Here is a 115,343-nt window from a genome sequence, read left to right as displayed (position 1 = left end):
GTGAACGTTTAAGTATTTCCATGATGGCATTGGGTTCAATTTTAGGCGCTATTGAAATCACAAGTGATTATGTTCAGCAACGTAAAGCCTTTGGTCAGCCTTTAAGTCATATGCAAAACACGCGGTTTGTGTTGGCCAACACACAAATTAAAGCCAAAGCAGCTCAGGCCTTTGTCGATCAATGTGCGGAACAATATAGCCGAGATGCTTTAAGCGTCAGTCATGTCGCCGCCTTGAAATGCTTTATTACCGATACCCAATGCGATGTGATTGATCAATTACTGCAACTGTTTGGTGGTTATGGCTACATGCAGGAATATCCAATTTCACGTTTCTTTGTCGATGCGCGTGTGCAAAAAATTTACGGCGGCACCAATGAAATTATGAAAGAAATTGTCGCGCGGGACATGCTCGGAAAATAATTCGTTTAAACAACAAATGAAGAACAGACCTCAGTCTGAGGTCTGAATGTAAAACAACAATGATATTTCAGGAAGAAATGCAATGCAGTCTAAATTATGGATGTACTCTACCCTTATGCTCTCCAGTTCAGTATTTGCTGGTAGCTTTATTGATAACAGCACAGTCGATTTAACCACGCGAAATTTTTATTTCGATCGTGATTATCAAGAGCAGTCTAAATACCCAGCCGCTAAAGATTGGACACAAGGATTTATTCTAAAAGCCAATTCAGGCTATACCGAAGGAACAATTGGTTTTGGGATAGATATTTTAGCGACGGCTGGGTTGAAATTGGATGCTAGTGCTGACTATGCAGGAACAGGAAATTTACCACGAGATACTGTGACCAATGAACCTGCTTCCAGTTATGGGGAAATTGGGGTCACAGGTAAAGCTAAAATCAGTAAAACTGAATTAAAGGTTGGAACACTTCGGCCAATGAATCCTGTGCTGGTTGCCTCACCTGCCCGTTTATTACCACAAACTTATCGAGGCATTTCCTTAGAATCGAAAGATATCCCAAATCTGGATTTCCAATCGGCTTATATTGATCAGGTCAATCATCGAGATTCAACCAACTGGGAAAACTTACGGATTTCTGGGGTGAATGGTCGCTTCAAAAGTGCCGATACCGACCAACTGTATTATCTAGGTGGTCATTATCAGCTTATTCCAAGTACCAAACTGACCAGCTTTTATATGGATGTGCAAGACCTATATAACCAGTCCATGTTTGGCATTACCTATAACCACAAATTCAATGACGGTAATAATTTTAGCTCACAATTACGCTATTACCGCAGCCGAGAAGATGGGCAAGCTAAAGCAGGCTTAGTGGATAACGACCTGATTCATGGTTATTTTGAACTGAAACATCAAAATCACAAATTTATTTTGGCGACTTTCCATCATAGTGGTGATACCGCATTTCCATATTTAACAGGTGGTGAAACAGGCTTGCTGATCGACACTTGGCCAGCGGAATTTTTAAATCCCAAAGAGCGTGTTTACAGCTTTCGTTATGAATATGACTTCAAAAACTATGTACCAGGTTTACGCTTTATGACCCGTTACACCACGGGTGACAATATTTATGCGCCAAATTTGGGTGGAACCGATTTAAAAGAACATGAAACTGATTTCGACCTGGGTTATACCGTGCAAACAGGTATGTTCAAAAACCTGGGCTTACGCGCACGTTATGCCATGTATGACAACAATATGCTCTCTACCGCCAACATCAAACCCTCCAATGAAACACGCATCAATATCGATTACACATGGAAGTTTAAATAAGCAAATGGAGGTTCTGCATTGATCAGAACCTCCATTTTTTGAGGGGAAATTCATGAAAAAACGACTTAGCCTATTCTTTGGATTGTGCTTACTTAACCAGACACATGCTGAAACTCAATACCATCCACCAGTACCCCATTTAGAACCGCTGGCTCAATTTAGTGTCGATTTAAATGCTCCTGTGTGGGAACTTGGAACCACTAGCGACAGTGGCAAACGCCGCATTATTCCAATTACAGGTGGCACCTTCCAAGGGAAACAACTCAAAGGGCGTATTTTAAATAACGGAGCAGATTGGCAAATTGTCGATAACAAAGGCCTCGCCATTATTGATACTCGCTACCTACTTGAAACTGAAGATGGCGCGCTGATTTATCTTCAAACCAAAGGTTATCGACATGGATCAGCCGAAGTTTTGCAACAACTTGCAGAGGGTCAAAATGTCGATCCGAACAAATACTATTTCAAAATCATCATGCAATTTGAAACCAGTTCACCCAAATATGCGTGGTTGAATCAAACCGTTGCCGTCGGGAGTGCCATGCGTTTAGGCAAAGCCGTAATTTATGATGCTTACACGCTTCAGTGATCAGGCAAACCCATTCATTTTTCTCTTCTTCATTTGAAACAAGGATCTTTCGAAATGACGCTGAAAACTTTAGAACACCTGCCTCCCATCCACCATCATCTGGGAGGTCATAATATTCAATGGAATGCTGACCATACTGAACTAGAAATTAGTTACGTGGCGTTAGACAGCTTTACCAACCCCAGAGGCAGCGTAGAAGGTGGCATGGTCTGCGCCATGTTGGATGATGTGATGGGGTTATTTGCCTATTTGGCCAATCAGCAGACACCAGCCACCACCATTAACTTAACTATGGATTTTTTACGTCCCTGCCAAGTGGGAACTGTACTCACCAAATGTCGCTTTACCAAGCAAGGCAAAGTCATTCTCAACATTGAAAGCGAAGCATGGCAAAACCAGAAAATGATTGCCAGAAGTACTGCAAATTTTATGGTGCTTAACCCCTAACCTACGACATTGTTTGATATGGAACTTCAATCATGCAAAAGCAGTTAAAACAAAAAAATTGGTTCATACCGTTAAGTGTATTGACCTTATGTGTTGGTCTTTCAGCCTGTGGCGATAATGACAGCCCAAATACGACACAAGCCACAATTCCGAAACTTTCTCCAGCTGTCGGAACCAACTTAAAAGGTGCATGCGCGGATTTACAAGGGTTTCAATATGCAAACACCAGTATCACTTCTGCAAGTTTAGAAACTGCAGGCAGCTTAAAAGTTGCAGGTCAAGACATTGCGGCACACTGTCGCATTATTGGTTATATGTACTCGCGGGTCAGCCCTGTTGATGGGCAAAGCTATCAAATTGGTTTTGAAATGCGCTTACCACTGGACTGGAATGGTCGCTTTCTTTATCAAGGTAATGGTGGAACCGATGGCAATATTGCCACAGCAACGGGGCAAGTGGGCAGCGGTGGGCCATTGACCAATGCCCTGCATGATGGCTTTGCTGTCATTTCATCCGATGCTGGACACAATGCTTCACAAAATCCATTGTTCGGATTAGACCCACAAGCTCGAATTGACTATGGCTACGGTGCGATTACCAAACTCACCCCCATGGCGAAAAATCTGATTCAAGCTGCTTATGGAAAATTGCCAGATCGTTCTTATGCAGGTGGAACCTCAAACGGTGGCCGTCATGCCATGATGGCAGCAACCCGTTTGGCAGATCAGTATGATGGCATACTCGCAAGTACACCGGGTTTCCATTTGCCACGTGCTGCGGCAGCACAGCTTTATACGGCACAACAATTACGCCGTGTGGCTACGGATGAAAATGATTTGAGTACAGCCCTCACACTATCGGAACGAAAACTGCTGGCACAATCCATTCTAAATCAATGTGATGGACTCGATGGTATTGCGGATGGCTTAGTTCAAGATGTGGAAGGCTGTCGCAGAGCTTTTGATATTCACCGCGATGTGCCTGTGTGTGCAGTTGAGCGTGATGGAAGTTGCTTAAGCACAGAACAACTAGATGTGCTCGCAAATATTTATCGCGGCCCCGTCAATGCAACAGGTGAAGCACTGTATGCCACACAACCTTTTGACCCGGGACTACTGGGCAGTAATTGGGCTAGTTGGAAGTTTGACTCCTCTGTCGGTACAGCGCGTGACCCTGTGGCTGTTGGGATTATTTTTCAGGTTCCACCAAATCCAGACGTTATGCTGAATTCTCGCCAATTTGCTTTCAACTTTAATTTTGATGTGGATTATGCAAAATTATCAGCAACGAATGAAACCTATCAAGAGAGTGCCATGTCTTTCATGATTCCACCCAATGAATTGAATCTGGATCAGTTACATCAACATGGCGGCAAAATGATTGTAGTTCAAGGCACAGCCGACGGCGTATTTTCTGTTGATGACACCCAGAACTGGTATGATAAATTACTGCAAAAATATCAAAATAATGCCTCTGGCAACGCGCCAAGTTTTGTACGTTTTTTCCGTGTTCCGGGTATGAATCACTCTCGTGGTGGCATCGCAACCGATCAGTTTGACGCCCTCAAGGCTTTGGTTAACTGGGTTGAATATGGTCAGGCGCCAGACCAAATCATTGCTGGAGCACGCGGTGAAGGCAATGCCAGTGGGCAAGTGAATACTGAATTGCCTGCCGATTGGTCGGCAACTCGTACGCGCCCACTTTGTCCATATCCTTTAATTGCACGTTATAACGGTCAGGGAGACAGTGAGCAAGCCCAGAACTTTAGCTGTAAATTGTAATCAAAAATAAGCACTTAGAAACAAAGAAAGAGCGAAAAATCAGCTCTTTCTTTGTTTGAGTCAGGCTAAAATTATTTATCTTTAAAAGCAAAGAACTCTTCCTCAAGCATGACTTCTACCCAAATGCTCAATTCCGTCGGTGTAAAGTCAAAATATTTAGAATAATTAGGCTGTTGGCTGTATCTAGCAAACCATCTAAATAAAAAAACGAGGTGTTTTAAGAATTTAACCTCGTTGCATTTTAAGGATCCGAGTTTTTTAAGATAGTGATTTCAATAACATCGTCATATCGTTACGCTTTATTGATGATTAGAACTTAATTCCTAAAATTAACCGTATTGCGATCGCTACCAATAACACGCCCATAACTTTTTCTAAAATAAAGTTATATTTTAGAAAGCTTGACCTGATTTTAGGTTGTGTAAAGATCAAACTGACGGCAATAAACCACAAAGTGTTCACCAAACACATCCATCCACCATAAAATATTTGGATGGTTAACGGTGTGGTTGTGCTGACTATACTGGTGAAAATGGCCAAGAAAAAAATAGTTGCCTTAGGATTCAGTGCATTGGTCCAAAAACCTGTCATGAATGCTTGACGATAAAACATCGTTCTGTGTTCAGAAGTCGCCTCCATATTGATTTCAAGCGGTGTCGATCCTCCTTTTAAACAACTCCAAGCCAAATAGAGTAAATATAAGGCACCAATGATTTGAAAAAGACTCATGAAAATATGATTTTGAGACAGAACAAAACCAACACCCATAAGGGTATAAAACACATGAACAGAAATGCCACAACCAATTCCTACTGCGGTCATACAGCCGATTCGATAACCGTGTTGGGTACTTTGCCGCACAGTAACAATAAAATCGGGACCTGGAATAATGACTGCAAGAAAATGTATGAGTGCTAGCGTAAGAAACTCATGGTAATAGACATTCATCCTGAAATACCTGTAGCTAAAGCATAATGTACAGAAAGTTTGCCTTTCTTCATTTCCATTTTAATAATTTCAACGGGACCAATTTCAGATAAAGACTCAACATGTGTTCCACCACAAGGATAAGCATTCAATTCACCAAACTGAATCTCACGAAATCCAGCTTCACTAAGTGTAAGTTTTGCGGATAAATCAGCATCGATAAAGGTCTGAATGAGGATTTGTAAATAAATAGAATCAAGAAGCTCACTTTTTTCAGTGGCTAAAAACTGCACTTTTGCATTATTGGGCCAGTGTTGCGCTTTGATTGGTTGCCAGCCATAGGTTTCAACAAGATGCCCAATTAAGTGTCCTGCACTGTGCAAGCGACTGTGAAGTTGGCGCTGTTGAATATCAACTTTTGCATATACCTGACCTAATGCTACTGCACGGTTACATAAATGGATAATCGTACCGTTTTCAAATGCCACATGTATAACCTCACTGTCTGCAATATATCCTGTATCACTCGGCTGCCCCCCGCCTTGAGGATGAAATGGTGTATTATCTAATTTAATTTCAAATTGACCATTTTCCAGTAAAGTACACGCCACAACTTCAACACAACTCTCTGTAATACCCGATAAATAAAGATTTTTTAGCATGAAATAACAACAGTATCTAAATATGAAAAAATTGTATAACTTTGTTCATGTGGTGATAATCTAGAAAATTATCAAATAACTTTTGCCTCATGAGCACAAATCAAAATTTAAATTTACTGAATGAAATGGTGACATTTGTAAAAGTGGTTGAAACAGGCAGTTTTTCTGAAACAGCACGTCAGTTTGGCACAACACCTTCTGCAATTAGTCGAGCCATTTCACGCTTAGAAAAAGCGTTAGGGACTCGGCTACTACAAAGAACAACACGTAAGTTACGCATAAGTGAAAGTGGACAAGCTGTATATGAGCGCTGCCTAGATATGGTGAATGCGGCTCAAGCGGTGATGGAAAGTTCGGAAAAATTTCACTCCGAACCGCAAGGTCAAATTCGAATGAGTGTGCCTAAAGCAGTCGGACATTATCTTATTCATCCCTATTTACCTGAATTTTTAAGCCTTTATCCTAAAATAGATATTCAACTGCTTTTAGAAGATCGATACGTTGATTTAATTGAAGATCAAGTCGACCTTGCTATTCGTATTACGGAAAAGCCACATGATGGTTTGATGGGGCGGAAACTTTTAGAAATAGATCATGTGATCTGTGCAACGCCTGAGTATTTATCAAGGTTTGGCACGCCTCAGCATCCACATGATTTGAAAGAGCATCAATGTATTTATTTGGGTGAACAAGCCATTGATTCAAAATGGAAATTTCAACAAGGAAACAAAAATCTTTCAGTACATGTCAAAGGTCGCTATGCGGCGAATCATACAGGAGTACGACTTGATGCAGCCTTACAGCATCTTGGAATTGCCAGTTTACCGTTCTTTGTAGCAAATAAAGCAATGAAAAATAAACAATTAACTCAGGTTTTACCAGACTGGTATTTTAAAACCTATTATAGTGGTGGAGCATGGCTGTTATATCCTGCGACCAAACATTTGCCACCAAAACTCAAAGTATTGATTGAGTTTCTTGCTCAAAAATTAGAACAAGAACCCACATTGTTAAGACCAGATTGATAAAAACATTCAAAAAATTGTGTGGTAAAGCAACCAATGGGAAAGTTTAAAATGTGGAAGGTTTAAAGAAAATGAAGATTTATGAGCATTATGCATGCTCATAAATTTAAAACTGGCATTGTACAAATCAAAATTTAAACGATGAAAATATTATTTATATGCTGCCTAAGTGTTATTAATTAATTAAAGTATTCCATATATAGTCCATGCGTTGAGAATATATAACTTTACTACGAATAAGATAAACATCTTGGAAGAAGTGATAATTATCTAAGACACGCAATTTATTTTCAGAAATTTCTTCTTCTACTAAAAGTTTAGGAAGCCAAGCAACGCCTAGTCCTTGTAAAACCAGAGCTTTTAGATCTCCTGCATTATCTGTTTCATATAAAATTCGATAATCTAATTTACCTTCAATTTCACGGTCTACGCATTTTCTTAAATAGGCTTGCTTACTATAAGACAGTAAAGGAAAATTTTGATCTAAACTGTATTTTTCGTATTTATCACGCGCAGAAGCAACAGGTAAAATTTCCATTTTCACAATTTTATGAAATGCAAAAATTGCATGGTCTAACTGTTTTAGGGTTTCTTCATCACAATAGCAAATTAAGAAATCACATGAACCTTCTTTCAATAGTCGCATGCCCTGTTTCATATTGGCTGCAATAATTTCAAGTTGTAGATCTTTAATATCTGTATATAAATTGTGAATGAAATTGGGGAAAAATTGCGTAATTAATGAATGAGATACGGCGAACTTGATAGAAAGCTCATTGTTTTTAATGTTTTTTTCTAGATACTTAATTGTTGTATCCAATTGATATTGTATGTTTTTTGCTGATGATAATAGGATTTGACCAGCATCTGTGAAGTCTACATTTTTACTATAGCGTTTTAAAATTTGAAAGCCTAAAGCATCTTCAATAGCTTGAATTCTGCGTGTAAAGGCAGATTGTGTCACATGTCTGAGTTCGGCCGCTTTTGAGATAGATTTTTCTTGTTCTAAAGCAAGTAAATCTTCAATCCAACGAATTTCCAATGACATTTGCGCTGTCCATAATCTAAGCGATGTTAATAATTATACAGTGTTATGCAAAAAATGCATGGATAAATATTTTTTTACATTAGTCAGGCTGGGTGTTCTGGTTCTAAGATAAAATTATTCCCGCTATAGAGCATTTCTCAATGAATATTGAAATTAAATCACGGACAGAAAAAGACTTACTTGGTTTTAAAGAAGTCCCATTCCATTGTTACTATGGTGTACAAACACTACGTGCATTGGAAAATTTCAATTTAAGCCCTAATAAATTAAGCCATTTCCCAATTTTTATTAAAGCATTGGCAATGGTTAAATCTGCATGTGCAGTTTCAAATTTTAAACTAAATAAATTAGAAGAAAATAAATACAATGCAATCCAACATGCTTGCGAGCAGTTGATGAATGATTTATATCATGATCAATTCCCAATTGATATGATTCAAGGTGGTGCTGGTACTTCAACCAATATGAATGCAAACGAAGTAATTGCAAATATTGGTTTGGAATACATGGGCCATGCCAAAGGTGAATATAAATATTTACACCCAAATAATGATGTAAATATGTCACAGTCAACTAATGACGTATACCCTACAGCGATTAAAGTTGGTTTGTTATTTTCTTTAGATCAACTTAACACACCATTCCAAAGCTTAATCGATAGCTTCCGTGTAAAATCTGAAGAATTTGCGCATATCTTGAAAATGGGTCGTACTCAGTTGCAAGATGCTGTACCTATGACTTTAGGTCAAGAATTTGGTGCATTTGCTAACACCTTACAAAATGACTTGAATATGCTTTACAGCATCATGCCGAATGCATTAAGTGTTGTGAACTTAGCGGGTACAGCAATTGGTACAGGTATTAACACTGAAGTTGAATACCGTTTACACGCAATTGAAGCGTTGTCACAAATTACGCAAAAGAATATTTCAAGTTCTCCTGACTTAATTGAAGCAACTTCAGACATGGGCGATTTCGTTCTATTGTCAGGTTTCTTAAAACGTACGGCGACTAAACTTGCTAAAATTGCCAATGACTTACGTTTATTGTCGAGTGGTCCACGTGCAGGTCTAAATGAAATTCACTTAGAACCACGCCAACCAGGTAGTTCAATTATGCCGGGTAAAGTGAATCCAGTAATTCCTGAAGCAATGAACTTGGCGTGTTACCAAATTATTGCAAATGACTTGGCAATTACCCTTTCTGCTGAAGCGGGTCAATTACAGTTAAATGCAATGGAACCTTTAATTGCCTTTAAACTTTTCGAATCAATTGATTTGTTGGGTAAAGCAATGCGTATGTTCCAATTAAAATGTATCGAAAATGTTGTTGCGAATGCTGAACATTGCCAACACTTGGTAGATAACTCAATTGGTATTATTACTGTATTGAACCCATACCTTGGATATGAAACGACAACTCGTATTGCTAAAGAAGCAAACGAATCTGGTCAAAGTATTTTGGCGCTTATTAAAGCTGAAAACTTGCTTTCTGATGAAGTTTTAGCAGACGTACTTTCAGTACAAAACATGGTACATCCTAAGCAATCTGCATAATATTTTTAAGCAATAGCTCAAAAAAAGGAACTTAGTCATAAGTTCCTTTTTTTTCTTTGTCTGTATTTACTGAATTAGTCCAATAAGAAAAAATTGCATCACGATGGTGTTTTCATTCCAAGAACTAAAAATTCTACAGAATGTAGGAATATCAAACTCTTCTCTTAAGACAAGCGATTTCGAAATAACCAAGCAGCCAAAGGTAAAGTTATACAAGTCAAAATAATCATTGGAACAAAATCATATTTTACTTGTGAAAATTCTGCACCTTCCAAATAAACACGTAACACCAAATCAATACCAAACCGTAATGGATTAAGATAGGTCGCAATTTCCAATGCCTGAGGCATATTTTGCACGGGGGTTAATAAGCCTGAAAGTAGCATCAATGGCATAATGAGTAGAAAAGTAAAGAACATAGCTTGTTGCATATTCAGTGCAATGGCTGAAATAGACAGCCCCACTCCTACAACGGCAATATTAAAACTAATCAGTCCCAAATACAGCAAACCAATAGAGCCTTGCATCGGAATTTGAAACCAAAACAAGATAATGAGAAAAATAATCGTGGACTGAATTAAACCTACAAATATAGGTGGTAATGCTTTACCTATCATGATCTGTACAGGCGTGTATGGGGTGACCAGTAATTGATCGAAGGTTCCTTGCTCTCGTTCCCGTGCTACAGATAACGAGGACAATAGCAAAGTCTGCATCATACTTAATGCGGCAATTAAGGATGGCATAATCCCCCATCTAGATTGCTGATTTGGGTTGTACCAAGTTCGAGTTTCAATAATGAGAGCCGTATTATTCTTTAAGTACTGTTGGTTAAACTGCTGCACAATGTTCGTAATATATGAACCTGCTGCGCCTGCTGTAGATGAATTACGCCCATCTAGAATGACCTGAATAGGTGAAGCCTGCTGTTGGGTCAGCTTTTGTTCAAAATCTTCGGGAATTGTAATCACGGCAAGTGCTTCACGGTTATTAATTACTGACGTAATTTGCTGACTATTTTCAAGTGTAGCCGTACGCTGGAAAATACCTGAACCATCTAACTTCGCCATTAAATCAGCCGCTGTACGGCTATGGCTTAAATCAAGAATGGCATAATCAACCCGATTTACATCGTAAGTCGCGGCATAACCAAACAATAAAGACTGAATCAAGACAGGTGCAAATAAGACAGTTCGGTTTGCTGGGTCACTAAAAATAACCAGAAACTCTTTTCTGACCAATACAGCCAGATATTGAAACCATGATAATACGCGCTGAATCATGTCATTATCTCAACTGTTTTTTGAGTGATTTACATGCAGCAAACATCAGTACAATCACATAAAGCATTAGAATACCGCACCCTTTTAACCATAATCCCCAGTCATCTCCCCCCAGAAATAAGGTTTTAATTAAAGACATAAAATGAGTGGCTGGTAATATTTGACTAATAATTTGGATAACAAAAGGTAGATTTCGAATATCGAATACAAAACCAGAAAGCATCATTGCGGGCATAAAACTGGCTAATAGTGCAATTTGACTGGCTTGAAACTGGTTTTGTGCAAAGCCGGAAATCGTTAAACCGAGTAATAAGGAGACCAATAAATACAGAAAACAGGCACTGAGAATGGAGAACATGGAGCTACGCATTGGAACTTCAAATAAGAGTGAAGATGCGATTAAACAAATCACAATATCAATGAGTCCAATGACTAAATACGGTGTCAATTTCGCAATGACCAATTCTAAGGGGCGAACTGGTGTTACAAATAGTGCTTCTAAAGTTCCTTGTTCACGTTCACGAGCAATTAATAATCCTGTTAAGAAAGCCCCAATTAAGGTGAGAACCAAAACAATTAAACCGGGTACTAAAAACCATGTGCTATTTGCTGATTCATTAAACCACATGCGTTGTTCTATGCTCACGGTCGCTTGTGTTGCCATCGAATTTTGTCGTTCAGCTTGTAGACTTAAGGTGTTAGAAATTGCCCCCGAAACATAACTTTGCAGACTCGAGGCAATACTGGTCGAGCGTCCATTGCTTAATAACTGGAGTTTGCCACGACCTTGTAATTGCTCTGCTTCAAAATTGGCGGGAATGACTAAAATAGCATCTACCTCATCATTTTTTATGGCAGTAATGGCTTCGGGCATTGCATAAAATTGCTGAACAGTTAAATACGGGCTCCCCTGCATTCCCGCAACGATTTGTTGCGTTTGCGGAGATGGTTGCTCTACAACAACTGCAACTCGCCCATGACTTAAATCAAAAGATAAACCATAGCCAAATAATAGAATTAAAATAATGGGCAATAATAAACCAATCGCCAAGCTACTTTTGGCACGTAACAATTGAATGGACTCTTTATGAATCAAAGCTTTTAAACGAATAAGAAAAGAAGACTGCATCTAAACATTCTCCTTGGCCACGCTTTCAACATGGCGCGCCTGTTCGACAATTGCAATAAAAGCGCTATTCATATCTTTACCCGCTTGCATTCCTGCTTGAAGTCTGACTTCTTGCGGTGAACCAAGCGCTAGCAATTTACCTGCGTCCTGAATGGCGATACGGTCACAATATTCAGCTTCTTCCATAAAATGTGTGGTCACAATAATCGTGATGCCACGATTTGCCAGTTCACCAATGGTTTGCCAAAAGACGCGACGTGCTAGCGGATCAATTCCACTGGTTGGCTCATCTAGAAATAGAATTTCAGGTTCATGTAATAATGCAGCAGCCATAGAAAGCCGTTGTTTGAAACCGCCCGGTAAATCTCCGCTCGTGGCTTCGGGCTTCAAGTGGAACTGATCTAACATTTTCTCAATTTGATGTTTTAATTTTTTTCCCGAAAGACCATAAGCACCGCCAAAGAACTTGAGATTTTCGTGCACGCTTAAATTTCCATACAAGGCAAATTTCTGCGACACATAACCAATCTTGGCGCGGGCTTGCGCACGAGCCGTACGTAAATTTACTCCTGCAACTTCAAGTGTACCGCTGCTTGCAGGCAATAGACCGCATAACATTCGGAAGGTTGTGGTTTTGCCTGCACCATTTGGCCCCAACAACCCAAAAATTTCTCCTCGATATACCTCAAAAGAGGTGCTGGCAACCGCAGTAAAATCCCCAAATTTGCGCACTAAATTTTGTACAGTAATGACTTTTTCATGGCTATTATTGGATAGATTCGGTTCTAAAATAGCGATGTTATCTGTCTTTTCCAATTCGTTTGCAATCGATGTCTTTCGAGTAGATTGTTGCTGGGTTCGATGCAGAATCAACATAAAGGCATCTTCAAGTTCAGCAGTTCTAGCTTCAGGTGCCAACTCTTCGGGCAAAAGCTGTTTTGGAAATTCGGTATAGGCTTCTTGAGTAATAAAACGAACCATTTCACCTTTGGGCACCGCATCACAATAAAGCTTTGTATTTTTTAATAATACAGCTTGAAGCGCTCTGGCTTTCATCTGTTTGGGAGGTAAAACCTGCCAAGTTCTATCCTTTGCATAGGCGCGTAATTGCTGAGGTGTTCCTTGCTGTATCACCTGTCCGTCATACATGACATAGATTTGGTCACACCGTTCAGCTTCATCCATATAAGCCGTACTTATGATGACATTGAGTTTGTCTTCCTGTACCAATCTTTCAATAATTGTCCATAAGTCACGACGTGAAAGTGGGTCTACGCCAACACTGGGCTCATCCAATAAAAGCAATTCTGGAGAACGTACTAAAGTACAGGCTAAACCCAGCTTCTGCTTCATACCACCAGAAAGTTGTCCCGCCAATCGTTTTGTAAATGCAGTTAAATCGGTAATTTTAAGTAAGCGTTCAAAGCGTTGTTGACGGTCGTGTTTAGATACACCATGCAAATCTGCATACAAATTCAAGTTTTCAATAATACTTAAATCTTCATACAGTCCAAAGCGCTGCGGCATATAACTGATTCGGTTTTGAATGGCTTGAGTTTGTTCAGTAACATTTAACCCCAGTACTTCAAGTACACCAGCTGTGGGTTGATACAACCCTGCGATTAAACGAAGAAACGTTGTTTTCCCTGCTCCATCAGGCCCGACCAAAGCCGTCAGTTCGCCTGCTTTAATTTGCATATTTATCTTTTGTAATGCACAGGTATCTTCAATGTGTTTTTGTTGAGACTTAAACACATGCTTCAAATCTTTGGCCTGAAGAATGTAGCTCTCACTCATGTTATTTTTTCTCTTGCGCTGAATTTGCTGATGGCTCGATTTTTACCGTAACAGGTTGTCCCATTTTGAGTTGATCATTTGGATCTTGTACATATACACGTACCTCATAAACCAAACTGGTTCTGATATCTTCTGTTTGTACCGTTTTCGGGGTAAATTCAGCAACAGACGCGATATATCCTATTTTCCCCTGAATGGGTTGGTCAGGTAAGCTATCTCGATAAATGTGGGCAATATTCCCCACATGAATCTGATTAAGTTGAGCTTCATTGGCATAAACACGCACCCATTTTGGATTGGTTAGGGCTAGTGTGTAGACCGCCTTTTGCGCATTGGTCATATCGCCCACTTCTTGTAGGCGTGTCCGAATTACAGCATCCGTTGGGGAGCGTAAAATGGCTTGCGTAAGTTGATACTGAATTGATTCTAAATTGGCTTTGGTCGCTTGGTATTGGGCTTTGGTTGCTTCACGATCTTCTTTACGCGCACCTTGAAGCAATAGATCTAAGTTGGCTTGGCGTTCTTTAACCGATGCCTGCGCCACATTTTTATTGCTTTGCGCAGCGTCAATTTCTTGTTGGCTGATGGCTTTTCCTGCACTACTTGAGTTTAAAGCGAGTAAACGTTGTAGCGCCTTACTGGTTTTGTCGAGTTCTGCTTGTGCCGAAGCAATTTGAGCTTTTGCTTGCACAATCTCCTCTGGTCTAGCGCCTTTATCTTGAGTCAAAATGGCTTGTTGTTGGATGGTTAACTGAGCTTCAGCTTGTTTTTGCTGAATAATCAAAGCAGAGGTATCGAGTTCTGCCAGTACTTGTCCTTGTTTAACCTGATCGCCTTCTTGCACCTGTAGGTTCTTAATTCTTCCTGAATTTTCAAAGGCCAAAGACACCTGACGGATATCGACATTCCCATATAAAGTCAGGTCATTTTCAGGCTGATGCTTCTTAAAATAAAACCAAGCAATCCCACAACCTAGAATTACGATCATTGTCAAAATCACGATTGCTGCTGTTTTTTTCATCTATATCAGCCTTTCTTTATTATTGTGCTCAGACCACAAAGTTTAAATTCAATTTAAATTTAAACTATCATGAAATGAAGATAAAAGATATACTTTATACCAATATACAATCGAGCAAGCAGATGTCCAGAGCCAGACGTAGTGATGGTGATTTAACCAAGTCAAAGATCCTTGAGGCGGCTGGTCAGTTAATTGCCCAATTGGGTTGGGCACAAACCAGCAACAAGGACATTGTAAAACTGGCTGAAGTTGATCTGGCCGCAATTAACTATCACTTTGGTGGACGAGATGGCTTGTATCAGGCTGTTCTTAGCGAAGCACATGCACATTATTTAAATGAACAAGAATTACAAGATATTGCTGATTTGCAATGTAATCCTGAAGAAAAACTTGGACTTTTCTTTGAAACACTGGTTGTAAAATTGGTTGAACATGACGTGTGGCATGGCAAAGTATTCATACGTGAGATTTTCTCCCCTTCAGCACATTTATTAAATTTTTTAGAAACAGAAGGCACACGTAAGTTCCAGATTATCCGTCGTATTATTAGCCAAATTACGGATTTAGATGAAAATGATCCAACGCTATTGCCCTGTATATTTAGTGTGGTTGCACCCTGTCTCATGCTCATAATGACTAGCCTAGCCGTACCAGGTCCATTACAGAATATGCGCCACATACCCGCCAAACAACTGGCTCAACATTTTAAAACCTTTTCTTTGGCAGGTCTAAAAGCAGTTGCACACATCCATAAGCAAAATTTAGCCAATTAAATTTGTATTACTTTGATTTAAAAATAATTTTAAAATTAAACCGCATTTTTGAATGGAGCTAACGGATATCATTTGAATACAGTTTTTCACTTTATCTTCATCTAAGTCATTCCATAATAAAAGCAGATCATTAAACAGAATAAATCAGGTATATAACGATGAATAAAACAAATGGAACAGTGAGTCGTGAAGTCCAAGACCATCTTTTACTCATTGGTTTAGATCGCGTCAGTAAAAGAAATGCTTTTGATAGTCATATGATCTTGGCTTTATCTCAGGCACTCACCGAATATGAAGCAGATTCAGCCTTAAGATGTGCCGTTATTTTTGCACATGGTGCGCACTTTACAGCAGGACTGGATTTGCTTGAACTGCAAGATAAATTGGCTCAGGGCATTTTTAATTTTACGGCTGATCAAATTGATCCTTGGGGAGTAAGTGGAAAGCCCCGAACCAAGCCAGTCGTCGTTGCTGTACAAGGCACCTGTTTTACCGCAGGGATTGAACTGATGTTAAATGCCGATGTTGTGATTGCCAGTGAAGATTGTAAATTTGCACAAATGGAAGTATTGCGTGGCATTATGCCATTTGGTGGCGCAACGGTACGCTTTGTCCAAGCCGCAGGTTGGCAAAAAGCCATGCCTTATTTATTGACTGGGAAAAGTTTTACAGCAACTACGGCTTTGGATTTGAATCTTATTTCCGAGAAAGTTGCTTGCGGTCAGCAGCTTGCTCGAGCAACTCAAATTGCTCAGGAAATTTCTACAGCAGCGCCCTTAGCCATTCAAGCTTTACTCAGCTCCGCCCAAGAAGCACAACAAAAAGGCACAGCATATGCTTTACAAAATTTAGCATCTTACTTGCCTGCTTTGTTCCAATCTGAAGATGCCCATGAAGGCGTTATGGCAATGCTAGAAAAAAGAAACCCTGTGTTTAAAGGAAAATAGAATGCTTTATTTAAGCCCTAAAATTTTTATGAAATAAAATAGGGATCGTTCTTTCTATACAATGCTCAGTTATAAAAAGGATTTAAAATATAGATGGCTTGTAGAAAGAAAAAACATAACAGAATCTTGAAATCACTTTTCTCTGTTATAGTTTTTTATATAAAAAGTGTATCTACTTCAGTCTAAAAAACTTCGCCATAATAATTACAAGCCATAATAGAGTGAGTTTTGTGATGAATGATGATCAAGGTTCAAGAAAGCCAGAAAAATATGCGGACAGTTCTATTTCGGATAAAGCCTTTAAACGAATGATTCTTTGGTTTTTCTTATACTGCGCATTTTTTTGTATCTGTGTAATTTTCGTGGTGAATGCCGACTCTGCATTTATGCCTTAATTACGAAGTACAAAACTAATCTAACGTTATCTCATATAAGCCGTTGGCATCAGAAATAAATTTTTAAGATTTGTTCCTGATGCGCGATGAACTTTCTAACGTAAATTCAGCTCATTAAAATTAGCCACAAAACTAATGAGCTGCTATTTTCTTTGATATCCAGCTTATTTACGCTCAAATTATGATGTCCTATGACAGCATAATCAGTTAATATTTTTCAAAATAATTCAATAAATATGAGAAATATATGAGTGCAGAAGCGGATTCTCTTAGTCTCATCTCCCCTGTAATCTTACTTACAGCAGCCGTCATCGCTGTGCCAGTGATCAAGCGATTGGGGCTGAGTTCTGTATTAGGCTATTTAATTGCGGGATTAATTATTGGGCCATTTGGTCTGGCTTTTTTCTATGATTCAGCTTCAATTTTACACATCGCCGAACTTGGAATTGTGATGTATCTATTTGTGATTGGGCTAGAAATGCGTCCTTCACATTTATGGAGTCTAAGAAAGGAGATTTTTGGACTCGGAACTTTGCAAATTATCGCGTGTTCACTTGGACTGACAGGTGTTGGTTTAGTTTATGGCTATTCTTGGCAAGTGAGTTTTGTGTGTGCGGCAGGTTTTGTCCTCACATCTACTGCCATTGTGATGCAACTTTTGGGTGATCGTGGTGATATTGCACAACCTCGTGGACAAAAAATAGTCTCTATTCTTTTATTTGAAGATTTACTGATTGTACCTTTACTCGCGATTGTAGCGTTTATTGCACCGAATCATGTTGTTGAAAGTACCGCAGTACGGTTACAAAATATTGGCATAGGTTTAATTTCAATTGCAGGCTTAATTGCTGCTGGCTATTGGTTACTGAATCCCCTATTCCGTTTATTGGCTGCTGCTAAAGCACGTGAAGTGATGACCGCTGCGGCCTTATTGGTTGTATTAGGCGCAGCATTGCTCATGCAAATCAGTGGACTTTCTATGGCAATGGGGGCATTTCTAGCGGGTGTACTCCTCTCCGAATCGACCTTCCGCCATCAAATTGAAGCTGATATTGAGCCGTTTCGTGGGATTCTACTAGGTTTGTTTTTCCTTGGCGTTGGCATGTCTTTAGACCTAAACGTGGTGAAAAGTAATTGGCCACTCATTTTAAGTGCCGTTATTGCATTGATGTTTGTTAAAGCAGTGATGATCTATCTTACTGCGCGTTTAACTAAAAGCCCGCATACCGAAGCACTTGATCGCGCATTACTGATGGCGCAAGGTGGTGAATTTGCATTCGTACTGTTCACAGCAGCAATGAGCGCACAAGTGATTAGTGCTGTAGAACGCTCGAACCTCACCGCAATTGTAGTTTTGTCTATGATTCTTACACCCATTCTAGGTATTTTATTTAAACGATTTACCCAAAAAACAGCACACGTTTCATTAGATAATATACGTATTGCAGATGGCCTTTCAGGTAAAGTCTTGATGATTGGTTTTGGTCGTTTTGGGCAAGTGACCAGTCAATTGCTCCTCGCGCGCGGTGTTGATGTCACAATTATTGATAATGACATCGACATGATTCAAAACGCGGAACGTTTCGGTTTTACTATTTACTATGGCGATGGTTCCCGTTTAGATATTTTACACGCTTCAGGAGCAGATACGGCTGAAGCCATTGTGGTCTGCGTAGACCATAAAGAAACCACCAATAAAATTGTAGAATTGGTACAACATGAATTTCCTTTAGCAAAACTCATAGTTCGCTCCTATGACCGTGAACATGCCTTACATTTAGCGAAACAAAATGTAGATTACATGATTCGGGAGACTTTTGAGTCGGCCATGGTATTTGGTGGAGCGATTTTAGAAGAACTTGGCGTTGACCTAAACGAGGTTGAAGAAATTAGCCGTGAAATTCGTGAACGTGACAAAGAACGTTTTGAAACAGAAGTCGCGGCAGATGATGTCTATGCTGGAATTGGTCTACAGTACACGGGTCCACGCCCGACAGCACCATTAATCACGCCTAAGCATACAGGTCAAATTATTAATGAATGCGACACACAACAGTAATCAAAACTATAAAATTCATAAATAAAAAGAGGTCTAATGAGACCTCTTTTTTATATTTTGAGAGATTTTTATCGCGCTAAAATTTCATGGCACATTTGTCTTAGCCATTGATGACTGGTCTTATGATGACATGACATATGCCAGAACTGTTTAACGCTATATGTTGGGAAAGAAATAGGTGCATCAAAAATTTGTAAATTACCGCGCGATAAGAGTACTTCACTCAGGTAATAAGGCACAGTGGCAATTGCATCGGACTCTTGCACCACCAAACCCACACCTAAGTAACTAGGTAAACGCATGATAATATTGCGTTTTAATTCCAATCTTAACAGCTCATTTTCAATATGATAATTACCAATACCCGCATCAATATCAATATGTGACTCAGCCAAATACTGTTCAATGGTTAAATGATTTGGCGTTAAACGTGGATGGTTTTTCGCGGCAATCACCACATAGTATTGTTCAAATAACAACTGTTGATAAAAACCATTTTCCATGTGCGGCAAGAAACCAATCGCCAGATCAATTTCGCCATTCGCCATTTGGTAACTGGTTTCAGTGGTAATCGGGCGTACATTCAATCTTACATGGGGCGCATGCTGTTTCAGGTAGTGTGAAATCTTTGGCAGCAACACTAAATGTGAGACATCCGTCATCGCAATGTTAAATTGCTGATGCGAGTTCATTTCATCAAAATCGATGGTGAAATTATTAATTAATTCAATACGGTTTAACGCTTCACTCACCAAAGGAAAAAGCTGTTTGGAAAGTTCGGTTGGCATCATTTCATTGCCAATACGTAAAAATAACGGATCGTTATAATGTTGACGGATTTTATTTAAGCTATTACTGACCGCAGGTTGACTCATGCAGAGTTGTTCTGCAGCAACCGAAACACTTTTAAATTTATACACATAGAAAAAAATGCTGAGAAGTTTACAGTCAAGTTCGAACACTAAAATAGAAATCCTAATCTTATTTCAATAGCCGTATATCATCGCTTTTTTTCAGATTTACGCCAATATCAAATTCTATCTTTTTCTGTGATTATCTGTATTTTCTTGAGGCTTTAAACCAATAGTCTTCCCTCACGCATGGTGAGAATCTCAGCATCTAAACTTTTTAACTCATCCATATGATGTGTGACATAAATCATAGGTAAATTAAGCTCGTTTTTTATGCGTTTCAAAAAAGGTAATATTTGTTGTTTGAGTTGACGATCTAGACCTGTAAGTGGTTCATCCAAAAGTAATAAGTTAGGTGATGACAATAATGCACGCCCAATACAGACGCGTTGGGCTTCGCCGCCTGAAAGTTGATGGGCTTTGCGTTGAATCAGATGTTCTAATTCTAATAATTCTACAATTTGCGCAGAGTGAAATTTGATATCTTGAGGATCTTGAAGTTTTTCTGCATATTTTAAATTTTGTTGAACATTTAAATGTGGGAATAACAAAGCTTGTTGAAAGACTAAAGCAACTTGTCGTCGATGAGGAGCTAAGTTGATCTTCTGAGATGACGCAAATAAAGTTTGAGAACCTAATTGAATATCACCCGATTGAGGATTCAATAATCCTGCTATGTTCTTGAGCAAGGTAGTTTTACCACTCCCCGATGAACCGACAATGCCTAAAATTGGGTGCTGCATTTCAAGTTGGATATCTAAATTAAAATCAGCTCGTTGATAACGGAATTTACAGTTCAACATGACTTTAAACTCCTAATCTTTTTTGATATTTCTGCAAAATCATATAGTTGGCAATCAATGCACTAAAAGCCAACAGCATAGAAAGTGCAACTAAGCGCATTGCCATTTCCTCACCATTGGGTTGTTGTAGAAATGAATAAATTGCAATCGGGATAGTTCGTGTTTCATCTGGAATATTGCCAACAAAAGTAATGGTTGCGCCAAACTCACCCAGACTACGGCTAAAACACAAAATGCTACCAATAATGATGCCTGGAATCGCCAAAGGTAAACTAATACTACAAAACACCCGTATTGGGCTTGCGCCTAGAGTTGCTGCCACTTGTTCTAATTGTTGATTAATCAATTGAAAAGACAGACGAATGGGTTGTACCATCAAAGGGAAAGCCACAATCATCGAGGCGAGCACAGCGCCTTTCCAATTAAAAATCACCTGAATACCGAGTTCATTTAAGTAGCGCCCAATCCAGCCTTGTTGCCCAAATAAAACCAAGAGTAAATAGCCCAAAACTACAGGAGGTAAGACCATGGGCATTTGTAAGATGGCTTCTAACAAAAACTTAAGCCGAAACTCATAACGTGCTAAAACCCAAGCCAATGCAATTGCAAAGGGTAAACTCAGCAATGTCGCGAACAATGCAACTTTGGCTGATAAATATAATGCACTGAGTTCCTCTGGGCTTAACATGGATTCAGTCCTATTACTTTAAAACAAAACCATAGCGTTGAAAAATTTGCTTGGCTTGGCTATTAGTACGTACATATTTTTCAAATTGTATGGCGTCCTGATTTGCTACGCCTTGCTGAGTCAGTGTAATGGGATAAATAATCGGATGGTGTGAATTGGCTGGGAAAGTCCCAATAATTTTCACTTTTTGGCTAATGAGTGCATCGGTTTTATAGACAATTCCAACAGTGCATTCCCCGCGTTCAACAAATGCCAAAGCAGCGCGTACATCATCCGTTCCCACAATTCTACCTTTCAACGCATTCAACCAATTTAGTTTAATTAAACTTTGCTTGGCGTATTTCCCCGCTGGAACAGATTCCATTTGCCCTGTACACAGGTATCCCTGAAATGCCCCTGCAAAGTTAAACTGTGGTTTGGCTTGAAACGGAATATTTAATTGACGAGGACTAATTGCCACCAATTGATTCAATAAAAAAGGATGGACTTGCTTATTGCTAATTTTCTGTTTTTGTACCAGATAATTCATCCAATCTAGATCCGCAGAGAAATAGATATCGCCATTTGCCCCCGCTTCTATTTGTTTTGCTAAGGCGGAAGATGCGCCAAATACAGGCACAATTTCGCTCTGTGGGTATTTTGCCCGATATTGTTTGGAAATATCAGTTAAAGCATTGGTTAGACTTGCCGCAGCATAGATTTTTACGGTATCGGCATGCGCCGAAATACTCAAAACGGAGGCTGCGACAATGGTGAATACATATTTGATTTTCATTCAATGACAACTCCCAAACCTAGAAATGATTTTGTCGTTGGCTTACAGAAAAAGCCCTTGTACCGTTGATCCTGCACTTAAAACTTGATTTTCTGGTATTCGAATCAAACAATTGGCGTGCATCAGATTACTTAGCATATGAGATTGCTGTTTCGATAAATTTTCGACCCATAATTGCCCTTGCTCAAAATGAGCAAACATTCTCAGAAAACGTTCTCTCGAATCACTTTTAATTGATTGCTTTAAGGTTGCACTAAACCAGTTGGGTAATTGAGTCTGACCTTGTAATGCGTGTAATAAGGTCGCAGTATAGATTTGCATGCCAACAAATACCGCAGCGGGATTGCCCGGCAGTCCTAATAAATAACAGGCATCGCCAGATGCACGTTGATATTCTGCAAAGAGCATAGGTTTACCAGGTTTCTGTTTCACTTTCCAAAAAATTTGCTGAAAGCCCTGCTCTAATGCAACGGGTCGCACAAAGTCATAATCTCCGACTGAAACTCCACCTGTGGTCAAAATCACGTCACACTCTTGTTTGAGTCGTTGAATCAATTGTTGTAGCGCCAGTTCAGTATCTTCGACATGATAAATGTTGACGTTTTGCTGCTGCTGTTCAAACCATGCTTGGATTAATGGTGCGTTGGCATCAAAAATTTTACCCGCACTAAAATCATCTAGCGTTTTAGCGACTTCATCTCCAGTAATCACCACAGCAATTTTGGGAAATTGATATACTTCGACCTGTTGAACTCCTGCCATCGCCAATGTAGCAATTGCCCCAACACTTAAATGCTGTCCTTGGTTTGCCAGTAGTTGTCCACGACCCAATTCTTCTCCTGCATCACGAATATCAGCATGTATTTCTAAGGGGATATTGATCTGAATTTGAATCGAGTTCAGTTGTGTGACAATTTCTTGTCGTGCAACTGTTGTTGTACCTTCAGGGATTTTTGCGCCTGTAAATATACGCAGTGCCTGACCGTGGTTTAAGGTCAAATTTGTGTCTTGCCCTGCGCGGATTTCACCAACCAATTCAAACTTGGAATTCTCTAGGATTGGCTCATTGCTGCATATGGCATAACCATCAACCGCACTTTGACTAAACAAGGGCAAATCAATTTCAGAATGAATATCTGTTGCTAAATAACGATACAACGCCTGTTGCAATGGAATACTTTCACTGGCTAATGCATGAACTCGATCTACAATAGTCGCAAGGGCCTGATCTACACTGATCAGTCCTGTTTCAGCACCACAACCTGACATTATTGATACCCTCCGGCATGGGGAATATTTTTCTGTACATCAAACAGATGAATTAATGCCGGTTGAATTGCAATGAGGGATTCTTTTGCACCCTGACGGCTTCCGGGTAAAGTGATCACTAGACTCTGATCGATATAACCTGCAACACCACGGCTAAGTGCTGCATAAGGTGTACGTTTCTGACCAAAACTCCGTGATGCTTCCATTAGCCCCGGAATTTCACGTTTCATTAAAGGTTGTAGAGTTTCTACAGTAAGGTCTTTCGGACCAAGCCCTGTTCCACCCACGGTCAGAATAAGAGGATAATGATTTTTTTGCTGTTCGATTAATGCCAACAGTTGTTCAGGACTGTCTGGAATCACCTGATAGGCAATCTCTTTAAAATTGGCTTCTTGAAGGATCTCCAACACATTTAAGCCTGCGGTATCTGGTTTTTTACCTGCGGCAACAGTATCGGAGAGGACAATGATTGAAGCAGGAATGGCATCTTTTAGTGCGCGAGTATAATGAGACTTGCCCCCTTTTTTCTTCGCCAGTTTACATTGGTCTAAGCATAAATCTTCTGGTTCGCAATGTGGTTTGAGCATGTCATAGAGGGTTAATCCTGCCAGACTCACCGCAGTTAATGCCTCCATTTCCACGCCTGTTGGACCAATGGTTTCAACCGTTGCTGTAATTAAGACATGTTGCTCGAATAGTTCATATTCCACATCCGCACGGTAAATAGGTAAGGGATGACACAAGGGAATCAGTTCATCTGTACGCTTTGCTGCAAGGATTCCTGCGATACGGGCAGTTTTTAGTGCATCGCCCTTTTCGGTGTTGCCATTACGGAGTAGCTCAATACAATGTGCAGGCGCATACAAAATACCCGTTGCTACTGCGGTTCTATAGCTTTCGGCTTTCATGCCTACATTTTTCATGACGTACTCCTATTACTGTATATTAAACGGTTGCCATTGCAGTGTGATGGTGGTGTTGGCATGATCCATGATGGGTCTGTGATGCAACAGGCGTTGTCACGGCAACATAATCCTGATCTTTGCGGATACAGCAACCTTCTACATATTGACTGCTACCATCTGCATAAAACTCTTCCTTCCAGACAGGGACTTCATGCTTGACCCGTTCCACGGCTTCTTCACAAGCTTGGAAGGCTTCTCGACGATGTGCCGCATAAGCCATGGCAATAATTGCAGTATCGCCAATATCTAAAGCACCAATGCGGTGAACCACCCGAACATAGGACACTTGATATTTGGCTTGAATCTCTTGCTCAATGGCACGAATCATTTTTTCTGCAACAGGAGCATAAGCGGTATATTTCAATGCTTTGACTGCCTTGCCTTCATGGTGATTACGTACTGTACCGATAAAGATGCCAATACCACCACATTCAGGAAAATGTTGAATACCATCAAAATCACTTTGCATTAACGCGGTGGTTTGAATACGTGGGAAATTCATCAGGTTCATTTGACTTAACCTCCCGCCACTGGCGATAGCAATACTAAGGTCATTGCATTTTCAATAATGAAATGACGCGGGATAATGTCTTCACCGACTGCACAGGCACAGCGTTCAATCAGGGTTTTAGCTTCGGGATAAAGTGACATGACTTGGCTTAAGGCTGCCCCAATATCACTATGGGGCGGGCTATAAATCACAAGGTTTGCAGGCAATAATTTTTCAACTGCACCATAAGCTTCAATTTTAATTTGGATGGTTGAATTTGATTGCAACATATTAACCTCCGATCATGTGCATACTAATTTTTCTATGGGTTTGCTGCGCCTGAATGGCATGAAAACCTGATTTCTTGTTCCAGATATAAGATTCAAGTTTCTGCTGCAAAAGGTTAGTTTTCAGCGCTGACCCTGTCTGGAGTTGTTCAATTTCGGTTTTAAGTGGTAATCCTTCTGCTGCAAATAAACAGTTATAAAATTCACCTTGAGCAGTCAGTCGGACACGATCGCATTCACCACAAAAAGCATGGGTAATGGTGGAGATAATGCCGATTTGATGCCCATCTATCCAATACTGTCTGGCTGGGCTACGCGTAGGCTCTGTTAAGGGTTTTATACTGAATTTGGTTGCAAGCGTATCTAAGATTTGCTGTTCACTGACCACATGTTCAGCGTTCCAGTGTCGATCTCCATCTAAAGGCATAAATTCTATAAACCGCAGTGGAATAGCGAGGTCTTTCGCCCATTGCACCAACGGAATAATTTGGTTCTCATTTTTGCCTTGTATCAGTACGCTATTGATTTTAAGTGGCAAACCGACGTCTAGAGCAGCCTGAATGCCTTCCAATACAGGCTGGAGTTGTTTTTGTGTGAGCTGAAAGAACTGTGCGGCATCTAAACTGTCTAAACTGACATTAATACTGTCTAGCTCTGCATGTTTTAAATCTTGCGCATATTTTTTTAAGTAGTGACCATTGCTGGTCATCGAAATTTGTTTCAGTCCGATTTTTTTCAGCTTTTGCAGTTCCGCAACAAAATGCACAACCCCTTGACGCATTAAAGGTTCCCCACCCGTAATGCGAATATATTCAATCCCGTTTTGCACCATAAACTGGCAAAACTGAAACAACGCCTCAAAGCTTAAAATCTGATGTTTCTTCATCCACTCAGGATGTTCAGGCATGCAATAGACACACTTAAAATTACAGCGATCGGTCACTGAAATTCTGAGTTTACGCTTGCTGCGACCAAATTGATCTATAAATGCAGCACGGGTTTCTACCATAGATACTGTCATGCATGTTATTCCATGTGGGAATGACCAAATGCCCAAGAATTGTGCTTATTAACTGATTGCACTTTGATTGTGCTCATAGCTATAAATGACTCAGCAATAAGTGTTCCAACTTTGTGCTATCTCTGGATTTAATTAAGAAATTTTAATTGTTGGTACTGTTGTAGTTCATCGAGTGAGTTAATACTGTGAAAAAATAGATTTTTATGACTAAACCGTGCAACTTGAGGGTGCATTTCAGCAAAACACTTTTTTAAACTGAACTGTTTTAGTTCAATGTCTCGATTTAATTTTTCCAACGCGCTACGTTTTAACAAACAGAAGGGATACAGTGCACGTCCATTTAATTCGACATAAGCCACTTCAGCCTGTGTGTTTTTTGCCAGTACAGCATGAAGTTTCTCAAGCACACGAGATGGAATGTAGGTGACATCACAAGGAATAAATAGAACATAGTCCGATGGGACATTTGTCCACGCGCTTTTCATGCCCATCAGTGGACCTAAAAACCCAGATTCCTCATCTTGATAATAGGCAATACTTGGCACTAAGGCGCGGTAAAGTGAATAGTCTCGATGGCTATTCACCCAAATAGAATTCACCTTCTGTTTTAGGGTTTGATGAATTTTTAAAAGCTGGATTTGATCATCAAAGGTTTGTAAAAGTTTATTCATTCCGTTCATACGTCGTGCTTGTCCTCCTGCAAGAATGACAAGATCAGTGGCAGGATAAGCTTTAATCATTTCACATCCTCCGTTTGACAGGCTTTAATTAAGCCGCGAATTTCAGGTAAGCAAGAACCACAATTGCCTCCAGCCTTTAAGCAAGCTGTAACTTGCTTTTCATTGCTGATGTTTTTCTCTTTAATAGTTTCAATAATTCGATTTTTACCCACTTTAAAGCAACTACACACCAATGGGCCTTCATTGTTGTTCATCGAAATAGGTTGACCCGCCAATAACGCTTTACGGTGCATGGCACTTAATCGCTCACGCTTAAATAATCCTGCAACCCAGTCTCGGTCTGGTAGTAAAGCACGTGGAGCAATATATAAACTGGCGATCAGAATACCATCTTTTAAGACAATGCTATGGCTGATTTGTGCTGAATGATCATCGACATTTAACCATTCAAAACTTTCATCTTGAAACGGTAAAAGTTCTTTTAAATGTTTGGTAATGTCATCGTATTTACGGCGATCAGCCAGTTCATAACAAACAGCTTTGGCAGTGGTCACTTTGGTCCACCAAACACATGCCTCTATAGAGGTCTTGACCATAGTTGCGTACTCATTACGGGCATAAAATACGCCCTGCCATTGAGTATAAAATGGTTGCAGCATAACAGGTGTATGCTTAAATTCTGGCTCGCCCGAAATCGCATCTACCACAGGATTGACTACTCGACCAATGCGGGCATCTGAAGCAACTTGATCGTTCCAATGAATTGGGGCAAAAACTTGCCCACGACGGATGCCTTGAGAAATAGTCGTTTTTAAAACACAGCGTCCCCAAGTCGATGCAACTTCGACCAAGTCACCTTCTTTCAAGCCATATTTCAAAGCATCCTGTGCATGAATCTCACAAAATGGTTCTGCACGATGCGTACTTAAATTGGCAGATAATCCAGTTCGACTCATGGTATGCCACTGATCGCGGATACGACCTGTGTTCAAAGCCAGAGGATATTCATTTGTACAGGCATTTACAGGAGCAATATTTTCTACAGCAATAAATTTGGCTTTACCATCGGTATGGCTAAATTGCCCATTGGCATAGATATGTCGCACCGTTTCAATGGACTGCTGTTTATCCCATACTGGCCACTGAATGGGGTTGAGATCATCGTATTCTTGTACGGTTAAGCCTGTTAAACCTTGTAAATTAAAATAACGAAAGCTCTTTGATTCATCACGTTGTGCTAAGGGTACATTTTCACTGGCTGAAAGTTGTGCATGCTCGTTAAATATTTCGCTGACATTTTCAAAATTAAAACCAGAAAATCCCATTCTTTTTGCCACTTGCGAAACTGTCCACCAGTCTGCTTTGGCCGTTCCCGGTGCATCTAAAAATGCCCGTTGTCTGGAAATACGTCGCTCAGAATTGGTCACTGTGCCATCTTTTTCTCCCCAACCTAAAGCGGGCAGTAAAACATCAGCAAATGCTGTCGTATCGGTGTTTTGGCAAATATCCGACACCACAACGAAAGGACATTTTTCTAAGGCACGTTTAACCTGATCTGCATTGGGTAAACTCACCACGGGATTGGTTGCCATAATCCAAAGTGCTTTAATTTTGCCACTTTCAACAGCTTCAAATAAATCAACAGCCTTTAATCCAGCAGATTTAGCAATGACGGGGCTTTGCCAAAAGTTTTGTACCAATTGCTGATGTTGAGGGTTATCAATATCTAAATGAGCTGCCAACATATTGGCTAAACCACCTACTTCACGACCACCCATCGCATTCGGCTGACCTGTCATTGAAAATGGTGCCGCCCCAGTTTTACCAATTTTCCCACTATATAAATGGCAATTAGTAATGGCATTGGCTTTATTCACGCCTTGTGAAGACTGATTTACCCCCATTGAAAATAGGGTCATTACTCGTTCAGTCTGGGCAAATTTTGCATAAAACTGTTGTAATTTATCCAGTGTAATTCCTGTTTGTTGAGCGACCTCTTCAATATCTTGTTCCGTTTGGCTACTGAGCAACGCAGCTTCAATACCTTGCGTATGTGCATCAATAAAGGATTGATCTGCACATCCATTTTGATGCAAATATTGTAGGAGTCCATTAAACAAAGCGATATCTTGCCCAGGAAGAATGGGCAAATGTAAATCGGCTTGCTCACAAGTACTGGTAAAACGCGGATCAACCACAACCACAAAAATATCGCGTTCGGCTTTGGCTTGCATAATCCGTTGATACAATACGGGATGGCACCATGCCGTATTTGATCCGACCAGAACCACCATATCCGTTTGTTCAAAATCTTGATAACTGGCAGGAACAATGTCTTCACCAAAAGCCCGTTTATGTGCTGCTACAGCAGAAGACATACATAGACGGGAATTGGTATCAATATTGGCTGTCCCTAAGTAGCCTTTCACGAATTTATTCACCACATAGTAATCTTCGGTCAGTAATTGCCCCGATACATAAAATGCGATGCTTTCTGAACCATATTGCTCTATACAAGTTTGGAATTGCTGCGCAATTTGATTGAGTGCAGTATCCCAAGTTGTCTTTTTTTGCTGTGCATTTCTTCCGAGCATTGGCTGCAATAAACGTGTTTCTAAGCCAATGGTATCCGCCAAATTACTGCCTTTAATACACAATTTTCCATAATTGGAGGGATGTGAAGCATCCCCCTCTACGCTAACAACTTGACCTTGCGCCGTATGTTTGACATGCGCAACTACCCCACAACCCACACCACAGTACGGACAGGTGGTTTTTGTGCTCGCTGTAACTGGAGCTGTTGAGCTTTGGAGTTCCACAAATGGAATACTGGTCATACGGTGCTCCCTATTCTTACTTTTAAAACCATGGCAGCAAAAAAATGATGCGTGATTTGAATTAACCTACTTTTTTTAATGCAAAATCTCGACCAAAAAGCAATTTACTGCGGATATTTGAAATTGGGGTTTGGTCTGCAATCAGTTCCGCATACCAAGCACCATCTTCCGTATCTCCAAACAAGACGGCTCCAATGACTTTGTCCTGTTGAATAATGATGCGCTTATAAATTTGACGTTTCTCGTCATTTAAAATGATGTCTTCAAAATCATCTTTTGGCTCAAAGTTACCTGCCGAAAACACATCGACACCACTCACTTTTAATTGGGTCGGAACCGTTGGGGCTTTGAAGGTTAGACTGCCATGCTCTGCCAAGTGACTCGCGCAAATAAAAGCCTGTCCCCATAAAGGCTCGACTAAACCAAAGGTCTGACTGCGATGTTCAATACATTCACCCACTGCATAAATACTTGGGTCAAAAGTTTGCATGGTGTCATTCACCATGACCCCGCGGTTGGTTCGGAGTCCTGCGCTTTGCGCTAGGCTAATATTCGGGCGAATACCGACAGCAAACACCACCAAATCTGCATCTAATACAGTGCCGTCTTTTAAACGAACTTGACTAACCTGACCATCTGTACCCACTAGCGCTTCAGTATTGGCTTCGGTAATAATCCGAATCCCTTTTTGTTCAATACTATGGCGAAGCATTTGACTGGCACGATCATCCAGTTGACGTTCCATAATTCGATTCATTAAATGTAAAACAGTGACATTCATACCACGGCGTTTTAAGCCATATGCCGCTTCCAAGCCGAGTAAACCAGCACCAATCACCACGGCATTACGTTTGTTTTCACAATATTCCAGCATGGTATTGACATCATAAATATCACGGAAACTTACGACGCCTTTTAGGTCTGCGCCTTTTACTGGCGGTACAAAAGGTTTAGACCCTGTGGCTAAAATGAGTCGGTCATAATCCACCACAATGCCCGTTTGGGTATGGACTTGTTTGCGTGGACGATCAATTTTGACGGCAGGATCATCTGCAATAAAACGGATACTCTTGTCGCTATACCATGCGTGTGGATGCAACATAATGTCTTCTACGGTTTTTTCACCCGATAACACGGGCGACAGCATAATGCGGTTATAGTTACCCCACGGTTCTTCACCAATTACAGTAATTTCATAACGCTCTGGTGCCATATCCAATAAATCTTCAAGACAGCGCATGCCTGCTAAACCATTTCCCACCAAAACCAACTTCATTTTTTCTGAAGAAGGCCCATTATTGGTGATATAGGTTTTTTGCGCTGTTGGACTCACCCAAACACGTCCATCCTGAATTTTGGTTGGGAACACCAGTAGTTTTTGATCTTTATCTTCTAAGCAACGTCCCGTGGCTAAACTAAAATGCTGCTTATAAATGGGCGATGCGATGACGCGTTCACCTTGCAAGTCGCCAATAATGCCACGGCTCATGACATTGGCTTGGCTGAAAGGATCTTTATTGCTCAGTGCATAAACGCGTTTTTCTGTCCCAACACGGAACAAAGCAATCGCTTGCCCTTCAACCAAAGCCCCTACGCCCGTATTCGGGGTGATGTCATTTAAATCACAGACCTCAACCCAGTGTTGATCTGGAAGCATATTTTTATCATTTAAAATAGTCATTTGCGTTCTCCTTATTATGCTTCAACCATTGGAATACGGTCTTCAGCGCGCTCTGCGCTGTTTAATGGGCGAATTTGTCCGCGTTCTTGGGTAAATTGAATGTGTGGATCAGCTTGCTGTTCAGCATTGGCATTGATATAGGTTTGGAAACGTTTACGAATTTCAGGATTTTCAACCGCAGTACGCCATTCATCTTGATAAGTCCCAACGATGTGCTGCATACGACGCTCAAGTTCTACTGCCAGACCCAGCGAATCTTCAATAATCACGGCTTTAAGATAATCTAAGCCGCCTTCCATGTTGTCACGCCATACGCTAGTGCGTTGTAAACGATCTGCTGTTTGAATGTAGAACATAAAGAAACGGTCGATATAGCGAATCAGCATTTCAGTATCTAAGTCAGATGCGATCAATTCTGCATGGCGTGGTTTCATGCCACCATTACCACAGACATAGAGGTTCCAACCTTTTTCAGTGGCAATCACGCCAACATCTTTACCTTGAGCTTCTGCACACTCACGGGTACAACCCGAAACCGCCATTTTTAATTTATGTGGTGAGCGTAAACCTTTGTAGCGGTTTTCGAGGAAAATGGCTAAACCGACTGAATCATCCACACCATAACGACACCATGTACTACCAACACAAGATTTAACCGTACGTAATGATTTACCGTAAGCATGACCAGATTCAAAACCTGCGGCATTCAACTCTTCCCAAATCAACGGCAGTTGATGCACTTGCGCGCCAAACATATCAACACGTTGTCCGCCCGTAATTTTGGTGTACAGGTTGTATTTTTTGGCAATTTGACCTACAGCAATTAAGCCATCTGGTGTGACTTCACCCCCTGCCATGCGTGGTACAACAGAGTAAGAACCATCTTTCTGGATGTTTCCTAAGTAGTAGTCGTTACTGTCTTGCAAACCTGCATGACTAGGTTCGAGTACGAAATCATTCCAGCAAGAAGCCAAAATGTTTGCAGCCGTTGGTTTACAAATATCACAACCCAAACCATGCCCATGCTGGTGAATCAGGTCATCGAAGGTTTTAATTTCATTCACACGAACCAAGTGATACAGCTCTTGGCGGGAGTATGGGAAGTGTTCGCAAATATGATTGTTGACCGTGACGCCTTGACGTTGTAATTCAGACTTCAATACCTGCGTTACTAAAGGAGCACAGCCCCCACAAGCCGTCGCAGCTTTGGTACATTTCTTTAACGCACCCAAAGAGGTCGAGCCGTCACTAATGGCTTGGCAAATATCGGCTTTCGATACGTTATTACATGAACATATCGTGGCACTGTCTGGCAGTAAATCGACGCCACTGCCGCCTGCTTTGGCGCCTGAGTCGGCAAACCCTGGCATAATGAGACTTTCTGGAACTTCGGGTAATGCCAGACCATTCAGCATCATTTGTAGCAAGTCACTATATTCTTTGGCATCACCCACCAATACTGCACCCAAAAGTTTGGTTTTTTCTGCATTGACCACGATTTTCTTATATACCAATGCATCTTCATCGGCATAGAAATAGCTCAATGAATTTGGAGTCATGGCATGTGCATCACCGACTGATGCCACATCTACCCCCATCAACTTCAATTTGGTGCTCATGTCTGCACCAGCGAAAATGTTGCATTCTTGCTGCATCACATGCTTGGCCGCAATACGTGCCATGTCATAGCCTGGTGCGACTAAGCCAAAGATTTTATTGTTCCAAAGTGCACACTCACCAATGGCATAAATATCTTCATCACTGGTTTGGCAATAATCATTAATGACGATACCGCCACGTTCACCAATCGCTAAACCACTTGAACGTGCAAGTTCATCGCGTGGGCGAATGCCTGCCGAGAATAAAACAATATCGGTTTCGAGTTCTGAGCCATCACCAAATTTCATCACATGAACAGCAGACTGACCATCTTCAATACATTGAGTGGCTTTTTGGGTATGAACTTTAACACCTAGGTTTTCAATTTTAGTGCGTAGCACTTTGCCGCCTAAGTCATCAATTTGCACTGCCATTAAACGTGGCGCAAACTCTACTACATGTGTTTCTAAGTTCAGGTCACGGAGTGCCTTTGCGGCTTCTAGTCCCAATAAGCCACCGCCAATCACCACACCTGTTTTTGCATTTAAACTGGCAGCTTTAATGGCATCTAAGTCTTCAATGGTACGGTAAACGAAACAGTTTTTGCGTTCATTACCCGGAATTGGCGGTACAAAAGCATAAGAGCCCGTCGCTAAAACCAATTTGTCATAGCTGAGTGTTTCACCCTGATTGGTGCTCACTGTTTTATTGAGGCTATCAATTGCAATTGCTTTGGTATTTAAACGCAGGTCAATTCCGTAAGCATCAGCAAAATCTGCACGCGCTAAAGATAAGTCTTTGGCAGTTTTACCAGAAAAGTATTCGGTTAAATGCACACGGTCATACGCCAAACGTGGTTCTTCTGCCAAAATGGTAATTTCTACTTCGTCACCTGCCTGCTCAAGTACACTCTCAATGAACTTGTGCCCGACCATACCGTGACCAATCATAAGTAGTTTCATATTCTTTCTCCTTAAATTTTTTACTTATGCCATGTTGTTACGATCAAGCACGGCTTGTTCGAATAAGCGTTGTTCTTTCTCTTTGTGTTCAACTGAAAAGCGAATCATGAGCACAAAACTTGCTGCAATGACCACCAGTCCACCTAGAACCATCAGGCATGTTTGAATATCTAAGACACCTTTGAGTAGGAAACCTGCTGCAACTGCACCCACGTTGCCACCCGCGCCGATAATGCCTGCAACCCCACCTAAGGCATCACGATCAATAAAGGGCACCAATGCATAGGTTGCGCCGCAAGCCATGTGAGTAAACAAGGCAAACACAGTCATGGTTAAAATAGCCAACATCGCAGTGTTCATTTGTGAAAATACAATCAGGAACAGACCTTCCATGAGGATCATGCCAAACAAGACTTTAGTGCGACCATCCAAACCCTTTTTGGTTGCCACTTTGTCTGAAATAATGCCACCCAAAGCACGGGCAAACAGTGCCAAAAGTCCGAAAATACCCGCAGCCAAACCTGCTTCTTTTAGTCCAAAGCCAAAGTTTTCCACGTAGTACATGGCGACAATGTTATGAATGAAAATTTCGATACCAAAGCATGCCGCATAAGAGCCAAATAAAATCCAAACACGATAGTTGCGGGCTGCATGCATTAAGATGTTTAAGCCACCTTTTTTCTCACTGCCAACTTGAATGCCTTGAGCGCGTAATTCCTTAAAGTTGCCTTGCGGACAATCTTGCGTGTATTTCCAGTACAGCCCGCCCACAATCAACATCATGACACCAGGAACAAGTAAGGCAATTCTCCACCCCATAGCCTGTTCAACACCGAACATCACTAAAGCTGAAAGTAAAAGTGGCATTAAGGCTTGAGTGGCACCACCTCCCGCATTTCCCCAACCCGCAGTAGTGGCATTTGCAGTCCCGACAACATTCGGGGCAAACATGATGCTGGTATGGTATTGAGTGATGACGAAACTTGCGCCAATTGCACCGATGAGCAGTCTAAAGAACAAAAAAGATTCATAACTGTTGGCTGATGCCACACCAAATACAGGAATGCTGCCAAGAATAAGTAACGCAGTATAAGTTTTGCGTGGACCGTATTTGTCACAGAGTGGACCAACAATCAAGCGAACCAAAATCGTAATCGCAACGGCTGCAATATTAATATTAGCAACTTGATCTTTAGTCAGATGAAACTCGCCTGCGATGACAGGCATGAGTGGCGCACAGGCAAACCATGCAAAGAAGCAGACAAAAAAGGCGAGCCAACTCATGTGGAAGGCCCGCATCGCTGAAGTCTTAAAATTAAAAAGACTTATTGTTGTGGCTTTTTTCTCATATAAATTTGAAGACATAACCCTCTCCTTCCTGAACTGAACGTATATAAATTCCCACTCGGCAGGTTTCTCTGCTTTACAGGTCGATCAGAACGGACATCGTTGGCCGTCTTACAAATTTTTTAAGAGTCGTCTTTGACTCATAAGGAATAATGCAATTGCTATGCCAGTATTGAAATATACAACCTATATTATTGTTTTATATTAATAAAAATATTCTTTAAATATTCGCTAAATTAGTGTGTTGAAATTATGCTCAACATCTTCAAGTACGATTCTTGATAGAGTGGTCGTATGATTATGGCTTCTGCCACTAAATTGCACATTTTGCTTTGTAATGGTGCACCGATAAATTTTAGGATTTGCTTATTTGTATTGTTTTGTATGTTTAATCACCAAAATGGCACATCGGCATGTTTATTGCTTATTAATGTTACAAAATAAACATCTGTTCTGCCCTGATTAGCAGCCCAATAGCGATAGCTCAAATATGCCAAAGCTTAAAATTGCCCTGATTGATGATGATCAAGATCGTGCCAACTATATAAAAGATTCACTGCTTCAGCACGATTTTGACGTGGTGGCCTGCTTAACCATCGATCATTTAAATATGTTCAAATTAGAGCATTTGCAGGCCGATGTCATTTTGCTGGATATGGATCATCCACATCGAGACATTATTGAAAGTTGTGTGAGTCAGTTTGATTTACCCACTGTGCTGTTTACCCAAAACAGCCAAAAAGACATGATTAAAAGTGCCATTGATGCTGGAATTACGGCTTATATTGTCGATGGTATTGATCCTGCGAAATTGGACAGTATTTTAGAGATCTCTATTGAGCAGTTCAAAAAACATAAGAAATTATTGGCAGATTTGAAAGAGACCAAAAGTAAACTCGCCGATCGGAAAGATGTCGAAAAAGCCAAAGTTCTTTTGATGCAACTGCATCAACTCACTGAAGATCAAGCCTTTCAGTTACTCCGTAAAAATGCCATGAGCCATCGGATTACCATGGGAGAAATGGCGCGTCGCCTACTCGATGCGCAAGAATTACTACAAACCAAGTTGAAGGATTAAGCTATGGCTACATTAGAAAAAACACATATTCAACTTGGCTATATTCCATTGCTCGATTGTATTTCCATACTTTGGGCAAAACATCGTGGTTATTTTGATGAACTTGGATTAGATGTCACACTGGTTAAAGAAGCCTCTTGGGCTAGTCTGCGAGACCGTTTGGCTTTTGGATTATTAGATGCAGCACACTGTTTATCAGGTATTTTACCCGCAGCCTCAATCGGTACAGATCATATTGGCATTCCATTTCAAACCCCTTTGGTTTTAAGTGTAAATCGCGCTTATATCAGTTTAAGTCAAAAATTATGTTTTGATCTGGGCATTACTCATAACGACACCGCAAAGGAAGTTGCGGCTAAAGTTGTGACCGCGATTCAACACGGACAAAATATTCAGTTGGCACATGTATTTGCCAATTCCATTCATCATTTTTGTATTCGTGAATGGCTGGCTCTGGCAGATGCAGAATTAGCCCAAAGCATTAAACTGAGAATCTTACCTCCGCCTTATATGGTAGAAGCCTTAAATAATCAGGTGATTGATGGCTTCTGTGTTGGCGAACCTTGGAATACTCAAGGCGAAGTTTTAGGATTGAGTCAAATCGTGGCTTCTAGTCAAGATGTCATTCCTGAAATTGCCGATAAAGTGTTAGCTGTGACCAAAGAATGGGCTACAACGCATCCGAATACCTTAAAAGCAATTACTCAAGCCATTCAAAAAGCCCAGCGTGAAATCAAAACCATACATGATTTTAGCCAAATTTGGGCATTGTTAACTGAATATGAGGTTTTACAATTCGAATGTTCAGATCGCATCCATGTTCAAGAATTTTATAAAATACAAAATATTATTCGAAATTTCATAGATGATACAGCCATCCCTAAAGTTGAAGATTTTGAATGGCTGATTCAGCAAATGGCGAAATGGAGCAATGTTCAGGTGAATCATGCTGAGCTTAAAAACTTAAGTCAGCAATGTATCATTCAACTTTAGCTTTTATGATTTAGATTAGAGTTTTCGCAAGGTTAAGATTTGTTCGCTGCGACCAAAAGGACCATGTACATCATGCAGGACTGCACTGGTCAAACCAATGCCATCTGTACCATATTGCTGTTCGACGTCTAAACCTAGCCATTGTCCCTGAGGAATGCGATACAGATGAATTTGCAAATCTAAATTTGGAAATGCCCAGCCCGATTGAGGGTCTTGGCGTGGCACAACACCATTTGCAGTATCCACCATGCCCATCAGTTTGACAAAATCTGAGGTGGTTTTACCTTCGACCATATTGCAATGATTGGTCAACCACACGACACCCTTACCTGCACGTCGAGTTGGTTCTGCACGGGTTTCAATGCTTTGAATATATCCACCCGGCCAACACTTCATGCCCTCCCAAACAGGCAATTGCTCTGGATGCTGAACTTTTTGGTCTTCAAGTCCTGCAATGCTATGCGTGTCCTGTGTGAGCATTTTCCATGCACGTGCCACAATACAAGTTTTGCCATTGGCTTGCATTTCGCTTTCAATCAATTCAATGGTTTTTCCGCCCCGAATCATACGTGTGGTAATGCTAAAATCACCAAATGCAATGAGACCAAAAATGTCTAGACTAATACGCCCTATTCGCATGTCATCTCGAGGTGAAAACTGCTCCAATTCTGCACAGATCACACCTGTAGCAGATGCCATATGTTGCTCATGCGGATTCCAAGCGCCTTGCGCATGAAGGTTTGATTGATAATGTGCAGTTACACTTCCATCTGCATGTTGTTCGCGTTGTATTAAACGATAATAAGCAGGCATATTCATATCCTTTGTCTTTTGAGTATTCCTTAATCAAGCTCGTTGTTTCAATCGGTATTATTTCACTGCACAAAATCCGTAATAATTTAGAATTTGGCTATATGTTTTAACTTTTTTAAAGCCAACATTGGAGAGTAGCTGCTGCCCCATTCGTGGCGAGACCAAGAAAAAATCTTGCTGTAATCGTTCAACCATTTTTTCACTTTGAACCGTGGTTAAGCCATTATTTTCACACAGTTGCTTCAGTACAAAAATCTCATGTGCTTCGGTTTCTTTCATTAAGTCATAAGTCAGCAGCATTCCATTGGGTTTTAGTTGAGTAAAAATGTCTTTAAAGAAGTTTTGCTTTGATTCCAATGGAATAAAATGAGCCACTAGAATAGATAATACGGCGTCAAAAGTATGAGTTGTGCCGATGGATTTTGTATCGCCATGAATAAAGCGAATACGGCTTAAAACACCTTGTTTGTCTAGATGTTGCTTTGCCTTACATAACATGACATGCGATGGATCTAGCGCAGTAAAGTTCCAAGTTGGATGCTTTTGCGCCAAATATTGAATTTCATATCCTGTTCCACAGCCCACCACCAGAATATCTACATGTTCTTGTTCGGCATAATGATGAGTTAAAATGGCATCGACCTGCTGATGCGTTAACTCATAGCCTGGAATAAGCTTGCGGATATGGTCATCGTATCCATCCACCACTTGTTGGTTATTAAAGTCTTTTGCCATATTGCACTCTATTTAATTGTTATGTAGATGATATGAATGTGCTAAATGCTTTTTCATCATTACGTACGGCTTTAAGATTTTGCTTAAGCCACTGACATTGCATCCAAAGTCAGTTCCGCAATAGATGGTTTTGGCTTTTCAACCGTTAAACCTAATTTGTGAAATAGTTGTTGATCTTTACCCTGTGCGACATTAGGCATCGTCAGAAGTTTTTCACCCGAGAAAATTGAGTTTGCCCCCGCCATAAATGCTAATGCTTGGTCTGAATCAGACAAAGATTCACGGCCTGCAGAAAGTCGAATATAACTTTTTGGCATGACAATACGTGCAACGGCAATGGTACGAATCCATTCAGTCACATCAAGTTTTTCAACATCTGCCAATGGCGTGCCTTCAATTGGAACCAGCATGTTAATTGGCACTGATTCTGGCTGAATAGGTAATGTTGCAAGTTCAAGTAATAGACCAATCCGATCGGCAGTGTCTTCACCCAAACCCACAATACCGCCGCTACAGACTTTCATACCTGCACCACGGACATATTCAAGTGTATTTAAGCGGTCATCGAAAGTACGAGTACTGATGATATTTGAATAATACTCACGCGAAGTGTCTAGGTTGTGATTGTAGTAATCGAGTCCTGCATCTTTTAAGCGTTCAGCCTGAGACTGGTTTAACATGCCTAAGGTCATGCAAGTTTCCAAACCTAAAGCTTTTACCTCGCGAACCATTTCAAGTACATAAGGCATATCACGTTCATGTGGGTTACGCCATGCAGCACCCATACAGAAACGAGAAGAACCAGACGCTAAGGCTTCTTTGGCTTCGCTAATGACTTTGTCTACTGCAATGCGCTTTTCCGCTTCTAGTTTTGAATCATAACGAGCAGATTGAGAGCAGTATTTGCAATCTTCAGGGCATTTGCCTGTTTTTATTGATAATAAAGTGCTGACTTGAATCTGGTTCGCATTAAAATTTTGTCGATGGATTTGTTGTGCTTGAAAAACCAAATCTAAAAAGGGTTGCTGATATAGATTTTGTATTTCTGCGCGAGTCCAATCGTGACGAAGTTCCATCATGATTTCCTTATTCCGTTTGAATTATTCAGACCTTTTCATTTTCTCCCCTTACCCTGAAGCAGAGTAAAGGGAAATTCCAAGTCAGAAGATCACGTTATGCAATATCTTCCATTAAATTCAGCTCTTTACGCATAAATTCTTGAAGTCGGAATTTTTGTGCTTTACCTGATGCGGTCATTGGAAACTCGGTAAAGAAACGTACATAACGTGGTACTTTATTATGTGAAATATGTTCAGCACAGTAACGTCGAATACTTTCTTCTGTCGTTTCATGGTGCTCGTGCAGAATGATACAAGCGCATAATTCTTCACCATAGCGTGCATCTGGTAGACCAATCACCTGTACATCACTGACATCTGGATGGGTATATAAGAAATCTTCAATTTCTTTCGGGAACAGATTTTCACCACCGCGAATCACTACATCTTTGATGCGACCTTTAATTTTTACAAAGCCATCATCGTCCATTTCAGCGATGTCACCTGTATGCATCCAACGTGCGTTATCAATCACTTCTTGGGTTTTTTCACTATCTTCCCAATAACCCAACATCACTGAATAACCACGAACACAGAGTTCTCCAAGTTTGCCTCGCGGTACGACTTTGCCTGCTTCATCCACAATCTTGATTTCTAAATGTGGATGTACGCGGCCAACAGTACCGACACGTTGTTCAACCGTATCACTGGTCGAACTTTGTGCGCTCACAGGTGCTGTTTCAGTCATGCCATAACAAATAGTAATTTCCGTCATGTGCATACGCTCCATGACGCGCTGCATAATTTCACGTGGACAAGGGCTACCCGCCATAATGCCTGTACGTAAACTACTCAAATCAAAGTCGTTGAATTGTTCATGCTCTAAAGTGGCAATAAACATGGTGGGGACACCATAAGCTGCCGTACATTTCTCTTGCTGAATGGCTTTTAAGCTATCTAATGGATTAAATACAGCCGACGGATAGACCATGGTTGAACCATGCGTAATACAGGCCAAATTCCCCATCACCATGCCAAAACAGTGAAATAAAGGGACTGAAATACACACGCGATCTTGTGGAGTCAAATGAATGGCTTCACCCACAAAATAACCATTATTTAAAATGTTATTGTGCGTGAGCATGGTGCCTTTCGGATTGCCTGTGGTTCCTGAAGTAAACTGAATATTAATGGTTTCATCAAACTGCAATTCACTTGCAACCGCTTCTAAATGATCAAGTTGTTTTACAGTAGGTTGTTCCAAAAGATCTTGAAAACGATGAATACCTGTATGCACTGCTTCATCAATTTTAATCACGTGTTTTAAATGAGGTAAACGTAGCGCATTTAAAATTTTATCTTCAGCTTCTTGCAGCTCTGGTGCAATTTTGATGAAAAGCTCTTGATAATTGGTGGTTTTAAATTGTGATGCAATGACTAAACCTTTACACGACACCTTATTCAGCACGTATTCAAGTTCATTGCTTTTATACGCAGTGTTTAGGTTAACGAGAATAATGCCTGCTTTAAATGCAGCGAATTGAGTAATGGTCCATTCCACACAATTGGGTGACCAAATTGCAAGACGATCGCCCTTCTTGAACCCCAGTTTGAGTAAGCTACAAGCAAAAGCATTCACCTGTGCTTGTAGCTCTTTATAGCTTAACCGTACATTCTGATGCACACTGACCACAGCATCCTGATCTGCATATTGCGCACATGCCTGATCAAATTTTTCACCAATGGTCATGCCCAATAAAGGTTGACTGCTGGTTCCATACGCATAGCTTAACCGTACCTGTGTCATTTGAATCACTCTCCTTGATTCTTTGTAATTCTGATTCTTACTGTTTTATTTTGATCACAGAGATTACTTTGTACGGATTTGCCTCCTTTGCATATAAGACTATTTAATTACGATCCTGTAATTGCACAGCTTGTACACAAAAGTCTGCAACCTGTTTCACAAAGTAATCTTTGTAGCTTTGATCAAACATCACATTACGAGATGGATTTAAAGGTTCAATCACCACAAACGTCATGCTTCCGACAATGCATAATGCCACCGTGTTTAAATCTTCAAAGCCAAACTCACCATTAACTTTCCCTTCGGCAAGAATCTCGTTAATGCTTTGCTTGAGCAATTGTTTACTGCGAAAACGCTCATGTTCAATAATTGGATCTACAGGTTCAAACATCAGTGAATACGACAGTCGAGGACTATTTAATGCCCGCTTAACAAAGGTCGTGACTACCTTATGTAGTTTTTGCTGTGCTGTTAGTCCTTCACTACTCGCAATATGATTCAAAATACGAATTTCATGCTGAATCGCTTCAGACAACACTTCAATTAAGACTTCACTTTTATTGTCAAAATAACGGTAAACCAAGCCACTGGAAACGCCTGCACGTTCCGCAATCGCCTGAATTTGGGCATCTTTAAATCCCCCTTGAGCAATAAGTTCTCGCGCAGATTGCAAAATCGATTGACGATTTTGTTCCATTCGCTCTTGCATCAATGTCGATCTTTTATAACTCATAATCTTATTCTCATCCAGATAAAATGAATTGTAAATCATTTTGTGAATTTTAGTTCACTTTTTTAAAAAATAGATGTATTGTAAAACTACAAGCACAACAACAATGCTTATTGGACAACAAATATAACCTCAGGATGAACAGCATGAACGCACACGTTCCATTACAACTTAGCCTACAAACCTTAAGTTTCGGTTTAGATGAAACTTTGATCGCACTGCGTGATTCAGTTGCTGCATTTTGTGCAAAAGAAATTGCACCAATTGCTCAACAAGTGGATCGTGACAATGTATTCCCTGCACACCTTTGGAAGAAAATGGGTGATATGGGCTTACATGGTTTAACAGTAAGCGAAGAGTATGGTGGTTCTAACCTCGGTTATTTAGCGCATATTATTGTTATGCAAGAAATCTCACGTGCATCTGCCGCTATAGGATTGTCTTACGGAGCACATTCTAACCTATGTGTGAACCAAATTAAGCGAAATGGTAACGAAGAACAAAAACAACGTTATTTGCCTAAACTTATTTCTGGTGAATTTGTCGGTGCCTTGGCAATGTCTGAACCGAATGCAGGTTCTGATGTGGTCAGCATGAAATTAAAAGCAGAAGAACAAGGCGATCATTACCTATTAAATGGCTCGAAAATGTGGATTACCAATGGTGGTGATGCTGATGTCTTGGTGGTCTATGCCAAAACTGATTCACAGGCTGGTGCTAAAGGCATGACGGCATTCTTGGTTGAAAAAGACATGCCAGGCTTTAGCCATGGGAACCATCTCGATAAATTGGGGATGCGCGGTTCAAATACGTATCCACTGTTTTTCGACAACGTTAAAGTGCCAAAAGAAAACGTACTCGGCGGTGTGGGTAATGGCGTAAAAGTGCTGATGAGCGGTCTGGACTATGAACGTGCGGTACTCAGTGCTGGCCCTCTGGGCATTATGGATGCCTGCATGGATACCGTAATTCCTTATATTCATGATCGTAAACAATTTGGTCAAGCACTCGGTGAATTCCAGCTCATGCAAGGCAAAATTGCCGATATGTATTCAACTTGGTTGGCATGTAAAGCACTGGTGTATGCCGTAGGTGCTGAGTGCGACAAAGCGGAACATAGCCGTAGCTTACGTAAAGATGCTGCCAGTGCCATTCTTTATGCTGCTGAAAAAGCCACTTGGATGGCAGGCGAAACCATTCAAGCATTGGGTGGTAATGGTTATATCAACGAGTTCGCAGCAGGTCGTTTGTGGCGTGATGCAAAACTTTATGAAATTGGTGCTGGAACTTCTGAAATCCGCCGTATGTTAATTGGTCGTGAATTATTTAACGAAACTGCTTAACGCTTCTGGCTCACTTTATACAAGGAAGTTTATATGAATCAATTACAAACCCAAATGCAAAGCGGTCATGAAGAGTTGAATCTGGTGAAAATGCCAAAACAGACCAATCAAAACATTACTTTCGCAAGCCAAGGCTCAGATTTAAATCAACTGCAAAGCAAAATTAACAGCCGCAGTGAAGAATTTAAAAACAATCAGGCAACGATGTTGAATTTGGTACAAGATTTAAAACAAATCAGCCAAAAAATTGCCTTAGGTGGTAGTGAAAGTGCGCGTCAAAAACATGTTGCCCGAGGCAAATTGTTGGCACGCGACCGTATTGATCAACTGATTGATGCAGGCACAGCTTTCCTTGAAATTGGACAATTGGCTGCACATAAAGTCTATGCCGATGATGTTCCTGCTGCGGGCGTAGTTGCTGGGGTTGGTCAAGTGAATGGTGTCACCTGCATGATCGTGGCTAATGATGCAACGGTGAAAGGTGGTACTTATTACCCTCTTACTGTGAAAAAACACTTACGCGCACAAGAAATTGCAGAACAAAACCACTTACCTTGCATTTACTTGGTGGATTCAGGTGGTGCGTATTTACCTATGCAAGATGAAGTGTTTCCAGATCGTGATCACTTTGGGCGTATTTTCTATAACCAAGCCCGTATGTCGAGCTTAGGTATCGCTCAAATTGCCGTCGTGATGGGTAGTTGTACCGCAGGTGGTGCTTACGTCCCTGCCATGTCAGATGAAACCATTATTGTGCGTAACCAAGGTACGATTTTCTTGGGTGGTCCACCATTAGTAAAAGCTGCTACAGGTGAAGTGGTCAGCAGTGAAGACTTGGGTGGTGGTGATGTACACACTCGCCTTTCTGGGGTCGCTGACCATTTGGCAGAGAATGATGAACATGCCCTTCAGATTGCGCGAAATATTGTAGCGAATTTAAATATTCAACCAAATAAAACAGCAGAAGGAATTGAAGAACCACTTTTCCCTGCCGAAGAACTGTATGGCATTGTGCCAAGTGATACCCGAAAACCCTTTGATGTACGTGAAATTATTGCCCGTATTGTTGATGGTTCACGTTTAGACGAATTTAAAGCCCGTTTTGGTACTACTTTAATTACAGGCTTTGCCAAAATTTATGGTATGCCTGTCGGAATTATTGCCAATAACGGCATTCTATTCTCTGAGTCAGCACAAAAAGGCGCGCACTTTATCGAGCTTTGTGTACAACGCAATATTCCCTTATTGTTCTTACAAAACATCACAGGTTTTATGGTTGGACGTCAGTACGAAAATGAAGGGATTGCTAAACATGGTGCCAAATTGGTCATGGCGGTTGCCACAGCCAATGTGCCTAAACTGACCTTAATTATAGGTGGATCATTTGGGGCTGGAAACTACGGTATGTGTGGTCGTGCTTATTCGCCACGCTTCTTGTGGACTTGGCCAAACTCTCGGATTTCAGTCATGGGTGGCGAACAGGCAGCGAGCGTACTCTCGACCATCAAACGTGACCAAATTGAACAAAAAGGTGAATCTTGGTCTGCCGAAGCAGAAGATGAATTTAAACAACCGATTCGTGATCAATATGAACGCCAAGGTCATCCATATTACTCTTCTGCGCGTTTGTGGGATGACGGCGTAATTGACCCTGCTCAGTCTCGTCAAGTGTTAGGCTTAAGTTTGGCAGCAGCATTAAATGCTCCAATTCAGCCAACCAAGTTCGGCGTATTCCGCATGTAAGAGGTGAAAAATGGACTATCAATTTTTACAACTCGAACAGCAACAGCAAGTGGCAACAGTTTGGATCAATCGCGCTGAACTTCACAATGCCTTCAACACGACAGTGATTGAAGAATTGCATCACTGCTTTCAACAGTTGAATGAACGTAATGATATTCGCGTGGTGGTTTTGGCGGGTCGTGGTAAAAGCTTTTCTGCTGGTGCTGACTTAAACTGGATGAAACAAGCAGGACAAGCCTCTCAGGCAGATAATGAAGCAGATGCTTTAAAACTTGCGAAAATGCTGCAAAGCTTAGCAACTTTAAAGCAACCAACCATTGCCCGTGTACAAGGCATTGCCTTTGGTGGAGGTATGGGGCTCGCTTCTGCTTGCGATATCTGTGTTGCCAGTACGGAAGCAAAGTTTGCAACTTCTGAAGTACGTCTGGGGTTAGCTCCTTCAACCATTAGCCCTTATGTGATTCGTGCAATTGGTGCACGTCAGGCTTCACGTTACTTCCTCACAGCAGAACGTATTACGGCTGAGCAAGCATTACAGATCGGTTTAGCGCATGAAGTGACCACACCTGAATTACTTGATGCCAAAATTGATGAAATTGTACATGCACTGTTGTTAGGTGGACCTGAAGCACAAGCTGCGTCGAAGCAACTGATTCAAATGGTGAATCAGCAAAGTGTTGATGAAAGCCTACTGCTTAAAACTGCGCAACATATTGCCCATGTACGTCAAGGCGAAGAAGCAAAAAATGGACTAAACGCATTCTTAAATAAACATAGCCCAGCTTGGATTAAGGCAACGGCATAACGATAATAAGGACAGAACAATGTTTGAAAAAATTCTAATTGCAAACCGTGGTGAAATTGCCTGTCGTGTTATTCGCACTGCTAAAAAACTCGGCATTGCGACAGTTGCTGTCTATTCAGATGCTGACGCTCAATCACAACATGTTAAACAAGCAAACGAAGCCATTTATATTGGTGAATCCCCTGCTTCTCAAAGCTATTTACAGATTGATCGTATTATTCAAGCGGCGCTAACTACAGGGGCACAAGCGATTCATCCGGGTTATGGTTTTTTATCAGAAAATGACCAGTTTGCAGAAGCCTGTGAAAAAAACAATATTACCTTTATTGGTCCACCTGTTGCCGCAATTTTAGCCATGGGCTTAAAAGCGACCTCTAAAGCTTTAATGGAAAAAGCAGGTGTGCCCTTAACTCCGGGTTATCATGGCACCAATCAAGATGCTGCATTTCTAAAACAACAGGCAGACCAAATTGGTTATCCAGTGTTAATTAAAGCCAGCGCAGGCGGTGGCGGTAAAGGGATGCGTTTGGTTGAACGCGAATCAGACTTTTTAAGCTCCCTTGCTTCTTGTAAGAGTGAAGCCAAATCAAGTTTCGCCAATGATGACGTATTGATTGAACGCTATGTGATACAACCACGCCATATTGAAGTGCAAGTTTTTGGCGATACCCACGGTAATTATGTACACCTATTCGAACGTGATTGTTCAGTACAACGTCGCCACCAAAAAGTGCTGGAAGAAGCACCTGCCCCATTGATGCCACAGCATAAACTGGAGGCTATGCGCCAAGCTGCAATTGATGCTGCACGTGCAGTGGATTATGTCGGTGCGGGTACGGTTGAGTTTATTGTAGAACAAGACGGTACAGCGTATTTCATGGAAATGAATACTCGCCTACAAGTTGAACATCCTGTAACTGAAATGATTACAGGACAAGACTTGGTCGAGTGGCAGTTACGCGTGGCTTATGGTGAGCCATTACCGAAGCAACAACATGAATTACAGATTCATGGTCATGCGATTGAAGCGCGTGTATATGCGGAAGAACCTGAAAAAGGCTTCCTCCCTGCGATTGGTCAAATTAGTTATTTACATTATCCAAATCAAAATCAGCATGTCCGTGTGGATAGCGGAATTGTTGAAGGCGATGAAATTACCACGTTCTACGACCCAATGATTGCCAAGTTAATTGTTTGGGGCGAAAACCGTGAAGCAGCATTGGTTCAAATGCACCATGCTTTAAGTCAGTTTCATGTCGAAGGTTTAGGCAATAACATTGCTTTCTTAGACCGTATTATCCGTTGTAATTCATTTAAAAATGCCAAATTGGATACCAACCTGATTCAACGTGAAGATGCGTTCTTAATGAATGCGGAAGTTGCTTCATCCGAAACCATTGTATCAGCGGCATTTATTGAACTATTGAAGCGTTTTCATCAGCAGCAAAATGCAAATCCCGTTTGGTCATCATCACCGCTTTGGCGTGTCAATGTGAAGACTCAATACGGCGTAAAATTGCAACTGAATCAACAAAATATTGAAGTCCATTTTAGCGCTATTGATAACGGTTTTATCGCGACCTATCAAGGTCAAGAATATCCAATTCAAGGTCAACTTTTAGATGCACATGTAGCCCAACTCAATCTGAATGGCAAACAATCGAAATTGGCTTTTAGTATTGATGCAGACCATTTAACTGTTTTCGAAAATGGTCAAACGCACAAATTTGCCTATATCCGTCCAAACTATGGTCATGACGATACCCAACAAAATGAGGGCAATCTGAAAGCGCCAATGCCGGGCGTGATTACCCAAGTCTTGGTGGAAGCCAATTCACAAGTGAAAAAAGATGACATTTTACTGACTTTAGAAGCCATGAAGATTGAATATGCCATTCGTGCTCCACGCGATGGTGTGATTACTTCGGCCTACTTCCAACCCGGTGATCAAGTTAAAGCGGGTGATGAACTGGTGGAATTTCAGGCTTTGGCAGAGGAAGTGGCATGACTGAATTTGTAAAAATTGTAGAGGTCGGTCCGCGGGACGGACTGCAAAATGAGAAAACACAGCTCACGCTTCAAGACCGTAAACAACTGATTTTGGATTTAATGCAAACAGGACTTACAGCCATTGAAGTCGGTTCTTGTGTGTCTCCGAAGTGGGTGCCACAAATGGCATTGAGTGATGAACTGTATGCACAATTGCCGAAAGACCCGAATGTCCAATTCAGTTTGCTCACGCCAAATATGAAAGGTTTTGAATCTGCTTTAGCTGTCGGATGTAAAGAAGTTGCGGTTTTTACCGCAGCTTCTGAAAGCTTCACCCAAAAGAACATTAACTGTTCAATTGATGAAAGCTTTGAAAAATTTGCCGATATTCTAAAAGCCGCCAAAGAAAATGACATAAAAGTTCGTGGTTATGTATCTTGTGTGGTAGATTGTCCTTATGAAGGTGCAATTGATCCGAAACAAGTCAGCAAAGTCGTGACGCGTTTATTTGATATGGGCTGTTATGAAGTGTCTTTGGGCGAAACCATCGGTACGGCCACCCCTAACCGTGTCAAAAACATGTGGGGAGCCTGTTTAAGCGAATTAGATGCTCAATTCATGGCGGGACATTTCCACAACACCTACGGCATGGCCATTGCCAATATTTACCAATCCTTAGAACAAGGCATTCGTATTTTTGATTCTTCTATTGCGGGTTTAGGTGGCTGTCCTTATGCCAAGGGCGCTTCGGGTAACGTCAGTACCGAAGATTTGTTGTATTTACTCAATGGCATGGGTTTTGAAACAGGCATTGATGTTGAGGCATTGATGCAAGCCAGTCAAAACATTAGTCAACGTTTAGATCGTCAAAATCCATCAAACTATGCCAATGCTTATTTGCAAACGCGTTGTGCTTGAACAGCTATAGACTAATCAGCCGCTCAATGAGCGGCTGATGTACTTCGCATTCAGATCAATCACGCTTAATCAGCAGAAATATCTTCAAAAAGAACTGAAGATAAATAGCGTTCACCGCTGTCAGGTAAAATCACCACAATGTTCTTGCCTGCATTTTCAGGGCGAGCTGCCAATTCTGCTGCTGCTGCCATCGCTGCACCACTTGAAATACCCACTAAAATGCCTTCTTGCGTTGCTGTTTTACGCGCCCAATCAATTGCATCTTGACTGGTAATCGCAATAACTTCATCAACCAAATCAAGGTCTAAGTTCTTCGGAATGAAGTTTGCCCCAATGCCTTGAATCTTATGCGGTGCAGGAGTAATCGCTTCACCACGCTTGGTTTGTCCAATAATTGCAGATTCAGCAGGTTCAACTGCAACCGAATAAATTGGCTGATTTTTTACTTTTTCAAAGAAACGTGAAATCCCTGAAATTGTACCACCTGTACCCACGCCTGCTACTAAAATATCGACCTGACCATTGGTCGCCGCCCAAATTTCAGGACCTGTCGTGTCTTCATGAATTTGTGGATTGGCTGGATTTTCAAATTGTTGTGGTAGGAAATAAAGCTCTGGTTGTTCCGTTGCCAAACGCACAGCTTCATCTACTGCGCCTTTCATCCCTTTAGCTGGCTCGGTCAATACTAAGTTTGCACCCAATGCCTTTAACACTTTACGACGTTCAATACTCATGCTTGCTGGCATGGTTAAAGTAATATCATAGCCTTTTGCCGCAGCAACAAAGGCTAAAGCAATCCCTGTATTACCGCTGGTTGGTTCTACAATATGCATGCCTGCTTTCAACACGCCACGTTTTTCTGCATCGGCAATCAATGCCGCACCAATACGACATTTCACTGAAAAAGCAGGGTTTCTGCTTTCAACTTTGGCAAATACATTTGCACCACCCGAAATGACACGATTAATGCGTACTAATGGTGTATTACCAATCGCTTCGGCATTGTTACTATAAACTGCGATACCTAAATTATTGGGTGTTGGAAAGGCTGAATCAGTCGTCATGTTATATCCCTAAGTTTATTCACTATTTATAACTAAATCATCATACAACCAATTTTTAGCAAATCCAGAATACAGTTGAAAAATTCTGTTGATTTCTCTTTAAAAGCATCTATCTTGAGATCAAGATTTCGGCATTTCCTTATGCTGTTTTAAGTTTAAGCCTCTAAAACTGTCTGGTTCCATTGTTCGAGTACAGACACTACCGCGGTAAAATCCATCTGCTCGGCTTGCGCTTTCGGAATTTCCTTAAACAGCGATTGAATACTTTCAAAAATTGGTACGTTTGAATCCTGCTGCTGCGCTAAATCTAAGCCAATCCCAATATCTTTTTGCAATAAATTTAGGGCAAACGTTTTAGGAAAACTTCGGTTCAATACCTTTTGCGCCATGATCGAATCAGATACGGTACTTTTACCACTTGAATGATTAATACAGTTTAAGGCAGCCTTAACATCAACTTGCTGCTGCTTAAGAATAGTGAGTCCCTCCGCCAAAGCCCACAAATGGGTTGCCATCAACACATTATTCACTGCTTTCACCGCAAACCCTGAACCACTAGATCCAACATATTCAACCAAACCTGAAAAGGCTGAAATGATTGGTAAAGCCCGCTGATAGGCTTGCTCATTTCCACCTAACATCACGGTTAAGGTTCCCCGTTCTGCGCCAATCGTTTGACCAGAAACGGGCGCATCTAAATAAGCAACCTGCTTTTGCTCAAGCAACTGAGATAACTTGCGTGCTGAATCTGGTACACCACTGGTACAGTCAATCCAGATACTGCCTGCTTTTGGCAGAAATTCGGCAATCAGTTGTTCAACATCTGCACTGGTCGGCAAGCAGGAAAATATAAAATCGGCTTGTACGGCGTGTTCTAAACTCACAGCCTGTGTAGCAAACTGCTGTGCATGTAGCTCGGCTTTTTCAGTTGTACGGTTCCAGACATACACGGGTAAACCCAGTTTCGGCAGATGGGAAGCCATATGCCAACCCATCGCGCCTAATCCAATAAAAGCAATACTTTGACTCAATTGATCTCTCCAATCAGGCTTATTAAGAACCTTGTACAACACTACTGTTCGCTTGGCTTTCCACACTTTGAACTTTTGCTACAGTCTCTTCACCACGGTTTAAGAAGAGGTTGAGTAGAATTGCTGCCAGTGTTGCGGTACCAATACCGCCCAAGTCAAAAGATCCGATGTGTAAACTGAAGTTGCCTGCACCCATAATTAAACTCACAGCTGCAATAATTAAGGTACTGTTTTGGGTAAAATCAACTTTGTTATCCACCCAGATTTTTGCTCCAGCGACGGTAATCAAACCAAATACCACAATCGATGCTCCACCTAAAAGTGCGACTGGAATGGTGCTGATCACGGCGCCAAACTTTGGTGATAAGCCAAGTAAAATGGCGAAGATTCCAGCGACTACAAAAATGGTGGTTGAATAAACTTTAGTGACGGCCATTACGCCAATGTTTTCTGCATAGGTAGTCATGCCTGTACCGCCAACCGAAGCAGATAAAGTGGTACATACACCATCTGCAAGAAATGCGCGGCCCATATACGGCGACAGGTTTTTCCCGGTCATGGCTGAAACTGCTTTGAAATGCCCCAAGTTTTCCGCCACTAAAATAATCGCGACAGGTGCAATCAATAACATGGCATTTGCATTAAAAACGGGTGTATGGAAGGTTGGCAGCCCAAACCATGCGGCATTGCCAATAATTGAGAAATCAATCGCCTTGCCAAATCCCATGACATTCGCAAGCAAGAAATAAACAAGATAAGCAGAACACAGCCCAATCAGTAATAACAGACGACGCACCATGCCGCGTGTAAACACAGCAACAGCACTAATACAGACAATGGTAATCACTGCCATCCACGTATCGAATGTATTGGTCGATACACTTTTAATGGTGATGGGTGCAAGGTTTAAACCAATAATCATCACAATCGCACCTGTGACAATCGGTGGCATCAACTTTTCGATCCAACCTGTTCCTGTCTTCATCACCACAAGACCAATGCCTGCATACACCAGACCACAAACAATCGTTCCCCCAAGGGCTAAAGCAATGTTTGGATTCGAACCTACACCTGCGTAACCTGTTGCGGCCGCGACTGCCCCAATAAAAGCAAAACTCGATCCTAGATAACTTGGCATACGACCACCCGTCATCAGGAAGAATAAAATCGTGCCAATTCCTGTAATGAAGATGGTTAAGTTCGGATCGAAGCCCATCAGCAATGGTGCCAGTACCGTTGCTCCAAACATGGCAAAAGCATGTTGCAAGCCTAGAACGATACTGCGTCCTACTGGAAGATATTCATCAATTTGAACAGGTGTTGTATCTAAGTCGCCTTGGTAAGGCTTAAATTTTGGAAACCACGATTGTTTTTCTTGCATGGGTTTCCCCTCCTTCTTATAGGGTTTGTTCTTTAGCACATACGGTGTGGTTCACAATAAGCACGGTTAAAATACATCAACGCATTTAAGCCCTGATTGTGTTGAATGGCTTTGACCTGACAGAACAAAACATCATGACTGCCGACACTCATACTTTGCACAATCTCACAGTCAAAACTAATCAAAGCATCCTGTAAAACAGGCGCTTGAGTAGCCAACGTTTCCCACTGACCCGCAGCAAAGCGTTCAGGCATTGGCGTTTTGCCACCAAAAACATTGGAAAGTGCCATTTGATGTGATGCCAAAGTATTCACACAGAGCACCTGATTGGTTTTAAAGGTTTCAAATACAGATGCAGAACGATTGAGGCACACCAATAAGGTCGGTGGTGTATCAGTCACACTACATACGGCAGATGCGGTAAAACCTGCGACACCTGCGGGTCCTGAAGTGGTAATCACATTGACTGCTGCGCCAAGGTTCGACATGCCTTCGCGGAATGCTTTCTGATCGACTTCGATATGCGTGGTTTTTTGCGTGTTATAGATTTTTTCTAAACATTCTTCTTTGATTAAGCTTTTAAGCAATTCAGCATTCATGTTTATTCTCCTGTAGGGGCTGATCTCGCTACTACCTAAGCAGTAGCGACATGGGCAACACTGGCTATTTCAACGAGGGCATCTGGCTTCACCAAACCAGCCTGAATGCAGTAACGTGCAGGTTTATCTTCAGGGAAATACTCGGCATAGACTTGATTAATCGCAGCATAATCTGCCCAATCTTTGACAAAAATATGGTTGAACGTCACATCCTCCATATTGCCACCTGCTTCTTTCAATACTGATTGGATGGTTTCTAAAATATGTCGTGCTTGAGCGGCAGCATCTCCCACATGAACCACATTGTTATTTTCATCAAAAGCCAATGTGCCTGAGACATACACAATATTGTCTGCTTTAGTGGCTGGAACATAGGGTGCTAAAGGTTTTGATGTTCCTGCTGGAATAATGACTTGTTTCGGCATGGTGATCGCTCCGTATTAGGCAGATTTGGCAAGTGGGTTGGTATTGGGAACAAAAGTGTCGACAAAACTTTGCGTATCTGACACCCAGCCAAAGAAGGTTTTGATGTTGTAAAGACTCGCAGCTTGAATTTCCTCTGGGCCCGCCTGATAACAGGCATCTTTTAACGCCACCCCGAAGTACTCAAGAAAAAAACCATCTCTTAATGTAGATTCGACACAAACATTGGTTGCAATGCCAACAAAAACTAAATTACGAATTCCTCGTGCACGTAACATGCTGTCTAGCGCGGTGTTAAAGAAACCGCTATAGCGAGGTTTTTCAATCACAATATCTTGGGCTAAGGGTTGTAATTCATTGATCAGCTCAAAATCCCAACCACCTTTTGCCAGTAATTTGCCTTGTAGTTCGGGTTGTTTACGCATGGTTTTTAGTGCATTGGATTTATGAAAATTTGGTGAACCGCGTCCTCCTGCTTCCACATATTGATTATCCCAGCCGTTTTTAAAGTAAATCACCTGAATATTGGCTGCATGTGCTGCTTCAACTGCCTTTTTAATGTTCTGTACCACAGGTTGGGTCGCAGAAACATCAAAACCGGCCAAATCCAGATAGCCACCCATTGAGGTATAGGCATTCTGCATATCAATGACAATTAAGGCCGTTTGTTCAGGTGCAAACTGAATATTTTCAGGTTCTGCTTTTAAGGTTTTGCCTTGACCAGTAGCTTCGGTAAAATCGCTGATAACTGTATGTGTATTGACTTGGCTCATGCTGATTTCTCCAAAACTGTGACAGGTGCTTGTTCCGCCAGATCCATCACGACGTGTTGACGGCATTGCATAAGCGGTTGAATTTTTTGACCAAAATCTTCGACGCCCTGAACGAAATCATCAAAAGTTAATAAAATGCCTTCTGTACCTTTAATTTCACCAATTTCATCCAACATCGCTGCGACTTTTTCATAAGAACCGACCAAGGTGCCCATGTTGATATTGACGGGAGATACGCTCGATGCCATTTGGCGAATATTGGTATCGGTTCCTGAAGTGATGTCTTTGCCGCCTTGATTCATCAGCCAATTAATTGCTTCCATATCTGCGCCATCGTTATAGCTTTGCCATTTCGCCAATGCTTCTTCATTAGTTTCAGCAGCAATCACCATAAACAACACATAAGTTTGAACATCACGTCCTGTCTTATCAGTATGTGCTTTTAGGCGATCATTGATTTCTACATAAGCGGTTGGTGTGTTTAAACCTTTCCCAAAGACAAAGTTGTAATCTGCATATTGCGCAGAGAATGCTAGTCCAGTATCCGATTGACCTGCACAGATGATCTTCATATCCGCTTGCGGGGTTGGGCTGACACGGCAATCCTGCATTTCAAAATGCTCGCCCTTAAAATCCGATTTACCTGTTGCCCACAGTTCACGAAGAACTTGTACATATTCAGATAAATACTCATAGCGTTTACCAAAGTACTCATCGCCTGGCCACATGCCCATTTGCGTATATTCAGGCGCTTGCCAGCCAGTCACTACATTTAAGCCAAAACGACCATTTGAAATAGAGTCAATAGTCGAAGCCATACGTGCAACAATTGCAGGTGGCATCACCAAAGTTGCTGCGGTCGCATAAATTTTAATTTTGCTGGTAACCGCAGCTAAGCCCGCCATCAATGTGAAGGTTTCTAGGTTATGATCCCAAAATTCAGTTTTGCCACCAAAGCCACGCAGTTTGATCATGGACAAGGCAAAATCGAAACCATAATGCTCAGCACGCTGTACAATTTTTTTGTTGAGTTCAAAGCTCGGCATGTACTGTGGAGCATTTTCAGAAAGTAACCAGCCATTGTTCCCGATTGGGCAAAAAACACCTATTTTCATGTGTTGCATCCTCATTAAATTATGAAATTTCTCAAAACCTATACCCTGTTATTTTTTGGGATATAAATTTTTATATTCTTGATTTCATGACTGCATGGAGTGTGCCAACTTTTTAAATTTATTTAATATCAATAATTTAAAATCATTAATAATTTTATGTATTTTACCAATGGGTAAAATTACTATTTTTCACATGCACTTTTTTTGTGATTCATGATCTAAATTTGTGCACTTTTTTGACCAAATGGAAAAATAACCGCAATAAAAAAGGCACTGAGCTAAGCAGTGCCTTTTTGAATTTTTATATCAACCTATAGCGTGCTAGAGATGAACCTCAGTTGTTAACTTGCAGCTAAATTTTCAGCAGGTTTCTTCACTAATTTTTCTAATAACAATTGATTGAATATTTCAGGTTGCGTAACCGTTACCGCATGCGCGCCATGCGTCAGCACATCTAATTCAGCATGTGGAAATTTTTGTTTTAATTGATAACTTTGCTTATACGGCACCAGAAAATCATCTTCAGTCACGATTAAATACATTGGAATTTTATTTAAACTCGAAATTGTTTCGGTCGTAATTTTATAGCTCATTAAAGCATTCAAACGCGTAAAGACGTTCAGCAAAGGCGGAAATTGCTCAACTTGCTTATTTTCCTGAATTTCTAAATCTAAAATATGTGCAGAAATCCATGCAGGAGGATATAAAAATAATGCCTGTGCTCGGACATAAGCCTCTATCCCTGCATATTGCAATAAGGCTATGCGAGTATTGAAACACTTCTGCGTATGCGGATCTAATTGCGCCCAGCCATTGATAACCGTAAGCGACAACATGGTTTTTTCAGATTTTTCCAATAAAACCGCCAGCTCTGCCCCTATAAAACCACCCAAAGCATGTCCAACAAAATGAAATTCTTGAATGTTTAATATGGATAATAAATCCATGACCTGTTTGGCTAAGTGGGTCATGCTGTAGTTTTCTGCAAGAATGGCTGCATTTTTATGGCAACCTTCTTGGTCATAAATCACCACATGAAAATTTTGTTGTAATGCTTTTATTTGCGGTGTCCAAAACTGTCCATGTCCACCCAAACCCGCCGATAAAATGATATATTCAGCGGATATTTTTTGTGATGGAAAAACCTGATAATGCATAATCATTGACCTCTAAGAAAAATGTATTTTCTAGAGATCAGCAAAAAATATGCCGATTCACTTTTCTTTAATGATGCAGGATTCGCGTTTATATTCATTTACGCTTTATAGTAGTATCTCCTCAAGATACGATCTGTTACATGCTTTATGTTCTATTTAACAACAAAAGCATTTGTATTCTTAGAGAAGATTGAACAAAATAATCCTCGAAACATGGTTCATAGGAATAACAATGTCCAATAAAGGTTATCGCCAATTTTATCGTCAACTCACACAGAAAATTTTAAATAAAGTGGTGAGTCCACAAGTATTAGGCACGACCTCCGAACTGGAACAACAATATTCAGCTTCGTCCGACACCCCTATTTGCTATGTATTACAAGATGCCTCTCTCAGTAATACTGTACTGATTGATAATGAAGCGCAAAAGAGACAGCTACCTTCCGTCTATCAGCCCTTAAAGATTGGAACGGTACAAGAAGAAGATTCTATTTTAGTTTTGAATGAAAAGAACCATCTTAAACAAGGATTACATTATCCTGCAAAACTTATTCATTTAATTGAAGTTCTGGATAAAAACCCAGAATTGGATGTTGATTTAGTGCCTGTGACCATGTTGTGGGGACGTGCGCCAGAATACGAAGATTCTTGGTATAAAGCCTTATTTGCAGATGCATGGTCAACGCCATCTCCACTCAAACAAGCCATGAATATTTCCTTGTATGGCCGTGAAAACTATCTAGAGTTTCACAAGCCGCTTTCTTTAAGAAAGTTAATAACCGAAGCGAAGGAATTAAGTCCTCATTTCTCGCCTGCACATCATGTAATGAAAGAACTGAATGCCAATTTTAATAAATATAAAGAGGCAATTTTAGGACCAGACTTATCTGACCGTCGTAATGTGATCAATAATCTTTTGATTAGTGATGGTGTTAAACACGCTATTCGCAAAGAAAGCATCGATGAAAATATCAGTATGTTTGAAGCTGAGCATCGTGCACGACACTACTTAACTGAAATTGCCTCTGACTTTTCCTATTCCACGTTACGCTTTGGTTATCTGGCTTTAACCAAATTATGGACTCAACTTTACGATGGCATTGAAGTTCATAACTTTGATACTGTGCGTGAATTGGCACAAGACTATGAAATTGTTTATACCCCCTGCCACCGTAGCCATATCGATTACCTATTGCTGTCTTATGTGATTTTTAACCGTGGTTTGATGGTGCCGCACATTGCCGCAGGCATTAACCTGAATTTACCAATTGTCGGTCAATTGTTCCGTGGTGCGGGTGCTTATTTTATTCGCCGTAGTTTCAATGGTAATGAACTGTATACGTCGGTATTTAAAGAATATTTACATAGTCTACTGATGCGTAATACGCCTTTAGAATACTTTATTGAAGGTGGACGCTCACGTACGGGTTTATTACTGCCTGCTAAAAAAGGCATGTTGTCGATGACCATTCAAAGTCACTTAAGAGGAAATTCCAAACCTATTGTTTTTATTCCAACTTACTTTGGCTATGAAAAACTATTGGAAGGCACGTCGTACTTAAATGAACTCAGTGGTAAGCCCAAAGAAGCTGAATCACTTTGGGGTATTTTAAGTTCAGCGCGTAAAATTGAGAAAGTGTTTGGGCAAGTGTACGTTAACTTTGGTGAGCCTGTTTTTTTAGATACGGTGTTAAAACAGCAAGATGCTGAAAAAATTAAACTAAAACTCAATGATAAACTGCCTGCTTCAGTGGTCAATACTGTTGATCAAACGGCACAATCAATCTTAGAAAATATCAATAAAGCTGTGGTGATTAACCCGATTTCAATCATTTCTTTAATTTTACTGAATGCGCCAGAGCATCAATTGACTGAATCCAGTTTAGTTACAACTCTTGATCAGTATCGGAAATTACTGCAACACAACCTTTATGATGGTCGAATGATTATTTCTGAACTTTCTAGTCAAGAAATTATTCAATATGCCTTAAAGTTAAAGCAAGTTGAAATCCATCATCAAAACTCAGAAACATGGGTTCGCGTTGCTGAAAGCCAAAAAATTCTATTGAGCTATTTCAGTAATAACATTCTGCATTGCTTTATTTTACCTGCTCTAGTTGCTCGTATTATTCAACATTATGAAAAAATTGAGGTTTCTCAGTTAATTCAATTGGTACAGTCTTTATATCCATTTATTCAAGAAGAATTCTTCTTAAAATGGCAACCAGAAGATGTAGAAATGCAGATCCACGCTCTCTTAGATTATTTCGAGGATGCACAGTGGATTGAACGTGATGCTGGCCACCTTATGCAATCATCAACTGAAAGCACAGGATTACACACACTTGCTGCCTTATCAGAGCGTAGTTTAAATAACTTTATTGTCATGCAAAGCTTATTTACTCAATATGCAAATACGCAAACCTTCTCAGAAAAAGTGTTTGAGAAAATGGCGAAAGCAACATTGCAGCAATTAAGTCAAAATAAAGTCATTACTCAAGGTTACTATTTCGACAGTGCTACTTTAAAAGGCTATTTGACGACTTTGAAAAAGTTGGGACTTGCTGAAATTACCCGCGAACATCTGTTACTGGCGCCAGATTTTGTGACCCAGATGCAACATCGTTTGGCATGGTATGCGCAAGATCACCAAGAGGCTTTTGATCATGCAAGCCTATTTAATGAAAAAGAACTTAAACATTTTTATGACAGTGTAAAAGTTAAGAAGAGTTAAATGCCATACACTACGGCGTGTAATTTTAGACAAATTGCATGCCGTACTCAGTATTTCTTATAAATAAATCTGATAATTGTTGTCATTAAAAACCATCTAGATTGAAATTTTAGCTACATGTAATCTGCACATTGTACGCTTATAATAGTGAGCTGATTTTAATGAGACGTACTAATGGAAAATGATTTTGAAATTACATCGATGCGACATTCCGCAGAACATGTGGTGAGTATTTTAAAATCACTGGCTAATACAGATCGTCTACTCATTTTATGTCATTTGGCAAAACAAGAACTGAATGTTTCGCAAATTGAACAAATTACGCAAATTACCCAACCTACGCTGTCTCAACAACTCATGATGTTAAGAAAAAGTGATGTTGTTAGTACGCGCCGTGACGGTAAACAAATTTTTTATTCCATTAAAGATGAAAAGTTAGTACAAGTCCTGCAAACCTTATATGAACTGTATTGCACCAAGTCTGTATTAAGTTAAATAAACTCATTCTTCTAATTCTCATTCTTCTTGTTATTTCTGTGCATAATATATTTAAAGTTGCGCTTTAGATCAGCCTATGTCTAATTCAAAGAAATCATACTCAAAGTATTTTCCAGCTTCTACTTGGCTTACAGATTACAATTTTTCTAACTTTAAATCCGACCTGCTTTCCTCAGTTATTGTAATTGCAATGCTGGTGCCTCAAGGTATGGCCTATGCCATGCTTGCAGGATTGCCCCCAATTACTGGTCTGTACGCCAGTATGTTGCCTATGATTGTTTATGCATTCTTTGGCAGTAGCCCCACACTTTCGATTGGCCCCGTGGCCATTATTTCAATGATGACCTTTGCCACACTAACGCCATTCTTTGAGGTCGGTTCGGAAGCATATATTCAGGCAGCCTGTTTACTGGCGATGATGGTTGGTATTATTTCTTTCTTATTGGGCATCTTTAAATTCGGATTTCTCATCCAACTGATCAGCCACCCTGTCATTCATAGCTTTATCATTGCATCCGCATTACTCATTGCTTTAGGGCAAATCAAGTTCTTACTGGATATACCTCTGCAATCCAATAACATTCTTGAATTGATCGTTAGCTTTTATCAACATGCGAACCAAACACATTGGGGCACTTTGCTATTTGGCGTGGTAGCCATGCTGTTGTTAATTTATATGCCCAAGCTGTTTAATTTAGCTCATATCCAACAACGGTTTAAATTTTCAGGATTTTTGATTAAAGCAATACCCCTGCTTCTCGTGGTTTTATCTATTGCTTTGGTTTCTGTTTTTCAACTTGAAAATTCAGAAATTAAAACAGTCGGCGAAATTCCATCTGGCTTTCCACCTTTAAGTGTTCCGAACTGGAATTGGGATTTGGCACTGCAACTTCTTCCTGGCGCAAGCATGATTGCCATGATTAGTTTTGTCGAATCGCTTTCAATTGCTCAAGCGACAGCTTTACAACAACGCAGTGCTTTAAATAGTAATCAGGAACTTATTGCTCTCGGACTTTCGAACTTGAGTGCAGGCATAAGCTCTGCCTTTCCAGTTACTGGAAGTTTGTCACGGACTGTCGTGAATGCCGATGCAGGGGCAAAAACACCTATGGCAGGTATTTTATCTTCCTGTTTTATTGTGGTTGTGAGCTTATTTTTTACGGGATTTTTTAAAAACCTGCCTTTAGCTATTCTGGCTGTAACGATTATGGTTTCAATTTGGAAACTGGTCGATTTAAAACCTTTTTTTGAAACATGGCATTATTCTAAAGCAGATGGTATTGCCATGTGGATTACATTTTTTGGTGTGATTTGCATCGATATTTCGACAGGTTTAATTTTAGGGGTTATTTCAACCTTTATGTTAATGCTCTGGCGTATTAGTCGCCCTCATATGGCTGTGATTGGACTGGTTGAAGGCACACAACATTTTCGGAACCAACAGCGCTATCCTGTCAAAACAGTCGACTCGATTCTTTCTCTACGGATTGATGAAGGCTTAAACTTTCTAAATGCCAGTAGCTTTAAAAGCTTCTTTATTAATGCGGTCAGTGAAAAGAAACATGTGCAATTTGTGGTCGTTAACTGCTCTGGGGTCAGTAGTATTGATTATAGTGCCTTGGAAGTATTGGAAGAATTAGATGCTGAGCTTAATAAACTCAACATTCAATTGCATCTTTCCGAGGTCAAAGGGCCTGTAATGGATAAGCTGATCCATTCCCGACTTTATGAAAAGTTAGATGGACGGATTCATTTAACCCATTACCAAGCTATTCAGACTTTAAATCCTGAATTTTTAAGTTCAACTTGAAAAGCTAAGTAAATAATTTCAAAGCTGTTATTTCCAATGCATGAGCTTCTGAAAGGAGTTTTTTGCAATAAAATTCGGTTTTTCCTCGTTTTAAATCAGAAAATATCAATTTAAAAAAGAATAAGTTAGTTTTTATATCAAAATATCTTTTATCCATTTTCAATTTTAGGTATAGAATTGCACACTTAATTTTTATCATCTGCCCTCGTAGTACTGACAAGGTCAACCTATGTTTTCAGCTTTTGCGCGTTTAAGTTTAGTTACGCGAATCATTATCGCCATTATTTTAGGGATGGCAGTTGCCTTTGTCTTCCCTAATGCTGCTCCTTACTTGAGCCTTTTAGGTGACCTATTTATTAAGGCCCTAAAATCTGTTGCGCCTATTTTAGTTTTCGTCTTGGTTATGGCTTCTATCTCCAATTTTAAAGTTGGACATAGCGCAAACCTTCGCCCAATTATGATCTTATATGCAGTGGGTATGTTGCTTGCTGCGTTCAGTGCAGTGGCTGCGAGCTTGGCTTTCCCGAGTACTTTATTTTTGGACGTTCCTGCCCAAGGTGAATTACAACCACCAGGAAACTTGGCAGAGATTTTAAAGAATTTACTTTTAAGTTTTATTGCAAACCCTGTTACTGCAATTAGCGAAGGAAACTTTATTGGCATTTTAGCTTGGGCTATTGCTCTCGGCTTAGCCTTCCGTCACGCGCATGACAGCACCAAAGTATTTATTGCAGATGCTGCAAATGCCGTAAATCACGTTATCCGTATTGTGATTAACTTTGCACCAGTCGGTATTTTTGGTTTAGTTGCCGTAACTTTTGCAGATTCTGGTTTAAAAACTTTATCGGCGTATGCACAACTTTTAGCCGTATTGATTGGAACAATGTTTTTTGTTGCGTTGGTCATCAATCCAATTTTAGTTGCTTTAACAACTCGTCAAAATCCTTACCCTCTTGTATTCCAATGCTTACGTGAAAGTGGGATTACTGCATTCTTTACCCGTAGTTCTGCTGCCAATATTCCAGTTAACCTTGATTTGGCAAAACGCTTAGAGGTAAACGAAGCAACAGCAAGCGTTGCAATTCCTTTAGGAGCTACTGTGAATATGGCGGGTGCTTCGGTGACCATTACCGTATTAACTTTAGCCGCAGTCCATACTTTAGGTATTTCAGTTGATTTCACAACAATGATCATTTTATCTGTTGTGGCTTCAATTTCGGCTTGTGGTGCATCGGGTGTTGCGGGTGGTTCATTATTGTTAATTCCAGTTGCATGTGGTTTATTTGGTATTTCTTCGGATATCGCAATGCAAGTGGTTGCAATTGGTATGGTCATTAGTGTGCTACAAGACTCAACTGAAACTGCATTAAACTCGTCTACAGACGTTTTATTTACGGTAGCAGTTGATCGAGCGTCACGTTAATATTATTTTATAAATAATAATTTAGACATTTATTGGATGGTTGTATCACGATATGCCATTTCAAACTTTACCGTTTTGGATGCAACTTGGAGCATTCCTTCTCGCAATTAATGCGGGCATGATTAACGTACTCGGACTGGTGACTGTATTACACCAGTCCGTTTCCCACATGACGGGAAATGTGAGTATGCTATCAATGGCAATTATCCATTGGGACCCTGCTTCAATTCTCTATCTTCTTCTTGTCATTCTCTGCTATGTCGCAGGGTCTTGCTATAGTGGACTTATCCTTGGTAACAGCACATTCCAATTGGGTCGACGCTATGGTATTCCACTGAGTCTGGTTGCTCTCTTTATCCTATTGTGTTGGCTAATTTTGCCCTATTTACCGCGTTATGCCTTGTTGTGGGCTTGCGCTGCGATGGGAGTCCAGAATGCGATGGTCAGTCATTATAAGGGTACAATTATTCGTACCACCCACTTGTCGGGAGTTCTCACCGATTTAGGACTCGCATTAGGCTATCGACTGATCGGTTTAAAAGTTGGGCGACGACGAATTATTTTGCATTTACTGATTTTATTTGGCTTTCTGCTGGGTGGATTAGTTGCAAGTCTGATTTATCCTTATTTAAAATTGGATGCTTATCTTATTCCAGTTTGTTTAAGTTTCTGCTTAAGTCTGGTGTACTGGATTATTTACTTTCAAAATCGTCATCATTAAACCTTTCGGAATTTATTATGGTTAAAAATGCTTTACAGGCACAGTTATTAAAAGCTGGTCTGGTAGACAATAAAAAGGCAAAAAAACTGTCTAAACAGGCGGTGCATGAGCAACGTACTGGACAAAATGATGATGCTGAAATCAAAGCAAAAATTGCCCAAGACAAACAAGATAAAATGGCAAAAGACCAAGCACTTGAGCAAGAAAAGAAAAGTATCTTACAAGAGAAAGAATTAAAAGCCGCAATTGTGCAAATGATCCAGCAGCATAAAATTAAAGATGTTGCGGGCGATGTGGTCTATCAATTTATTGATGAAACCAAAATCAAAAAAGTGTATTTACAGCAACAAGTGTATAACGCATTGGTATCTGGTAGTTTAGTGATTGCCAAAGATCAAGACAGTTATGCATATTTGCCTAAAGCACTGGCAGATCGTATTAATGAGAAAATGACGGGCTTTATTATTGTGAACAATTCTGAAAAGAATGAGCAAGTGACCGATGAAGAAGATCCGTATGCAGCGTATGTGATTCCAGATGATTTAATGTGGTAATCAAAAGGGCGTCATTTAGACGCCCTTTTCTTTTAAGCACAACAGCATGTCTTTAGAATTTCATCGTGGCTTTTAACACTGCTTGGCGTGCATCACCTTGTGAAACTGTTAAATTGCTAACACTGGCTGTGTAATAGGTCGTATCAAAGATATTATTGAGATTGAATTTGAAGTTGACATCTTGCTTGGCAATTTTGGTGTCATAACTCACAAAAGCATTGGCTACTGTGTAGTCTGGTAAGGTAAAAGTATTTTCAGTGTTACCTGCTCGCTTACCGACATAATTACCACTCACTCCCATGCGTAAATTGCCATTGCCGAATTGACCATAGTCATAAGCAAAAGTTAAAGAAGCTGTATTCTTGGCCACATTATTTAAGCGATTTCCGATTAAATCTGTATCTTCATCCTGTAATACCTTGGCGTCGGTATAAGCATATGTAACTGTGGCATCAAGCTGATCAGTAATTTGACCAGTCAGATCAAGCTCCAAACCTTTAGAACCGACTTGACCAGAAGTGTGTAACTCATTCTCACCCGTTGTCGTGTTGGTTACACTCGCTAACACATTGCGTTTTTTAATGTCATATAAGGCAAAATTGGCTTTAAAGCGGTCATCTAATTCGTACTTCAAACCAACTTCATAGGACTTGGCTTTTTCTGGCTGTACATCTGAATCAATTTGCCCACCACTTAACGGCGCAATTGAAGAGTTTGGTTTCAGCGACTCAGTATAACTGGTGTATACAGATAACTGATCATTCCATTTATACACCAAACCTGCACGCGGCAGCCATGCATCATCATTGGTATCGGTATTGATACTGAAAGGTCTTCCGCGGCCTGCCATTTGCTGATAATGCGTATATCGGCCACCTAAAACGGCAATCCACTGATCTGTTAAATGAATCGCATCTTGCAAATAGAAGCCATAAGTGTGCAATTTATCAGTTTGTTCACTGGCATTTGCATCAATACTGCTAGATGCAGTCACTTTGCCAAAAACAGGATTTAAATAATCCAGTGTGCTGTTCTCACCTCGAACCATATTCGGACGATAATATTTGCGGTATTCAATATCCGAGCCAATTTGAAGGTCATGTTTAAATCCGAGTGCATTAAAGTGCCCTTCCAAATATGCTTGACCTGCACTGTCGACACTTTCCGCACCCAATGTGCCATCCGTACGTCGTGTAACTGTATGATTACTGGTATTCAGTTTGGTAATACGTAATTGATTCGCATCATAGGTTTCATAATTATAGCTATAGCCCAAATGTGCAGACCATTGATCATTGATTTGATGATCAATACTCAACTGAGCCAGATGATCTTCACCATTGGTTTGGTTAAAGGCTTCATCTAAACGGGTGTATTTTGAAATTGGCAATGCTTTATTGGTAGATAAATCAAAAACCGTCGTACGGTCAAATGGCACATCAAAATCACGATATTGATAGCTCAGATTCACTTGAGTTTGACCATTGTCCCACGCCAGTGAAGGTGCAATTAACGTTTGCTGGTTATAACCAAAATTGCGCCAATAATCTTGATCTGAATAATCTGCAATGAAACGGTAGGCAAAATTGCTCTGCCCAATAGCACCTGTAGTATCAATACTACCCCCTAAGCCATTTTTACCATTTCCAAAGCTTGAACCATAAATAGAAACTTCAGAGGCTTGTTCACGCTGCGGTTTTTTTGTCACCACATTAACCACACCACCAGGGTCCATAATGCCATATAAAAGAGAGGCTGGCCCTTTCAGTACCTCAACTTGCTCAACTGCAGCATTCATTGCACGACTTTGTACAATTGGCATGCCGTTAATCATGATAGAACCATCACGATTATCTCCAAAACCCCGTTTCATTACCGTGTCTTGAGTTCCCGCCAACGTGTTGCCTTGAGTGATACCGCTGACTTGAGTCAACGCAGCATCTAGAGTTGCAGGCTTAAAATCTTCAATATATTGATTTGAAACTACATTTACTGTTTGTGGTGTTTCTAAATTCTGCTGTTGACCTTTTAAAGTACTTGCCGTTTGCTGCCCAATTTTCTTATGTTCCGATTGCTTTGCAGTTAAATGAATGGTTTCTAACAATTCAGATGTTTGTGTTTCTGCGGCATAAACCCAGATTGGGCTTAATGTGGTCGTTAGGCCCAAAAATACTTTTATACTTAAGCTCAGTGGATGTAATGATTTCACTAGGTTGTAAACTCGATTTGTAAGAAATACTTTAAATTTTGTGCATATTCTAGCGCCAGTTTTTAATAATGAGAATACTTATTATTTATCTTATGTAGTTTTTTTAAATTGATTTCATTATTGTTAATTTATTTTAATAAAAATAACAACACAGCACACAAGTGCCCCTTTCTACTTAAAAGAGTGTTTTAAAAATTATGAAATGTTTAGAAAATGTTATTCAACTTCATTCAGAAGCTGTTAATTTATAAAATATAAACCAATTAAAAATTTGCATTTGAGGAAAATTTTGGAGCATTTTTCATTCATTGAACGTATTACCAATTGGGCGGCTCAATACGCTTGGTTAGATATGTTGTTATCTTTGAGTTTATTGATATTACTCGCGATTTTGTCCAACTTTATTGCGAAAAGAATTGTTGTGCGCGGGATTCGTAAAGCTATTTCCAAATTAAAATTTGCCAATCGCGATATCGTGACTCAACATCATGTCATTAGCCGTATCGCCAATATTGTTCCTGCCCTCATCATCATGAATGGGATTGTGACAATCCCCCATCTATCTGCAAAATTTATTAGCCTAGTCGAAATGGCGGCACAAGCTTTTATTTTTCTTACTTTCGCGCTTGCCATCGGTGAAAGCTTAAATATCTTTAATGCGATTTATCAACGCAATCCTAAATCCAGAAACAAGCCGATTAAAGGCTATTTACAGTTGGTGAAACTGGTCATTTTTGTGGTCTGTGGTTTGATGATTATTGGTACATTCTTGAAAAAAGATGTCTTTACGCTACTCGCTGGTTTTGGTGCCATGGCAGCCGTATTGATGTTGGTGTTCCAAAACACCATCTTATCCTTGGTGGCTTCTGTACAAATTTCATCTTACGATATGGTACGCATTGGGGATTGGATTGAAATGCCTTCTTTAAATGCAGATGGCGATGTGATTGATATGTCATTACATACTGTGACTGTACAGAACTTTGACAAAACTTTTACAACGATTCCCACCAATAAACTTGTAACGGATACCTTTCGAAATTGGCGTGGTATGGCTCAAGCAGGTGTACGTCGTATCAAACGCTCGATCTTTATTGATCAGAGTAGTGTTCACTTCATGAGTCATGATGAACAACAAAAATTAAAAGATTTCTTATTATTAGATCAATATTTAAACACCAAACAAGAAGAACTAGAAGATTTTAACCTACAACTCTCAAATCAGGCAGTTTACAACCAGCGTCGTCTTACCAACTTGGGGACATTTCGTGCCTATGTTGAGTTTTATTTAAAACAACATCCAGGTATTGCACAAAATCAGACCATTATGGTACGTCAATTACAACCAACGAGTGAGGGTTTAGCTCTGGAAATTTATAGCTTTGCCAACACCACGGTATGGAAAGATTATGAAGCAATTCAAGCTGATATATTCGATCATTTAATTGCGATTTTACCTGAATTTGGATTAAGAATTTACCAAGCACCTTCAGGTTCAGATATGAAAGCATTGGCACGGCATTTTACTCAAACATCAAATGACCATGATATAGACCGTTTTACATCTCATAGCGAATAACTTTTACCCCCTCACTGAGAGGGGGTTTTTATTTCGGTTTAATTCTAGTTATAAATAAGTAACGACTCGATCGATCACATCTTATAACTTATTTAGCCTTAAAACTATTCACTCACTTCAGCGTGTTCACAATAATCAAAATATTCTAATTTAAAACTTTCTACAGCTTGCTGCTTTTGAGTTTCACTTGGAAGTATGGGGAGATCATAAGCATCTTCTACAATTGCCTCATACAATTCCCTTGCCCCATCTTCATATTCAAGTGCAATACTTTTTTGGAGGCTGAGCGGAACTTCATCCTGTCTTTCTTGCATCACATTCCCTGCAACAATCGCAATTGCTTGGCAAAAGCTAATGTTATCTTGAACAGAGGCAAATACCGCTCCAGAATACAAACAGCAACAACACATTATTATTTTTTTCATAATGCACCTGTTTTATGTGCTTTAGTTCCATTTTAACAAGCGGAATGAGAAGCTGCTGTAATTTCTTGTTGGACCAAAATGAAAGTATTGCCTTCTTATTTTGTTTCTCAACTTTAACTAACGCTTGCTCATTACAAGCTTTAGGGCAAATAACAAAAAAATAATTCCTGTAATTTGATCTAGGCATCGCACAATCTTTGGCTGTTTAAGAAACCTAGAAATCGGCTGCATCATAACAATAAGTATGCTTGACCAAAGGAACCCTAACACAACATGTATGGCAACCAGTCCCATAATCCAAATAAATGGGGTTACATCTTTTGGAATGAACTGCGGTAAAAAAGTGATATAAAAAAGCCCAACCTTGGGATTAAGAATATTGCAAAAAAATCCTTTTAAGAACCAATTAGTTGTTCTTTGTATGTCCATGTTGTTGTCTAGACGACTACGCGGCTTGACCAACAACTGTAATCCTAGCCAAGCCAAATAAGCGGCTCCAAGCCATTTTAATGCGTTAAAAGCAAGTTCAGAGGTTGCCAATAATGCTCCCAGCCCACATGCAACAATAATCCCCCATACCATACACCCAAAGTTAATGCCTAATGCAGTTTGAAAAGCCTTTTGACGGGTTTCAAGTGTGGCTGTACGAATAATTAACGTGGTATCTAAACCTGGGGTAATGGTTAAAATAACAATTGCAATTGTATAAGGGATGAGTATTTCAAGCATGTCTAATCTAACTTAATTTTTTAAGTATGAGCACAATCAATAATGGATTCATCCATATTTGGCAAGTTTTTTACTTAAGCCCCTAATATAAATGGATACCAAGGCAAATTCTGTAAGAGAGATACAGTAAACCGTAGTTACAACAATTAACGAGCTCTCACCTCATGATGGGTGTCATTTGTGTAGTCCCGGATATCTTTAATCCAAACTAATACAGACAATTTACTCGTGAGATTTTTATCGGATTGCCTCCGAAAAAATTCGGGACATCACAATGCTGAAAATATGAATTACCACTAAAATTATTATGTATACACTTAAATTTAATTAAAACCTAAATCATTTAAAATAAAAAAATATGTTTTATCAAGTAGTCAATGTAATTTATATTTTAAATAATTTTAAATAAATTCATCCTAATTAATCATATATTTTTATTTAAAATCACGCATTTTACAATGAAAAAAAATGTCACATGAAGTGGGTAGCTTTATAATGATAAATATGCAAATTTATAATTAACTCATTTTAAAAATGGATGTATTTAGCATGGCTAATCAAGAAAGTGATCAACATCGGCAACAAGAGATTGATCAAGAGCTCGAAAAAAAACAGCAAGATCAGCAATATCATCAAAACAAACAGGATCAGCAACAAAAGCAAGCTCATCAACAACATCAACACTATAGACCAGATCGACATCGCCAACAAAATCAGAAGGATTACGAAGATATACAACGACAAAATGATCAAAAAAATCAGTAAAATGTTCACTGATGTATAAAAAAAGCCCCAATATCTTGCTGAGGCTTTTTTTATACAACTGAGTATCTCAGAAATCACCTTTATCGCCATTTGGTATAAGTGTTCTCACTTCAACAATTTCAAAGCATTTTTCTCATGGTTGAAACAGAATAAAAGTCATTTATTTAAAAGCTTGCCTTGTTACCAACGTATGATTCACCTGATGAATATGCATCAATTAGCACTGCACGCTTTACATATAGCTTTGATGAAAGGTCAATACAAACAATATTTATGGATTGACTCAACGACATTAACTGTCTTTAAAAATCAATGAATTCAAAAACATAAATCCCTAGCAGCAATTGAAACACGTAGAAAAAGTTCCATGGAATGGTTCTTTGGCTGTAAGTTACGTTGAATGATGAATTCGTCAGGAGAGATTGTGAGTACAGCTTTATCGAATGGACATACAACAGATATCAGAATGGTTGAGCAATTAGTCGGAGGATTAGAAGTAAAACTCTATGCTGATCGAGGATATATTAGTCAGGGATTAAAAGTACAAGGCGCTGATTTAATTACTTATCATCGAAAGAACATGCAATCTATACTGTGATCAAAAGCAGATCATCTGAAACAACGTAATAAAATAGAAACTTTATTCAGCTTGCTGAAAGGGACTTACAATCTAGTGACGACTAGAGCCCGAACTGTTACAGGCTATTTAGCGGGTATTTATGTATTTTTATGTGCATACCAATTAAATCACCGAAATAAACCAACCATTCAAATTATAGAATTATTGGCTTAAACAGGATTCGGGGTGGATTAATAAATCAGGTCTACCTAAGTAGACCTTGCTCGATGTTCTTTTATACGTGGAGAATGCTCAAAATAATAAAACTAATGCGTATTTTTTACTTCCCAAACAGAAGTTACTTCAGCACCTTTTATGACAAAATCAACAATTAAACCATCAATCGGTAAATTATTAGGATCGTTCCATTGCTCTACCGCAAAATAGAACCACTCACCGCATTCATCACGAATCATGCCCAATTGTGTTTGGGAGTCATATCGTTCTACACATCCTCTCATATTGCCACCTTTATTATTAATTCAATTATTTAAGTTAACAATTACAGGGTCTTAAAATTATCAATAAACCTGTATCGATAAAAATTTTATCATTTTTTCTCAAAAAAAATAGGACTTTTTGCACATTTTTCTAATAATTATCGACGGCGTATTCCATATTGAAATATATTTTTATAGAAATAACCGATCATTATTTTTCAATTCAATTCTCAGTTATTTCACTTGAAAATAGTGTTTATCCGTAACCAAAGTAATTCTGAGTTTTTTATAAAATCTAAGGATTGGATGTTCATTTCCTTTCATGATTTGTTCTGCGAATTTATCATCTTGCATGAGTACCTCATAAGTTTTATAGCCAAAAACCAACTCGCTGGGTATTTTTCCACTTTGTGTAAATTCGTCAATTTGCTTGTTTATTTTCTTTACCGATAAATCATTCATATGTTTTCAAAATTTCGTATTAGGCTTACTTTTTATAATTGAAAAACATGACAAAAGTGTGAACATCAACACTATCCGTGTTAGCTGACTTTATGATGGTGCGTTAGATTGATATGGATTACAATGAATTCAAACAGATTTCGGATGTACTTTAATTCAGGATAAATGAACGTTTTCATCTTCCTCATCCGTTATCTTTGAAAATACAATCCTTACTTTTTCTTGTAAAAATTTTATTTATCTTATTGTTATTTCTAAATTATGCAATTTTACCAAGAGGTTAATATTAATGCTTAGATGGTTCGAAAAGCGAGTAGATCCCTATCCTAGTCAAGGTTTAAAAGATCCACTGCCTACAACTTTCTTTGCATTTGTCTGGAGTGCATCCAAAGGCATACGTCCGTACCTACTTATTTTAGTGCTTTGTACCGCAGGCGCTGCAAGTTTTGAAGCCTTGTTGTATGCCAAAATTGGCGACTTAGTCAATTGGCTTAGTAAAAGCCAACCCGATACATTCTTAGCAGAACATCGTCAGAATTTAATGCTACTGAGCATGATATTACTGGGCAATATCTTTTTTGCTAACTTCCAGTCCATTATTAAACACCAAATTCTATTTAGCAGCTTCCCCATGCGTCTGCGTTGGAAGTTTCATAATTTACTATTACAACAAAGTCTTGATTTCTTTCATAATGATTTTGCAGGACGACTTTCTGCCAAAGTCATGCAAACAGCGCTTGCGGTGCGTGAATTTTGGATGATTTTAGGCGATATGCTTGCTTATGTACTGATCTACTTCTTTACAGTCAGTATTGTACTTGGGTCTATATCACCATTTCTGATTATTCCCCTATTGGTCTGGTTGGCTTTATTCCTGCTCGCAGCGTGGTATTTCATCCCACGACTCAGCAAAATTTCCAATGAACAAGCCGATGCTCGTGCGGTCATGACGGGTCGTGTAACCGATGCATACACCAATATTCAAACAGTGAAGCTGTTTGCACATGCCGGTCGTGAAAGTCAGTACGCCAAGTCATCCATGCAAGAGTTTATGCGAACAGTATATAAACAAATGCGATTGGGTTCAGGTTATGAAATAAGCATTAACTCACTCAGTATTGTGCTTTATGCAGGTGTACTTGGAACAGCTTTATGGTTGTGGATGGAAGGTCGTGCAGAGCTGGGCATTATCGCGGCAACGACTGCCATGATTTTAAAACTCAACAGTATTGCCGAATTTATGATGTGGCAAACATCTGCTTTATTTGAAAATGTCGGCACCATTCAAGATGGTATGAAAACATTAGGGCGTCCGATTAGTATTCAGGATAAACCGAATGCAACTACGCTTGAGGTGAAACACGGCGAAATTAAGTTTGAAGATGTCTGCTTTGCCTATAATGAAAAAAATGTCATTGATCACTTTAATCTGACCATACGTCCAGGTGAAAAAATTGGTATTGTCGGGCGTTCTGGTGCTGGAAAATCTACACTGATTCAATTGTTATTACATTTCTACACCATTAACCAAGGTCGTATTTTAATCGATGGGCAAAACATCGAGGATGTAAGCCAAGACAGCTTGCGTAAAAGTATTGCCTTAGTCACGCAAGATACATCGCTATTGCATCGTACCGTTGCAGAAAATATCAAATACGGGCGCCCAGATGCCCGTGATGCAGACATGTATGATGCCGTTCGTAAAGCCAAAGCAGAAGATTTTATTCCGCAACTGACCGACCTTCGTGGCCGTAAAGGTTATGACGCTTATGTAGGCGAACGCGGGGTTAAACTTTCGGGTGGTCAACGTCAGCGTATCGCCATTGCACGGGTATTCTTAAAAGATGCCCCTATTCTGATTCTTGATGAAGCTACCAGCGCCTTAGACTCTGAAGTTGAAGCTGCAATTCAGTCCAGTCTGGATGATTTAATGCAAGATAAAACGGTTATTGCCATTGCGCACCGACTTTCTACAATTGCACAAATGGACCGTCTGATTGTCTTAGATCAGGGCAGAATTGCAGAACAAGGTACGCATGATGAATTGGTTGCCTTGAATGGTATTTATGCGCAATTATGGCAACGTCAAACAGGCGGTTTTTTAATTGAACAACATGAACTGAAAAATAAGGATAGTGCTTGATGTTGTATTTGGAAGATCTACACGTCGGTGACCGCTTTAAAAGCCGCGCTTATGAAATGACTGTAGAAGAAATTAAGCAATTCGCGCATCAATTTGACCCGCAACCGTTTCACACAAATGAGATTGAGGCCGCAAAACATCCCATTTTTAAAGGGTTGGCTGCCAGTGGTTGGCATACGTCCGCAGTCACCATGCGACTTTGGACAGAATGCTTTCCTGTAGCGTATGGCTTAATCGGTTCCGAAGCCCAAGTACGTTGGCCTAGACCCACTCGTGCAGGTGACCAGATTCATGTTGAGGTAGAAATAACCGAAATTAAACCGTCAAAATCCAAACCTGATCGAGCTATTGTGAGTTATACCACCGAAACGCTCAATCAAAATGGTGAAGCGGTATTACTGGGGAATACCAAAATTTTAGTGTTTAGTAAAAACTATCAACCTTATCTTTAAAGATAATGATTCTAAAATTATTGATAATTTTAGAATCAGCTTTGTTCAATTTGTCGAACAATTTATAAGGCGCGTGCTTCTATTTCATGCCAATATAAAAACTGACTGATATAACAACATTAAACGTGCAATGGATCGCGCATGAATACTATTTCGTCTAGACAAGACCAAGGAATTCCTGGAGTCTATGGTCTGTTACTTTTAGATGTCGTGTCACGCTGGGGATATAATGCAGATACTTTATTTGCTCCATTCCAGCTCAATAGTGAAAAATTAGCGGAGCCAGATTTTCGAATCTCGACTTCAGTCGCCAATGCATTAATTCAACATGCCTTGACCCTGACAGGTGAATCAACACTTGGTTATCATTTAGGTACGCAAATGCGTATTTCTATCCATGGTTTTATTGGTTATGCCATTATGACCGCAAATGATATTACCGATGCGCTTGTTCTCGCCAACCGCTTTGTACAATTAAGATTGCCCTTCTTGCAAATCTATTTTTCTACTTTTGCTGAAAAAGCAACTTTGCAGCTCAGAAGTGATGTCAGTATAGAACCCTTGCGTTCAGAAATTTGCATTGCATTAACCATTGGCATCATTTCTATGGCCAAAGCCATTACAGGTGTCACGGATTTGGGGGGCGAAATTGATTTTGATTTTCCACAACCTGAAGGTTTTGAACGCTATATTACCAAGTTTCCAAATCATCAATTTCGTTTTGATCAACCCCATTTATTGATGAGCTTTGATAAAAAATACCTCGCATTGAAAATGATGAATGCTGACCCGATTGCAAGTCAAATTGCAATTAACCAATGTGAAGCCGAACTTTCGGCTTTAGGTGAGCGCAGACGGCTCTCTATGGCGGTTCGCGACATTTTGACGCATTCAGAACAGCACTATTTAAGTATTGAAAATGTAGCATATCGCCTACATATGTCTGATAGAACCTTGAAGCGTCAGTTAGCGACCGAAGGAACCTCCTTTTCAACAATTGTCGATGAAGTACGCTATCGACATGCAACATCGCTACTCTCCAGAACAGATTACACACTTGAACAAATTGCAGATGAACTGGGCTATAGTGATGTTGCCAATTTCAGTCGTGCCTTTAAACGTTGGAGTGGACGTAGCCCAAGTAATTGGCGTAAAGATCCATACCTATAAGCCTTTTGTTTTTATGTAAAAACATGTATAAAGCATGACAAAAATAAATGAATACTTTTAAGGAGTCATCATGAATCATCCTTCAGATTTGAAATATGCGAGCACGCATGAGTGGGTGAAAATTGAAGGTGATCTTGTTGTAACTGGGATTTCAGACCATGCGCAGGATGCCTTAGGCGATTTAGTTTATGTCGAAATGCCAGAAGTGGGTCAGCAAGTGACTGCTGGCGAACAAGCGGGTGTTGTTGAATCTGTAAAAACAGCTTCTGATATTCACGCCCCTATTTCTGGTGTTGTCGTTGAAGTAAATACAGCACTGGAAGACGATCCTGACTTTGTCAATGATGCACCTTATGGCAAAGGTTGGATTTATAAAATCAAGCCAAATAACATCGATGATGTAAACACATTATTGTCTAGTGCGGACTATGAAGCAGGACTCTAAGTTGTCCACGCTTCTTAAAAATCAGCCTTCGGGCTGATTTTTTATTTAAAATCCATCAATAATCAAATAGCGATAATTTAATAAAATATTAAGAATATTAATTTAATAAAATTTATCAAAATATCAATTTACTTTATTTTTCTTCTTTAATTGGTTATGATTAAACCTCATCTTCATGACCTTGGTATGCTCAGGAAATTCATAAAAATAGTGATAGCCACATTGTCATGATTCCCTTTCTCCTTCTGGGTCAATTATGTCGCATTCATCTACAGTCCAGCTCTGGAATAAGTCTTTTATTCTGTGTTTAGCCAATAACTTATTTCTCTTTGTTTTTTATTTTGCGCAAACCACAATTCTACCCATCTATATTTTAAAAGACTTACATGGCAGCCTTGCTCAAGCTGGATTAGCCATGACCTTATTTATGGCATCTTCTATTGCGGTACGCCCTTTTAGTGGATTAATCATTGAAAAATTTGGTCGAAAAAAAACACTTTTTATCTCTGAGTTTCTGTTCTGTTTATTTTCCGTTGCCTACATCTTTGCAGATAATCTAGAGGTTTTACTTTGGCTACGTTTTTTACATGGCATTTGGTTTAGTATTTTAACCACAGTCACTGTTCCAATTGCCAACCAATTCATTCCAGATTCACGCCGTGGCGAAGGTATGGGTTATTTCGTCATGTCGGTCAACTTGGGCATTGTCTTAGGTCCACTTATTGGTTTATCGCTCATTCAACCATTATCCTATGCTGTTGTTGCAAGTATTCTTGCTGCGATTGTTTTTCTCGGCTTTGTGTTCTGTTTTCTAATCCCCATTCATACAACGACTTCGAACACACTAGCTCCTCAAAAAAGACAACTTTCCATTCATGATTTTATTGAGAAAAAAGCGCTGCCTGTTTCTATTATGGCCATGATGGTTTCATTTGCTTATGCGAGTATTATGTCTTTTATCTCGACCTATTCCGCATCGAAAAATTTACTTGCCTATGCCAGTTTATTTTTTATCGTTTTTGCAATTTCGATGATGAGCCTACGTCCTTTCACTGGAAAAATTTATGACCGTAAGGGGCCAAGCTATGTCATTTACCCTGCTTTAGCATTGTTTGCAGTAGGTCTTATCGTATTAAGCCAAATCAATAGCTTAATTGGATTTATACTCGCGGCCATTTTTATTGGAATGGGATTTGGCTCTGTACAACCCTGCCTGCAAACGCTGGCTATTCAACGTGCTGAACCTCAACGAATTGGTCATGCAACATCCACCTTTTTCACTTTTTACGATTTAGGCATTGCATTGGGTTCAATACTGTTAGGGATTCTAATCACAGCACAAGGTTATAGTATGTCCTATATCTTATGTGCGGTCATCGTATTGCTGAGCCTATTGTTTTATAAATTCTGCGTGGTCACGACCACAAAATAGCATAAAAAATTAAGCCCCTGTTTTTCAGGGGCTTTTTTACTCTTTACATTTTATGAATGTAATTGTTTTAATTGCTGTGCAGCCTCTAACAATAGATGTTCAGTTTGTTCCCAACCAATACAACCATCTGTTACCGATTGGCCATAGATCATGTCGCATGAAATCTTTTGATTCCCTTGAACCAAATGACTCTCTAGCATAACCCCACGAACATTTGTTTGCTCACGCTCGCTTACAATTTGACGCAACACATCTGGCTGTAATGCTGGATTCTTGCTGCTATTGCCATGACTACAATCAATCACTAGCGCAGGCAAATTGCCTTTTACTTTCGCTTTAATTTTATTGATTTCTTCCGCCTGATAGTTCGGACCTGTATTTGAGCCACGTAAAATTAAATGCGCAAGTGGATTACCACGAGATTGGAGCATACAAGGTAAACCAGACTGGCTCATGCCCAAGAATTGATGCATATTTGAAGCCGATTGAATTGCATCTAATGCAATTTGAATTGAACCATCCGTACCATTTTTGAAACCAATGCTGTACGGCATTTGACTCGCAATTTCACGATGAATTTGTGATTCACTGGTGCGGGCACCAATAGCCCCCCAAGCCAATAAATCATCGAAGTAAGCCGTAGCCATTGGGCTTAAGATTTCGCTCGCAATCGGCAAACCCATTTCAATAATGTGTAAATATAGTTGGCGTGACTGCTCTAAACCTGACTGTAAATCGGATGAACCATCTAAGTCAGGATCATACATAAAACCTTTCCAACCCACTGTTGTACGTGGTTTTTCAATATATGCACGCATCACAAGGAAAATTTGGTCCGAAACTTGCGCTTGTAAGTGTTGTAATTTTTGTGCGTATTCTAAAGCTACGACAGGATCATGAATCGAGCACGGGCCTGTGATTACCAATAGTCGTTGATCTGTGCCAGATAAAATATTTTGAATAGTTTGACGATGTTCAGCAATCTGTGCCGCAAGTGATGCAGAAAGAGGTAATTGTGCTTTGAGTTGTTGAGGCAAACTCAATAAAGCTTCTTGTGTATTCGTTTGATGTTGTAGTGCAGTATTTAGAGCATTCATTGGTCTTTCCTTTGGACTGTTGTTCAGTCCAATCTTTTATTTGTGCGTTTTGGATCTATGGGATGATAAGGATTGAGTCATAAACTGACTAAAGTAAAACCAATAACCGTTGCTAAAATATGAAGTGTTAAATGCGTACATGTGAATCTCCTAAAAAATTTATAAAAAACAAAGCATAAAAAAACCTGACCGGGGTTGCCGATCAGGTATCAACTGGTGGGCAACCTTTATTTTGCCCAAACGCGTTCAGGCAATTAGCTAAATTGCCAGAAATAAAAATAAGCGTTTGCGATTAAAGGTTGCTTTAACATCTTTGTTTCATCAAAAAAGTATCTGAAATTAAAAATACGCCTTATTGCTACTTTTGACAACCTTTATTTTTGGAAAAATAGTTATGTCTAGAGCAACTTTTGCTTATCAATCAATTCAATGATCTCAGTTTTAAATCCATTGCTTGAATTGCGTTTGCAGAGTCAACTTGAATTGTTCCTTCCAGTCATTCGGTAATGAACTTTTGCCTAGTCGAACCCAAACGCTTGCAAACTGTTTGATAAAACTGGCTTCGTTGTAGTGAATTCCATATTCAGCGCACAGCGCTTTAACCTTTGGTGCTACTTCTGCATAACGATTGGCAGGCATATCTGGAAATAGATGGTGCTCAATTTGATGACTTAAATTACCACTTAAAATATGGAGCCATTGCGTACCAGAGAAATTACTCGAACCCCGAATTTGGCGTAAATACCACTCTGCCCGAGTTTCATTTTCGGTATTATCTAACTCAAAGGTTTCAGCATCTTCAGTGAAATGTCCATTAAAGATCACTGCGGATGCCCATAAACTACGAATCACATTGGCTACGGCATTGCCTGCAAATACTGGAATGGCATTTGGTCCAGCAATCAATGGGAAAAAGACATAGTCTTTCATCACTTGACGCGTTACTTTTTTACGTAATTTGATCGAATCTTGCCAAACTTCACGCCATGTTTTGGTTTTATATACATAGACATCTTCAAGATGTAGGTTTTGCACGCCCACATACCATTCAAAAAAAACCATGAGCTGAATAGCTAACGGAATGTTCAATAAAAATCTTGGCTCCCAAAGTTGGCTTTCGCTTACTCGAATCAGGCCATAGCCGACGTCGTGGTCTTTTCCAACAATATTGGTATAAGTATGATGTACATAGTTATGGGTATGCTTCCAATCATCGCCTGTTGCGATGGTATCCCAATCATAGTTTGCGCCATTTAGGCTTGGGTCATTCAGCCAGTCGAACTGACCATGCATCACGTTATGCCCCAACTCCATATTTTCAACAATTTTAGAAATCCCCAGCAGCCCTGTCCCCAATAACCAAACAGGTGGTAACCAGCCAGCGAACATCAACATACCGCGTGAGGAAATTTCACTATAACGGACAAAATTTCGGATTTTATAGATATAAGCTGCATCTTGTTCCCCTAAACTTTGTATCGTTTCACGGCGAATGGCTTCGATCTTTTCTCCAAAGGATTGAATTTCTTCATCCGTGAGATACCGAGATTTGCTGTTACTTTGAAAATTAACGGGTTTATTCATTTTATTTGTCCCTATATTCAACTTTTATAAATTAATAACTACTGGGCTAATCGCCTGTGAAATGCACAGTTTGATCTGCGTATTACTCTGCGCATCAATTTCACCTGTGAGCACGTTGCGAACAGCCCCCTGTACTTTGGTACATGAGCAGGTATTGCAAATTCCCATACGACAGCCGTATGCAGGTTTAAGCCCTGCTTTTTCCGCACTTTCTAACAAATTATCAGTGGCCAGAAATTCCTGCTGCGCACGTAGAAAAGTCACAGGTTGTGCTTCGAGTGTTTGATCAATCTGGATTTTAAAATATTCCATCTTGAGCAAATGCGAGATGTTTTGATCAGCATAAAATTGCTGCACACTTTTCATCATGCTATTCGCACCACAGGCATAACACTCGCGCTGTTGATAGTCTGGTACGAGTTGCTGAAGTAGCGATTCACTCAAATGTTGCTTATTTTTCAACGTGTTAAATGAATAATATTTAAACTGCGGATATTGTGCTGCTAAGGCTTCTAGTTCTGCATGGTAGGCATTATCGCGCGTGAAATATATCAAATCGATAGGATGTTCTGTGCTTTTCAACGCCTGTTTGACTAAAGCATAAATAGCGGTAATGCCACTACCAGAAGCAAGAAATAAGCTTGCTTGACTCGATTGTGGTTGAAAGACAAATTCGCCTTGAGCTTGAGAGATTTCAATGACTGCACCTAAGGCTAAATTCGTTACGACTTTTGAAACATTACCTTGTTGTTTTACAGCAATTCGTACATCCCCATTGTCAAGGATGTCGACTACAGAATAACTGCGCTGTTGACGTACGCCTGCAATTACAACAGTGAGCAAGATACTTTGCCCTGCAAGCACTTGATTGCTATTGAAGTTTTGATTCGGTCTTAATTGTAACTCCATAAAATCGGCACTCAATGCTTTACGTGCAATGAGTTGAGCCTTAATTTTTTTCCACGCCCAAATTGGATGAATTTTTTCTGCGATAAAATCGACAAAGTCTTCGCGTATCCACTCTGGCTTATATTGCACATGATTTCCCATAATTGTACCCATCTGAATCAATCTATATTTTTATACAACTGTCTTTTATTGCTGAGTTTACAATAAATTTAACTGTTGCGGTGCTCTATGTCAGATGAGGACAAAACATATCATTTGGCATTTATTATCATTTTTTGTCTAACAAAAGTTACTTCTTGCCAATCGACTTCCATAAAAATTTTAGATATCGATAAAAAAAGACCAAGCATGTGCTCGGTCTTTTTTTTGGTGACTAGACTCACTTATTCGGAAAAATGTACTACTGAACGGATAGATTTCCCTTCATGCATTAAATCAAAGGCTTCATTAATTTTATCTAAACCCATGGTGTGAGTCACAAAAGGTGCCAGTTGAATATCACCTTTCATCGCATCTTCAACCATGCCCGGAAGTTGTGTACGTCCTTTTACGCCACCAAATGCGGTACCCATCCATTTACGGCCCGTAACCAATTGGAATGGACGTGTAGAAATTTCCTGACCCGCACCAGCTACACCAATAATCACGGATTGTCCCCAACCTCGGTGCGCACATTCCAATGCTGAACGCATGACATTGGTGTTGCCAATACATTCAAATGAATGATCGACACCCCAACCAGTCATTTCAACAATCACTTGCTGAATTGGTTGTTCGTAGTCTTTTGGATTTAAAAAGTCTGTTGCACCAAACTGTTTGGCCAATTCAAATTTGTCAGGATTCATATCTACAACAATAATACGACCTGCTTTCGCTTGTTTTGCCCCTTGTACCACGGCCAGACCAATGCCGCCTAAGCCAAATACGGCAACAGAATCACCTTCTTGTACTTTGGCAGTGTTATGTACTGCGCCAATACCTGTCGTTACACCACAACCCAACAAGCAAACTTGTTCAGGATTGGCTTCAGGATTAATTTTAGCTAAAGAAACTTCCGCAACTACAGTGTATTCACTGAAGGTAGAGCAACCCATGTAATGGTAAATTGGTTCGCCGTTATATGAAAAACGTGTCGTACCATCTGGCATAACACCTTTGCCCTGAGTTGCGCGAACTGCAACACAAAGATTGGTTTTACCAGATTTACAGAATAAGCATTCGCCACATTCTGCGGTATAAAGTGGAATAACATGATCACCAGGTTGAACGCTAGTGACCCCTTCACCAACTTCTACCACAATACCAGCACCTTCATGCCCCAATACTGCAGGAAAAACGCCTTCTGGATCATCACCAGATAAAGTAAACGCATCGGTATGGCATACACCCGTGTGGGTAATTTTAACCAACACTTCCCCTTTTTGGGGTGGTGCAACATCAATTTCTACAATTTGAAGTGGTTGTCCTGGCGCAAAGGCTACAGCTGCACGTGATTTCATGCCATGTTCATCCTTATATCGATACTTAACAGATGAGCTACAGTAACCGCTTTTTAAACCTTAATTCAACCATAACAGCATGATAATATGTATTTATATTGGCAATAATGAATTAGAACAAGATGCAGAAAAATACCAGATATTTCTCTCTATTATTATGTGCAAGCATGAGTTCACTGACTGCCTGTAGTCTTCCTCAGAATCAAGCCAAAAAAGAATCTGCTTCGAACTACCACACAGAACATTGGGTACAACGCCAAAATGTTGATGCTCAACTTCAGCAAGGACTCACCGCATACTTAGCATTGGATGATGCGTTCATGAGCATTGCTTCCCGTATCCATCTCATACGAGAAGCAAAGTATACGCTCGATTTGCAATATTATATTTGGGAAAACGATTCTTTAGGTCACATGATGCTGACTGAGTTGTTAAAAGCCGCAGACCGTGGCGTTAAAGTTCGCCTCATGATTGATGATCAAAATGGCACCAAATTAGATCCATTACTTGCAAAGCTAGTTGCACATCCAAATTTTGAAATCAAACTCTACAATCCCTATAAATATCGAAATTTTAGGTTCATTGATTATGCTTTCCGCATGAAACAGATTAATCATCGTATGCATAACAAGCTGATTATTGCCGATGGTGCGATTGCCGTGACTGGGGGACGTAATATAAGTCGTGAGTATTTTGACGCAGGTAATGATTTTCAATTTACCGATATGGACATCTTGTTCTTTGGTAATGCAGTAAAATCTGCCAATCAGGTTTTTATCAATTTCTGGAATAGTGACCTGAGTTATTCAGTGCAGCAATTGATTGGAGTTGGATCGGCAGAGGAACTGGATCAACTTCGTAAAGGTCATGCTATGAATGATCTCGAAAGAGAACAATTTATTAACCGACTGGACTTCGCGCAAAAACAAATTATGGCGCAATTACGGGAACGTCAGGTTGAATGGGTTAAAGCACAATTTTTGGCTGATTATCCAGAAAAAACGCTGGGCAACATTGCACACGATAAATTGCTATATTCTCAACTAAAACATGCAATGGGTATTCCTAAAGAACATTTAGAATTGGTATCGGCTTATTTTGTACCCACTAAAGATGGAACTGCTTTCCTTGCGGATCTTTCACATCAAAATATTAAAGTTCGCGTTTTAACCAATTCATTTTTAGCCAATGATGTGGCTTTGGTCCATGCTTTCTATCAAAAATATCGGAAAGAATTGCTTAAAAATGGTATTCAACTTTATGAGTTTAAACCAGACATTCAAAGAAAACAGCGAACTTGGTATGAGGTATTAACGGGTAATGTAATTCCAGCTAAAGGCAAAAGCTCATCAAGATTACATGCCAAATTCTTTGATGTAGATGGCAAGGTTTTTATTGGCTCGTTTAATTTTGATCCACGTTCCGTTAACTTAAATACAGAAGTTGGATTGGTGGTCGAATCTGAACATTTACAAAACCGTGTTACACACGCCATGGATCGTTATTTGCCTCAAATTGCCTATGAATTAAAACTCAACCCTCAAGGAGAAATCATTTGGCTCGAACATCATGAAAATGGACAAGTGACTGAATATAATGTTGACCCGCACACCACTAAATTTCAGCGATTTACTTTTAAAAGTGTATCCTACCTACCTATTGAATGGATGATGTAATGACATAATCATTACATCATCAACGCTGTCATCGAAAGGTTTTAACGACATTCTGTTTCATTCTTGTTGGTGGTCGGCATTTTAGAATCCAGTTTTTGGGTATCAAGACTACATGTATCCATCACCTCTGCCATGAGGTCAAATATTTTAGGATTCATACATTGTGCTACATTAAAACGCATGAGATGTTTTGCACCTTCTGATTGGCTAAATGCATGTCCTGGAGCAAGAATTAACCCGCGTTTTAAACAGCGTCGAGATAATTCTGCGGCATCAATCTCTGCAGGCAGTTTACACCATAAGAAAATTCCAGCTTTAGGAATGAGTACAGGTTCTATACGCAGTTGCCTTAATCGTTGAATACATAACCCCATACTCGTATTGAGTTTCTTTTTAAGTGACTCAATATGTTTTAAATATTGACTGTCCATAAGTGCTGCAAAAACGATTTCGGCATTTAAATGTCCACTACTAAAATTCGTTGCAATTTTTAAATCAATATATTTTTCAATATCTTGTTGACTAGAAACAATATAACCACAGCGAAGTGAAGCGGTTAATGTTTTAGAAAAGCTGCCGATTTGAATCACTTGCCCCATTCCCATAAGTGTGGAATAACGTGGCGCAGGAACGTATTCAAATTCCGAAAAAATATCATCTTCCACAATCAATAGATTCGCTTGGTCCGCCAATTTGGCAACTTGATAGGCTCGTTGTATGGATAAGGTCGCACCTGTTGGATTATGAATTCCAGAATTGGTTAGATAAAGCTTGGGTTGGTATTGTAAGGCTTGCTCGAAACATTCAATATCAGGACCTTGAGCTATAAATGGAATGGCTATTGCTTGTAAGTGATGGGCCTGAATTAAGGCTTGAAAATTAAAATAGCATGGATCATCAACTAGAATGACGTCCCCAGCTTTCAAATGTACGCGAAAAATTAAGTCGATAGACTGAGTCCCAGAGTCGGTAATTAAGATTTGCGAAGGTTCAACTTGTATTTCATATTGATTATTTTTACGGGCAATCCATTGCCTTAAGCCCATATGACCATGCGGTACAGGATATTCTACCAACATCTTTAAAGATGACTTCGCTGCATGTTTTAGCGCTTTACGCAAGCTACTTTCAGGCATCCACTCTGGAGGCAACCAGCCACAACCGGGTTTAAGCATTTCATCATTCGCATCCAAAGATTGCCGCGAAATCCATAAAGGATTAATTTCCCGATCATATTGAACGTGATGTTCCATTATTTTCTTCGCTTGCATCTGCCCTTTAACATAAAACCCAGAACCCGCTCTTGCCTCGATTACACCCTCCGCAGCTAAGCGTGCATAAGCCTCTACCACAGTCGAAATAGAAAAATTTAGATCTTGGGCTAAACGTCGTACTGAAGGTAAGCGTGCTCCAGCAACAAAACGGTGATTTGCAATTTGTGATTTGATTTGTTCAATTACGATATCAATTTTACTTTGCATATCCATGGCAGTATTCAATTTTATATATTTCTGACAGTAGAAATTGTATACCAATACAGTTATTTAAAATTGTACTGGATTGTATCTGTTTAGAACTTCTCATTTGGCATGTAATTGAAGTATAGAAAAATGAGATTTGAGCATGAAGCAAAGTAATATTGGTTGGATACATGGCTTTCTAGGTATGGTCATTTTTGCAGGCTCTATGCCAGCCACCCGTCTTGCTGTGGCGGGATTCAGCCCAGAATTTCTCACAGGCGCTCGTGCTGTCATTGCTGCTGGACTCGCAATGTTATGCCTTATATTTTTTAAACAGCCCTTTCCAAACCTTAAACAAATCAGATCTTTAATTGTGATTGCATTCGGCGTAGTGTTCGGTTTTCCGTTTTTTACCGCTCTTGCCTTAGAACACATGACTGCGGCACGCGCCCTTGTTTTTGTGGCATTACTCCCTTTAGCAACCGCTATTTTTGCGGTGTTACGTGCAGGTGAAAGACCTTCGAGTAAATTCTGGCTTTCTGCAATTGTGGGTAGCAGCTTTGTTGCCATCTTTATGTGGTTTCAAGATCAGCAAAATTTTCATCTGAGTAGTGATTTATATATGCTGATTGCTGTATTGGTTTGTGGTTTAGGCTATGCCGAAGGTGGACAACTTTCAAAGCAGCTGGGTGGTTGGCAAGTCATTTGCTGGGCTTTAATTATTGCTTTGCCTTTAATGTTACTGTTATTTGGCATTTATTATCCTGAAAATTGGGCATCTATTCCTATTACAGCATATGCAGGATTGTTTTACGTTTCCCTTTTTAGCATGTTGATTGGTTTTGTGTTTTGGTACAAAGGTTTGGCATTAGGCGGGGTTGCACGTGTTGGGCAAATTCAACTGTTACAACCCTTTTTAGGGCTTATACTTTGCACACTCATACTTCATGAATCCATTAATTTTGCCATGATTGTCGTGTGTTTTGCCGTCATTCTGTGTGTCTTTTATGCCAAAAAATATGCCTAAGTTTCTCAATTGAAAGGTACATTTACTTAAATTAGACCGATTTTTTGAAAAAGCTGTTGATAGGCTTCAGCTTTTTTCTCTAATGCCAATGGGTAAGCACGAGAAGATGATGGCATTCGAGATAAAGTTAACTCACGCTCTGCAAAAAATGTCTGTGAACTTACCCCAATTACGGGTTTTTCCGTGCTTTCAGGCATCGAGAGCATGAGCGTATCTGTCGCCTTATCCCCTGTAGTGACAATATTTTGACATAGCGGAATCTTAGCTAATAACGCCGTTAAATCGGTCGGAGTTTCTATATGTAAAAATTTATCTGAGGCATTGTCCTTTAAACGCACGACTTGATACGCCGTATCAAAAATCGCAATCCCTTTTTCAGTTAAGAAATCACGGATTTTCTGCTCATAAAAATTCTTATTGGGAAGGTCTAGAAAATACGCTTTGTCTTGGAAAAAGATCAGACCAAAGATTCGCCACATGTCGTTTTGATAATTCGGATAATAAAAATCCATTTTCCAGCGTGTTTTCGGTGGTGGAAAACTGCCCAGCATCAGTAATTTTGCATTTGCAGGTAAAAAGGGTTCGAGTGGATGGGTTTCTATAACTGACATTTCTTTAAATTAACACTTATATTTAAATGAGATGGATACCAAAATGTTGTAAAAGCTTTGCCCAAAGCAAAAATATAATTATCGTTATGATACAGCAAGTACCTAAAGCAATCCAAAAACCATAACGTTGATACAATGGAGGAAATGCTAAAAACATAGGTAAAGTCGGTATGACATACCAGAAAGTATACCAAGCATGATTGGTAATTTTTTGAGGTGCTTGTCCCTCTAATTTCATCCAGATCAGAACAAACACTGTGACTAGAGGTAATGCTGCAATTAACCCACCTAAACGGTCACTACGTTTTGCTACTTCAGAAATAAGTATCACCATACCTGCTGTTATTGCGTACTTAACAATCAGAGGAAGCATTTACTTCTCCAAGTAAAATGATCTAAGCAAGAATAGTTCAATTAGTTTAAATTTTATAGCGACTTATAAAACTTCTTACTCAAAATAAGAGACACAAGATGAGCAACCTCAGAATACAACTGAATATTTGGATTATGGTCGAACTTCAATGGGCTAATTTTGCAGCTTTCGGCTTAAAGATAACCAAACAAATGATGATGAAGGCAAATAAGACGAACGAAGCCCCGAATCTACTGAGGTCTAGTCCACCATGACTAATAGGCTTATCTAAGAAATCGCCTAAAACTGCGCCTAATGGTCTAGTTAGAACAAATGCTGCCCAAAATAAGAAGGTTCTTGATACCTTTGTCCACATATATAAAAAGGTTAACAACAATAACAACCCACTAAAAATGAATGCTGCTCCTGTATATCCTAAACCTTGAGTATCCGCAGTCCAGTCGCCTAACGCTGTACCTAGTGTTTGGGAAAACATAATCGTTAACCAATAAAATGCTTCGCTTTTAGCAGACTGAATATTATTTACGGAGATTGACCCACTGCTGCGGTACCAAATAAATAAAGACGTGAGCAATAATCCTAAAAGAATGAGGCTGCCACCAAGATAACCAACCCCTAATGTTCGATCAACATAATCAGCAATGGTCGTTCCTAGCGTTGTCGTCGCTATGATTGTTGCCCAATAGAAAAATGGACTATATTGTTTTGACTTAATCTGCGCTGCAACAAAGAATGCAAAAATAATTGCAAAAATTCCTGTGCTGACAGCATACCCTAGATTTAAAGACATTGATAAAGCATCACCTGCTGTTTCACCTAATGTCGTAGCAGCAATTTTAATCACCCAAAATAGTAATGTGACTTCTGGCACTTTACTCAATGCTTCATCGAAATTTTTGCTAGTTGTCATGGTATTTACCCAGTTTTTTTATTAATAATAATTCTATGGCAAACAAATGAAGCGAAACTTAAAATTAAATGTTTTTCTAATTATTAAACGGAATTTCATTAATCAAGGCAATCATGGCTTTACTTCTACTTCGAGCTTGTGCTTAATCTGTAAACTATTCAGAAAGTGCTGGAATTGCCACCTAGTTCTGATAGGTGAAGCATCATTTTTTGAATTAATGTCTTTATAAAATGAATATAACGGCGAACATTAAGCTGCGTAGTCCTAATCACATCAATAAATAAATACCTAAAAAGTACTCAATTTGCAAGATAGCTGAACGTTTAAAAATAAACCATAAAAGCTGAGACTTTTATGGTTTATTGACTTAACCCAATTTATTCACAATTCGTAAAGGCAATACTTTCATTGCCAAACCTATAGGTAGCCACGGCCACTTTGGAACATAGGCTTTAACAGGAGCTTTCTCAATTGCTTCTGCAAGTAAATGCGAACCTGTCTTTTCATCGACTTCAAACGGTAACTTTTTTGCCCCTTCATTCAATTCAGTACGAATATAGCCTGGGAAAATGGTCGAAACTTTAATAGGTGTATCAATCAGTTCTGCACGTATGCCTTCGGCTAAATGTGCAACTGCCGCTTTGCTGGCTGCATAAGTGGAAAGATGCTTTGGCAAGCCGCGCATCGCACTCATGGATGAAATGACCACCAAATGCCCAGAATTCTGAGCACGGAAAATTTCAACCGCAGCTTCACATTGTGCCAAAGCAGAAATAAAATTGGTTTCAGCAGTTGCTCGGTTAATTTCAAAATTACCTTTACCAATTCGGCGACCTTGCCCGACTCCTGCATTCACAATAATACGGTCTAGTTTGCCAAAGTCCTGTTGGAAGGCTTTAAACACTTCAAAGACTTGATCATAATTCGTGACATCTAAGGTTTTTGCAATGACTTGAATACCATATTGACTTTCAAGCTCCTGTTTAAGCGCCTCTAAGCGCTCCATACGACGTGCACAAATAGCAAGATTGTAGCCCTTACGTGCAAATTCACGCGCCATACCTGCGCCCAAACCTGAACTTGCCCCTGTAATTAAAATGGTTTTTGCCATGGGTGAAATCCTTTTTATATCCATGTTAAAAGTTCTGAGTCATCTGCTTTAATAAAATGATGCTCATTTAAACTGAGTAATTGCGGTTCATTTCCAACTAAGCGCAAAGTGGTCATGCTGGTATTTGTAATTGCCCAATTCAACGCAAAAGTTCGATTGGGGTTCAGCTCCAGAATTTTTCCCGCAGCAACAGAAATTACGCCACCAGAGGTAAACACGACCACATAACGAGGCTTGGTCTGCGCCAATTCATTACACAAATCTTGCAATGCCGTTTCTACCCGATCTTTAAATAATGGCCAAGATTCCTCATATTCATGGTGATATTCGCCGCCTGTCCAACGCTCAATTGCGCCTTCAAAAATTTTTGCCATATACGCACGCGGATTTACATGCTGCGCAACATCAGATTTCAATAAATGTGGCTCTTTGAATCTTGGCTCATATTTAGCAAAAACTTGTTGATGGTTGAATTCATTCCATTGCGAATCTGTCACCACTTGGCTCTGTGGAAAACACTCCGCCAAAGCCAGTTGTGCTGTTTGTTGATGTCGTTGCATGGAACCTGCCACTACATACGGTGACTCTTTTAAAATTTGCTTGAAATATTGCCCCAATCGTTGTGCTTGTAATTCTCCTTTTTCCGAAAGCTTGTCATAACTTTCAGCACCAAAAGAAGCTTGCCCATGACGGATCAAATAAATGGTGGTCATTTTTCTAGGATTTCCTTAAATTTTTCCATATATTTATGTGCAATTTCATTGGCTTCCAGCTTTTGCATGCCAATCAGTTTTAGCGCACGAATATGTAAGGCATGAATAATGACCCAAAAATCCTTAAACGCAGGATTATTGGTTTGTTTATGGAAATAACGATAATAAATTTGCTGTGCAATAACCGCTAAACGGAAGATGCCAAACACCTCATAAAAGGTCCAGTTTTCAGGCTGCAATCCTGTCTTTTCCAAGTAATATTCTACAACTTGCTTACGGGTAAACATGCCTTGCATATTGGTGGGTTGGCGCCGTGTCGCTTTAAAAATTTTACTATCCTTTTCTTCAACCCAGTATGCCAACGCTGAACCCAAATCCATGAGCGGATCACCAAGCGTTGCCATTTCCCAATCCAAAACCCCAATCACTTGAGTTGGATCTTCAGGATCTAAAATCACATTATCAAAACGCCAATCATTATGGATCAAACAAGTTGCTGAATCTTCAGGGATATTATCAATCAGCCACTTACGTACAAATTTAAAGGTCGGTACATTCAGCGTATGGGCTTTCTCAAAGCGCTGATCCCAACCTTCAACCTGTCTACGGCAATAGCCTTCTCCTTTGCCTAATTTTTCTAGCTCTGTACCTTGATAGGGTACTTGATGCAATTCAATCAGTTTATCAATCACATTCACACATAACTGATGCACTTGCGCTTCAGAAAAATGTAATTCTGGTGGGAGTTTTGCACGTGGAATAATACCCGCAATCCGCTTCATAACGTAAAAGTCACAACCCAAGACAGATTCATCCTGACAAAGCCCAATCATTTCAGGTAATACAGGATAAAACGGTGCCAGATTTTTCTGCACAGTATATTCACGTGCCATATCATGGGCAGATTTTGCTTTAGTCCCTTTGGGTGGGCGGCGCAGAATAAGATCAGTATTGTCATATTTTAGGCGATACGTCCAATTTGAAGCCCCACCAGAATATTGTGTGACTTCAACTTGCCCCTCTAAAACGACGCCTTGTGACTTTAGCCAGTCTTCTACAGCCTGTACATCCAGCTCTTCACCTTCCCGTACACTGCCACCAACATCAATTACCGACATACTTGTTATCCCTAATTTTTAGAATATGAATGCTTTACCTACTTTTACCACAGCTTTATTTTTTGCGCGCGCCGTATCCATGCTTTTTCAGTTCAAGTTTTGCAATCATACCTTTATGCACTTCATCAGGGCCATCGGCCAAACGTAGACTGCGTGCTTGGGCAAAGAATCCAGTCAATGGAGTATCACGAGAAACACCTGCACCACCGTGAATTTGTATTGCCATATCGACCACTTTTTCCAATACACTTGGTGCAACCACTTTAATGGCAGAAATTTCAGTTAAGGCAGCCATATTACCTAACGTATCCATTTTATATGCAGCATATAAAGTCAATAAACGTGCTTGATCAATCGCAACACGTGCTTCCGCAACACGTTCTAAGTTACCACCCAATTTCAGAATTTCTTTTCCAAATGCAGTTCGACTCATCCCACGGTCAATCATCAATTCTAATGATTTTTCCGCTGCCCCTACACAGCGCATACAGTGGTGAATACGACCAGGCCCTAGACGGCCTTGTGCGATTTCAAAGCCCTGACCTGCGCCACCAATAAAATTCGACACAGGAACACGCACATTATTAAAGCTAATTTCGCCATGACCATGGGGAGCATCATAATCCCCAAATACGGGTAACATACGCTCGATGGTTACACCTTTAGAATCAATGGGCACTAGTACCATCGAATGTTGATGATGACGATCTTTGGTTTCATCAGGTGTATGTGCCATAAAAATAATGATTTTGGCATTTGGATCACCTAAGCCCGACGACCACCATTTACGCCCATTTAGGACAATTTCATCACCTTCAATTACAGCAGTCGCCTGCATATTGGTTGCATCACTCGAAGCAACTGCGGGTTCAGTCATACAAAATACTGAACGGATTTTTCCGTCCAATAACGGCGTTAACCATTGTTGTTTTTGTTGTTCACTGCCATAGCGCCATAGTACTTCCATATTGCCACTGTCAGGGGCATTACAATTGAATACAGTTGGTGCAATTAAGCTGCGACCTGTTAATTCTGCAATATGCGCATATTCTTGCACTGAAAGCCCTGCACCCAATACTGGATCAGGCAAAAACATATTCCATAAACCTGCGGCTTGAGCTTTAGCTTTTAATTGTTCTAATTGCGCTGGCCATTGCCACTGAGTCCAATCCCCACTTGGATTCAAGCGATGTACTTCATTCCAAAACTCATTTTCTATTGGCTCAATTTCATTTGCAATAAATGCTTTCGTACGTTCTATATAGTCTTTGGCACATGCTGAGAGTTCAAACATAGGTTTATCCTGTGAGTTTTGTATATTTTTGCTTTACAGTACATTAGCTTGAAAATTAGTATGAATGAAATGATTTTATTTAATCTTTAACTATGAACAAAATTCATAATAATACAGGTATGGATTTGGCGACATTTTACCGAATTGATATCAATCTCTATCCATTGTTTATTGCTATTTTCGAGCTGAAAAGTATTTCTAAAGCTGCACACATGCTTAGTATTACCCAATCAGCCGCAAGTCATGCTTTACAGCGCCTACGACAGCAATTGCAGGATGACTTGTTTATCCGTGCTGGCAATCAAATGTTGCCTACGCCGTTTGCAGAACAAAGTTATCCCATCATTAAAAATGCGTTGCAAGCGATTCAATCTATCTCACTGCAAAAACATAGCTTTGAACCGAATATGGTCAAAACACTTAAAATTGCAGTACATGATGAAATTGAACCCATCATCTTTCCTCGTATTTTCCAACATTTCCAACAACTGAATTTAGCGATTCAATTTACAAGTATTAAATTAGATCGTAAAACCGTTGTTGCTGATTTGGCTGCGCAGCAAATCGATTTTGTGATGGATCTGGAACAAAATTTTGGAGAAAAAATCCAATTTCAAGCATTGGTACATGATCGTTTTGTTGTCTGTACTCAACAAGCTCAAATGAGTGAAATTAGTTATTTTTCCTCCCCACATATTGGCGTATCTTCCCGCCGTACAGGATTATTACTTGAGGATATTTACTTACAACGCCAGCAACTCAATCGGAATATTTTATTACGTTGCCAGCACTACTCTACTGCACTCCAAATATTAGCGCAAAATGATCAAGCGATTTTAACCTTACCTGAGACAATTCTGTCTCATTTACAAGTCGGCTCATCTTTAAATATTTTCCCTGTTCCTGCTGAATTACCGTATATGAAAATGGGAATGTTTTGGCATAAAGATCTAAATCAAAATTTAAGACATGTTTTTCTGCGTCAGCAAATTAATTATATTTTTGCTTAGGCTATTTGAGTAATAGGCATAAATATGCTTAGGCTATTTTTAACATCTCAATAATTTTGTTTTCCGTAATAAAAAAGTGGTTTGCGATGCAAACCACTTTGAACTCAAATCGTGATAGATAGAAAACTTAATACAAAACAATTTTCACAGATCTACATTAATTTGACCTATTGCTTAATCATCTAAATCTTCTTTGAAAGGAGACGTTATAGACCTAGTTTCTAACCTCGACGGCTGATTTATTGGAAAACTTTAAATCGTTCCGTATTTTCAATATAAGTCTTTGCTTTGGCTTCAGCCTCGATTGAACCAAATACCAGTTGTGCCCTCAACTTCCAGTTTTTTGGAATGTTCCATTCTGCATGAACTTGCTTATCTACAATTGGATTGTAATGCTGTAAAGAAGCCCCTAGCCCTTCTGTATGCAATGCTGTCCATGTTGCAAATTGAGCCATTGCGGTTGAATGCTCAGCCCAAATTGGAAAGTTTTCTGCATATAAGGCAAAACGGGTTTGTAAATCTTCAACAACACTCATATCCTCAAAGAACAAAACTGTCCCCACCCCTGCGGAAAAACTGTCCATTTTAGCAGCTGTTTTTGCTGCTGCAGCTTCATCCGTTGCATAAGTCTGTAGCTCTTGATTTACAAAGTTCCAAAATTTTTCATGTTCTGCATTAAATAAAATCACGGCGCGCGAAGACTGTGAATTAAACGAAGATGGACTTTCACGAATCGTTCGTTGGATTAAATCCGATAAATATTCAGGTGTTTGCTCTACATTTTTTGCCAATGCATAAATGGTACGGCGCTGTTCAATTAAGTTCAGGAATTCATTTGCCATGTTGCATGCCTTATTTGAATGATGGTTTAGTCAAAGGAGATACTTAGCCAGCACTTTGCTGATCTTGAATATTATGCAAAATCAATTCCAACTTACTTATAAATATTAAGAAAAAACATATCTATATTTTTTATATTTGGTAAAAAATAAACTTAAGAAACACTTATACAATGTTTAGAATAAAACTAAAATTTATGATCCTATTCGATCATTTAGCGAATAAAAAACCATTTAGCCGTTGATGCCAAATGGTTTTTTATTTTAAATCAGGAGCTTTAATCAATCTTAAGCTAGATTGGCTTGTAATACATTATTTGGAAGGTGGGCTTTCCAGATTTCTCTTAATGTTGGTAAATAGAATTTTTCACCCAGCTCAACCAACTCAGCGTCAATCAAAGCATGAATTTCGTGCATGAATAGGTAATCAAGTTCTACTGTTTTCAATGTTGCATGTTTTTGGGCATCAGTTTTGCGCTTTTGTTGTGCACGCTTAACTAGTTCATCTGCAAATTTTTTGTCTTTAAATTTTGCCAAAGCACTTAAGCGCAATTCAATCACACCCCAACCACTTAAAAGCAACTTAAATAATTCAAAATCTTCAGTGTTTGATTCCCATGTCATTTCCTCTAAATTTTCATTTTCAGGTAATACTGGAAGCAATAGTTCCATTACACTTGGGAAAATCTTTTTGAAATTAAGAATAAATTTAACAGGATGCTCGCCAGGGTAATCCTTAAACTGCACATGTTTCTGAACATCTGTTAAATAAATATCGAGCATAGGTCATCATCAGCGGTAAAAATCTAATGCATATTGTACGCACATCTGCGTCAGATAAAAACCGCTGATCTTGTTTCCTTTTACAGCAGCCTATTTTACGTTCGGAGAAACCATATTTTCTGGACGCACCACTTCATCAAATTGCTCTTCTGTCACCAATTGCAGTTCTACAGCCACTTGTTTTAAAGTTTTACCTTCCTTATAAGCAGTTTTGGCAACTTTCGCGGCATTTTCATATCCAATCACAGGGTTCAATGCTGTAACCAACATTAGTGAGTTATGGAGGAAGTAATCAATTTTTTCTTTGTTTGGTTCAATACCGACCGCACAATGCTCATTAAAACTATTACATGCATCGCCTAATAGTTGAATAGACTGCAATAAGTTATAGGCAATCACAGGCATAAATACATTCAGTTCAAAATTCCCTGAAGCACCTGCAACATTAATGGTTGTATCATTCCCCAACACTTGTGCAACCACCATGGTCATAGCTTCGCTTTGGGTTGGATTGACTTTACCAGGCATAATACTTGAACCTGGTTCATTTTCGGGAATACGAATTTCACCAAAACCACAGCGCGGACCACTGGCCAACCAACGAATATCATTGGCAATTTTATTCAAACTCGCTGCCAGTGTTTTTAATGCACCAGATGCAAATACCGCTGCATCACGTCCAGCAAGAGCCTCAAATTTATTTGGTGCTGTAACAAAAGGGAGTCCAGTAAGCTGAGATAATTGCTCTGCTGCTTTTTCTGCATAATCAGGATGCGCATTTAACCCAGTACCAACAGCCGTTCCCCCTAAAGGCAACTCATATAAGCCTGACAATGCCTGATGTAGACGTTTTAAACCATGATCTAGCTGGGATACATAACCACTAAACTCTTGCCCCAAAGTTAACGGCGTTGCATCTTGTAAATGAGTACGTCCAATTTTCACAATGTCATTAAATTCTTGAGCTTTAGCATCCAAGGTGTTACGCAATTGTGTTACTGCGGGAATCAATAACTCGTTAATTTGCAAACTTGCTGCAACATGAATTGCGGTAGGAAATGAATCATTGGTTGATTGTGCACGGTTTACATGGTCATTTGGATGTACAGGTTTTTGTGCACCAAGAGGATTGCCTAATTTTTGATTGGCGACATTGGCAATCACTTCATTGCAGTTCATGTTACTTTGCGTACCTGAACCTGTTTGCCAAACGACCAGTGGAAATTGGCTGTCCCACTGTCCTTGAATCACTTCTTCTGCTGCATCGACAATATAGTGTGCTAATTCTTGAGGAATTTGCTTCAAATCTGCATTGGTGAGCGCTGCAGCTTTTTTTACAAGCCCCATCGCTCGGATCATCGGTCGAGGTAAACGTTCACCACCAATTTTAAAGTTCTGTAAACTTCGCTGAGTCTGCGCCCCCCACATTGCGTCTACAGGAACTTCAACTTCACCCATGGTGTCATGTTCAATACGTGTCTGCATGTTTACCTCTATCTTCTTTATCTATCTATGATCTTTTTACTTATTCAGGTATTGAATAGCTTTGTTATTTTAATGCAATATTTAGATTGAGTAAACGATAATAATTATCGCTTACTCTGGTTTTGATTTATTTATGCGCGTAACGTATTTTGATAAAAACGCCACTCATCTTCCAACATCTGGGTCAAACTACGGTTTGCTTTCCAGCCTAAAAGCTGTTCCGCTTTCTCTGTATTCGCTCCAAGCTGATCTAGCTCTTGACCAATCGCGTAATCAGTATCCATTGTCTTGATTTCAGCACTTGTTACCTGAGCAATCTGTTGCAACAAACTTTGAATCGAATAATTTTCACCTGCAATATTAAACGCTTCACACGTATGCTGTTGGGTATATAGCCATTTCAAAGCAGCAATCACCGCATCACAACTATCCAGAACGTGTACAAATCCGCGCTCTACAGTACCATCGGCCGTTTTTGCTTGCTTATGCAAATCAATATATTCGCGCTGTCGTGCTGCAACCTGCATTGCCAATGGCACAATATTTTTCGGCAATGGCTGTACAAATTCACCTAAAACACCATGTTCAAATGCACCCACCACATTCCCCAATCTTAGAATGGCAATATTCCATTCTTCATCGGTCTTAAAGGTGTCGCGTATAATTTCCTCAATCATTTGTTGAGACTTAATATACGGATTGGGGTAAGCATAGTTAAATGGCGTATCTTCCTTAAGATCAAGACCCGATTCACCATATACCGCTAAACTCGACAAATGCACCAAATGACGTACGCCCGTTCGTTGCATGGCACGCATTAAGCTCATAATACTACTGACATTGTCATTGTAATACTCAAGTGGCTTTAACACCGACTCTTGCAAAGATTTGAACCCAGCCGTATGTACAACAGCATTGACTGTGTACTGTTCAAAGACCTTATTCAAAGCAGGCGTGTTGCGAATATCTAGCTTTGCAAATGGAACATACATCCCAGAGATGTACTCCAGTCTTTCCAAGGTCTGTAGATTGGCGTTGGACAAATTATCTACAATAATGACTTCCTGCCCCTGAGCCATTAAGCTAAGAGCGACATGCGAGCCTATAAAGCCTAATCCACCAGTTACTAAAATCATTGTATACTACCTTTTTCTTATGAAGTCTGGACGTTCCAAGTTTCGATTGGTACAGCCTTTAAGTGAATTCCATGAGTACATTACTGTTAATTACCTCTGCTCCTACATCTATTCATGCTTGGCATGCACTCGGGCTTGCACAAGCGTTACATACACAGCAAGAAGCATTCCGTGTTTTCTTTTATCAAGACGGAGTTTCCGTAGCCAACGCCCTGCAATGGGTACCTGATGACCAACGCAACCTCACGACAGAGTGGCAGAAACTTAGTATTCGCTTACCTGTTTGTGTAAGTGCAGCTTTGGCAAGGGGTATCACAGATGAAGAAAATGCAAAAAGACACAATATTGACCAACATAACTTAGCGCATGGCTTTGAATTGGTCGGTTTAGGTGAACTTGCCGATGCCGTACAATCCACTGAACGTCTAATTCAATTTTAAGTGGTTATTTTTGGCGAATTTGTTGCATTTAAAAGGTAAATTGTGTGAAAACTGTACTCGTGATATTAACCCAAGCCAACCTAACCAGCCTACACGTGCATGAAAGCCTTGCTGCGACTATGGTTTTAGCGACATTTGGCTGTGAAGTCAAGGTGTTACTTGTGAATGCTGCGCTCAGTTTATTGCAAGCAGAGCAACAGTTCAATGCTGTTAAGCATGCCTTTAAACTGGCATCTAATATGGTCGATAGCTTTGAATTTTACGACCTAACCCCAGTTTTGGTGGAAAGTGTGAATCAAGACCATCCTTTTGTGGTTCAAGCACAGCAAGAAATTGAATTTGTCGAGCTAAACGCCCAGTTTTTACAAGACTTTGATCACGTTTTATATTGGTAACGGATGAATATTTTTTATGCTGATATCTACACTTTTTTTGATTCAATCAGATTATTCTTCCGCAAGTACTAAACTGGTGCAGCTACAACCCTTATTGCAATGCAGTGACAGTGTAGTGCTAATGGGAGATGCGGTCTTACACGCACAGCATGATGCATTACAGCACGTCGAACGACTCTATGTTCTCGATACCGATGCTGCATTATTGACACCACAATTGCCAACACATATCCAAGTCATTTCTTATGCTCAATTTGCCGACATTTGCTTGGCACATACGCGCTGTATGAGCATTAAATAATAAGGTTTAAAAATATCATGATGAATCTAGAACTTGATCAAGATGGTCATTTGGTCGATTACACCATTTGGACGCCAGAAGTGGCTCAAGAACTGGCAAATAGCCTTGAGCTTGAATTAACCGATTGGCATTTGAGTATTTTACAAGCAGTGCGTCAGTTTTATCAGCAATTTGGGCATTCACCTGCAACTCGCCCTCTCATTAAATTTTTAATGAAAAGCGTAAGCCCAGATATTAACAATGCCGTTCTGCAAGAAAAATTCAATACGGGTCTTGTTGCCCGACATTTAAGTCGCCTCGCTGGTATTCCAAAACCTGCTAATTGTTTATAAACCCAAGAGGTTTAAGCCTGTTTGATTTGATCTACAGGCTGAACAGCTTCTAATTGAAATGGATGATGTCGAAAAATAGGTTTGACCTGCCGTGCATTCAGCGGTTCTTTACACTCTGAACAAACGGTTATGGCTGTAAAGATTTGACCGCATTGTTTGTGCATGAGTTGCATCGGCTTACCTGTACCATCATCCATCCATTTATCGGCCCACGTCACCATACTCATCAATACAGGATAAAGCTCTAGACCTTTTTCAGTTAAGCAATACTCGAAACGTTGCTGTCGCTCTATATAAGGTTTTTTTTCTAAAATTTGCTGGTCAACCAAACGCTTTAAGCGGTCAGCCAAGACATGTCGAGTCACACCCAATTGCTGCTGAAAATCATCAAAACGACGCATGCCCATAAATGCATTACGCAAGACCAATAATGTCCATCGATCTCCAATAATCGACAAAGCTCGTGCAATCGAACATGGCTGCTCGCCAATTTCATCCCATTTCATAGATTTCGTTATTCCAACTGTTCTTCTTCAAAAGTATCGGATTGTGAAGTTTTTGACAACATTGCTCTCTGAATCTATATCTACAATAAAAAAAGCCATGTTATTCACATGGCTATTAAGAGGTAAAACAACAACTAGGGAAATAGTTGCTGGTTAAAGGGTATTTCCCTTTTTAACACAACGATTGTGATTGGATTCAACGTATCATTTCCCGTCATTTTCATATCATTTCCAGTCAAATTTAAGCAATCCACTTAAATTTCATCACCTTCTTTCCACACATCTTCGTATTCTTCCCGATCAATCATAAAACGATAACCGTGATCCAAGGCCAAAAATGGCAGCACTTCAGGTAAAAGTTTATGCAAATCCTTCACACAAACCGTTTGAAAGAAATCTTCACGGTCATCATGCTCACCTGCATAAATAAACCAAGTGACATCTTCCCCTGCTTCTGGCTTGTTACGAATACCGACAATAGGTTCTTGATGTAACGAATCGACAGCAACAGCAATCACATCATCCTCATGCACTGCAATATACGCCGAGCCATATTCTTCACATACCAGTTTTTGTTCAGTGATTAAATCCATATCCATTGTGGATACCAAATGTAATGATTGATGTTCCGCAGTTTAGAACCAAGTGCAGTTTGCCTCAAGTCATCCCTACACAAAATATACTGTCTCACGTTCGATTTTTCTGCTAATCTTGATTATGTAACTTTATCAAGGTGATTTATGAGCGAATCCAGTAAAACCTCTCATGGTGGCAAACGTGCAAATGCAGGACGCAAATCGCACTATACTGAAAAAACAGTTGTCATGCGTGTCCCCGAGTCTAAAGTAATGGCCATTAAAGCATGGTTACACCCTGTGCCAGAAGATGACCGTCAACTCAACGTTCAATTGAACCCAATTCATTTACAAACTGAATTGGCAATTCCATCTCCACTTGAATCTGTCGCTGCTGGATTTCCTTCGCCTGCGCAAGACTACATCGAAGATTACATCGATCTAAATAAGTATTTGGTTAAAAACCCAGCCAGTACTTTTGTTTTACGCGTAGATTCTTTGTCTATGAAAAATGCAGGGATTGATGCAGGAGACCAAATTCTCATTGACCGTAAATTAAATGCAGAACATGGCGATATTGTATTAGCTCTCATCAACAACGAATTTACGGTGAAGCGCTTTATGCAGGATAAACATGCAGACAATGGCTTTAGGTTTTGGCTAAAAGCAGAGAATCCAGACTATCCAAACATCTACCCACGCGGTGAGGAAAATATTGCAATTTGGGGTGTTGTCATCTGTATTTTAAAAAAGCTCAAATAAGTGACTACTATGGACAAGCTTTATCATCAAGAACTTTATGCACTGATAGACATTAACAACTGTTATGTCAGCTGTGAACGTGTATTTAACCCCAAATTGAATGATAAGCCTGTAGTCGTGCTCAGTAACAACGATGGCTGTATAATTTCGCGCAGCAATGAAGCCAAAGCCCTGAATATTTCTATGGCGGTGCCTTGGCACGAAATTGAACGGGACGCGGTAAAAGCTGGCGTACAAGTATTATCTAGCAATTATCCGCTCTATGCCGACATGTCACGTCGTTTTTTTGAGATTTTAGGCGAGCACTTTAATGATCAGGACTTAGAACCCTACTCGATTGATGAATGTTTTATACGGCTCACCAGTTACACACAAATGTTCGATATCGAACAATATTGTCGAGAACTGGTGAACAAAATTGCGCAATGGCTTGGCTTACCGTGTTGTATTGGAATCGGTTATTCCAAAACTCAGGCAAAACTTGCAAACCACTTTGCCAAGAAACGAAAGAGCTTTAATCAAGTCTGTTTTTTGCCCACATTGGACTTATGCAGCTTTGAAGGGCTACTGCTCGAAACACCTGTAGAAGAAATTTGGGGCATTGGACGAAAAATCAGTAAAAAATTACAGCATTATGCAATTCATAATAGCTTTGACTTAACTTTTGCCAATGAACATTACCTCAGTAAAGAGTTTTCTGTGCTTATTGCACGCACAATTCGTGAGCTAAAAGGTCAGTCTTGTATTGCATTAGATGATCCAACATTACCAGCAAAAAACATACTTTCATCTCGTAGTTTTGCCAAAGCACTGTCACAGAAGGAGATCATAAAACAAGCAATGATTTTTCATGTCAATTGTGTACATAAACGCCTTTTGCAACAACAGCAACTCTGCGCCAGCATCCATGTTTCTTTGTATGAAAAAATCCCTCAATCACCACATAAAAAAAGCCATTCACATGCCATAGGGTTGGAATATGCCAGTGATGATCTTTTAGTTTTAAACAAAGCCGCTCTTCAGCAAATCGATGTTTTATTTGAAGAAAATAAGAAATATGTGAAAGTTGCAATCATGCTTTCTGCTTTACATCCCAAAAGCCAGCATATTGATGATTTATGGCAACCCATCAACTTGATTCAACAGCGCGAAGAACTTATGGAAACTTTGTACAAAATGAAACATCGTTATGGTTCAGATTGCATACAAATTGGTTATCATTCCAACAGCACGGCATGGAAGATGAAACAACTACATCGCTCACCACGTTACACGACATGTTGGAATGAAATGTTAACAATTGATGATTCTCTATTCAGCCAAACGACTTGTAAGTGAGCTATTTTGGTCAATTGATACCTTAAAAGAAAATAACTGCTATATCGTAAATTTTGTCATTTTTTAACATTGCCAATTGTCAGCAAAGTTCGCAATATATGTCCCAAGTTCTGGCACATAACTTCTACAACAATTCAAAGAAAAATCAAAAGACTTGTAGGATATTATGCCATAATAAGCAAACTTTGCAGAGATCTTGCAAAGTAACATTGCAAACTTAGAATTGGAGCGTGCTGAATGAGTTCGACCATTTTGGTCATTCATGGACCGAATTTAAACTTACTAGGAAAACGAGAACCTGAAGTATATGGTTACTTGACCCTAGAGGATATCAATCAGCAACTCATCTCTCAAGCGCAAAAAGCATCAACAACGCTCAATACTTTTCAAAGTAATTGGGAAGGTGCCATTGTCGACCGAATTCATCAAGCGCAACAAGAAGGCGTACAGTTCATCATTATTAATCCTGCAGCACTGACACATACCTCAGTTGCAGTACGTGATGCCCTTCTTGGCGTAGCAATACCTTTTATTGAAGTGCATTTGTCAAATGTTCATGCCCGTGAAGCATTTCGACATCACTCCTATCTTTCCGATAAAGCCGTTGGCGTAATTTGCGGTTTGGGTGCTAAAGGCTATGCCGCTGCACTCGATTATGCCCTCGAAAAAATTCAACCATCTAAGTAATCATAATCAGGAATACTGTCTCATGGATATTCGTAAAATCAAGAAACTCATCGATTTGATGATTGAATCTGACTTACAAGCGATCGAAGTCAAAGAAGGTGATCAATCGATTGCATTGACTCGTCGTAGTCCAGTCGTTGCTGCAGCAATTCCTGCAATGCCAACTCCATCAGCTGGTGCTCCATCTGCACCAAAATCTGCACCACGTGGTGCAGTTGAAACTTCACCAATGGTTGGTGTGTTTTATGCAGCACCAAGCCCAGGTGAAGCAACATTTATTAAAGTGGGTCAAACGGTAACTGCTGGTGAAACTCTTGGCATTATTGAAGCAATGAAAATCATGAACCCGATTGAAGCAACTCAAAGCGGCGTAATTGAAGAAATTCTTGTGAAAAACGGTGAAGTGATCCAATTCGGTCAACCTTTATTCCGCTATCGCGCATAACACCACGGGGTCTCACAATGTTGCAAAAAGTTCTAATTGCAAACCGAGGTGAAATCGCTTTACGTATCACCCGTGCTTGCAAAACATTAGGAATCAAAACGGTTGGTATCTATTCTGATGCTGACAAAGACCTAATGCATTTACGTTTTTGTGATGAAGCTGTCTGCATTGGTCCAGGAGCGAGTAGCGAGAGCTATTTAAATATTCCTGCAATTATTACTGCAGCAGAAATTACAGGTGCAGATGCCATCCACCCTGGCTATGGCTTCTTATCTGAGAATGCTGAGTTTGCTGAAATTGTAGAAAACTCTGGCTTCATCTTTATTGGCCCACGCCCAGAACATATTCGCCTGATGGGGAATAAAGTTTCTGCAATTACCGCAATGCGTAAAGCTGGTGTACCAACCGTACCCGGTTCTGCAAATGCAGTAACACCACAAAATGCCCTTGCTGAAGCAAAAGAAATTGGCTTTCCACTGATTGTGAAAGCAGCTTCTGGTGGCGGTGGTCGTGGTATGCGTATTGTAGAACAGGTAGACACCCTACTTGAGTCTGTACAAGCAGCTCAACGTGACGCAGAAATGTGGTTTGGTGATGATACGGTCTATATGGAACGTTTCCTACAAAAACCACGTCACGTCGAAATCCAAGTTCTGGGTGATGGTAATGGTCATGCAATCCACTTATTTGATCGTGACTGTTCTTTACAACGTCGCCACCAAAAAGTGCTCGAAGAAGCGCCAGCACCAAACTTACCAGAACAAGCACGTGCAGACATTTTAGAAGCATGTGTGAATGCTTGTAAGCTTATGCAATACCGTGGTGCAGGTACATTCGAGTTCTTATTTGAAGATGGTGAATTCTTCTTTATCGAGATGAATACCCGTGTTCAAGTAGAGCACCCTGTGACTGAAATGGTGACAGGCATCGACATTATTGAGCAGCAATTACGTATTGCCGCAGGTCTTGGACTTGAAATTGCTCAAGAAGATGTTGAATGTAAAGGTCATGCAATGGAATGTCGTATCAATGCAGAAGATCCTACTACATTTATGCCTTCTCCAGGCAAAATTGAGCACTTCTATACACCAGGTGGTGCAGGCATTCGCTTAGACTCACATATTTATCAGGGTTATAGCATTCCTCCTTACTACGACTCAATGATCGCCAAGCTTATTGCACATGGTAAAGATCGTGAGACCTGTATTGCTCGTATGCGCCAAGCCTTAGATGAAATGATCCTAACAGGAATTAAAACCAATATTCCTTTGCACAAGGATTTAATTCTACAAGACAAAAACTTCTGCAAACATGCAATGGATATTCACTATCTAGAAAAGCATTTGTTGAAGCAACTTGAAGGTCAAGCTGAAAAAGCGGCGTCTTAATTAGGCAGTTTCTACTCAATAAAAAAGCCAGTCAATTGACTGGCTTTTTTATTCACTTATATAAAGTCATTTTCCAAAAAATAACTTATGGCAAGACACGACGCAAAGTGGCAAAGCACTGTCCTGCTTTTTCATTGTTACAGAAATTAATGGTCGTTGGATTTTTCCATTGTACAAAATACTGAGAAATTTCACCTGACTGGTCTTGCTTATACCCAGAACAGTCTGTTTCATTATTATCGTATTTCACCTGTAACATTAAAACAGGAAGTTGAGCCGCAACATCTTTCGAAGCCTGATAATCATAGATTCCTGTAGACCATTCTTGACCACTTTTAATAAATACATCGTTATTGCTTTTAAAATTATAGTATTCAATACATTTTTTATTATTTGGAATTTCCATTCCCCACAAACCTACAATTTCAGGTCGCGTCATAATACGAATCGTATTGGCACCACGATCTGCCTCATCTTGAGCATTTTGCGTTGCAGTAGAACCTTCATTTGCCATGCTCATTGTTGAACATAACATCAAGACCACTGTAAGATATGCTTTTTTCATATAGTTAATCAGCCATTGCATCCCTGCAAATACGTTATCATATTTTTAAGCAAAACCATCACTTATAACCATTTCACTACAATCTATTTGTATAATAAAATGCACTTTCATCATCGAGTACTAGCACTTTCGTATTCAAAATCTATAGAATGATTTCAAACAGCTTTTAAAATCAAAGCTAATATTGAGTTTACGTTTATTTTCTTCAATTGATCGAAAATCATAATGCTTAAATTAAGGATGATTATTTGCAAATGCAAAGCAAACAACTTATAACTCCTTCAATTCAACAACAATCATATGCTTTTTTAATCATCGCAATCGTAATTTTTACCTGCTGTCTAATCGGTATATTTACACGTCCAATCACTTTTTTGGCCTTATTATGGCCTGCTAACCCTATATTATTAGGGTTGTTCTTACGATTTCCAAAGCTCAATATCCTTGGAGGCTGGTTGGGTGCAATTACAGCCTATCTCCTTGCAGACTTGGTTACAGGCAATTCAATTGAAATTACACTGTATTTAACTATCTCGAATTTGATTAGTGTCTCCATCCCTTTAATTCTAGTCCATCACACAAAACTGGATTATCGTGACTATAATAAAGGCTTCAGCTTTCTATATTTATTCACCATGTGTACTTTAGGAGGCTGCCTACTAAGCGCTATTTTTGCAGTTCAAAGTATCACACATATCCCTAACAGTTTTATGTCCCCAGACCGTTTTTGGACTGAATTTGGTATGTGGTGGACAGGTGAAATTGTTAACTTTGTGACTTTCCTCCCCTTAATTCTTACATTCCCAACAAAAGAAGAAAGTCGGCAATGGATTTTTGAACTCTTTACTGAACCTCTAAAAACCAGTGATATTTTACCTTTTATCGCCATTATCATTTCAGTCGCTTTCACGCACATATTTTTTGGCCCAGGCTCACTACTTTATCCTCTAGCAGCCTTAATTTGGGCAGCACTGAGTTATAGATTATTCACTGTTGCTTTTATTAATAGTGTTGTCTGCATGGTGACCTATCATAGCCTAACTTATTTTTACTTATCCTCTTCATCCAATGCTTTCTTAAGCACAACCATATCTATTCGTATTGGGTTATGTATGCTTGGAATTGCACCGCTCATTCTGTGTGCAATTAGCCAAAATCGTCAAAAGCTTTATCGTCAAGTTCTCGACTATGCGAATCATGACAGTCTAACAAATACATTGAATCGAAGATATTTTCTGGAACAAAGTCAATTATTTATTCAAGAATCTCAGAACAAATCTGTAAGCATTTTAATGATAGATATTGACCATTTTAAGCAAATGAATGATCGATATGGTCATCATGTAGGTGATTTAGTCTTACAAGAGTTCGCAAAATTAGTAAAACAAAAAATTGGTTTTGATGACTTATTCGCACGTATTGGCGGTGAAGAATTCACTGTGCTAACGCTCAATACACCACTAAAAGAGGCAATTGAATTAGCTGAACGCATTCACCATAGCATCGAAACTGCTGTTTTAAATATTGAAAATCAGTTTCAAATTCAGATGACCATCAGTATTGGAATCGCACATCAAAGCTTGCCTTTATCTGGAACATTACAACAACTGATTGTTCAAGCAGACCAAGCCCTTTATAGTGCAAAAGCACAAGGACGAAATCAGATCATTATTTCGACTTAATGAATATAAGGCAGTAAATCTGGAGTAAAACAATAATGAAATTTTCGGAATATCAACAGTATGATGGTTTAGGATTAGCTGAACTGGTCGCTAAAAAAGAAGTTCATCCTCATGAATTGCTGCTCACAGCACTCTTAAGAGCTGCGGAAGTAAATCCCAAGCTAAATGCCATTACCATTCCAATGCATGATTATGCTCAAAAACGCTCTCAGCAATCTCTTCAAGGTCCCTTTGCCGGCGTTCCTTTTCTAGTTAAAGATTTATTCCAAGAGTTTAAAGGTTATCCGAGTACCTTTGGTAGTAAAGCATTTAAACGTGCAAATTATATTGCTCAAACCAATTCTGAAATTGTCAATCGCTGGGAAAAAGCAGGTATTGTGACGTTTGGCCGAACCAATACACCTGAATTTGGAATAAAAGGTATTACAGAACCAGAAGCTTGGGGAACCTGTCACAACCCATGGAATTTAAAGCACAATAGTGGCGGTTCTTCAGGAGGATCTGCATCGGCTGTTGCCGCGGGAATAGTGCCTCTCGCAGGTGCAGGTGATGGTGGCGGTTCTATTCGTATCCCAGCTTCTTATTGTGGTTTGTTCGGTCTAAAGCCTAGTCGAGGTCGAACACCGTGGGGGCCACATTTAAGTGAAGCCATGCATGGAGCAGCTATGCAACATGTGTTGACTAAATCGGTGCGAGATAGTGCAGCGATGTTGGATGCTACACATGGCGCTGAATTACATTCTCTTTTTTCAATTAAAACACCAGAACAAAACTATCTAGATATTATTCAACGCCCACCGAAGCAGCTCAAAATTGCCTATAGTGTGAAATCTCCTATAGGAACCAAAGTTTCTAGTGAAGCAGAAGCAGCCATTTTACATACTGCAAAGTTACTCGAATCTTTGGGACACATTGTGGTAGAGGCCCAACCTCCCATTAATGGCATGTCATTAGCGAAAGACTTTATCACCACTTGGTTTAGCCAGTTTGCCTATACCATTCAAGAAACACGGTCTCAACTTAATATTCAAAATGATGATTTTGAACTGGATTCATTGGCTTTGGCTGCATTTGGTGAAACCACAACAGCATTACAATATATTCACAACCTTAATAATTGGGGCCAATATGCAGCACAAATGAATCATTTTTTTGAACAATATGATTTATATCTCATTCCATCAACTGCGACCACAGCACCTAAAAATGGTGAGATTAAAACACCTCTATGGCAAAAACAATTGTTAAAAGGTCTACTCAAAATAGGACAAGCACATCGACTCGCAGAAGGAAAATTGATTGAGAAAATCATTAAAGAAAATCTGAAGTGGGTACCATTCACCCAATTAGCCAATATTACAGGCTTACCCGCAATGTCCGTTCCACTTTATTGGAATAACAATCAACTTCCCTTAGGCTCGCAATTTGTTGCACCATTCGGACGAGAAGATCGACTTTTACAATTGGCACAACAATTGGAACAAGCACAGCCTTGGGCAAAAAAATATAGTGAAATTAAGATTTAAGCTCAGCTAAATGGTCTTTCTGTATTTTATTGGGCAATCCCGCAACAAAAATTAAGCCCATAAATACAGAAAGTCCAGCAATCATAAAGACATGTTCACCTGAAATTTCAGTCCAGTATTTACCAGCCAATAAACTCCCCGAAGCGACACCTAATCCCCACATTGTGCTATAAAGTGCCTGTCCACGTCCCTGCTGTCCAGACATAAAATTTTCAAAGATAATGCGCATGGCAATCATATGAAAAAGACCAAAACTAAAAGCATGAATCGTTTGAGCGAATAATTGCATCAAAAACATATTCGGGAAAAAACCAACCAATAACCATCGAACACCCGTCAGTATCAAACAAGTGCTCACTAAGAAACGCCACGAGAATTTTTTAAGAAAGATATTGGCAAAAGCAAACATAATAATTTCTGCAATCACACCAATCGCCCATAAAAATCCAATTTCTGTGGTTGAATAACCAACCTGCTTAAGATAATTACTATAAAAACTATAAAAAGGTGCATGTGATAGCAACATAATAAATTCAATAATGAAAAAGGATGCGACTACTGGTTTTTTTATAATTGGCCATAGTGGTTCAAGTTGTTTCTGTGATTTTGGTGCACTTTTAGGCTCATGAATAGTAAATGACCACAAGAAAGCTAAAAATGAGATGCAGAGTAATAAAATGGGTAGCATAGATATAGGAATTATTTCTAATAATGCGCCTATACAAAATACACCTGCGATAAAACCTATAGACCCCCATTTTCGAACTTTGCCATATAACTCCGCTCTTTTTTCCCCCAACCAAAATAGTGTGACACCTTCAAATTGCGCCAAAATTGCATTTTGGAAAAAACTGAAAATCAACATTAGTAAGGCAATCGACTGAAAACTATTTGGTATGATAAAAATTAAAAACCATATACACGCTTCCATCCAAGTCGCGATTCTGACCAATAACATCCGTTTACCAGACTTATCAGCCACCCACCCCCATATAAATGGTGCAAAAAAACGAGTGATAATTGCTATTGATGATAAAACACCAATTTCTTGAAAATTAAAGCCTTGATCTTCTAAATAAAGGCTCCAATACGGCATGAATGTCCCAACAATACAATAGTAAAAGAGGTAGAAACCACCGAGTTTAGTTGTCATTGGAAGGGTTAGCATTGGGTAGTTTTCTCTAGTATTTACAATAGTTTAAAATTTTTTAAAGTTGTATCCGTTTGTACCTGCAATGCTTGATTAGGAGATAAAAGGTATACAAAATAGTATACAAATCTTTTTTAAGAAAATTATTTCAAAATTTGTATACTTTAAAAAATATGCCATATTTTATCACTTTAGATGTAAGCCACTACATAGAAAATATGAAAGACTGGCTCTATGTTTACATCAAATTTTTGCTCAGCGTATGTGAGCCTTTTCACGAGTACCTAGGCTGGTCTCTTGGTTTGAAACATAATTTTATAGTGTTAAGTAAGGTATATAGCTAATTATGAATAATTCAATCAATTTAAGTAAGCAAGCATTTGTTGACTGTAATCTGAATAGAATCAAACCAGAGAATGATTATTGCAATTTATCATTAATGCGCAACTTAGATATTGAAGCAAACGAAATGGAAAAAGCTGGAAAAATTGATTGCTCAACAGCCCTTAGATTTTTGTCAAAAATTGCATCAATGTCTTTAGCCCCAACTAGTATTAATATTCCTTATCGCCCCATGTATGAGAATCATCTGAATGGTACTAAAACTTTTGATCTCGAAAATCTGAATCAAATCGAATTGCTTTTCATTGCAGAAATTTTAGATGATGTCGATAACTCTTATCTTAAAGCAAGGCTTGCCGACTTATTATGGCTACTTAATAAGCCAAGAAATCCAATCCATGCAAAAATTGCTATTGATAATTATGCCCTACCAGAAATAAATAAAGATACTTGGCTTAAAGGGGTAAATGACGGAGTAGAGCGCGCTATAAGGCTTTGCATACAAATTAGAGATTCAGAACGTTTAGACGGAATCATTATTAAGTTGCATTCAGCCCTGTCTCAAGATAATCCAGATTACAAATTTTTAAATTTATGGATTGCTAATCTACTGGATAAATTAAACATCGATCATGAGATCAGAGGGGAAATTGCAGCTAGATTAAAAGACATCGCAAATTCACTTAAAGAAAATAACGATTTTAATTCTGCGAGTTCTTACTACAAACTAGCTGCTAAAAAATTCCAACAACATTCAAATATTTCGGAACAAATTGAATGCCTTATATTAGTAGCAGAATGTGCAGAATTTGAAGCTGATAACAGAGCTAATAACAACTTAGTTGCAAACTCATTTTATGAAGAAGCTCTTCAAGAATACCGAAAAATCCCAAAAAGCCACAGAAAAGCCTATGGAGTTGAAAATAGAATTCTACAAGTACGAAGTAAGATAACATCAACTGGTCAAGCTGCAGTTGAAGAGATGGCAATCTTTCAAACAGATTCAATTGATATTTCAGAAATTGTTCTATCAGCCACTAATTACGTGACAGGAAAACAGAATGCATTTACAGCTATACTTTTTTTTGTGGGGTTAGCATCTGAGCCAAATTATGAACAAATTTTAAAGTCTGCAAAAGAATCCGTGAGTCAGAGTTTTTTCGCTAGCCTTTTTGGTGGTCGCCATTTGAGCAATGATGGCCGCTTAATCGCTAAAACACCACCTTTGGATATGAAGGCTTTTACGGAAGATACTTTAACTGATAACTCACTTCGTCATCAAATTCAGATGCAATTCTCAATTCAAATGGAATTTGATGTTAAGGGCGCAATACTGCCGGCATTGCATCAGTTATGTTTAGAGCATAGATTTACTAAAGATTTATTTATCAGTATATGTAAAGAATCCCTATTGGTCCCTGATGATAGGGTTTACTTAACTGCAAATGCACTTTGGCTGGGCTTTGAAAGAGAATTTGGTCTAGCATTGCATTTGCTCTGTCCTCAACTAGAACACTTTGTGCGACTAAAATTAAAAGATGCTGGTGCTCATACAAGCACCATCGGTTCTGATGGGATCGAGACTGAAAATGGGTTAAGTACGATTATGGATTTACCTGAAGCAGATTCCGTTTTTGGCAAAAACTTATCTTTTGAAATTAAAAGTCTTTTTACAGATTCATTGGGCTTTAATCTTCGAAATCAAATTGCTCATGGATTGTTGGATGATATAAATGCCTCACATTCAGTCGCTTCAATTTATGCATGGTGGATGATGTTACGTATGGTAATTAAATCAATTCCAATTAGATAAAGTGGTATAGAAAGGGCTTTGTTGCACAAACCTATCTCTAAAGGCTTATTCCACAATATAATTTTCAAATGAATAAGCCTACACCTAAAATTTATCGTACAACCAATTACGGGCAGTTCAGCTCACGACTAACAATGTGAGTGATTCACATGTACTTGGTAATTTACTCGATCAGATTCCATCTGTTGAACAAATTGATTCTTTATACCGATGGAGCTTACGACACAAAACAATGCCGTCAGGTCATTGTAGATCGGCAAGCACAAGCAGTGATTCCACCTAGGAAAAATGCGAAGCCATGGAAAGATAAAAGGATTTACTCGGTAGAGCGCAATGAGGTACTACGAACAGTTAAGCATTTAGGAAGAACAATATGGAAAAATTAGTCAGGCTATCATCGCAGAAGTCTGGTAGAAGCCGAGATACATTGCATCAAATTATTGGGGGACAAACTCAGTGCGAGAAACTTTCAAAGCCAAGTCAATGAGATGCATGCACGAGTAGCTGTCTTAAATAAATTTACGGATTTAGGTAGACCTCACACCCGAGTTGTATCTTAAATTCAGATAACTTAGGTAAATTTTAATTTTTAAATCTTTGTACAACAAAGCCATAAAGAACTACTCCTCTTCCACATTGAATACACAATTAAGTATGGCGAACTGCAATATAAAAGAGGATTAGCATCCAAAGCCCCCAAATTATTCATAAAAAACCACCTGAGGTGGTTTCTATAATTTAGTAATAGCTAGGAAGCTCTGCGCCGATTCTTTCAATAAATTTCTCTTGCTCGTTCAGATTCTTGAATTTTAACCTTTTTACACTACCCACATTAAAATGTATTACAACAACAAAAGGAGATTCACTCTTAATTTCCATATATTGAATTAAATCTGTATTGACAATTACGTCATTTACACCAATCAGCATCCTGACACCACAAGTAAAAAATCGCCTATATAGTAATAATCATAAAATATGAAATCTAGAGAAAGAACATAGATTAATTGAACGATTAGTTCATGATCAAATCACTTCAAAAAATTAAAATTAATTTATAAAATTCAGAAACTTGAAGTACATTAATAATATTAATACTATAAATGTAAATAAATCATTTGTTTTTTATAAAAAAATATATTTAGAGCCTCAAAAATAAATTATTAAAATAAAAAAAACCTACAACTTGGGGAAGATGCAGGCTGGTAACTAGAGGACTAGTTAAAATGGAGAACTATTTAATCCGACTATTTTAATATGATTAAAACTAAATAATATTGGCATTATGTAACTATTTTAATAAAATTGTCACATAAATTTATATAATACATTTCGATTCCACGGAACAACTGTTTGAAATCGAAGAATAAAATCTAACTAAATGATTTAAACTGCAGTATTTATTTAAAAATTATAGCTTTACAACATATTCAACGTAAAATAAAAAAATTAAAAATTATATTAATATCAGCAACACAAATTAGATATCATTGGAGTTTGTTGACATTAGCTGTACAAAAAATCGCTAAAATTAAATTTATTCATACATTAAGGAATTTAATTCTTATTTCTATCTACTATCTAAATTTTTAGTAGTTCCGATTATTCAATAACAAATTTAAGATGACTTACTTAGAACTGGTAGAGTGGAATGAGTGGTAGAGTTATATAAGAATATGCATCTGAGTATTCATATCTAGAATGGGGGTTTATTGACGCTCCTCATATTCGAGCTCATCAACATTCCATAGAACTCAAAAATCAAGCTATTTCTAAGAGTGTAGGTGGAAACAGTTCTAAGATTCATTTAGCAATAGATTGAATTGGCAACCCAATTCATTTTTTAACTCATGATGTGAAAGTCCTTCCTACATTGATTGATCAAATAGACTTAAAAGATACGGATGTTCTCTATGCTGATAAGGGATATGACTCGAAAGCACTGAGAGAACCAATAGAAAAAACAGTAACCAAGGTAAATATTCTAAAGAAATCTAATACCCTATCCAACAATGATTATATCGATTGGTATTTATATAAAATCAGACACTTAGTTGAGAATACATTTGCAAGACTCAATCAATTTATTAAAGGCATTGCTACACGCCATAACAAACTAAAGCAGAACTACGAAAATTCAGTTGCACTAACCTGTATATTTATTTGGTTGCCAAAATAGAATATCAACAGCCGCTATATAGCAAACTTACTAACTTTACCACCTCAATAAACGAGCTTGTCGTGTAATGACTTAAGACTTGTAAAAAATAGCTAGCCAGATGGTGATTTGATTTGGATCGGTCCATAGCACCTTGTGTTTAACATGTGCAGGGATATTTATGTAATCGCCTGTAGACAATTCACGCTTTGAACCATCCTCAAATTCTAAAGTTGCTTTTCCGTCAACAATCATGACCCATTCATTCTCATCCTGATCATACCAACCTATATCAGGAGAACTATGCCCTTTAGAAATGATACGCTCTATTCTGATTGTTGAAGCATGAATAATATCTTCTATATTTTAATAATTTTCTATATTTATCAGGATCTGTGTGGAAATAAAGTATTATTTTCCAGATAGAGAAACACCCCCTGATCTGATGACCAGGGGGTGTTTGAATAATGAGCTGGCGATGACTTACTCTCACATGGGTAACCCCACACTACCATCAGCGCTAAGAGGTTTCACTTCTGAGTTCGGGAAGGGATCAGGTGGTTCACTCTTGCTATTGTCGCCAGCACAACTGTTTATGACTATTGGTTATGGTCTTATTTACACAT

The 115,343-nt window shown here is 39.5% G+C and carries 107 protein-coding genes, 1 rRNA gene and 3 pseudogenes (1 of these 111 running past the window's edge); 49 read left to right on the top strand and 62 right to left on the bottom strand.

Annotation, left to right across the window (positions count from 1 at the left end; genetic code table 11):
* From E0H87_RS09810 to E0H87_RS09790, 5 genes are all read left to right on the top strand, one after another.
* Positions 1-422, top strand: the final stretch of a protein-coding gene (locus E0H87_RS09810; protein WP_131323431.1) for an acyl-CoA dehydrogenase family protein. Its footprint begins 718 nt before the window's first position; only the last 422 of its 1,140 coding nucleotides appear in the window; its start codon lies beyond the left edge, outside the window; it ends in the stop codon at positions 420-422.
* Between the two features lie 82 nt (positions 423-504).
* Positions 505-1,758, top strand: coding sequence for an OprD family porin (locus tag E0H87_RS09805; RefSeq protein WP_205677749.1), 1,254 nt, complete (start codon positions 505-507; stop codon positions 1,756-1,758).
* A 52-nt stretch (positions 1,759-1,810) separates the two neighbouring features.
* Positions 1,811-2,347, top strand: coding sequence for a DUF3237 domain-containing protein (locus E0H87_RS09800; RefSeq protein ID WP_131323430.1), 537 nt, complete (start codon positions 1,811-1,813; stop codon positions 2,345-2,347).
* Positions 2,348-2,401: 54 nt separating this feature from the next.
* The gene (locus E0H87_RS09795) at positions 2,402-2,794 is read left to right on the top strand and encodes a PaaI family thioesterase (protein WP_131323429.1); all 393 of its coding nucleotides are present in this window, start codon (positions 2,402-2,404) and stop codon (positions 2,792-2,794) included.
* 32 nt (positions 2,795-2,826) lie between these two features.
* Entirely contained in the window at positions 2,827-4,575 is a 1,749-nt protein-coding gene (locus E0H87_RS09790; protein ID WP_131323428.1) for a tannase/feruloyl esterase family alpha/beta hydrolase, read from the top strand.
* Positions 4,576-4,884: 309 nt separating this feature from the next.
* Here the strand turns inward: E0H87_RS09790 and E0H87_RS09785 are convergent, their stop codons facing one another.
* Together E0H87_RS09785 and E0H87_RS09780 are read right to left on the bottom strand one after the other, a co-directional pair.
* Positions 4,885-5,523, bottom strand: a complete 639-nt coding sequence (locus E0H87_RS09785; RefSeq protein WP_131323427.1) for a LysE family translocator — start codon at positions 5,521-5,523, stop codon at positions 4,885-4,887.
* A complete protein-coding gene (locus E0H87_RS09780; protein ID WP_131323426.1) occupies positions 5,520-6,164 on the bottom strand; it encodes an alanyl-tRNA editing protein in 645 nt (214 codons plus the stop codon). The genes E0H87_RS09785 and E0H87_RS09780 overlap by 4 nt, the downstream gene beginning before the upstream one ends.
* 89 nt (positions 6,165-6,253) lie before the next feature.
* Between E0H87_RS09780 and E0H87_RS09775 the strand changes: the two genes are divergently transcribed.
* Positions 6,254-7,189: a LysR family transcriptional regulator gene (locus E0H87_RS09775; protein ID WP_131323425.1), complete on the top strand. Its 936-nt coding sequence runs from the start codon at positions 6,254-6,256 to the stop codon at positions 7,187-7,189.
* A 175-nt stretch (positions 7,190-7,364) separates the two neighbouring features.
* On the opposite strand, the gene E0H87_RS09770 is transcribed toward E0H87_RS09775, so the two are convergent.
* Positions 7,365-8,237, bottom strand: coding sequence for a LysR substrate-binding domain-containing protein (locus E0H87_RS09770; RefSeq protein WP_131323424.1), 873 nt, complete (start codon positions 8,235-8,237; stop codon positions 7,365-7,367).
* A 140-nt stretch (positions 8,238-8,377) separates the two neighbouring features.
* Here E0H87_RS09770 and E0H87_RS09765 point away from each other — a divergent pair, with 140 nt between their 5' ends.
* Positions 8,378-9,793, top strand: a complete 1,416-nt coding sequence (locus E0H87_RS09765; RefSeq protein ID WP_131323423.1) for an aspartate ammonia-lyase — start codon at positions 8,378-8,380, stop codon at positions 9,791-9,793.
* 164 nt (positions 9,794-9,957) lie between these two features.
* Here E0H87_RS09765 and E0H87_RS09760 read toward each other — a convergent pair whose 3' ends face one another.
* The 4 genes from E0H87_RS09760 to E0H87_RS09745 are packed head-to-tail and all read right to left on the bottom strand — an operon-like array spanning position 9,958 to position 15,023.
* Positions 9,958-11,076, bottom strand: a complete 1,119-nt coding sequence (locus E0H87_RS09760) for an ABC transporter permease (protein WP_131323422.1) — start codon at positions 11,074-11,076, stop codon at positions 9,958-9,960.
* A 4-nt stretch (positions 11,077-11,080) separates the two neighbouring features.
* Complete coding sequence (locus tag E0H87_RS09755; protein ID WP_131323421.1) at positions 11,081-12,205, bottom strand: ABC transporter permease; 1,125 nt, start codon at positions 12,203-12,205, stop codon at positions 11,081-11,083.
* Entirely contained in the window at positions 12,206-14,002 is a 1,797-nt protein-coding gene (locus E0H87_RS09750; protein ID WP_131323420.1) for an ATP-binding cassette domain-containing protein, read from the bottom strand.
* 1 nt (position 14,003) lies between these two features.
* Positions 14,004-15,023, bottom strand: a complete 1,020-nt coding sequence (locus tag E0H87_RS09745) for an HlyD family efflux transporter periplasmic adaptor subunit (RefSeq protein ID WP_131323419.1) — start codon at positions 15,021-15,023, stop codon at positions 14,004-14,006.
* A 122-nt stretch (positions 15,024-15,145) separates the two neighbouring features.
* Here E0H87_RS09745 and E0H87_RS09740 point away from each other — a divergent pair, with 122 nt between their 5' ends.
* The 4 genes from E0H87_RS09740 (at position 15,146) to E0H87_RS09730 (ending at position 19,197) form a co-directional block, all read left to right on the top strand.
* A complete protein-coding gene (locus E0H87_RS09740; protein WP_131323418.1) occupies positions 15,146-15,796 on the top strand; it encodes a CerR family C-terminal domain-containing protein in 651 nt (216 codons plus the stop codon).
* Between the two features lie 158 nt (positions 15,797-15,954).
* Positions 15,955-16,743: a crotonase/enoyl-CoA hydratase family protein gene (locus tag E0H87_RS09735; RefSeq protein ID WP_131323417.1), complete on the top strand. Its 789-nt coding sequence runs from the start codon at positions 15,955-15,957 to the stop codon at positions 16,741-16,743.
* Positions 16,744-16,976: 233 nt separating this feature from the next.
* On the top strand, positions 16,977-17,138 hold the full coding sequence (locus tag E0H87_RS16070; RefSeq protein ID WP_165493956.1) for a hypothetical protein: 162 nt from the start codon (positions 16,977-16,979) through the stop codon (positions 17,136-17,138).
* Positions 17,139-17,385: 247 nt separating this feature from the next.
* Positions 17,386-19,197 carry a monovalent cation:proton antiporter-2 (CPA2) family protein gene (locus E0H87_RS09730; RefSeq protein ID WP_131323416.1) on the top strand — a complete coding sequence of 604 codons (1,812 nt, stop codon included), beginning with the start codon at positions 17,386-17,388 and terminating at the stop codon, positions 19,195-19,197.
* Positions 19,198-19,265: 68 nt separating this feature from the next.
* Here E0H87_RS09730 and E0H87_RS09725 read toward each other — a convergent pair whose 3' ends face one another.
* From E0H87_RS09725 to E0H87_RS09660, 14 genes are all read right to left on the bottom strand, one after another.
* A complete protein-coding gene (locus tag E0H87_RS09725) occupies positions 19,266-20,159 on the bottom strand; it encodes a LysR substrate-binding domain-containing protein (protein WP_131323415.1) in 894 nt (297 codons plus the stop codon).
* Between the two features lie 113 nt (positions 20,160-20,272).
* Positions 20,273-20,911, bottom strand: coding sequence for an ATP-binding cassette domain-containing protein (locus E0H87_RS09720; protein ID WP_131323414.1), 639 nt, complete (start codon positions 20,909-20,911; stop codon positions 20,273-20,275).
* Between the two features lie 4 nt (positions 20,912-20,915).
* Positions 20,916-21,599 (bottom strand): molybdate ABC transporter permease subunit, encoded by a 684-nt coding sequence (gene modB / locus E0H87_RS09715; RefSeq protein WP_131323413.1) that lies wholly within the window; start codon positions 21,597-21,599, stop codon positions 20,916-20,918.
* A gap of 13 nt (positions 21,600-21,612) precedes the next feature.
* The gene (modA, locus tag E0H87_RS09710; RefSeq protein ID WP_131323412.1) at positions 21,613-22,374 is read right to left on the bottom strand and encodes a molybdate ABC transporter substrate-binding protein; all 762 of its coding nucleotides are present in this window, start codon (positions 22,372-22,374) and stop codon (positions 21,613-21,615) included.
* 42 nt (positions 22,375-22,416) lie between these two features.
* Positions 22,417-23,643 carry a molybdopterin molybdotransferase MoeA gene (locus E0H87_RS09705; RefSeq protein ID WP_131323411.1) on the bottom strand — a complete coding sequence of 409 codons (1,227 nt, stop codon included), beginning with the start codon at positions 23,641-23,643 and terminating at the stop codon, positions 22,417-22,419.
* Positions 23,643-24,566 carry a bifunctional molybdenum cofactor biosynthesis protein MoaC/MoaB gene (moaCB, locus tag E0H87_RS09700; RefSeq protein WP_131323410.1) on the bottom strand — a complete coding sequence of 308 codons (924 nt, stop codon included), beginning with the start codon at positions 24,564-24,566 and terminating at the stop codon, positions 23,643-23,645. Before moaCB ends, E0H87_RS09705 begins: the two co-directional genes overlap by 1 nt.
* A 22-nt stretch (positions 24,567-24,588) precedes the next feature.
* Entirely contained in the window at positions 24,589-25,113 is a 525-nt protein-coding gene (locus tag E0H87_RS09695; protein WP_413773123.1) for a molybdenum cofactor biosynthesis protein MoaE, read from the bottom strand.
* An 11-nt stretch (positions 25,114-25,124) separates the two neighbouring features.
* Positions 25,125-25,388 (bottom strand): MoaD/ThiS family protein, encoded by a 264-nt coding sequence (locus E0H87_RS09690; protein WP_131323408.1) that lies wholly within the window; start codon positions 25,386-25,388, stop codon positions 25,125-25,127.
* Between the two features lies 1 nt (position 25,389).
* Positions 25,390-26,406, bottom strand: a complete 1,017-nt coding sequence (gene moaA / locus E0H87_RS09685; RefSeq protein ID WP_131323407.1) for a GTP 3',8-cyclase MoaA — start codon at positions 26,404-26,406, stop codon at positions 25,390-25,392.
* 128 nt (positions 26,407-26,534) lie between these two features.
* Positions 26,535-27,146, bottom strand: coding sequence for a molybdenum cofactor guanylyltransferase (locus E0H87_RS09680; RefSeq protein ID WP_016168019.1), 612 nt, complete (start codon positions 27,144-27,146; stop codon positions 26,535-26,537).
* Positions 27,143-29,923: a nitrate reductase gene (locus E0H87_RS09675; RefSeq protein WP_131323406.1), complete on the bottom strand. Its 2,781-nt coding sequence runs from the start codon at positions 29,921-29,923 to the stop codon at positions 27,143-27,145. The genes E0H87_RS09680 and E0H87_RS09675 overlap by 4 nt, the downstream gene beginning before the upstream one ends.
* Before the next feature lie 61 nt (positions 29,924-29,984).
* Entirely contained in the window at positions 29,985-31,604 is a 1,620-nt protein-coding gene (nirD, locus tag E0H87_RS09670; protein WP_131323405.1) for a nitrite reductase small subunit NirD, read from the bottom strand.
* A 14-nt stretch (positions 31,605-31,618) separates the two neighbouring features.
* On the bottom strand, positions 31,619-34,165 hold the full coding sequence (gene nirB, locus E0H87_RS09665) for a nitrite reductase large subunit NirB (protein WP_131323404.1): 2,547 nt from the start codon (positions 34,163-34,165) through the stop codon (positions 31,619-31,621).
* A 24-nt stretch (positions 34,166-34,189) separates the two neighbouring features.
* Positions 34,190-35,530 carry an MFS transporter gene (locus E0H87_RS09660; protein ID WP_131323403.1) on the bottom strand — a complete coding sequence of 447 codons (1,341 nt, stop codon included), beginning with the start codon at positions 35,528-35,530 and terminating at the stop codon, positions 34,190-34,192.
* A gap of 472 nt (positions 35,531-36,002) precedes the next feature.
* Here E0H87_RS09660 and E0H87_RS09655 point away from each other — a divergent pair, with 472 nt between their 5' ends.
* A complete protein-coding gene (locus E0H87_RS09655) occupies positions 36,003-36,590 on the top strand; it encodes an ANTAR domain-containing response regulator (RefSeq protein WP_131323402.1) in 588 nt (195 codons plus the stop codon).
* Between the two features lie 3 nt (positions 36,591-36,593).
* A complete protein-coding gene (locus E0H87_RS09650) occupies positions 36,594-37,583 on the top strand; it encodes an ABC transporter substrate-binding protein (RefSeq protein ID WP_131323401.1) in 990 nt (329 codons plus the stop codon).
* A gap of 15 nt (positions 37,584-37,598) precedes the next feature.
* On the opposite strand, the gene E0H87_RS09645 is transcribed toward E0H87_RS09650, so the two are convergent.
* The 5 genes from E0H87_RS09645 to E0H87_RS09625 all read right to left on the bottom strand — a co-directional run bounded on the left by E0H87_RS09645 (position 37,599) and on the right by E0H87_RS09625 (position 42,729).
* On the bottom strand, positions 37,599-38,396 hold the full coding sequence (locus E0H87_RS09645; RefSeq protein ID WP_131323400.1) for a thioesterase family protein: 798 nt from the start codon (positions 38,394-38,396) through the stop codon (positions 37,599-37,601).
* A 57-nt stretch (positions 38,397-38,453) separates the two neighbouring features.
* Complete coding sequence (locus E0H87_RS09640) at positions 38,454-39,131, bottom strand: class I SAM-dependent methyltransferase (protein WP_131323399.1); 678 nt, start codon at positions 39,129-39,131, stop codon at positions 38,454-38,456.
* A gap of 83 nt (positions 39,132-39,214) precedes the next feature.
* Positions 39,215-40,207, bottom strand: coding sequence for a biotin synthase BioB (bioB, locus tag E0H87_RS09635; protein ID WP_131323398.1), 993 nt, complete (start codon positions 40,205-40,207; stop codon positions 39,215-39,217).
* Between the two features lie 97 nt (positions 40,208-40,304).
* Positions 40,305-41,996, bottom strand: a complete 1,692-nt coding sequence (locus E0H87_RS09630) for an AMP-binding protein (RefSeq protein WP_131323397.1) — start codon at positions 41,994-41,996, stop codon at positions 40,305-40,307.
* A gap of 103 nt (positions 41,997-42,099) precedes the next feature.
* Positions 42,100-42,729: a TetR/AcrR family transcriptional regulator gene (locus E0H87_RS09625; RefSeq protein WP_131323396.1), complete on the bottom strand. Its 630-nt coding sequence runs from the start codon at positions 42,727-42,729 to the stop codon at positions 42,100-42,102.
* Between the two features lie 143 nt (positions 42,730-42,872).
* Between E0H87_RS09625 and E0H87_RS09620 the strand changes: the two genes are divergently transcribed.
* From E0H87_RS09620 to E0H87_RS09600, 5 genes are all read left to right on the top strand, one after another.
* Positions 42,873-44,069, top strand: a complete 1,197-nt coding sequence (locus E0H87_RS09620) for an isovaleryl-CoA dehydrogenase (RefSeq protein WP_131323395.1) — start codon at positions 42,873-42,875, stop codon at positions 44,067-44,069.
* A 90-nt stretch (positions 44,070-44,159) separates the two neighbouring features.
* Complete coding sequence (locus E0H87_RS09615) at positions 44,160-45,812, top strand: carboxyl transferase domain-containing protein (protein ID WP_131323645.1); 1,653 nt, start codon at positions 44,160-44,162, stop codon at positions 45,810-45,812.
* Positions 45,813-45,822: 10 nt separating this feature from the next.
* On the top strand, positions 45,823-46,617 hold the full coding sequence (locus tag E0H87_RS09610; protein ID WP_131323394.1) for an enoyl-CoA hydratase/isomerase family protein: 795 nt from the start codon (positions 45,823-45,825) through the stop codon (positions 46,615-46,617).
* 19 nt (positions 46,618-46,636) lie between these two features.
* Positions 46,637-48,625, top strand: a complete 1,989-nt coding sequence (locus tag E0H87_RS09605; RefSeq protein WP_131323393.1) for an acetyl/propionyl/methylcrotonyl-CoA carboxylase subunit alpha — start codon at positions 46,637-46,639, stop codon at positions 48,623-48,625.
* A complete protein-coding gene (locus E0H87_RS09600; RefSeq protein WP_131323392.1) occupies positions 48,622-49,524 on the top strand; it encodes a hydroxymethylglutaryl-CoA lyase in 903 nt (300 codons plus the stop codon). Before E0H87_RS09605 ends, E0H87_RS09600 begins: the two co-directional genes overlap by 4 nt.
* A 65-nt stretch (positions 49,525-49,589) precedes the next feature.
* Here E0H87_RS09600 and cysK read toward each other — a convergent pair whose 3' ends face one another.
* The 8 genes from cysK to rutD form a co-directional block, all read right to left on the bottom strand.
* Positions 49,590-50,588, bottom strand: a complete 999-nt coding sequence (gene cysK, locus E0H87_RS09595) for a cysteine synthase A (protein ID WP_131323391.1) — start codon at positions 50,586-50,588, stop codon at positions 49,590-49,592.
* 155 nt (positions 50,589-50,743) lie between these two features.
* Positions 50,744-51,619, bottom strand: coding sequence for an NAD(P)-dependent oxidoreductase (locus tag E0H87_RS09590; RefSeq protein ID WP_131323390.1), 876 nt, complete (start codon positions 51,617-51,619; stop codon positions 50,744-50,746).
* A gap of 22 nt (positions 51,620-51,641) precedes the next feature.
* On the bottom strand, positions 51,642-53,000 hold the full coding sequence (gene rutG, locus E0H87_RS09585; protein WP_131323389.1) for a pyrimidine utilization transport protein G: 1,359 nt from the start codon (positions 52,998-53,000) through the stop codon (positions 51,642-51,644).
* 32 nt (positions 53,001-53,032) lie between these two features.
* Positions 53,033-53,599 (bottom strand): NADH-dependent FMN reductase RutF, encoded by a 567-nt coding sequence (rutF, locus tag E0H87_RS09580; protein WP_131323388.1) that lies wholly within the window; start codon positions 53,597-53,599, stop codon positions 53,033-53,035.
* Between the two features lie 35 nt (positions 53,600-53,634).
* Positions 53,635-54,024, bottom strand: coding sequence for a pyrimidine utilization protein C (gene rutC / locus E0H87_RS09575; RefSeq protein ID WP_131323387.1), 390 nt, complete (start codon positions 54,022-54,024; stop codon positions 53,635-53,637).
* 15 nt (positions 54,025-54,039) lie between these two features.
* Positions 54,040-54,795 carry a pyrimidine utilization protein B gene (rutB, locus tag E0H87_RS09570; RefSeq protein ID WP_131323386.1) on the bottom strand — a complete coding sequence of 252 codons (756 nt, stop codon included), beginning with the start codon at positions 54,793-54,795 and terminating at the stop codon, positions 54,040-54,042.
* Positions 54,792-55,910 (bottom strand): pyrimidine utilization protein A, encoded by a 1,119-nt coding sequence (rutA, locus tag E0H87_RS09565; RefSeq protein WP_131323385.1) that lies wholly within the window; start codon positions 55,908-55,910, stop codon positions 54,792-54,794. The genes rutB and rutA overlap by 4 nt, the downstream gene beginning before the upstream one ends.
* Before the next feature lie 341 nt (positions 55,911-56,251).
* Positions 56,252-57,067, bottom strand: a complete 816-nt coding sequence (gene rutD / locus E0H87_RS09560; protein ID WP_131323384.1) for a pyrimidine utilization protein D — start codon at positions 57,065-57,067, stop codon at positions 56,252-56,254.
* A gap of 232 nt (positions 57,068-57,299) precedes the next feature.
* Between rutD and plsB the strand changes: the two genes are divergently transcribed.
* The 6 genes from plsB (at position 57,300) to E0H87_RS09530 (ending at position 64,807) form a co-directional block, all read left to right on the top strand.
* On the top strand, positions 57,300-59,801 hold the full coding sequence (plsB, locus tag E0H87_RS09555; RefSeq protein ID WP_131323383.1) for a glycerol-3-phosphate 1-O-acyltransferase PlsB: 2,502 nt from the start codon (positions 57,300-57,302) through the stop codon (positions 59,799-59,801).
* 174 nt (positions 59,802-59,975) lie between these two features.
* Positions 59,976-60,296 (top strand): ArsR/SmtB family transcription factor, encoded by a 321-nt coding sequence (locus E0H87_RS09550; RefSeq protein ID WP_131323382.1) that lies wholly within the window; start codon positions 59,976-59,978, stop codon positions 60,294-60,296.
* Between the two features lie 79 nt (positions 60,297-60,375).
* Positions 60,376-62,109, top strand: coding sequence for a SulP family inorganic anion transporter (locus tag E0H87_RS09545; protein ID WP_131323381.1), 1,734 nt, complete (start codon positions 60,376-60,378; stop codon positions 62,107-62,109).
* A 229-nt stretch (positions 62,110-62,338) separates the two neighbouring features.
* Positions 62,339-63,532: a serine/threonine transporter SstT gene (gene sstT / locus E0H87_RS09540; protein ID WP_131323380.1), complete on the top strand. Its 1,194-nt coding sequence runs from the start codon at positions 62,339-62,341 to the stop codon at positions 63,530-63,532.
* Positions 63,533-63,584: 52 nt separating this feature from the next.
* Positions 63,585-64,253 carry a YoaK family protein gene (locus tag E0H87_RS09535; RefSeq protein ID WP_131323379.1) on the top strand — a complete coding sequence of 223 codons (669 nt, stop codon included), beginning with the start codon at positions 63,585-63,587 and terminating at the stop codon, positions 64,251-64,253.
* Positions 64,254-64,270: 17 nt separating this feature from the next.
* Entirely contained in the window at positions 64,271-64,807 is a 537-nt protein-coding gene (locus E0H87_RS09530; protein WP_131323378.1) for a DUF2058 domain-containing protein, read from the top strand.
* Positions 64,808-64,859: 52 nt separating this feature from the next.
* On the opposite strand, the gene E0H87_RS09525 is transcribed toward E0H87_RS09530, so the two are convergent.
* Positions 64,860-67,016: a TonB-dependent siderophore receptor gene (locus E0H87_RS09525; RefSeq protein WP_131323377.1), complete on the bottom strand. Its 2,157-nt coding sequence runs from the start codon at positions 67,014-67,016 to the stop codon at positions 64,860-64,862.
* A 289-nt stretch (positions 67,017-67,305) separates the two neighbouring features.
* Between E0H87_RS09525 and E0H87_RS09520 the strand changes: the two genes are divergently transcribed.
* Positions 67,306-68,595, top strand: a complete 1,290-nt coding sequence (locus E0H87_RS09520; protein ID WP_131323376.1) for a mechanosensitive ion channel family protein — start codon at positions 67,306-67,308, stop codon at positions 68,593-68,595.
* A gap of 104 nt (positions 68,596-68,699) precedes the next feature.
* Here E0H87_RS09520 and E0H87_RS09515 read toward each other — a convergent pair whose 3' ends face one another.
* Both E0H87_RS09515 and E0H87_RS09510 read right to left on the bottom strand, forming a co-directional pair.
* Positions 68,700-69,020, bottom strand: a complete 321-nt coding sequence (locus E0H87_RS09515) for a hypothetical protein (RefSeq protein ID WP_131323375.1) — start codon at positions 69,018-69,020, stop codon at positions 68,700-68,702.
* A gap of 117 nt (positions 69,021-69,137) precedes the next feature.
* Positions 69,138-69,749: a LysE family translocator gene (locus E0H87_RS09510; protein ID WP_131323374.1), complete on the bottom strand. Its 612-nt coding sequence runs from the start codon at positions 69,747-69,749 to the stop codon at positions 69,138-69,140.
* Between the two features lie 549 nt (positions 69,750-70,298).
* Between E0H87_RS09510 and E0H87_RS09505 the strand changes: the two genes are divergently transcribed.
* Both E0H87_RS09505 and E0H87_RS09500 read left to right on the top strand, forming a co-directional pair.
* Positions 70,299-70,514: a hypothetical protein gene (locus E0H87_RS09505; RefSeq protein ID WP_131323373.1), complete on the top strand. Its 216-nt coding sequence runs from the start codon at positions 70,299-70,301 to the stop codon at positions 70,512-70,514.
* Positions 70,515-70,569: 55 nt separating this feature from the next.
* Positions 70,570-71,307, top strand: a pseudogene (locus E0H87_RS09500) (IS982 family transposase); the annotation flags it as partial.
* 92 nt (positions 71,308-71,399) lie between these two features.
* Here E0H87_RS09500 and E0H87_RS09495 read toward each other — a convergent pair.
* Complete coding sequence (locus tag E0H87_RS09495; RefSeq protein ID WP_131323372.1) at positions 71,400-71,594, bottom strand: hypothetical protein; 195 nt, start codon at positions 71,592-71,594, stop codon at positions 71,400-71,402.
* Between the two features lie 213 nt (positions 71,595-71,807).
* Entirely contained in the window at positions 71,808-72,035 is a 228-nt protein-coding gene (locus E0H87_RS09490; protein ID WP_131323371.1) for a hypothetical protein, read from the bottom strand.
* Positions 72,036-72,324: 289 nt separating this feature from the next.
* Between E0H87_RS09490 and E0H87_RS09485 the strand changes: the two genes are divergently transcribed.
* The 5 genes from E0H87_RS09485 (at position 72,325) to E0H87_RS09465 (ending at position 77,677) form a co-directional block, all read left to right on the top strand.
* Complete coding sequence (locus tag E0H87_RS09485) at positions 72,325-74,178, top strand: ABC transporter ATP-binding protein (RefSeq protein WP_131323370.1); 1,854 nt, start codon at positions 72,325-72,327, stop codon at positions 74,176-74,178.
* On the top strand, positions 74,178-74,630 hold the full coding sequence (locus E0H87_RS09480; protein WP_131323369.1) for a MaoC family dehydratase: 453 nt from the start codon (positions 74,178-74,180) through the stop codon (positions 74,628-74,630). The genes E0H87_RS09485 and E0H87_RS09480 overlap by 1 nt, the downstream gene beginning before the upstream one ends.
* A gap of 141 nt (positions 74,631-74,771) precedes the next feature.
* On the top strand, positions 74,772-75,800 hold the full coding sequence (locus tag E0H87_RS09475; RefSeq protein ID WP_131323368.1) for a helix-turn-helix domain-containing protein: 1,029 nt from the start codon (positions 74,772-74,774) through the stop codon (positions 75,798-75,800).
* A 70-nt stretch (positions 75,801-75,870) separates the two neighbouring features.
* Positions 75,871-76,245, top strand: coding sequence for a glycine cleavage system protein GcvH (gene gcvH / locus E0H87_RS09470; protein ID WP_116761136.1), 375 nt, complete (start codon positions 75,871-75,873; stop codon positions 76,243-76,245).
* A gap of 256 nt (positions 76,246-76,501) precedes the next feature.
* Positions 76,502-77,677: an MFS transporter gene (locus E0H87_RS09465; RefSeq protein ID WP_131323367.1), complete on the top strand. Its 1,176-nt coding sequence runs from the start codon at positions 76,502-76,504 to the stop codon at positions 77,675-77,677.
* Positions 77,678-77,727: 50 nt separating this feature from the next.
* Here the strand turns inward: E0H87_RS09465 and E0H87_RS09460 are convergent, their stop codons facing one another.
* The 4 genes from E0H87_RS09460 to E0H87_RS09445 form a co-directional block, all read right to left on the bottom strand.
* Positions 77,728-78,774, bottom strand: a complete 1,047-nt coding sequence (locus tag E0H87_RS09460; RefSeq protein WP_131323366.1) for a 3-deoxy-7-phosphoheptulonate synthase — start codon at positions 78,772-78,774, stop codon at positions 77,728-77,730.
* A 441-nt stretch (positions 78,775-79,215) separates the two neighbouring features.
* Complete coding sequence (locus E0H87_RS09455) at positions 79,216-80,358, bottom strand: fatty acid desaturase family protein (protein WP_131323365.1); 1,143 nt, start codon at positions 80,356-80,358, stop codon at positions 79,216-79,218.
* A gap of 24 nt (positions 80,359-80,382) precedes the next feature.
* Positions 80,383-81,408, bottom strand: coding sequence for a flavin reductase family protein (locus E0H87_RS09450; protein WP_131323364.1), 1,026 nt, complete (start codon positions 81,406-81,408; stop codon positions 80,383-80,385).
* Positions 81,409-81,650: 242 nt separating this feature from the next.
* A complete protein-coding gene (locus E0H87_RS09445) occupies positions 81,651-82,766 on the bottom strand; it encodes an S-(hydroxymethyl)glutathione dehydrogenase/class III alcohol dehydrogenase (RefSeq protein WP_131323363.1) in 1,116 nt (371 codons plus the stop codon).
* A gap of 167 nt (positions 82,767-82,933) precedes the next feature.
* Between E0H87_RS09445 and E0H87_RS09440 the strand changes: the two genes are divergently transcribed.
* The gene (locus E0H87_RS09440; RefSeq protein WP_205677748.1) at positions 82,934-84,442 is read left to right on the top strand and encodes a phospholipase D family protein; all 1,509 of its coding nucleotides are present in this window, start codon (positions 82,934-82,936) and stop codon (positions 84,440-84,442) included.
* Positions 84,443-84,483: 41 nt separating this feature from the next.
* Here the strand turns inward: E0H87_RS09440 and E0H87_RS09435 are convergent, their stop codons facing one another.
* On the bottom strand, positions 84,484-85,929 hold the full coding sequence (locus E0H87_RS09435; RefSeq protein WP_131323361.1) for a PLP-dependent aminotransferase family protein: 1,446 nt from the start codon (positions 85,927-85,929) through the stop codon (positions 84,484-84,486).
* 136 nt (positions 85,930-86,065) lie between these two features.
* Here E0H87_RS09435 and E0H87_RS09430 point away from each other — a divergent pair, with 136 nt between their 5' ends.
* Positions 86,066-86,929, top strand: coding sequence for a DMT family transporter (locus E0H87_RS09430; protein WP_131323360.1), 864 nt, complete (start codon positions 86,066-86,068; stop codon positions 86,927-86,929).
* A 26-nt stretch (positions 86,930-86,955) separates the two neighbouring features.
* On the opposite strand, the gene E0H87_RS09425 is transcribed toward E0H87_RS09430, so the two are convergent.
* From E0H87_RS09425 to E0H87_RS09395, 7 genes are all read right to left on the bottom strand, one after another.
* Positions 86,956-87,540: a uracil-DNA glycosylase family protein gene (locus tag E0H87_RS09425; protein ID WP_131323359.1), complete on the bottom strand. Its 585-nt coding sequence runs from the start codon at positions 87,538-87,540 to the stop codon at positions 86,956-86,958.
* A gap of 22 nt (positions 87,541-87,562) precedes the next feature.
* The gene (locus E0H87_RS09420) at positions 87,563-87,913 is read right to left on the bottom strand and encodes a DUF3147 family protein (protein ID WP_131323358.1); all 351 of its coding nucleotides are present in this window, start codon (positions 87,911-87,913) and stop codon (positions 87,563-87,565) included.
* 145 nt (positions 87,914-88,058) lie between these two features.
* Positions 88,059-88,823, bottom strand: a complete 765-nt coding sequence (locus tag E0H87_RS09415; protein ID WP_131323357.1) for a hypothetical protein — start codon at positions 88,821-88,823, stop codon at positions 88,059-88,061.
* Between the two features lie 367 nt (positions 88,824-89,190).
* Complete coding sequence (locus E0H87_RS09410; RefSeq protein WP_131323356.1) at positions 89,191-89,934, bottom strand: SDR family oxidoreductase; 744 nt, start codon at positions 89,932-89,934, stop codon at positions 89,191-89,193.
* A 14-nt stretch (positions 89,935-89,948) separates the two neighbouring features.
* Entirely contained in the window at positions 89,949-90,647 is a 699-nt protein-coding gene (locus E0H87_RS09405; protein WP_131323355.1) for a histidine phosphatase family protein, read from the bottom strand.
* A complete protein-coding gene (locus tag E0H87_RS09400; protein ID WP_131323354.1) occupies positions 90,644-91,765 on the bottom strand; it encodes a phosphotransferase family protein in 1,122 nt (373 codons plus the stop codon). Before E0H87_RS09400 ends, E0H87_RS09405 begins: the two co-directional genes overlap by 4 nt.
* A gap of 55 nt (positions 91,766-91,820) precedes the next feature.
* The gene (locus E0H87_RS09395; RefSeq protein ID WP_131323353.1) at positions 91,821-93,059 is read right to left on the bottom strand and encodes an acyl-CoA dehydrogenase family protein; all 1,239 of its coding nucleotides are present in this window, start codon (positions 93,057-93,059) and stop codon (positions 91,821-91,823) included.
* A 92-nt stretch (positions 93,060-93,151) separates the two neighbouring features.
* On the opposite strand from E0H87_RS09395, the gene E0H87_RS09390 reads away from it, so the two are divergent.
* The gene (locus tag E0H87_RS09390; RefSeq protein WP_131323352.1) at positions 93,152-94,069 is read left to right on the top strand and encodes a LysR family transcriptional regulator; all 918 of its coding nucleotides are present in this window, start codon (positions 93,152-93,154) and stop codon (positions 94,067-94,069) included.
* A 239-nt stretch (positions 94,070-94,308) separates the two neighbouring features.
* Here E0H87_RS09390 and E0H87_RS09385 read toward each other — a convergent pair whose 3' ends face one another.
* The 4 genes from E0H87_RS09385 to E0H87_RS09370 all read right to left on the bottom strand — a co-directional run bounded on the left by E0H87_RS09385 (position 94,309) and on the right by E0H87_RS09370 (position 98,312).
* Positions 94,309-94,911, bottom strand: coding sequence for a nitroreductase family protein (locus E0H87_RS09385; RefSeq protein WP_131323351.1), 603 nt, complete (start codon positions 94,909-94,911; stop codon positions 94,309-94,311).
* Positions 94,912-95,196: 285 nt separating this feature from the next.
* The gene (locus tag E0H87_RS09380) at positions 95,197-95,691 is read right to left on the bottom strand and encodes a hypothetical protein (RefSeq protein WP_131323350.1); all 495 of its coding nucleotides are present in this window, start codon (positions 95,689-95,691) and stop codon (positions 95,197-95,199) included.
* A 90-nt stretch (positions 95,692-95,781) separates the two neighbouring features.
* Entirely contained in the window at positions 95,782-97,176 is a 1,395-nt protein-coding gene (fumC, locus tag E0H87_RS09375) for a class II fumarate hydratase (RefSeq protein WP_131323349.1), read from the bottom strand.
* Positions 97,177-97,307: 131 nt separating this feature from the next.
* Positions 97,308-98,312, bottom strand: a complete 1,005-nt coding sequence (locus E0H87_RS09370; RefSeq protein WP_131323348.1) for an NAD-dependent epimerase/dehydratase family protein — start codon at positions 98,310-98,312, stop codon at positions 97,308-97,310.
* A 71-nt stretch (positions 98,313-98,383) separates the two neighbouring features.
* On the opposite strand from E0H87_RS09370, the gene tusD reads away from it, so the two are divergent.
* Genes tusD through E0H87_RS09350 form a run of 4 tightly spaced genes read left to right on the top strand, consistent with a single transcriptional unit; the run spans position 98,384 to position 99,780 of the window.
* Entirely contained in the window at positions 98,384-98,752 is a 369-nt protein-coding gene (gene tusD, locus E0H87_RS09365; protein WP_131323347.1) for a sulfurtransferase complex subunit TusD, read from the top strand.
* A 44-nt stretch (positions 98,753-98,796) separates the two neighbouring features.
* On the top strand, positions 98,797-99,147 hold the full coding sequence (locus E0H87_RS09360; protein ID WP_131323346.1) for a hypothetical protein: 351 nt from the start codon (positions 98,797-98,799) through the stop codon (positions 99,145-99,147).
* Between the two features lie 16 nt (positions 99,148-99,163).
* Complete coding sequence (locus E0H87_RS09355; RefSeq protein WP_131323345.1) at positions 99,164-99,448, top strand: DsrH/TusB family sulfur metabolism protein; 285 nt, start codon at positions 99,164-99,166, stop codon at positions 99,446-99,448.
* 20 nt (positions 99,449-99,468) lie between these two features.
* Positions 99,469-99,780, top strand: coding sequence for a TusE/DsrC/DsvC family sulfur relay protein (locus E0H87_RS09350; protein ID WP_131323644.1), 312 nt, complete (start codon positions 99,469-99,471; stop codon positions 99,778-99,780).
* An 11-nt stretch (positions 99,781-99,791) separates the two neighbouring features.
* On the opposite strand, the gene E0H87_RS09345 is transcribed toward E0H87_RS09350, so the two are convergent.
* Both E0H87_RS09345 and E0H87_RS09340 read right to left on the bottom strand, forming a co-directional pair.
* The gene (locus E0H87_RS09345) at positions 99,792-100,286 is read right to left on the bottom strand and encodes a winged helix-turn-helix transcriptional regulator (RefSeq protein ID WP_131323344.1); all 495 of its coding nucleotides are present in this window, start codon (positions 100,284-100,286) and stop codon (positions 99,792-99,794) included.
* Between the two features lie 254 nt (positions 100,287-100,540).
* Positions 100,541-100,885 (bottom strand): hypothetical protein, encoded by a 345-nt coding sequence (locus E0H87_RS09340; RefSeq protein WP_131323343.1) that lies wholly within the window; start codon positions 100,883-100,885, stop codon positions 100,541-100,543.
* 141 nt (positions 100,886-101,026) lie between these two features.
* On the opposite strand from E0H87_RS09340, the gene E0H87_RS09335 reads away from it, so the two are divergent.
* From E0H87_RS09335 to accC, 5 genes are all read left to right on the top strand, one after another.
* On the top strand, positions 101,027-101,623 hold the full coding sequence (locus E0H87_RS09335; protein WP_131323342.1) for a LexA family protein: 597 nt from the start codon (positions 101,027-101,029) through the stop codon (positions 101,621-101,623).
* 9 nt (positions 101,624-101,632) lie between these two features.
* Positions 101,633-102,961 carry a Y-family DNA polymerase gene (locus tag E0H87_RS09330; RefSeq protein ID WP_131323341.1) on the top strand — a complete coding sequence of 443 codons (1,329 nt, stop codon included), beginning with the start codon at positions 101,633-101,635 and terminating at the stop codon, positions 102,959-102,961.
* Between the two features lie 237 nt (positions 102,962-103,198).
* Positions 103,199-103,648 carry a type II 3-dehydroquinate dehydratase gene (aroQ, locus tag E0H87_RS09325; RefSeq protein ID WP_131323340.1) on the top strand — a complete coding sequence of 150 codons (450 nt, stop codon included), beginning with the start codon at positions 103,199-103,201 and terminating at the stop codon, positions 103,646-103,648.
* A 22-nt stretch (positions 103,649-103,670) separates the two neighbouring features.
* Positions 103,671-104,093: an acetyl-CoA carboxylase biotin carboxyl carrier protein gene (gene accB / locus E0H87_RS09320; RefSeq protein ID WP_131323339.1), complete on the top strand. Its 423-nt coding sequence runs from the start codon at positions 103,671-103,673 to the stop codon at positions 104,091-104,093.
* Positions 104,094-104,110: 17 nt separating this feature from the next.
* Positions 104,111-105,481, top strand: a complete 1,371-nt coding sequence (accC, locus tag E0H87_RS09315; protein WP_131323338.1) for an acetyl-CoA carboxylase biotin carboxylase subunit — start codon at positions 104,111-104,113, stop codon at positions 105,479-105,481.
* A gap of 85 nt (positions 105,482-105,566) precedes the next feature.
* On the opposite strand, the gene E0H87_RS09310 is transcribed toward accC, so the two are convergent.
* Complete coding sequence (locus E0H87_RS09310) at positions 105,567-106,067, bottom strand: hypothetical protein (RefSeq protein ID WP_205677747.1); 501 nt, start codon at positions 106,065-106,067, stop codon at positions 105,567-105,569.
* 434 nt (positions 106,068-106,501) lie between these two features.
* Here E0H87_RS09310 and E0H87_RS09305 point away from each other — a divergent pair, with 434 nt between their 5' ends.
* Together E0H87_RS09305 and E0H87_RS09300 are read left to right on the top strand one after the other, a co-directional pair.
* The gene (locus E0H87_RS09305) at positions 106,502-107,728 is read left to right on the top strand and encodes a diguanylate cyclase (protein ID WP_319922777.1); all 1,227 of its coding nucleotides are present in this window, start codon (positions 106,502-106,504) and stop codon (positions 107,726-107,728) included.
* A 35-nt stretch (positions 107,729-107,763) separates the two neighbouring features.
* Entirely contained in the window at positions 107,764-109,254 is a 1,491-nt protein-coding gene (locus tag E0H87_RS09300) for an amidase (protein ID WP_131323335.1), read from the top strand.
* Here E0H87_RS09300 and E0H87_RS09295 read toward each other — a convergent pair.
* Positions 109,244-110,422, bottom strand: coding sequence for an MFS transporter (locus tag E0H87_RS09295; protein WP_131323334.1), 1,179 nt, complete (start codon positions 110,420-110,422; stop codon positions 109,244-109,246). The genes E0H87_RS09300 and E0H87_RS09295 overlap by 11 nt on opposite strands.
* A gap of 328 nt (positions 110,423-110,750) precedes the next feature.
* On the opposite strand from E0H87_RS09295, the gene E0H87_RS09290 reads away from it, so the two are divergent.
* Positions 110,751-112,559 (top strand): DUF4209 domain-containing protein, encoded by a 1,809-nt coding sequence (locus E0H87_RS09290; protein WP_131323333.1) that lies wholly within the window; start codon positions 110,751-110,753, stop codon positions 112,557-112,559.
* A gap of 103 nt (positions 112,560-112,662) precedes the next feature.
* A pseudogene (locus E0H87_RS16190) lies at positions 112,663-113,119 on the top strand (IS5 family transposase); the annotation flags it as partial.
* Between the two features lie 178 nt (positions 113,120-113,297).
* Here the strand turns inward: E0H87_RS16190 and E0H87_RS09280 are convergent.
* A complete protein-coding gene (locus E0H87_RS09280; RefSeq protein WP_131323332.1) occupies positions 113,298-113,489 on the bottom strand; it encodes a hypothetical protein in 192 nt (63 codons plus the stop codon).
* 766 nt (positions 113,490-114,255) lie between these two features.
* On the opposite strand from E0H87_RS09280, the pseudogene E0H87_RS09275 reads away from it, so the two are divergent.
* A pseudogene (locus tag E0H87_RS09275) lies at positions 114,256-114,738 on the top strand (IS5 family transposase); the annotation flags it as partial.
* Between the two features lie 72 nt (positions 114,739-114,810).
* On the opposite strand, the gene E0H87_RS09270 reads toward E0H87_RS09275, so the two are convergent.
* Positions 114,811-115,008: a cupin domain-containing protein gene (locus tag E0H87_RS09270; RefSeq protein WP_264757388.1), complete on the bottom strand. Its 198-nt coding sequence runs from the start codon at positions 115,006-115,008 to the stop codon at positions 114,811-114,813.
* 179 nt (positions 115,009-115,187) lie between these two features.
* Positions 115,188-115,302: ribosomal RNA gene (gene rrf, locus E0H87_RS09265) — 5S ribosomal RNA — on the bottom strand.
* Positions 115,303-115,343: the final 41 nt, after the last annotated feature.

The sequence above is a fragment of the Acinetobacter sp. ANC 4178 genome (genome assembly GCF_004331175.1).
Classification (GTDB): Bacteria; Pseudomonadota; Gammaproteobacteria; order Pseudomonadales; family Moraxellaceae; genus Acinetobacter.
The sequence above is the reverse complement of the archived record's forward strand: the minus strand, read 5'-3'. Positions and strand labels throughout refer to the sequence as shown.

Coding starts and splice junctions, on each gene's coding strand:
- E0H87_RS09805 (WP_205677749.1), top strand. CDS start 505: ATGCAGTCTAAATTATGGATGTACTCTACCCTTATGCTCTCCAGTTCA.
- E0H87_RS09800 (WP_131323430.1), top strand. CDS start 1,811: ATGAAAAAACGACTTAGCCTATTCTTTGGATTGTGCTTACTTAACCAG.
- E0H87_RS09795 (WP_131323429.1), top strand. CDS start 2,402: ATGACGCTGAAAACTTTAGAACACCTGCCTCCCATCCACCATCATCTG.
- E0H87_RS09790 (WP_131323428.1), top strand. CDS start 2,827: ATGCAAAAGCAGTTAAAACAAAAAAATTGGTTCATACCGTTAAGTGTA.
- E0H87_RS09785 (WP_131323427.1), bottom strand. CDS start 5,523: ATGAATGTCTATTACCATGAGTTTCTTACGCTAGCACTCATACATTTT.
- E0H87_RS09780 (WP_131323426.1), bottom strand. CDS start 6,164: ATGCTAAAAAATCTTTATTTATCGGGTATTACAGAGAGTTGTGTTGAA.
- E0H87_RS09775 (WP_131323425.1), top strand. CDS start 6,254: ATGAGCACAAATCAAAATTTAAATTTACTGAATGAAATGGTGACATTT.
- E0H87_RS09770 (WP_131323424.1), bottom strand. CDS start 8,237: ATGTCATTGGAAATTCGTTGGATTGAAGATTTACTTGCTTTAGAACAA.
- E0H87_RS09765 (WP_131323423.1), top strand. CDS start 8,378: ATGAATATTGAAATTAAATCACGGACAGAAAAAGACTTACTTGGTTTT.
- E0H87_RS09760 (WP_131323422.1), bottom strand. CDS start 11,076: ATGATTCAGCGCGTATTATCATGGTTTCAATATCTGGCTGTATTGGTC.
- E0H87_RS09755 (WP_131323421.1), bottom strand. CDS start 12,205: ATGCAGTCTTCTTTTCTTATTCGTTTAAAAGCTTTGATTCATAAAGAG.
- E0H87_RS09750 (WP_131323420.1), bottom strand. CDS start 14,002: ATGAGTGAGAGCTACATTCTTCAGGCCAAAGATTTGAAGCATGTGTTT.
- E0H87_RS09745 (WP_131323419.1), bottom strand. CDS start 15,023: ATGAAAAAAACAGCAGCAATCGTGATTTTGACAATGATCGTAATTCTA.
- E0H87_RS09740 (WP_131323418.1), top strand. CDS start 15,146: ATGTCCAGAGCCAGACGTAGTGATGGTGATTTAACCAAGTCAAAGATC.
- E0H87_RS09735 (WP_131323417.1), top strand. CDS start 15,955: ATGAATAAAACAAATGGAACAGTGAGTCGTGAAGTCCAAGACCATCTT.
- E0H87_RS16070 (WP_165493956.1), top strand. CDS start 16,977: ATGAATGATGATCAAGGTTCAAGAAAGCCAGAAAAATATGCGGACAGT.
- E0H87_RS09730 (WP_131323416.1), top strand. CDS start 17,386: ATGAGTGCAGAAGCGGATTCTCTTAGTCTCATCTCCCCTGTAATCTTA.
- E0H87_RS09720 (WP_131323414.1), bottom strand. CDS start 20,911: ATGTTGAACTGTAAATTCCGTTATCAACGAGCTGATTTTAATTTAGAT.
- modB (WP_131323413.1), bottom strand. CDS start 21,599: ATGTTAAGCCCAGAGGAACTCAGTGCATTATATTTATCAGCCAAAGTT.
- modA (WP_131323412.1), bottom strand. CDS start 22,374: ATGAAAATCAAATATGTATTCACCATTGTCGCAGCCTCCGTTTTGAGT.
- E0H87_RS09705 (WP_131323411.1), bottom strand. CDS start 23,643: ATGTCAGGTTGTGGTGCTGAAACAGGACTGATCAGTGTAGATCAGGCC.
- moaCB (WP_131323410.1), bottom strand. CDS start 24,566: ATGAAAAATGTAGGCATGAAAGCCGAAAGCTATAGAACCGCAGTAGCA.
- E0H87_RS09690 (WP_131323408.1), bottom strand. CDS start 25,388: ATGTTGCAATCAAATTCAACCATCCAAATTAAAATTGAAGCTTATGGT.
- moaA (WP_131323407.1), bottom strand. CDS start 26,406: ATGACAGTATCTATGGTAGAAACCCGTGCTGCATTTATAGATCAATTT.
- E0H87_RS09680 (WP_016168019.1), bottom strand. CDS start 27,146: ATGATTAAAGCTTATCCTGCCACTGATCTTGTCATTCTTGCAGGAGGA.
- E0H87_RS09675 (WP_131323406.1), bottom strand. CDS start 29,923: ATGACCAGTATTCCATTTGTGGAACTCCAAAGCTCAACAGCTCCAGTT.
- nirD (WP_131323405.1), bottom strand. CDS start 31,604: ATGACTATTTTAAATGATAAAAATATGCTTCCAGATCAACACTGGGTT.
- nirB (WP_131323404.1), bottom strand. CDS start 34,165: ATGAAACTACTTATGATTGGTCACGGTATGGTCGGGCACAAGTTCATT.
- E0H87_RS09660 (WP_131323403.1), bottom strand. CDS start 35,530: ATGTCTTCAAATTTATATGAGAAAAAAGCCACAACAATAAGTCTTTTT.
- E0H87_RS09655 (WP_131323402.1), top strand. CDS start 36,003: ATGCCAAAGCTTAAAATTGCCCTGATTGATGATGATCAAGATCGTGCC.
- E0H87_RS09650 (WP_131323401.1), top strand. CDS start 36,594: ATGGCTACATTAGAAAAAACACATATTCAACTTGGCTATATTCCATTG.
- E0H87_RS09645 (WP_131323400.1), bottom strand. CDS start 38,396: ATGCCTGCTTATTATCGTTTAATACAACGCGAACAACATGCAGATGGA.
- E0H87_RS09640 (WP_131323399.1), bottom strand. CDS start 39,131: ATGGCAAAAGACTTTAATAACCAACAAGTGGTGGATGGATACGATGAC.
- bioB (WP_131323398.1), bottom strand. CDS start 40,207: ATGGAACTTCGTCACGATTGGACTCGCGCAGAAATACAAAATCTATAT.
- E0H87_RS09630 (WP_131323397.1), bottom strand. CDS start 41,996: ATGACACAGGTACGGTTAAGCTATGCGTATGGAACCAGCAGTCAACCT.
- E0H87_RS09625 (WP_131323396.1), bottom strand. CDS start 42,729: ATGAGTTATAAAAGATCGACATTGATGCAAGAGCGAATGGAACAAAAT.
- E0H87_RS09620 (WP_131323395.1), top strand. CDS start 42,873: ATGAACGCACACGTTCCATTACAACTTAGCCTACAAACCTTAAGTTTC.
- E0H87_RS09615 (WP_131323645.1), top strand. CDS start 44,160: ATGCCAAAACAGACCAATCAAAACATTACTTTCGCAAGCCAAGGCTCA.
- E0H87_RS09610 (WP_131323394.1), top strand. CDS start 45,823: ATGGACTATCAATTTTTACAACTCGAACAGCAACAGCAAGTGGCAACA.
- E0H87_RS09605 (WP_131323393.1), top strand. CDS start 46,637: ATGTTTGAAAAAATTCTAATTGCAAACCGTGGTGAAATTGCCTGTCGT.
- E0H87_RS09600 (WP_131323392.1), top strand. CDS start 48,622: ATGACTGAATTTGTAAAAATTGTAGAGGTCGGTCCGCGGGACGGACTG.
- cysK (WP_131323391.1), bottom strand. CDS start 50,588: ATGACGACTGATTCAGCCTTTCCAACACCCAATAATTTAGGTATCGCA.
- rutG (WP_131323389.1), bottom strand. CDS start 53,000: ATGCAAGAAAAACAATCGTGGTTTCCAAAATTTAAGCCTTACCAAGGC.
- rutF (WP_131323388.1), bottom strand. CDS start 53,599: ATGAATGCTGAATTGCTTAAAAGCTTAATCAAAGAAGAATGTTTAGAA.
- rutC (WP_131323387.1), bottom strand. CDS start 54,024: ATGCCGAAACAAGTCATTATTCCAGCAGGAACATCAAAACCTTTAGCA.
- rutB (WP_131323386.1), bottom strand. CDS start 54,795: ATGAGCCAAGTCAATACACATACAGTTATCAGCGATTTTACCGAAGCT.
- rutA (WP_131323385.1), bottom strand. CDS start 55,910: ATGAAAATAGGTGTTTTTTGCCCAATCGGGAACAATGGCTGGTTACTT.
- rutD (WP_131323384.1), bottom strand. CDS start 57,067: ATGCATTATCAGGTTTTTCCATCACAAAAAATATCCGCTGAATATATC.
- plsB (WP_131323383.1), top strand. CDS start 57,300: ATGTCCAATAAAGGTTATCGCCAATTTTATCGTCAACTCACACAGAAA.
- E0H87_RS09550 (WP_131323382.1), top strand. CDS start 59,976: ATGGAAAATGATTTTGAAATTACATCGATGCGACATTCCGCAGAACAT.
- E0H87_RS09545 (WP_131323381.1), top strand. CDS start 60,376: ATGTCTAATTCAAAGAAATCATACTCAAAGTATTTTCCAGCTTCTACT.
- sstT (WP_131323380.1), top strand. CDS start 62,339: ATGTTTTCAGCTTTTGCGCGTTTAAGTTTAGTTACGCGAATCATTATC.
- E0H87_RS09535 (WP_131323379.1), top strand. CDS start 63,585: ATGCCATTTCAAACTTTACCGTTTTGGATGCAACTTGGAGCATTCCTT.
- E0H87_RS09530 (WP_131323378.1), top strand. CDS start 64,271: ATGGTTAAAAATGCTTTACAGGCACAGTTATTAAAAGCTGGTCTGGTA.
- E0H87_RS09515 (WP_131323375.1), bottom strand. CDS start 69,020: ATGAAAAAAATAATAATGTGTTGTTGCTGTTTGTATTCTGGAGCGGTA.
- E0H87_RS09510 (WP_131323374.1), bottom strand. CDS start 69,749: ATGCTTGAAATACTCATCCCTTATACAATTGCAATTGTTATTTTAACC.
- E0H87_RS09505 (WP_131323373.1), top strand. CDS start 70,299: ATGGCTAATCAAGAAAGTGATCAACATCGGCAACAAGAGATTGATCAA.
- E0H87_RS09495 (WP_131323372.1), bottom strand. CDS start 71,594: ATGAGAGGATGTGTAGAACGATATGACTCCCAAACACAATTGGGCATG.
- E0H87_RS09490 (WP_131323371.1), bottom strand. CDS start 72,035: ATGAATGATTTATCGGTAAAGAAAATAAACAAGCAAATTGACGAATTT.
- E0H87_RS09485 (WP_131323370.1), top strand. CDS start 72,325: ATGCTTAGATGGTTCGAAAAGCGAGTAGATCCCTATCCTAGTCAAGGT.
- E0H87_RS09480 (WP_131323369.1), top strand. CDS start 74,178: ATGTTGTATTTGGAAGATCTACACGTCGGTGACCGCTTTAAAAGCCGC.
- E0H87_RS09475 (WP_131323368.1), top strand. CDS start 74,772: ATGAATACTATTTCGTCTAGACAAGACCAAGGAATTCCTGGAGTCTAT.
- gcvH (WP_116761136.1), top strand. CDS start 75,871: ATGAATCATCCTTCAGATTTGAAATATGCGAGCACGCATGAGTGGGTG.
- E0H87_RS09465 (WP_131323367.1), top strand. CDS start 76,502: ATGTCGCATTCATCTACAGTCCAGCTCTGGAATAAGTCTTTTATTCTG.
- E0H87_RS09460 (WP_131323366.1), bottom strand. CDS start 78,774: ATGAATGCTCTAAATACTGCACTACAACATCAAACGAATACACAAGAA.
- E0H87_RS09455 (WP_131323365.1), bottom strand. CDS start 80,358: ATGAATAAACCCGTTAATTTTCAAAGTAACAGCAAATCTCGGTATCTC.
- E0H87_RS09450 (WP_131323364.1), bottom strand. CDS start 81,408: ATGGGAAATCATGTGCAATATAAGCCAGAGTGGATACGCGAAGACTTT.
- E0H87_RS09445 (WP_131323363.1), bottom strand. CDS start 82,766: ATGAAATCACGTGCAGCTGTAGCCTTTGCGCCAGGACAACCACTTCAA.
- E0H87_RS09440 (WP_205677748.1), top strand. CDS start 82,934: ATGAGTTCACTGACTGCCTGTAGTCTTCCTCAGAATCAAGCCAAAAAA.
- E0H87_RS09435 (WP_131323361.1), bottom strand. CDS start 85,929: ATGGATATGCAAAGTAAAATTGATATCGTAATTGAACAAATCAAATCA.
- E0H87_RS09430 (WP_131323360.1), top strand. CDS start 86,066: ATGAAGCAAAGTAATATTGGTTGGATACATGGCTTTCTAGGTATGGTC.
- E0H87_RS09425 (WP_131323359.1), bottom strand. CDS start 87,540: ATGTCAGTTATAGAAACCCATCCACTCGAACCCTTTTTACCTGCAAAT.
- E0H87_RS09420 (WP_131323358.1), bottom strand. CDS start 87,913: ATGCTTCCTCTGATTGTTAAGTACGCAATAACAGCAGGTATGGTGATA.
- E0H87_RS09415 (WP_131323357.1), bottom strand. CDS start 88,823: ATGACAACTAGCAAAAATTTCGATGAAGCATTGAGTAAAGTGCCAGAA.
- E0H87_RS09410 (WP_131323356.1), bottom strand. CDS start 89,934: ATGGCAAAAACCATTTTAATTACAGGGGCAAGTTCAGGTTTGGGCGCA.
- E0H87_RS09405 (WP_131323355.1), bottom strand. CDS start 90,647: ATGACCACCATTTATTTGATCCGTCATGGGCAAGCTTCTTTTGGTGCT.
- E0H87_RS09400 (WP_131323354.1), bottom strand. CDS start 91,765: ATGTCGGTAATTGATGTTGGTGGCAGTGTACGGGAAGGTGAAGAGCTG.
- E0H87_RS09395 (WP_131323353.1), bottom strand. CDS start 93,059: ATGTTTGAACTCTCAGCATGTGCCAAAGACTATATAGAACGTACGAAA.
- E0H87_RS09390 (WP_131323352.1), top strand. CDS start 93,152: ATGAACAAAATTCATAATAATACAGGTATGGATTTGGCGACATTTTAC.
- E0H87_RS09385 (WP_131323351.1), bottom strand. CDS start 94,911: ATGGCAAATGAATTCCTGAACTTAATTGAACAGCGCCGTACCATTTAT.
- E0H87_RS09380 (WP_131323350.1), bottom strand. CDS start 95,691: ATGCTCGATATTTATTTAACAGATGTTCAGAAACATGTGCAGTTTAAG.
- fumC (WP_131323349.1), bottom strand. CDS start 97,176: ATGCAGACACGTATTGAACATGACACCATGGGTGAAGTTGAAGTTCCT.
- E0H87_RS09370 (WP_131323348.1), bottom strand. CDS start 98,312: ATGATTTTAGTAACTGGTGGATTAGGCTTTATAGGCTCGCATGTCGCT.
- tusD (WP_131323347.1), top strand. CDS start 98,384: ATGAGTACATTACTGTTAATTACCTCTGCTCCTACATCTATTCATGCT.
- E0H87_RS09355 (WP_131323345.1), top strand. CDS start 99,164: ATGCTGATATCTACACTTTTTTTGATTCAATCAGATTATTCTTCCGCA.
- E0H87_RS09350 (WP_131323644.1), top strand. CDS start 99,469: ATGAATCTAGAACTTGATCAAGATGGTCATTTGGTCGATTACACCATT.
- E0H87_RS09345 (WP_131323344.1), bottom strand. CDS start 100,286: ATGAAATGGGATGAAATTGGCGAGCAGCCATGTTCGATTGCACGAGCT.
- E0H87_RS09340 (WP_131323343.1), bottom strand. CDS start 100,885: ATGGATATGGATTTAATCACTGAACAAAAACTGGTATGTGAAGAATAT.
- E0H87_RS09335 (WP_131323342.1), top strand. CDS start 101,027: ATGAGCGAATCCAGTAAAACCTCTCATGGTGGCAAACGTGCAAATGCA.
- E0H87_RS09330 (WP_131323341.1), top strand. CDS start 101,633: ATGGACAAGCTTTATCATCAAGAACTTTATGCACTGATAGACATTAAC.
- aroQ (WP_131323340.1), top strand. CDS start 103,199: ATGAGTTCGACCATTTTGGTCATTCATGGACCGAATTTAAACTTACTA.
- accB (WP_131323339.1), top strand. CDS start 103,671: ATGGATATTCGTAAAATCAAGAAACTCATCGATTTGATGATTGAATCT.
- accC (WP_131323338.1), top strand. CDS start 104,111: ATGTTGCAAAAAGTTCTAATTGCAAACCGAGGTGAAATCGCTTTACGT.
- E0H87_RS09310 (WP_205677747.1), bottom strand. CDS start 106,067: ATGCAATGGCTGATTAACTATATGAAAAAAGCATATCTTACAGTGGTC.
- E0H87_RS09300 (WP_131323335.1), top strand. CDS start 107,764: ATGAAATTTTCGGAATATCAACAGTATGATGGTTTAGGATTAGCTGAA.
- E0H87_RS09295 (WP_131323334.1), bottom strand. CDS start 110,422: ATGCTAACCCTTCCAATGACAACTAAACTCGGTGGTTTCTACCTCTTT.
- E0H87_RS09290 (WP_131323333.1), top strand. CDS start 110,751: ATGAATAATTCAATCAATTTAAGTAAGCAAGCATTTGTTGACTGTAAT.
- E0H87_RS09280 (WP_131323332.1), bottom strand. CDS start 113,489: ATGCTGATTGGTGTAAATGACGTAATTGTCAATACAGATTTAATTCAA.